The sequence below is a fragment of the Burkholderia arboris genome, from assembly GCF_902499125.1.
In the GTDB taxonomy this organism is placed as follows: Bacteria; Pseudomonadota; Gammaproteobacteria; order Burkholderiales; family Burkholderiaceae; genus Burkholderia; species Burkholderia arboris.
Map to the genome: position 1 here is coordinate 1 of NZ_CABVPX010000031.1, position 96,825 is coordinate 96,825.

The following is a 96,825-nucleotide window of genomic DNA, read 5'->3' on the forward strand; positions in this document are numbered from 1 at the left end:
GTGAACCTGCGCACGTACGCGGGGCCGGAGGGGCGTTTCTGCCCGGCGGCGGTGTACGAGTTCGTGAAGAACGACGATGGCAGCGATCGCCTGGTGATCAACGCGCAGAACTGCGTGCACTGCAAGACCTGCGACATCAAGGACCCGACGCAGAACATCGTGTGGGTCACGCCGGAAGGCGGCGGCGGGCCGAATTACCCGAACATGTAACGCAACGCATCCTTGCGCCCGCGGGCGCGAACGAACCGGAGTGAAACGATGAGCAATGCAGCGAAAGAAGTCGTGGTGGTGAGCGGTGTCCGTACCGCGATCGGTGATTTCGGCGGCAGCCTGAAGGATTTCTCGCCGACCGATCTCGGGGCGAAGGTGGTCGCGGAAGTGCTGTCGCGCGCGAACGTGCCGGGCGATGCGGTCGGCCATGTCGTGTTCGGCCACGTCGTGAACACCGAGCCGAAGGACATGTATCTCGCGCGCGTCGCGGCGATCAATGGCGGTGTCGCGCAGCACGCGCCGGCGCTGACCGTGAACCGCCTGTGCGGCTCGGGCCTGCAGGCGATCGTGTCGGCTGCGCAGACGATCATGCTCGGCGATGCCGACGTCGCGATCGGTGGTGGTTCGGAAAGCATGAGCCGCGCGCCGTACACGGTGCCGGCCGCGCGCTTCGGCCAGCGCATGGGTGACGGCAAGCTCGTCGACATGATGCTCGGCGCGCTGCACGACCCGTTCCAGACGATCCACATGGGCGTGACGGCCGAGAACGTCGCACGCAAGTACGACATCTCGCGCGACGCACAGGATGCGCTGGCGCTCGAATCGCATCGTCGCGCGGCGCGCGCGATCGCGGAAGGGCGCTTCAAGGATCAGATCCTGCCGATCTCGATCCGCACGAAGAAGGGCGAGGTCGCGTTCGACACCGACGAGCACGTGCGTCAAGACGCAAGCGCGGACGATTTCACGAAACTCAAGCCGGTGTTCGCGAAGGAAAACGGCACCGTGACGGCCGGCAACGCATCGGGCATCAACGATGCGGCGGCAGCCGTGCTGATGATGAGCGCGGACGTTGCGCGCGCCCAGGGCGTGAAGCCGCTCGCACGCCTCGTCGCGTATGCGCACGCGGGTGTCGATCCGGCGTACATGGGCATCGGCCCGGTGCCGGCCACGCAGAAGGCACTCGAACGCGCGGGCCTGAAGATCACCGATCTCGACGTGATCGAAGCAAACGAAGCGTTCGCCGCACAGGCCTGCGCCGTCACGCAGGAGCTGGGCCTCGATCCGGCGAAGGTCAACCCGAACGGTTCGGGCATCTCGCTCGGTCACCCGATCGGTGCGACCGGCGCGCTGATCACGGTCAAGGCGCTGTACGAGCTGAAGCGCATCGGCGGGCGTTACGCGCTCGTGACGATGTGTATCGGCGGCGGCCAGGGGATTGCTGCGATCTTCGAGAACATCTGATAATCGACCGTTCAGCACCCGAACACACAGGAAATTTCATGGCCATCGAAATCGTCGGCGTCGTGGGCGCCGGAACCATGGGTAACGGCATTGCGCAAACGGCTGCCGTTGCGGGACTCAACGTCGTGATGATCGACGTCAGCGACGCCGCGCTCGACAAGGGCCTCGCCACGCTGAAGGGCAGCCTGGAGCGGCTCGTGTCGAAGGAGAAGCTCGACGCGGCCGCACGCGATGCGGCGCTCGCGCGCATCACGACGTCGACCGACTACGCGAAGCTCGCATCGGTCGACATCGTGATCGAAGCGGCGACCGAGAACGTCGAGCTGAAGGGCCGCATCCTGAAGCAGATCGAGGCCGTCGCGCGCCCCGACGCGATCATCGCGACCAACACGTCGTCGATCTCGATCACCGCGCTCGCGGCGCTGCTCGCGGAGCCGTCGCGTTTCCTCGGCATGCACTTCTTCAACCCGGTGCCGCTGATGCCGCTCGTCGAGATCATCCGCGGGCTGCAGACGAGCGATGCGACCGCGTCGGCCGTGCGCGCACTGACCGAGCGTTTCGACAAGTCGCCGATCGGCGTGCGCAATTCGCCGGGCTTCGTCGTGAACCGGATCCTGGTGCCGATGATCAACGAAGCGTTCTTCGTGCTGGCCGAAGGCATCGCATCGGCGGAGGAGATCGACGCGGGGATGAAGCTCGGCGCGAACCACCCGATCGGGCCGCTCGCGCTGGCCGACCTCGTCGGCCTCGACGTGTGCCTCGCCGTGATGGACGTGTTCGTGAAGGACTTCGGCGATCCCAAGTATCGCGCGTGCCCGCTGCTGCGCGAGATGGTGTCGGCCGGGCGGCTCGGGCGCAAGACCGGGCGCGGCGTGTACGACTACGGCAAGTAAGCGGCACGTCCTGCCACTTCACGCGGCCGCCTTCGGGCGGCCGCGTGCATTGTGCGGCGCGATTATGCGTCGAGCACCGACAGGTCGCGCGGCAGCGCGCGCTTGAACATCGCGAGGATCTGCCGCGCCGCCTTCGGCGGCAACGTGATCGCGTGGCGCACGGCCGCCGCGATCTGGATCATCATCAGCTCGGCGAATGCGCTGCGTTGCGCACGTGTCGTGTCGGGCGCCACGTCTCCCAGCGCATCCGCGAACAGCCCGGCCAGGAATTCGCCGTCCGCCCGGTCGAGATCCTGCAGCGCGCGGTCGGCCTGCGTCGCGCGCCAGATGTCGCGCATCAGCGGCGCGTCGACGAACATCCGGTAGTAGCTGTCCGTGATGCGGGCGAGCGTGGCGTGCAGGTCGTCGAGCGTCTTCATCGCGGCGAGGTCGCGCCGCACGCAGTCGTGCCCGACCGCGTTGTAGCGCTCCGCGAGCGTGCCGATCACGGCCGCCTTGTCCGGAAAGTACTGATACAGCGAACCGAACGAGATGCCCGTGCGCTCGACGATGTCGCTCATCCGGAATGCGTCGCAGCCCTTCTCGATCATCACTTCCGACGCACACGCAAGGATGCGCTCGAACCGCTCGCGGCTGCGCTGTTGCGTCGGCACCAGCCGTGCGCGCGCCGGCGCGTCCGCCGCCGCCGCGTCGGGCTCGTCGTTCTGCCCCGATTTTTGTCGGCCCATGCCGCCTCCGGAAAAACTTGACGTTGCTAATGCGAGAGTCTATCGTGTTTTTGAAACGCGAGACATTCTCGTATTTTCGTCAAAGGAGACGCACATGTCGGCACTTCCCATCCTCATCGTCGGCGGTTCGGGCAAGACGGGCGCCCGCGTCGATGCGCGGCTGCGTGCACGCGGCCTCGCGACGCGCCCGGTGTCGCGCACGTCGGCCGTCCGCTTCGACTGGACGGCGCCCGCGACCTGGCCCGCCGCGCTCGACGGCGTGTCGGCCGCGTATGTGACCTACCAGCCCGACTTGTCCGTTGACGGCGCCGTGGAAGCGATCGCGGCCTTTGCGCGGCTTGCACGGGAAAGCGGTGTCGAGCGCGTGGTGCTGCTGTCCGGGCGCGGCGAGCCCGGCGCACTGGCGGCCGAGGCCGCGCTGCAGGCGTCGGGCGTGGGCTGGGGTGTCGTGCGCGCCAGCTGGTTCAACCAGAACTTCTCCGAGGGCTATCTGCTCGACAGCGTGCTGGCCGGCGAAGTCGCGCTGCCGGCAGGCGCGGTGCGCGAGCCGTTCGTCGATACGGACGACCTCGCGGACGTGGCCGTGGCCGCGCTCACCGATGCGCGGTTCGCGGACCGCGTGATCGAAGTCACGGGCCCGCGCGCGCTGACGTTCGCTGAAGCAGTCGGCGAAATCGCGCGGGCTGCCGGCCGGCCCGTTGCTTATCGCGAGATTCCACCCGATGCGTTCGTCGCCGGGCTGCGCGAGGCCGGGGTGCCGGAGCCGGTCGTCGAACTGCTCGACGATCTGTTCCGCGTGGTGCTCGACGGGCGCAACAGCGCGGTGGCGTACGGCATCGAACAGACGCTCGGGCGGCCGGCGCGCGATTTCGCCGACTATGCGCGAGCGACGGCCGCCACCGGCGTGTGGAGCGCCTGACCATGATCGCGTTCATGACTGCCGCATTGCTGTGGGGTTCGGCCATCGGTTGCGGGCTGATGGCCGGCGTGTACTTCGCGTTCTCGACGTTCGTGATGACGTCGCTCGGACGGATCGCGCCGCAGGCCGGCACGGCCGCGATGAATGCGATCAACGTCGACATCGTGCGTTCGCCGTTCATGCCGCTGTTCCTCGGCACGACGCTGATGGCGCTCGCGCTCGTCGTGATCGCGCTGTTCAATCGCGACCAGCCGGGCGCGATGGCGGCGGTCGCGGGCGGCGTGCTGTACGTGTTCGGCATGTTCGCGGTGACGATGGCCGTCAACGTGCCGCTCAACGATGCGCTTGCCGCGGCCGATCCGGCGACCGCGCAAGGCGTGGCGCTGTGGACGCGCTACGTGCACGACTGGACGATGTGGAATCACGTGCGCACGGTCGCGTCGGCGGCTGCGTGCGCGTGCTTCATCGCGGGAATCGCGGCGCGGTAGCGTGGCTGCTACGCGTAGAACGCCGACGGCGACATGCCGAAATGCCGCTTGAACATCGCGGAGAACGCACTCTGGCTGCTGTAGCCGTGATCCATCGCAACGGTCAGCACTTTCTCGCCGTGCGCAAGACGCTTGAGCGCGAGCAGCAGCCGCGCCTGCTCGCGCCAGCGGCGGAAGCTGAGCCCCGTCTCGCGCCGGAACGCGCGATGCAGCGTGCGCACCGACAGGCCGAGCTTGTCGGCCCACTCGGCGATCGTGCACAGGTCGTCGGGCGTGGTGACGAGCGTATCGCAGATCGTCCGCAGGCGCGCATCGTGCGGCCACGGCAGGTACAGCGGCAGCAGCGGCGCGACCGTCACCTCGGCCAGCAGCAGGTGCATCAGGTGATCGTGGCGCGAGCCGGGCGCATAGTCGAGCGGCACGTCGACCGCGGCGAGGATCAGCTCGCGCAGCAGCGGATGCACTTCCACCGCGCAACTGCGCGCAGGCAGGTGCTCGACCGCGCCCGGTTCGACGAATACGGTGCGCATCTGCACGTCGCCGCTCATCTGCACCGTATGGTCGAGGCCGGCTTCGAGCCACACGCCGCGCGTCGGCGGCACGACCCACGACGCGCCTTCGGACTGCACGTGCATCACGCCCTCGATCGCATAGAGGAGCTGCGCGCGGCGATGGCTGTGCGTCGGGATCAACGTGCCGTGCACGTACGCGGCCGCCATCGCGGCCACGGGCATCGGCGTCGATTCGTAGCGCAGGTGCGCGAAGGGCTGGGTGGACTCGATTGTCCGATTGGCGATAAGTCCTGACATTTTGGCGTGAGACAGGCAGTTGGGCGGACGGGCACGATGGCGTTCCGATTCACGCCAGATCCCCTGTCAGGATATTAATCCGTCAAACGCGATGAACAAGTCTCCTTTTCTGTTTCCCTTCTGCGCGATCGCGCTGTGGGCCGGCAACGTCGTGGTGTCGAAGCTGTCGGCGTCGACGATCGACCCGTCGGCCATCACGTTCTACCGGCTGCTGCTCGCCGTCGCGCTGATGAGCGTCTTCACGCTGGCCCCCGCGTGGCGCAACCGCGCGAGTCTCGTCGCGCACTTGCCGAAGCTCGCGGTGCTCGGCTTTCTCGCGATGGCGCTGTTCCAGAGCCTGTCCTACGAGGCCGCGAAGACGACCAGCGCGACCAACATGGCGATCATCACCGCGCTCGTGCCGCTGATGACGATGGTGCTCAGCTCGCTGCTGCTCGGCGATCCGCCGGGCGCGGGCATGATCGGCGGCGGGGTGCTGTCGCTCGCGGGTGTCGTCTACCTGATCGCAGAAGGGCACCCGACGGCGATCGCCGCGCGCGGCGTGCATGCGGGCGACCTGCTGATGCTGGCCGCGTCGGCCGCGTACGCGCTTTACGGCGTGTTGCTCAAGCGCTGGCGCATCGGCGCGCTGCCGGCATGGCAGTCGACCTACGTGCAGGCGCTGGCCGCGCTCGTGTTCATGGTGCCGATGCTGCTGCGGTTGCCCGCGCAGGCCGCGTGGCCGACGCGCGCGAGCGTGCCGCTGATCCTGTACGCCGGCGTGCTGGCGTCGGTGGTGCTGCCCTATCTGTGGATGCAGGGCGTGCGGCTGCTCGGCCCGAGCCGCTGCGCGATGTTCATGAACCTGCTGCCCGTGATGACGGCCGGCGGCGCGATCGTGTTGCTCGGCGAATCGCTGCGGCTGTATCACCTGATCGGCGGCGTCGTCGCGCTTGTCGGCGTGGCGATCGCGCAGCGGTTCCCGTTCCATGCAGGTGCGTCGCAAGGCGCCCGCCAATGAGCGCCGGTTTCGACGTGCAGGACCTGATCGCCGCGCTGCCGGACGGCCATGCACCGGTTGCCGATCCGTCGCTTGCGCGCCACCTCGAACGTATCGCGACCGCGCTCGAAGCGATGGCGGGCACCGGGCGGCAGGCGGCCGTCGATTTCGATGCGGCCGTCGCGTTTCGCTGGCGCGGTTTCGGCGCAGGCGATCGATCGGCGCCGCTCGAGCCGATCGCCACGCCCGCGCTCGTCGCGTTTGACGCGCTGCGCAACGTCGGCCGGCAGGCGGCGATCGTCGAACGGAACACGCGGCAGTTCGTGCGCGGGTTCGCGGCCAATCACGTGCTGCTGACCGGCGCGCGCGGCACCGGCAAGTCGTCGATCGTGAAGGCGTGCTTGCACGCGTTCGCGGCGCACGGGCTGAGGCTGATCGAGGTCAGCAAGGAAGGGCTGAACGATCTGCCGGCGATCGTCGAGTTGGTGCGCACACGGCCCGAGCGCTACATCGTGTTCTGCGACGACCTGTCGTTCGAGGCCGGCGAGACCGGCTACAAGGGGCTCAAGACGGTGCTCGACGGCTCGGTTGCGAGCGACCTGTCGAACGTGCTGGTGTACGCGACGTCCAATCGCCGCCACCTGATGCCCGAGCAGGCGAGCGACAACGCGAACGTGACGCGCGCGGAGAACGGCGAGCTGCATCCGGGCGATGCGGTCGAGGAGCGGATCTCGCTGTCCGAGCGCTTCGGGATCTGGGTCACGTTCTACGGCTTCACGCAGGACGAGTATCTGGCCGTCGTCGAGAGCCATCTCGGCGCGGCCGGGTTCGATGACGGGCAGATCCGTGCGGCGCGCGAGCCGGCGCTGCAATGGGCGCTCGAACGCGGTGCGCGCTCGGGGCGGATTGCGGTGCAGTTCGCGCGCGATTACGCGGGGCGGCTGGCGGACGAAGGCGGCGCGGACGAAGGCGCGCCCGGGCGCCGAACCGGCTGAGCGCCGCGTTACAGCAACCGCTCGGACAGCACACGGAACGCGACGTTGGGCACAACGAAGCACATCGGTTCGCCGGTGGCGCCGATGCGTGCGAGGAAATCGCCGCCGCCCGCGGGCCCGGTCGTCGTCAGCGGCCGGACCGCGTCGACGCGGATCGGCAGGTCGATCGACGCGCAGGCAAGACGGTCGCAGTCCTGGACATGCGCGATCGCCGCATGCTGCAGCGCCAGGTACGCGACGGCCGCGCGCCAGTCGTCGAAGAACGGCGCGAAGGCGGCGGGCAGCGTCCGGTCGTCCGACGCTTCGGCCGTGCAGCGGAAGTCGGGCGCACTCCCGCCACCGCCGGCCAGCACCGTGTCGTAGCGTCCGGCGTGGGCCGCATGCGTGAAGCGCCGCGCGAGATGGGACGGCAACGCATCGCTGAAGAGCCGGCTGCCGAGCGCATAGAGCGGGTGGTCGAATACGTTCTTCACGAACAGCACGGTGCGCTCGGCCGGCATCCCGTCCGGCAGCGCGTCGACGTAGAGCCGCCAGTTGCTCTGCAGCGGCGACGGAAACACGCGCCGCAGCGGGCCGGCGAGACGCGGGCCGAAGTGCCGGTGCGCATAGGTGAGCGTCGTGAACAGCGTGCGGCCGTCGCGGCTCGCAAGCGTGACGCCGCGCGGCACGAGGTGCGCGACGGCGGCGACCTCGACGACCCATGTGCAATACACGACGTTCTCGACGTCGCTCGCGAGCTGCAGGAACGGCAGCCGCGACAGCAGCGCGCGGCGTGCGCGCAGCAGCGGGCCGCTCCCGACGATCCGGTTGGCGAGCCGGCCGGCGATGCCGGCGGACGGGTAAACGAAGGTGTTGTCGTAGCGCATGGGCGGCATTGTGCCGGCGTTGCGGCATGAGCGGAAGACGGTGCGCGACGGCGCCCGGGTATTGTGGGATTCGTGAGGGGCAGGCATATTATCCGGGCGATCGGGGCCGGACCGTGCCGGATCGCGCCGGAGATCAAGAACAGAACACGCACGCACCAATCCACGGGGTTTGCATCATGACCGACTCTTTCGATCGCAGGCGCTTCCTCAAGACGGCATTCGGCTCGGCAATCGGCCTCGGCGGCCTCGGTATGCTGCAGGCGTGCGGCGGCGATTCGGTGTCGCCGGATCCGCTCGCGCCGGTGCCCGATGCACAGGTCGCGGCGGCCGTCGCACGGCTCGACCCGCTCGTGAGCGCGCTGCTCGGCAGCTCGGGCGTGCCCGGCATCGCGGTGTCCGTCGTGCACGGCGGGAAGACGCTGTTCGCGAAGGGCTACGGCGTGTGCAGCACGGCCACCGGCCAGCCCGTCGACGCCGATACGATCTTTCAGCTTGCGTCGGTCTCGAAGTCGATCGGTGCGACGGTCGTCGCGTCGCAGGTCGGCAAGGGCGTCGCGCGTTGGGATACGCGGATGCAGCAGCTGATGCCATCGTTCGCGCTGTCCGATCCGGCGGTCACGCAGTCGCTGACGGTCGCCGACCTGTATGCGCACCGTTCGGGGCTGCCGGAGCATGTCGGCGATCAGCTCGAGGAACTCGGGTTCGACCAGGCGACCGTATTCAACCGGTTGCGCGAGATCCCGCTCGTCGGCTACCGAAGCCATTATGCGTATACGAACATCGGCCTGACCGCCGCGGCGATCGGCGTCGCGAATGCGGCGGGCATCGACTGGGCGACGCTGTCGGAGCAGGCCGTTTATGCGCCGCTCGGGATGACGCGCACGAGCTCGCGATACGCGGACTACCAGGCGAGCGCGAACCATGCGGTGGGGCACGTGCCCGTCAACGGCGTGTTCGTGCCGGTCGCGGCGCCGCGCGATGCCGACCTGCAATCGCCGGCGGGCGGCGCGAGCTCGTCGGTCAACGATCTCGCGCGATGGATGGCGATGGTGCTGGCCGGCGGCCGCGCCGGCGCGACGCAACTGATCCCCGCCGCCGCGCTGTCGCCGGCGCTGTCGCCGCAAATCCAGATCCGCCCGGCGAGCGCGGACGGTGCCGCCGCGTACTACGGCTTCGGCTTCAACGTCGGCACGACCGCCGACGGCGGGCGGCCGATGGTCAGCCACTCCGGCGGCTTCCTGCTGGGCGCCGGTACCTTCTTCGTGCTCGTGCCGTCGCTCGACATCGGCATTGCCGTGCTGACCAACACCTGGCCGGTCGGCGTGGCGGAGGCGATCGGTTTCGCCTTCCTCGACCTGGTCCAGTACGGTGCGCAGCAGCGGGACTGGGCGGCCTTCGCGAAGGAGCAGACGGCCCCGCTGACCGCGCCGGCCGGTTCGCTGGCCGGTGCCGCCGCTCCCGTGTCGCCGGCGCCGCCGCAAGCGTTGGCCGCCTATGCGGGCACCTACGGCAACGACTACTACGGGCCGATGACGGTGAGCGTGGTCAACAACGCGCTGGTGCTGACGATCGGTGCCGGCAACGTGCCGTTCGCGTGCGCGCATTGGGACGGCGATACGTTCGCGATCAGCCCGTCGGGTGAAATGGCGCCGCCCGGGTCGAAATACGCGCTCACGTTCGCCGGTACGCCGCCGACGCGCGTGACTGCCGAACTGTTCAGCGACGGCGGGCTGAACGTCTTTACCCGCTGACGCCAGCGGCGGTTCAGTCAGCGGCGCGACATCCGCGAGCGTTGCATCGCCGTGGCCGAACCCGGTCGACGTCTTCACGAACGCCGAGCCGAGATCGCGGCACATCCCGCATGCGCGGATTGTCTCGTCGTCGGTCAGCCGCCCCGTATCGAGGGTCTCTTGAGCGGCACCGCGCCGCATGCGCGGTGTACGCCCGCGATGTCGGCCGTCACGTCGTCGGCGCGGCCGCGCTTCAACTCGCCGACGTCGATCGTCATGTCGAACTCTCCGGCATCCGCGGCGGTGGCTTCCAATATCTCATTGGGGGGACGGTCCCTCGTCGATCCTGGCCGGTGCGGCAAGTCGCGGATCCAGCACGACGGGCAACGCCCCGGCTTCTCCGGCACGCGTTCTTGAAATTGTTGCGAGCGGGTCGGTAACGCGTCATGTCGTCGGGTAAACACTGGACCGGAGTGCTTGACTTCGATTTTGACGCTGTTAAGCTTAATTCATCAGCATACTGATTAATTGAGGCAAGCAGATGAGTTACAGATTCGCGGCGAAGCGGGCCGACCTGGTGGAAGACGAACCGCTTCCGGTGACGATCGGCGACGAGCGGATTGCGTTGTATCTGCTCGACGGGAACGTTCACGCGACGCACAACGTGTGCACGCATCAGTTCGCGCTGTTGAGCGACGGCTACATGGAAGACGGGTGTATCGAATGTCCGCTTCACCAGGGCCGTTTCGACATTCGCACGGGCGCCGCAGTGTGCGCGCCGGCAACGGCGCCGGTACGCGTGTACGACGTCCGGCTCGAAGGCGATTCGATCATGGTGGATCTATGAACGCGTCGACGGTCGATGCACGGCACGCGTCGCAGACGATCCTGATCGTCGGGGCAGGGCAGGCCGGCGGGCGCGCGGCCGAGGCGCTGCGCGCACGGGGGTTCGGGGGCCGCATCGTGCTCGCGGGCGATGAACCTGCGCGCCCTTATGAGCGGCCGCCGCTGTCGAAGGACGTGCTGCTTGCCCGCGACGATGCGGATTGCTTCACCGGCTGGCTGCATCCGGCGTCGTTTTATCAGGATTCGCGCATCGAATGGCGCGACGATTGCGTCGAGCGGCTCGATCTTGCGAATCGGGTTGCCGCGTTCCGCGACGGACCGTCGATCCGCTTCGATCAGTGCCTGTTGACGACGGGCGGACGTGCCCGGCACTGGCCGGGCCTGCGCGAAGGGCGGCACGTGTACTCGTTGCGGACGCTGGCGGATGCGATGCGTTTGCGTGAACGGCTTGCCACCGCGCAATCGGTGGCGGTGATCGGCGGCGGGTTCCTCGGTCTCGAATTCGCGGCCAGCGCGCGCAAGCGGGGTCTCGACGTGACGATCTTCGAATCGGCGTCGCGGCTGCTGGCGCGGGCGGTGCCGGCGGCATTTGCCGCGCGGCTGCGCGACAAGCACGAGACGCATGGCGTGCGGTTCGTCTTCGATGCGTGCGGATTGCGCGTCGACGATTCGGGGCCGGGTGTTCGCCTCGAAACGGAAAGCGGCAGCGCCGGTTTCGATTTCTGTGTCGTTGCGATCGGGCAGACGCCGAACGACGATCTCGCGCGCCGGTCGGGCATTGAAACCGACAACGGCATCGTGGTCGACGCGTACTGCCGTACCTCGGCGCCCGGCATCTATGCGGCGGGCGATTGCGCGAACTTTCCGTTCGGCGCGACGGGTCAGCGACTGCGTCTCGAGTCCTGGCAGAACGCGCAGGAACAGGCGATCGTCGCGGCGGCCAACATGACGGGCGAACAGCTGGCCTATCGACCCACGCCGTGGTTCTGGACCGATCAGTACGACTGGAACATCCAGATGCTCGGCATGCCGGACAGTGCGATCGAGTGCTGGGTCGAGCGGCCGTCGCCGGACGGGAAGGCCTTGTCGATCGGACTGCGCGGCGGCGCGATCGTGTATGCACTGGCGATCAACCAGGGAGGCGAACTGCGTGCATTGCGCCGCTTGCTCGAGCGCGGGACGCCGGTCGACCCGGCCGCACTGGCGGACCCGTCGGTCAAGTTGCGGCAGCTGGACCAGCGGGCAGCGTAGTCATCAATTCGGGCGCAGCGGCTGCGCCCCAGCGGAGAACAACGTGTATTCGTGCGACACCATCATCGGCGGCGGAACGCCGCAGGCAAAAAACCTTCCGGTCGAAGCGCTCGCGTGGCCCGACGAAGGCCTTCAGGCGATTCCCGACTGGGTTTATACCAGCGACGCCGTCTATGCGCGGGAGGTCGAGCGGATCTTCCACGGCCGGACCTGGAACTTCGTCGCGCTCGAAGCCGAGGTGCCGAACGCCGGCGACTACAAGCGTTCGTACGTCGGGCCGACGCCGGTCGTCGTATCGCGCGCCGAAGACGGGTCGATCAACGTGTTCGAGAACCGGTGCGCACATCGCGGCGCGGAATTTTGCCGGCACAGCCGCGGCAACAACGCGGAGTTCGTCTGTCCGTATCACCAATGGTCGTACGACCTGAAAGGCAACCTGCAAGGCATTCCGTTCAAGCGCGGGGTGAACAAGCTCGGCGGCATGCCGAAGGATTTCCGCAACGACGCGCACGGGCTGCGCAAGCTTGCGGTCGCGACGCGGAACGGCGTCGTGTTCGCATCGTTCGTGCACGACATGGAGCCGCTCGAGGATTACCTGACGCCGGAGATCCTCACCGATTTCGATACGGTGTTCAACGGCAAGCGGCTGCGCATTCTCGGCTTCTACAAGAACGAGTTGCCGTGCAACTGGAAGATGTACCACGAGAACCTGAAGGATCCGTATCACGCGACGTTGCTGCATTCGTTCCTCGTGGTGTTCGGCCTGCTGGTGGCGGGCAACCGTTCCGCGATGATCGCCGATGGCAAGTACGGGATTCACGGCACGATGGCGTCGGCCAAGAGCGACGATCTCTACGCGCAGGTCGACGAGGACAAGAAGAAGGAGATGCGGTCGTTCCACGAAGGGATGGTGCTGCGTGACGAGCGCTTCCTCGAATTCGTCAAGGAGTTCGATTCCGAATGGTCGGTGACGATGCAGACGATCTGGCCGAACCTGGTCGTGCAGCGCGAAATGAACACGCTGGGCGTGCGCCACATCGTGCCGAATGGGCCGAACAGCATGATCATGCTGTGGACGATGTTCGGCTACGAGGACGACAGCGACGACATGGTTCGCCACCGCCTGCGCCAGGGCAACCTGATGGGGCCGGCGGGCTTTCTCGGGCTGGAGGACAACGAGGCGATGAAGTTCGTCCAGGAGGGCGTGCGGCGCTCCGTGACCGACCGCAGCGTGATCCGGCTCGACGGCGACAAGATCGGTACCGCGGACAACCTGATCTCGGAGGCGGCGATTCGCGCCATGTACAAACACTATCGGGAAGTGATGGGGTTCTGATGCTGAAAGGATTCGACAAAAAGCCGGTCGCGCACGGGGATGCGATCGCGGCCCGCATGGCGGTCGAGGCATTTCACGCCGAGTATTGCGCTGCGCTCGACGACGGCGAGCTGGAGCGCTGGCCCGAGTTCTTTGCCGAGCAGTGCGTGTATCGCGTGACCGAATACGAGAATGCGGAACGCGGGTTGCCGGTCGGGCTCGTCTATGCGGAAGGCCGCGACATGCTGCGCGATCGCGCGGTCGCGATCTCGCGCACGCAGATGTTCGCGCCGCGCCGCGTGCTGCATCTGGTCACGAACGTGCGGATTCTCGACGCGAACGACGAGGAGATCGTCGCGCAAAGCAATTACGTCCTGCTGCAGACGCTGGTTGAAGGCGCGACAACGGTTCATCAGGCGGGCCGCCTGTACGACCGCTTCGCACGCAACGGCAGCAGCCTGCTGCTGAAGGAGCGGCAGGCCGTGTACGACACGGCGCTGATCGCGAACGATCTCGCGTATCCGGTCTGATGGCGAGCGCGCAAACGAGCGGGCGTCCGTTGCGGGCGGCCCGGGAGGACAGCATATGAACGAAGCACCGAACACGGAGGCGCCGGTCGATACCGGCGGCGTCGGCGCGCGCGTGCGACGCCGGGAGGACGAGCGGCACCTGAACGGGAAGGGGCGGTTCGTCGCGGATTACACGTTTCCCGACCTGCAGGAAGTGGCGTTCCTGCGCAGTCCGCTTGCGCATGCGATCGTTCGTCGCATCGGCAAGCCCGAACGGCATGCGGCCCAGGTGATCGTGCGGGACGACATGGCAGGCGCGACGGATATCGTCGCCGATTCGAGCCTGCCGAGCTACCAGTCGTCCGCGCATCCGCCGCTGGCGTCGGGCAAGGTCCGCTTCGTCGGCGAGCCGGTCGCCATGTGCTTCGCGGCAACGCGTGCGGAAGCGGAAGACATCGCCGAGGAAATCGAGCTGGATCTCGACGAATTGCCGGCGTTCGCGAATGCGTTTTCCGCGCGGGAGCGCACCGACACGCGCGTGCACGATCACTGGCCCGACAACCTGTTTCTCGATCTGAAGGCCGATGTCGACTTCGACGCGCACGCGCAGCGTGCGACCGTCGTCGTGAAGCAGAAGGTGGATCTGGCGCGTCAGTGCATGGTGCCGATGGAAGGCAAGGCCGCGCTCGCATACTGGGACCACACGCAGGCGCAGCTCGTCGTGATCACGTCGACGCAGGTGCCGCACATGATCCGCACGATCCTTGCGCAGTGCCTCGGGCTCGACCAGGCACAGGTGCGCGTCATCTCGCCCGACGTCGGCGGCGCATTCGGCTACAAGTGCGTGCTGCAGCAGGAGGAGCTGTGCGTCGCGTGGCTCGCGCTGACGTACAAGCGGCCGTTCCGGTTCATCGAGGACCGGCGCGAACACCTGATCGCGGGCGCGAATACGCGGCAGCACCATTACGAACTGACGGCCTATGCGGACGATCGCGGCCGCCTGCTGGCGCTCGATGCTCAACTGCTGATCGACGGTGGCGCCTATTCGGCGTGGCCGTTCACGATCGGCCTCGAGGCCGGGCAAGCGCTCGGCAACCTGCCCGGGCCGTACGATTTCCGCGGCTACCGGTGCCGTACGCAATGCGCGGCGACCAACAAGCCCGGCTTCCTGCCGTATCGCGGCGTCGCGCGAACGGGCGTGTGCTTCGCGATCGAACTGACGATGGACGCGATCGCGCGCGCGGTCGGACGCGAGGCGTGGGAGGTGCGTCACGACAACCTGGTGCGCGGTGCCGACATGCCGTACACGAACGTCGTGAAGAAGCACTATGACAGCGGGGATTTCCAGGCAAGCCTGAAGCAGGCCGTCGAGCAGATCGACGTGTCGCGCTGGCGGCAGCGCCAGGCGCTGGGCGAGCCCGACGGCCGGTTGATCGGCGTCGGCTTCGCCACCTTCACCGAGCAATCCGCACACGGCACGTCGGTGTTCGCGTCGTGGGGGCTGCCCGTCGTACCGGGCTACGATCTTGCCACCGCGCGCATCACGGCCGACGGCGGCATCGAACTGCGCGCGGGCATCCATTCGCACGGGCAGGGCATGGAGACGACGCTCGCGCAGATCGCGAGCGAGGTGCTCGGCGTGCCGGTGCAGAAGATCCGGCTGGTGCACGGCGATACGGCGCTCACGCCGTATTCGACCGGCACCTATGCATCGCGCAGCATCGTGATGGCGGGCGGCGCCGTCGCCGCGGCCTGTCGCGAACTGGTCCCGCGGCTGGTCCGGATCGGCGCGCACCTGCTGAACGAAGCGGAAAGCGCGGTGCGATTCGACGCGGGGCGCGTCGTGGGCGCGAGCGGCAGCGTCACGCTCGCGGACGTCGCCGCGGCCTGGTATCTGCGGCCGGACACGTTGCCGAAGGGCGTCGACCTGGCCGGCCTGGAAACGACGCAAGGCTTCAAGCCGGCGGTCGACACGGGTGCATTCAGCTACGCGACCCATGCGGCGGTCGTGGCGGTCGATACGCAAACGGGGCAGGTCGAGATCCTCGATTACGTGATCGTCGAAGACTGCGGCACGATGATCAATCCGATGGTGGTCGAAGGACAGACGATCGGCGGGACGGCACAGGGAATCGGCACCGCGTTCTACGAAGAGACGCTCTACGACGACAATGCGCAGCCGCTGACGTCGACGCTGGCCGACTACATGTTGCCGGGGCCGACTGAGCTGCCGTCGCTGCGGATCCATCACATGGAAACGCCGTCGCCGTACACGGCGTTCGGTGCGAAAGGCGTCGGCGAAGGTGGTGCGATCGCGCCGCCGGCCGCGCTTTTCAATGCGGTCAACGATGCGCTTCGGCCGCTCGGCGCGCGGGTATCGGAAACGCCGCTGACGCCGCGCCGGCTGCTGCAGGCGATCGAGGCGGCGAAAGGCGGCCACGCCGCGGGCACGCATTCCGCGGTCGCGGCAGGGGAGGCAATCCGATGAAGGCCGCCGCATTCGAATACGTGGCGTGTGCGTCGATCGCCGATGCGCTGGACGAACTGCAACGGGGCAACGGAAGCGCCAAGCCGATGGCCGGCAGCCAGTCGATGGGGCCGATGCTGAATCTGCGGCTGGCGCGGCCGGCACGCGTGATCGACGTGTCGCGCATCGATGCCTTGCGCCAGGTCAGCGCAGCGGGCAGCGACATCCGGATCGGCGCGGCCGTCACGCACGCGGAAATCGAGGACGGCAAGCATCCGCTGCTGCGCGGCGGCATGCTGCAGGTTGTCGCGTCGGGTATCGCGTACCGCGCGATCCGCAATCGCGGCACGATCGGCGGCAGCCTCGCGCATGCCGATCCGGCGGCCGACTGGCCGCTGGCGCTGAGCGCGCTCGATGCGCGGCTCGAACTGACCGGGCCGTCGGGTGTCCGGCAGGTTCGCGCGGCCGTGTTCATGCTCGGCGCATTTACGACGCAACTGGCGGACGGCGAGCTGATTTCCGCGGTGCTCGTGCCCAGAACGAGCGACGCCGTGCGCTGGGGCTACTACAAGCTGTGCCGCAAGACCGGTGAATTCGCGCACGCGAGCGCGGCGGCCGTCTTCGACGCGGAAACGGGCCTGGCGCGCGTGGTGGCCGGTGCGCTGGACGGCCCGCCCGCCGCGCTCGATGCGCTGGCAGCGGAGATCGCCCGCCACGGGCCGGCTGCGGCGACGCAGGCGGCGATCGCCGACGCGGTCGCGACCGTGATGCCCAACGCCGATGCGATCGATCGCGGCATGCACGAGGCGGCGGTCGAACGCTGTCTTGCCGCCGTGTTCGGCCGGTAGGCCGTTTTTGACAGGAAGATTTCATGTCTGCCATCGAACTGACGATCAACGACAAACCCGTCCGCAACGAAGTCGCGCCACGCGTGCATCTCGGCGATTTCCTGCGCGATACCCATCACCTGACCGGCACGCACCTCGGCTGCGAGCACGGCGTATGCGGCGCGTGCACGGTGCTGTGCGACGGCGAACCGGTGCGCGCGTGCATCACGTTCGCGGTCGCGTGCGATCGACGTGAGGTCCGGACCATCGAGGGATTCGACGACGACGAACTGATGACGCGGCTGCGCCGCGCGTTCTCGCAGCATCACGCGTTGCAATGCGGCTACTGTACGCCCGGGATGCTCATCACTGCGCGCGATATCGTGCAGCGCTTGCCGGACGCGGACGAGGCACGCATCCGGCTCGAACTGTCGGGCAATCTGTGTCGCTGCACCGGGTACATGGGCATCGTTGCAGCGATTCGCTGGGTGCTCGACGACCTGAGACGCAATCCGCTCGTGCAGCCGGTGCCGTCGGCGTTGCCGGCGGTCACCGGGCCCGCCGGGCGCACCGAGCGCACCGGCGCGACGGCCGGATTCACGACGTTCGATGCGAAGCGTGCCGAACCGGTGCCGGGCGCCGCGACGCCGCCCGTCCGCCCGGTGCAGGTGGCGGAGCCGTCCGCCACCGTGCCGTCTGCCGCCGACCGCAAGGGCTGGACCGCGATCGACGACAGCTTCATCGTGCCGTTCCCGCTCGAGCGCGTATGGGCGTTCATGGGCGATCTGCCGTCGGTGACCGCGTGCCTGCCGGGCGCGGAACTCGTCGAGCACGACGCGGAGAAGGTCAAGGGCCGCATCGCGATCAAGTTCGGACCGATGTCCGCGAACTTCGCGGGCTCGGCCCGGCTGGAGCGCGACGACGCGAACCATCGCGCGGTGATGCGTGGTGCCGGCCAGGACAATATCAGCCGGTCGCGCGCGAACGGCGACGTCACGTATGCGCTGACGCCCGAGCAAGACGGTGCGCAAACGCGTGTCGCGGTGACGCTCGAATACATGCTGCAGGGGCCGCTCGCGCAGTTTTCGCGATCGGGGCTCGTCAAGGATTTCGTGCGGCGGATGATCGCCGATTTCGGGGCACGCATCACCGCGCAGCTCGGCGGCGACGCCGCACCCGCGGCCGGGCCGGCGACGTCGAAGTTCAACGTCGGCGCGATGATCTGGAGCGTCTTCTGGGGGCGCATCAAGCGCCTGTTCGGAGGACGCTGAGCAGGGCAGGCCGTGGACGGCATCGTCCGCGATATCCCGCCAAAATTGTCAGTATGCTGAATATATGGAGCATGAAGTGACCGACCGTATCCGCAAGATCGCGCTGGAAGAACATTTTTCGACGCCCGGGTTCCACGCGTACTCGAAGAGTTTTACGCAACACATCGCGCCGGCGGTGCTGGCCGACCTCGGCGCGCGGCTGGCCGATTTCGACGTGCTTCGGCTCGCCGAGATGGACCGGGCGGGCATCGACTACACGATCCTGTCGCAGACCGGCCCGAGCGTGCAGGGCGAGCGCGACGCCGCAGTCGCGGTGGCGCGTGCGCGGGAGAGCAACGATTTCCTGGCTGCACAGATCGCGCGGCATCCGTCGCGCTTCGGCGGATTCGCGACGCTGGCGATGCAGTCGCCGGATGCCGCGATCGACGAACTGACGCGCACCGTCACGACGCTCGGCTTCAAGGGCGCGCTGGTGAACGGGCACACGTTCGGCGCGTATTACGACGAGCGTGCGTACGACCCGTTCTGGGCGTGCCTGCAGGCGCTCGACGTGCCGCTGTACCTGCATCCGGCCGACGCGTACGTGACGCCGCGCGTGTTCGACGGACATCCGGAACTGGCGGGCGCCGCATGGGGGTGGGGAGTCGAAACGGGCACCCATGCGCTGCGGCTGCTGTTCGGCGGCGTGTTCGACCGTTTCCCGGGCGTCAAGGTGATCCTCGGGCACATGGGCGAGGGCCTGCCGTTCCTGCGCTGGCGCTTCGACAGCCGCTTCGCCGTCTATTCGCACGGCGTGAGGCTTGAACGCCAGCCTTCCGACTATTTCGGCCGAAACATCCTGATCACGACGTCGGGCGTGTGTTCGGCGCCCGCGCTGATCGGTGCGATCGGCGAAATGGGGGCCGACGCGGTGATGTTTTCGGTCGACTACCCGTACGAGTCGACGGCCGTCGCGGCCGACTTCATCGAGCAGGCGCCGCTCGACGACGCAACACGGCAGCGCGTCTGTCACGGCAATGCGGCGCGCATTTTCAGGCTTTGACGCCGGGGTCCGGCGTCACGACACCCTTCCCCGTAGAAACAGGAACCTGCAATGAGCAAGCAATTTCGTATCGGCCAGATCGTGCCGAGCTCCAATACGACGATGGAAACCGAGATCCCGGCGATGCTGCGGCTGCGCGAAACGATCCGCCCCGAACGCTTCACGTTTCATTCGAGCCGGATGCGGATGAAGAAGGTCGTCAAGGAAGAGCTCGCGGCGATGGATGCCGAATCCGACCGCTGCGCGATGGAGCTGAGCGATGCGCGCGTCGACGTGCTCGGCTACGCGTGCCTCGTCGCGATCATGGCGATGGGCCACGGCTACCACCGCGTGTCGCAGGCGCGCCTGACGAAGCACACGGCCGACAACGGCGCGCAGGCGCCCGTGCTGACGAGCGCGGGCGCGCTCGTCGACGCGCTGAAGGTGATCGGCGCGAAGCGCATCGTTGTCGTCGCGCCGTACATGCTGCCGCTCACCGAACTCGTGGTCGACTACATCCGCAACGAAGGCTTCGACGTGCTCGCCTATCGCGCGCTGGAGATCCCCGACAACCTCGACGTCGGCCGCCACGATCCGGCGCGCCTGCCCGGCATCGTGAAGACGCTGCCGTACCAGGATGCCGATGCGATCGTGCTGTCCGCGTGCGTGCAGATGCCGTCGCTGCCGGCCGTCGCGCAGGTCGAGGCGATGACGGGCAAGCCGGTCATCACGGCCGCGATCGCGACCGCCTACGCGATGCTGCGCGAGCTCGATCTCGAGCCCGTCGTGCCGGGCGCCGGCGCACTGTTGTCCGGCGCGTACTGACGAAGCGGAGTGTGTTCATGAGCGATCGTTCCACTTTCATGTACGGCGGCAACGTTCACGCGAACGGCATCCGCCAGCATTACCTGCGCTACGGCGGCCGGCAGGCGCCGCGTGCCGGCCGCGATCCGGTCGTCATCGTGCCGGGCATCACGAGCCCGGCGGCGACCTGGGGCTTCGTCGGCGAGCATCTCGGCACGAGCTGCGACACCTATGTTCTCGACGTGCGCGGGCGCGGGCTGTCGTCGGCGTCCGATACGCTCGACTACAGTCTCGATGCCCAGGCGCGCGACCTCGTGGCGTTTGCCGACGCGCTCGGCCTCGAGCACTACAGCGTCGTCGGGCATTCGATGGGGGCGCGCATCGCGGTGCGTGCCGCGGCGGCGAAGCCTGCCGGCATGGCGCGCATCGTACTGGTCGACCCGCCGGTATCGGGGCCGGGGCGTCGCCCCTATCCGTCTGCGCTTCCGTGGTACATCGATTCGATGCGCATGGCGCGCGACGGTGCCGGCTACGCAGCCATGCGCGAATTCTGTCCGACCTGGACCGACGAGCAATTGCGGCTGCGCGCCGAATGGCTGCACACGTGCGACGAGCGCGCGGTGCGGGCCAGCTTCGACGGCTTCCATACCGACGACATCCATCGCGACCTGCCGTCGATCGACATCCCGGTGATGCTGATGACGGCCGGGCGCGGCGATGTCGTCCGGCAGGCCGACGTGGACGAGATCCAGCGCCTCGTTCCGCATCTCGTCCACGCCCATGTCGCGGATGCCGGCCACATGATCCCGTGGGACGACGAAGCCGGCTTCTATCGGGCCTTCGGCGGATTTCTCGGCGTGCCGCTGCCGTTCGCTATCGCGACCGGGCGCTGAGCCACGACACACGTTCAAAGGAACCCATCATGCCCGTAAGCGATTTCCAGATGGTCGACGCGTGGAAGCAGGTCCTGACGTTGTCGCGCCTCGAACCCGGCCAGACCGTCACGATCCTGACGAGCTCGGCCACCCACCCGCAAACCCTCAGTACCGCATCGATCGCGGCCCAGTCGATGGGCGCGGTGGTGAACCGGCTGGACCTGCCGCCCGTCAACGGCGAGAAGTCGCTGAGCCGCGATTCGCTCGCGTATCTCGGCACGACGCCGCTGACCGGCAACCGGGCGGCGATTGCGGCGCTCAAGGCGAGCGATCTCGTGCTCGACCTGATGACGCTGCTGTTTTCGCCCGAGCAGCTCGACATCCTGAAGGGCGGCACGAAGATCCTGCTCGCGGTCGAGCCTCCCGAAGTGCTGACGCGTCTCGTGCCAACCCAGGAAGACCGCACCCGCGTGCTGGCCGCCCGCGCGCGCATCGCGTGCGCGAAGGAGATGCGCGTGGTGTCGGCGGCCGGCACGGATCTGCGCTGCCCGATCGGCGAGTTCGACGCGATTGCCGAATACGGTTTCGTCGACGAACCGGGGCGCTGGGATCATTGGCCGAGCGGTTTCGCGCTGACGTTCCCCGACGAAGGGCGCGCGTGCGGACGTATCGTGATCGATCGCGGCGACATCCTGCTTCCGCAGAAGTGCTACGTCCGGGAGCCGATCGTCCTCACCGTCGAGGCCGGCTTTGCGACGCGCATCGAAGGGGGAATCGATGCGCAGCTGCTGTCCGAATACATGGCGACGTTCGACGATCGCGAAGCGTATGCGATCTCGCATATCGGCTGGGGGCTGCAACCGCGGGCGCACTGGGCGACGCTCGGCCTGTACGACCGCGAGGCCACCATCGGCATGGATGCCCGCGCGTTCGAAGGCAATTTCCTGTTCTCGCTCGGACCGAACAACGAAGGCGGCGGCCAGCGCACCACGACCTGTCACATCGACATCCCGTTGCGCCACTGCGACGTCTTCCTCGACGGGGAAGCCGTGGTGCGCAATGGCAAAGTCGTTTGAGGAGACCGCACATGACACATGACCTCGATACCTATCGCCGCCAGCGCTTCGGTGCGGCACTCGAACCGGTCGCGCCGGTCGGCCTGCTGATCGTCGACTTCGTGAACGGCTTCGCCGATCCGGACGTGTTCGGCGGCGGCAATATCGCGCAGGCGATCGAACGGTCCGTGCCGCTTCTCGCAGCCGCCCGCGCGCGCGGCTGGCCGATCGCCCATACGCGCATCGTGTTTGCCGACGACGATGCCGACGAGAACCTCTTCACGACCAAGGTGCCCGGGTTGCTCGCGCTGAAGGAGCACGCGCACAACAGCGCGATCGTGCCGGAACTGACGCCGTGGGCGGGCGAACTCGTGGTGCGCAAGACGGGCCCGTCGGCGTTCTTCGGCACGCCGCTCGCGGCCTGGCTCGCGCAGCGCGGCGTGCGCACGCTTGCGGTGGCCGGCGCCGTCACGAGCGGATGCGTGCGGGCGAGCGTGGTCGACGCGATGCAGTACGGCTTCCGCCCGTTCGTGCTCGCCGATTGCGTCGGCGATCGCGCGCTTGCCCCGCACGATGCGAATCTTTTCGACATGGCGCAGAAGTACGCAGCCGTCATGGCGCGCGACGAAGCGCTCGCGTGCCTGGACGAGGCGACGTGACCGCACGCGGTATCCGCTCCGCACGGGACGGGTACCGCGCTCGATCGAACGTGACGCAAAGGCTGTCGCTGAAGCGATCGGCCGGATAAAAGAATCGCCCGGCCCGATCCGGGACAAGGAGACAGCATGTTGACAGCAACGCCTGCCCCGGCGGCGGGGACAGTCACGCGCAGCGAATTCACGCTGATCGTGGCGTCGTCGTTCGGGGCATTGCTCGAGTGGTACGACTTCTACATCTACGCGGCGCTCGCCGCGACGTTCAGTACGCTGTTCTTCCCGAGCGGCAATGCGACCGCGGCGTTCCTGGCCAGCCTCGCGACCTTCGGCGCGGGCTTCCTCGTGCGGCCGCTCGGTGCGCTGTTTTTCGGCCGTCTCGGCGATCGCATCGGCCGCAAGTACACGTTCATGGCCACGATTGTGCTGATGGGCGTCGCGACAGTCGGCGTCGGCCTGTTGCCGCCGTACGCGCACATCGGCGTGGCGGCGCCGGTGTTGCTGGTGGTGCTCCGGCTGCTGCAGGGTTTCGCGCTGGGCGGCGAGACCGGCGGCGCCGCGACCTACCTGGCCGAACATGCGCCGGACAGGCGCCGCGGGCTCTATACGAGCGCGTTGCAGACCACGGCGACGCTCGGCCTGCTGTCGTCGATCGCGGTGGTCGGCGCGACGCGCGCGCTGGCCGGGCACGATGCGTTCCAGGCATGGGGATGGCGCATCCCGTTCCTGGTCTCGCTGGTGCTGCTCGCGATATCCGTCTACCTGCGCACGCGCCTCGCCGAATCGCCGACGTTCCAGCGGATGAAGGAAACCGGCAAGCTGTCGAAGTCGCCGATCGGCGAAAGCTTCGGCACGTGGGCGAACCTGAAGTATGTGCTGGTGATGCTGTTCAGCACGGCGTCGGGTGTCGGCGTGGTGTTCGGCACCGGGCATTTCTACTCGATGTATTTCCTGCAGAACACGCTCAAGGTCGCGCCCGAGACCGTCAACCTGTATCTCGCGATCGCGCTGGTTGGCGCATTTCCGTTCTACCTGTTGTTCGGCTGGCTGTCCGACCGGATCGGGCGCAAGTGGATCATGGTCGCCGCCTGCGCGTTGCTGGCCACGACGACCGTGCCGATCTTCCACGCGCTGACGCACTATGCCAATCCGCAACTGGAGGCGTTCCAGGCGCGTACCGACGTCGTCGTGCATGCGGACGATTGCCACTTCTCGCTGTTCGGTGCGCCGCGCAGCGAGTGCGACCGCATTCGGGCCTTTCTGAGTGCGTCCGGCGTGTCCTACGAGCAGGCGGCGACGGCCGGGCGTCCGTACACGACGATCGGCGCCGTCAGGGTCGACGGTACCGACCCGGCCGCGCTGCGGCGCACGCTGCTCGCGGCTGGCTGGACCGATCGCGCCGACCCGGCGCGGATCAACGGCGTCGCGGTCGTGTTGCTGATGTGGCTGCTGATCTTCTACCTGACGATGGTGTACGGCCCGATGGCCGCGTTCATGGTCGAGCTGTTTCCCGCGCGTATCCGCTACACGTCGCTGTCGCTGCCGTTCCATCTCGGCTCGGGCTGGTTCGGCGGCATGCTGCCGTTCGTCGTGTCGGCGATGGCGGTCGCGCACGGCAATGTCTATTTCGGCCTCTGGTATCCGGTCTCGGTCGCGCTCGTCTCGGCCGTGGTCGGTGCCGCGTTCGTCCCGGAGACATTCCGGCGCGACGTATCGCACTGACGCGGCTGCTCGATGAAAAACAGGCGGCCCGCACAAGGACGGGCCGTCACGGTGGAGATCCTTTCAAGGAAACGACAATGCGTGCGTGGCAAGTGGCGGCGTGTGGAATGTGCACGGCGTGGTGGTCCGTGTCGGCGTGGGCCGATGCGTCGAGTGTTCAGCTCTGGGGTGTCGTCGATGCGGGCGTGACCGTCGTCAGCAACCAGAAGGGGCATCGCAACACGCTGATGGATACCGGTATCGCATCGCCCAATCTATGGGGATTGCGTGGCCAGGAGGATCTGGGCGGCGGCTATCGCGCGGTCTTCGAGCTGACCGACCAGTTCAATCTCGGCACCGGCGCGATCTTTCCGACCAACGGCGGCGGGCTGTTCGGCCGCACTGCCTACGTCGGGCTGGCGAGCGATCGTCTTGGCCGGCTCACGTTCGGCGAGCAGTACGACTTCATGATCGACAGCCTGCTGCGCCATGACAACTCGGTCGCGATTGCCGGCCTGTATGGTTTCCGGCAGGGCCCGTTCGCGGGCCTGGGCATTCCGAACAACGTGTCGGGCAGTTCGAACTTCGACCGGATGTCCGGAACGGCGATGCCCAATGCCGCGAAGTATGTGACGCCGACCTGGAACGGCCTGTCGGCCGGCGTGATGGCCGGGTTCGGCGGCGTTCCCGGTTCGATTGCGCAGCAGAGCGGGCAGAGCGCGGGCCTCAACTATGCAATCGGGGCGCTGTCGCTCGGCGCGGCCTACACGTACCAGCGCTATCCGCAGCTCGGCAGCGGCATGCGCGGCATCCGCAACGTCGGCGCGGGCGCGACGTATGCGCTTGGCGCGCTGACGTTCAACGTGCTGTACACGAATACGACGAACACCGCGAACGACGCGCGCATCGACGTCTATCAGGCTGGCGTGCGCTATCAGGTCGACGCGGCGCTGTCGATCGGTGGCGATTACGAATTGATGCGCGGCAACGGTGTGCTGCACGACGATCGCGCGCACCAGTTTTCGCTCGGTGCCCGCTATGCGCTGTCGAAGCGCACGGTGGCCTATGTGGAAACCGTGTACCAGCAGGTTGCCGGAGACGACCAGCCGAAGGCGTGGATCATGGCCGTGTCGAGCCCGTCGGGCAGCAACCGGCAGATGCTCGCGCGCGTGGGGATGCTGCACCGGTTCTGAACGGGCGACGAACCTGCCGCGATCAGTCGAAATGCTTGAGCGACGTGCGTCCGTACTGGTTGTTGCCTTCGACGAGCGCCATCATCATCCGGACGAACTCCGTGCGCTCCTTCGCGGACAGCGGCTCCATGAACCTGACCTGCGCCTCGCGCATGCTGTCGTACATCTCGTTCATGATGCGCGTGCCTTTCGCCGAAATGGTGGCCAGCTTCTGCCGGCCGTCGAGCGGGCTCGGTTCGCGTTTCACGAGCCCGCGCTCCTCCAGCCGCCGCAGCACGTCGGCCATCGTGGTGCGGTCGACGCCGACTTCGGCGCACAGCGACGTCTGGTCGAGGCCGGGGCGCTCGTTCAGCGTCGTCAGCAGCCCGTACTGGACCGGCGTGATGTCGAAGCCCTTGCAGCATTCGAAGAACAGCGCGATGTGAATCTGGTTCAGGCGGCGGATCAGGAAGCCCGGGCGTTGCCACAGATGGCCCGTTTCGAGGTCGGGTTCGGGCTTGGACGTCTTCTTGTTCGTAGCGGAAGTCATGACGGAACATCCAGAGGGGTCGTTCGATGGGGCCATTGTAGCCCGGCCGCTATCGGGCACGACGCGCCCGCTGGCCGTGACGGCCGTGATGTCAGGGTAACCCTGCTTGCAGCGGGAAAATTCTCGATATACAAAACAATATGTCAGTGTACTGATTAAATGATCGAAAACGATCCCGATCGATGGAGGCGATGCGGGAGGGTGGCAGCGTCGATGTTCCGATAGTAAGACAGACCCTGGCGATGCAGGACAGGAACCTTCCGGATGGTTGACCTGCATCCAATTCGTCAGTGAGCTGATTATAAAGATACCGAACGGAAGTGAACCTTTCAAGTGTTTGGAGATTGCAATGAATTCAACCCCCGTGCAACCCGGCGAGCTGTCGACGGATGTCCGTTCGCTATCGCGCAACGATGTCAAAACGCTCTTTCTGGCGTCGCTGGGCGGCGCGCTCGAATACTACGACTTCATCGTCGCGGTGTTTTTCACGAAGCTGCTCGCGACGGTGTTTTTTCCGCCGCATACGCCTGAATGGCTGGCGCAGCTCGAGGTCTTTTGCGTGTTCGCGGCAGGCTATCTCGTGCGTCCGATCGGCGGCATCTTCTTCGCGCATTTCGGCGACCGGATCGGGCGCAAGAAGATGTTCGCGCTGAGCCTGTTCCTGATGGCGTTTCCGACGCTGCTGATCGGCCTGTTGCCGGGCTACGCGACGCTCGGCATCGTCGCGCCGCTGCTGTTCCTGCTGTGCCGCGTGCTGCAGGGCCTGTCCGTGGGCGGCGAGGTGCCCGGCGCCTGGATCTTCTGTTCGGAGCATGTGCGGCGCGATCGCGTCGGGCTGGCCTGCGGGCTGCTGATGGCGGGCCTGTGCACGGGGATCCTGCTCGGTGCGCTGAGCGCCAGGTACCTGTCGTCGAACCTCGATCACGAGAGCCTGCTGGCATGGGGCTGGCGCATGCCGTTCATCGCCGGGGGGGTGTTCGGGCTCGTGTCCGTCTACCTGCGCCGCTATCTGCACGAGACGCCGGTGTTCGAGGCGCTGCGTGCAAAACGCGCGGCGGACGCCAGGCTGCCGCTGTCGATCGTGCTCGGGAATCATCGTGGCGCGATCGCCGTGTCGATGCTGGCGACCTGGGTGTTTTCCGGCGTCTTCGTGCTTTTTTTCCTGTTCACGCCGACCTATCTGCAGTCGCAGTTTCATCTCGATGCGAAGACGGTGTTCACGATGAATTCGTGGTCGATCCTGATGCTGATTCTCGGGAGCGTCGCTGCCGGCTGGGCGGCCGACGTGATCGGCGGAGGCCGCGCGTATGCGATCGGATGTGCCGGCATGCTCGCCGTGTGCGGCGCGTTCTACTGGACGCTGACGGCAGGCGGCGGCGTGTCGTGGCCGCTTTACGTGGCCGGCGGGTTCCTGATCGGGACCATTACGCTCGGGCCGTACATCATCGTCCGCAGTTTCCCGCCTGAAGTCCGCTTCACCGGGTTCGCACTTGCCTACAACACGGCCTATGCGTTGTTTGGCGGAACGGCGCCCGCCGTCGCGTCGTATTTCGTCGGCAAGCTGGGGATCGTTGCGGCGCCCGGCTACTACACGGTCGCCCTGTGCGTGCTTGGCATCGTCATCGGACTGTTCTGGAAAGCGCCGGTGTCACGCGACACGAGTCGTCCAGAATAGGATGCGCGCGCCGGTCACCGGCCTTGGGAGGCATCGGCGAGCGTCGTGAACGGCGTGCGGCCGTCGCGGCTCGCGAGCGTGACGCCGCGCGACGAGGCGTGCGTTTCCTGGGCGGTGCCGCAGGTTGCCGGCCGCGTGAAGTTTCCCGGCGGCCGGCCCTGCGCGGTTCAGTACCCCGATCCGTTGCCACCCTGGTCGGTGACGATCGCGACCCCCGAGCTCGTACCGAGCCGCGTCGCGCCGGCTTCGAGCATCGCGAGCGCGGCCGCGCGGTCGCGCACGCCGCCCGATGCCTTCACGCCCAGCACGGGGCCGACCGTGCGGCGCATCAGTGCGACATCCGCGAGCGTCGCGCCGCCGTGGCCGAACCCGGTCGATGTCTTCACGAACGCGACGCCGAGATCGCGGCACATCTCGCATACGCGGATTTTCTCGTCGTCGGTCAGCAGCCCCGTTTCGAGGATCACCTTGAGCGGCACCGCGCCGCATGCGCGATGTACGGCCGCGATGTCGGCCTTCACGTCGTCGGCGCGGCCGCTCTTGAGCGCGCCGATGTTGATCACCATGTCGATCTCGCCGGCGCCTGCGTCGATCGCGGCGGTGGCTTCGAATGCCTTCGCGGCAGACAGCCCGGCGCCGAGCGGAAAGCCGACGACCGAGCACACGAGCACACCGGTATCGGCCAGTTCGCGCGCGGCGAGCGGCACGTTCGCCGAATTCACGCAGACCGAGTAAAAGCGATGCTCGGCCGCCTGGCGGCAGAGTTCGCGGATCTGCGCGTCGCTCGCGTCGGGCGCGAGCAGCGTGTGATCGATGGTTTGGGCGAGCTGGGCGTTGGAAAGCGGCATGTGTCAGGACTCCACGGATCGTGTGCGGAAAGGGCACACGGAAAGTTGATGTTTTCACATCGGTTTGTTACAAATACGACATTCCGGCCGGGCCTGTGTGCCCGGCACGACACGCGACGGATGCGACGGGTACGCAGGATACTGGCATGGAAACGAAGAAGGGCGAACGGATCAAGACATTGATGAACGTGCTGCAAGGGCAGAACGCGATTCATCTGAAGGAAGTGGCCGAGCTGTTCGGTGTGTCCGAGATGACGATCCGCCGCGATCTCGCGGACAATCCGCACGGTCTCAGCCTGATCGGTGGCTACGTGACGCGCCATTTCGCCGCGCAGCGCAGCGATATCGGCGAGTACCTGATCAGTGCCGAGAACAACCGGCAGACCGAGGAAAAGCGCCGCATCGGCAAGCTGGCCGCGCAGTTCGTGACGACCGGCGACACGATCTTCGTCGACTGCGGCTCGACCACGCCGTTCATCGTCGACTTCATTCCGGACGATCTCGAATTCACGGCGGTCTGCAATTCGCTGAACGTGTTCGCGAAGCTGCAGCAGAAGCCGCATTGCAACGTGATCCTGTGCGGCGGCGCGTATCACCGCCAGAACATGGTGTTCGAATCGGTCGCCGAAACGGGCATCCTCGACTCGGTACGCGTGTCGAAGGCGTTCATCTCGGCGGCCGGCGTGAGCGATCGCTGCGGCGTCACGTGCTTCAACTTCCACGAAGTCGATGCGAAGAAAAAGGTGATGGCGCGTGCGCAGAACCGCTTCCTGCTCGTCGACCACACGAAGTTCGACGAAGTGCGCGCGGCCTATTTCGCCGAACTGACCGATTTCAACTACGTGATCTCCGACGGGCAACTGAGCCGCCGCTACGAAACGGCGATCCGCGAACACGGGATCGCGCTCGTGACCTGATGGCGCACGGACGTGCGTCGCGCTTTGCATCGCATCACGCATCGCGCGCTTCCGCCGCACTCAGGTAACCGGTGAGCACGTCGAAGCGGCGCGATGCGCCCGACGCGAGTGCGGCGACGTGGCCCTTGCGGCGTTCGGCTTCATAACCCTCGGGCTCGCAGGTCGACGGCAGCGCGAACGCGGCGACCTGCTGGTCCGCGTTGTGCAGGATCCAGCGCGTCGCATGCGGGAATTGCTCCGGGCGATAGGCGGTGTGGAACGCCCCGCCGTCCGGATGCGCGAGCCGGAAATGCGCGACGCCGTCGGCGTCCGTTTCCACGCCGTTCATGAAGAACACGATCTCGGGGTCGTACAGCGCGGGCGTATCGAGCGTCGCGAGCCGCTCGGGTTCGCGCGCGAGCGTGGCCGTGTAGTCGCGCCATGCCGCGGTCGGCTTCACGTGCGCGGGCACGCTGTCGCGCAGCCGCAAGCCGCCGCGCGACGGCGATTGCACGAAGCGGCCGCCCGGCACATACGCGTAGTTCAGGTGGGCCATGTACATCAGGTCCATCGGCGTGCCGCCGAGATTCGTTACGTCCATTGCGATCGTCATCTGCGCGTCGTGCTCTGCCAGCCGCACCGACGGACGCGCAACGTAGTGGCTGCCGAAGCCCTGCACGTACTCGTATTCGCCGGTCACTTCGACGCATGCGCCGCGCGCATCCGTGCCGACGACGAGGCTCGCGCGGTCCATCGGCGCACACGGCATCTCGCCGTGCAGCGCATGCGTGTCGTCCGGCCCCGGGCAGCCGTTGCGCAGCAGCCCACTGTGGAACATGAAGCAGCCGTAGGTATCGATGATCGATGCCGCCCGCTTCGGCTGGCGGAACATGTGCTGCATCGTCAGGTCGCGGCCATCAAATTGCGCGGCCCAGATCATCTGGCCGAGATACGGCAGCACGACGAGATGGCCTCGGCGGTTTTCGAGCTTCAGCGCTTCGACGCCGGACGGATACGCGAACGCGGTGACGGTGAAGCCGTTGGTGCGGTACAGCGTGCGCGGCGTCTCGCGGAAGTCGTCGCGCCGCAGTTCGATCTCGCCTCGCATGGTCATGCTCCCGACGTGTTGCGCGGTGCGGCGTAGCGTGCGGGCGCGCGGCTGTCGGCGGGCGCATCGGGCGTCGCGGCCGGCAGGTGGCGCAGGCAGTAGAAGCCGTAGTAGACGATCACGACGAAGCACGCGAGCGGCACGACGAACGCGAGCTGCATGTTGCCGCCGGTGTGGTCGGAGATCAGCCCCTGGATCAGCGGCACGACCGCGCCGCCGACGATGCTCATCACGAGGATCGAGCCGCCGTATTCGGTGTCCTTGCCGAGACCGTCGATCGTCAGGCCGTAGATCGTCGGCCAGCACGGGCCGAGGAACACGCTCACGCACACGGCGGCATAGACGGCCGTGATGTTGTGCACGCTGATCGTGTACGCGAGCAGCGCGATGCACAGGATGCCGTAGACGATCAGCACCTTGGCCGGGCCGACGCGTTTCATCACGAGCGTCGCGACCAGCTTGCCGACGAAGAACGCGAAGAACGTCGCGAGCAGATAGTGCGACGCGCCGCGCTCGGTGAGGCCGCCGATCTGCATCGCGAGCCGGATCGTGAAGCTCCACACGCCCACCTGCGCACCGACATACAGGAACTGCGCGACCACGCCCGCGACGAAGCGCCGGTTGCCGAACAGCCGTGCGAGCGTGCCGCGCGCGTCGATCCGGTGCGTGACCGCGCCGGGCCCGTTGCCCTTGCAGGCCGGGTAGGGCGTGAGCGCGAACACGATGAACACGGCGACGAGCACGGCGATCAGCCATTTGTACGGCTCGAGCGTGGCCTGGATCATCGCGAGCTGGTGCACGCGCGCTTCGGCGGCCGACATCGCCGCGAGCTGCGCATGCGACGCGTCGCCTTCCTTGAAGATCAGGAGACTGCCCATGTAGACGCCGGCCATCGCGCCGAACGGATAGAACGACTGCGAGATATTCAGCCGCCGCGTGCTGGTGTCGCGCGGGCCCATCAGCGTCGAATACGAGTTCGCCGCCGTTTCGAGGAACGACAGGCCCGCGGCAATCACGAACAGCGCGACGAGGAACATCCCGTATTTCGCCATCGACGCGGCCGGGAAGAACAGCAGGCAGCCGGTCGTGTAGAGCAGCAGGCCGACGAGGATCGTCGTCTTGTAGCTGAACTTCTTCACGACGGTCGCGGCCGGAATCGCGAGGAAGAAGTAGCCGAGATAGAACGCGGACTGCACGAATGCCGATTCGAAATCGGACAGGAAGAACGATTTCTTGAACTGTGCGATCAGCACGTCGTTCAGGTTCGCGGCGGTGCCCCACAGCGCGAACAGGCAGCACAGCAACGTGAATGCGAAGAGCGGCGTGCGGTTCAGGTAATAGCCGTCGGGTGTGTGTTCGATCCTGGCTCGGCTCATGGGTGTCTCCTTCCCAATGTCTCGTCGATGAAGGCGCCGATCAGAGGCCGGCGTCGTGGAGAAAGCGTTCGAACGTCGCGGCGTCCGCATACGACTTCTGCGTGCCGAGGCCCGTGACCGAATGCGCGGCATACGCGGACGCGTAGCGCATCGCGTCGACGGCATCGCGCGACCTGGCGTAGCAGCGCGCGAAGCAGCCGATGTATGCATCGCCGGCGCCCGTCGTATCGCGCGCGTCGACCGGGACGCCCGGCACGTGCCGGGCGCCGTCGTGCGAGACGAGCAGCGAGCCTTGGTCGCCGAGCGTGACGAGCACATGCTTCAGCCCGCGCGCGACCAGCGCTTCGGCGGCACGGGCCGCGCTCTCGCGCGAATCGACCGGCATGCCCGACACGATCGCGAGCTCGGTTTCGTTCGGCACGAAGAATTCGACGGAGCGGATCCGTTCGAAATCGAGGTCGGCCACGGCGGGCGCGGGGTTCAGCAGCACCGGGATGCCGTGCCGCGCGCCGAATTCGATCGCGTGATAGACGGTGTCGAGTTCGATCTCGAGCTGCAGCACGATCAGTGCGCAGTCGGCGAGCGCCGGCGCGGCCGCGTCGATGTCGGCCGGCTGCAGATGGCGGTTCGCGCCCTTGACGATCAGGATGCTGTTGCTCGAATCGGGCTCGACGAAGATCGGCGCGACGCCGCTCGGCACGCCGGCGACCTTGCGTACGTGCGTGGTGTCGATCCCTTCGCGCGCGAAGTTGCGGATCGTGTTGTCGGCGAACACGTCGTCGCCGACCTTCGTGACCATCACGACGCGTGCGCCGAGGCGGGCGGCCGCGACGGCCTGGTTCGCGCCCTTGCCGCCGCAGCCGAGCTCAAAGTTCGGCGCCTCAAGCGTTTCGCCCCGGGCGGGCATGCGGTCGACGTAGGTCACGAGGTCGACCATGTTGCTGCCGATGACGGCGATTGTCTCCATCTGCGTCTCTTCCTTGGTATGGGGTGCGCCGCGCGCGTGGTCGGCGGCGGCTTGCGACAGGTGATAATAAAATCACATTAAATGTGAGAATGCAATCTCCTGATGTTATTGGGGTCACTTTTCACGGGGTATGTGTGGCCGGAATCGTGGTATCGGTGATCTTGTTATCGGATGTCGTACAAGGACGAAATGCAGCTTCCGCCTTTGATGGCGGGGTGCTGCTTCCGGGAAGTCGCGTGATACGAGGGCGCGCGCCGGGTCACCGGGCGTGCACGGCGGGCTTAGCCAGGAAGGCGGCGGCGATGCGGGCGCGTCCGTCAGGCGGGCGTGGCGCTTATGCGTACGCGCGGATCAGCGTATCGAGATTGCGTTGCGCGAGCGGTGCGAGCGGCGCGAATTCCGCCGATCGAAACAGCGGGGTCTGCGCGCGCAGATGTTCGAGCGCCTGCTTGCGGCCCGCGCGGAAAATGGCCGATGGCGCATCGGGATCCTGCGCCCATTCGCGGGCGATCGCGCGATCGTATTCGCGCAGCCGGCCGGGCGCGGCCGCGAGGATCGCGAGATCGGCATCGAGAAAAATCAGCCCCGCGCGCTGCAATGCCGGCGTGGACGCGAGGCTGTCGGGCAGCCGGTGCGATTTCGTTGCAAGCACGAATGCATGCGCGGCGGCGACATGCGATACATGCGCTTCCAACCACGCTGCGTCGCATCGCGCGTTCGTGACCTGGACGAGCCATTGCGCGCTGCGCGCTTCGTTTTCCGCATAGTCCGGCAGTGTCGTCGCGTAGACGACATCGTGTGCCCAGACGGCGAGTTCGATCGCCGGCCACAGCGGTTCCGCGCGATACGGCGCGAGATGACCGAACAGTTCGGCCAGGTGCGAGAGCGTGTGGTAGAAGCGCTGCGACTCGCCATAGGCACGCTCGACGAGCGGCCAGACGGCGGCCGTGCCGAAGCAGGCGTCGCAGGACGCGCGCAGCGTGCGGGCGAGGTCGGGGGCGAGGTCGTTCATGGCGGCGATCGGCTTGGGCGGGCGATGCGTGCAGCTTACCGTGCGTGGCGCAAGTGCGTGCCCGAAACGCGGTATTTTCGGGCGAACGTACAGTCAAGCGGGCGAGATGAGGAAAATGCCCGCTCATCGAGCGGGCATGTGAAGTGGTGGCGCGGGACCGTACCGCAGAATCCCTTCCAAGCCGAAAAGCCCGGCGCCCTGTTTTCTTTCACCTAGCGTCGATCGGCGATGACGTGAGCGTACTCAGGCCCGGCGAGACGCTGCACGAAGTGCAGTGGGGCGGGTGGGAGCGCGATGCGCGAAAGCGCCGCCCTGATCGCCCGCGTCACACGTTGATCACGCCGCGCCCGATTTCGATCACGCGCCCGCCGACGCGGATGTCACCCGTAGCGCCGACCGTCAGCCGCAGTCGGCAAGGCCGGCCGACGGCATCGCCCTGCTCGACCTGAAACGCGGCAGGCAGATCGCGTCCGGCGGCAAGCAACCAGCCACCCAGGTTCGCGCAGGCCGACCCGGTGCCCGGATCCTCCGACACGCCGCCGCCTTGCTTCACGAAGAAATAGCGGGACACAACCGTCCCCGGGCGCTCGGCGTCGAATGCGAACACATACGCGGTCCTGCGGCCGAGACTGCTCTGAGGCCAGATGTCGAGGCGGGCGCTGTCAGGCCGCGCGCGCCGCACGGCGGCGGGGTCCTTGAGCGCGACCAGCAACTGGTCTGCACCCGTGTCGACCCAGATCGGCGGCGCGAGCAGATCGTTCTCGGCGAGGCCCAGCAGCGCCGCCGTCTGCGCATCGGTCAACTGGCACGGTGCCGTTTTCGGCATGCCTGCATGCGGCGCGGTGAACGTCCACACGTCGTCGTGCGCCTGGACGTCGACAACCCCCGCCTTGAATTCGAGCGCGAGCGTGTCGCCTGCTTTCTGCAGGTCGCGCACGACATGCGCGGTACCGAGCGTCGGATGGCCCGCAAAGGCCATTTCATAGCCCGGCGTGAAGATGCGTACGCGCGCATGCGCACGCTCCGACGGCAGCACGAAGGTCGTCTCCGATAGGTTGAACTGCACGGCCAGCGCCTGCATGGTCGCATCGTCCATGCCGCGCGCATCGTCGAATACGCACAGCGGGTTGCCGCCGAACGTCGATTCGGCGAAGACATTCAGCAGGCGGAAGGCATACGGGGTCATGTGAATCTCGCGTGGATGAAGCGATTGCCCGGCTTCGAAACAGGAGTGATCGGCTGTCCACAGCCGCGTGATCGATGCATGGGGTGGTCATGCAGTACGCCATTGTGCCCGCAACATGCGATGAAGGGGGCGGCGTACCTGCGATCCGGTTTTCATGCATCATCGGGTTGCTTCGATGCGTCGAAGGCGATCCGGTCGAGGCATTCAACCATCCGCAACGATGGCGGATATTTTTTGCGCCGAAGCAGACGGCCGCGCTCGAACGCGTGTCATTTGCGATCGCATCCGGATGCGGATTCATCGGTTTTACGATAACGACGCCGTGCCCGTGCAACACGTGTCGGGTTCGGTGTCGCTCAGCGCTTGCAGATTCAAGCATGCAGGAAGGAGGAGACATGAAATCCGACAGCGGCGTCCCGAACGCCGATTCGCGGCAGGGCGCGCTGGACGCAATCGTGCGCGGTGTGGAAGGCTTCCGGATTCCCGCCGCAACGGACTGGTCGACGGCGAAGCACTCCCTCGCGGACAACGACGGCCAGTGGAAATTCTCCGCGGTCCTGGTCGCGATCGTCACGCGGCGCGAGCCGACGATCCTGCTGACCAAGCGATCGTCGGGGCTCAGCGAATACTCGTCGCACGTGAGTTTTCCGGGCGGGCGTCCGGCGGAGTCGGATGCCGGCATCGGCGCAACGGCGCTGCGCGAAGCGTTCGAGGAAATCGGCCTCGATCCCGGCGCGGTGCAGGTCGTCGGGTCCATGCCGATTCACAAGACCCGCAAGCGCCACCACGCGATTTTTCCGGTGATCGGCCTCGTGCCGGAAGCCGCCGCATGGGAAGCCGCACCGGCCGAAGTCGAGGAGATCTTCGAGTTTCCGTTCTCCGCGCTGCTGAACCCGGATCTGCCGCGGCAATACAGCGACGGCGAACGTGCCGGTGGCTGGTATTGGGCCGACCAGCCGCAGGACATCTGGGGCGTGACCGCATTCATCCTGAAGTCGCTGGCCGGTCTCGTGCTCGACACCGCGCACGGCGAGCAGGCCCGTCCCGGCTAGGTGCATGCATCGGGCGTCGGGCTCGCAAAGGCCGCGCATGCAGACGGCGGAAACTTACGTCGCCAGCGTGGTGCGCTTCGACCGGCGGCGCGGCCAGACGCGCTTGCACAACGACGGGCGTCGTGCGGGTTCCGCGAACAGATGGCGCGTGTCGCCCCAGGTCGAGGCCGTGTTGGCGATTCTGCTTGAAACCGGCGCCAACGTGCTTGCACAACGCGCGTCCCTGATCGCGATGCCGACGAGCACGGGACGATGCCGCTGGTTCGCTAGCGCAGCGCCAGATCCAGCGGCATCATCGCCGGCCCGACGGCGGCCAGCAGGCGATCCTTCGATACGCCGTCGCGGGACTGGACGGAAATGCCATGCAACTGCACGGCGTAAAAATCGGCCAATGCGCCGACATCGGTGCCAGGCTTGAGCTGGCCCTGGGCCAGCGCTTCTCGCAGGCGCTCGAGGATCGATTGCGTCCGGGCTCGGCGATGTTCGGTCAGCCACGCCATGACGCCTTCGTTGCTGGCCGAGTAGTTCGTGGCGGATGAGACCACCATGCAACCATGAGGGCGGCCGCGCCTGGTATAGGTGGCTATCGCCTCATGCAGCATCGTCTCGATGGCCACGCGGACATTCGTTTCCCGGAGCGCGCGGTCGGCGAAACCGCCGTCGCTTTGCTCGTAGAGCGCCACGGCTTCCTGGAACAGGGCCTCCTTGCTGCCAAAGGCGGCGTAGATGCGTGCGGAGGCGATGCCCATGACTTCGACCAGGTCGGACATCGACGTGCCTTCGTAGCCGCGTCGCCAAAACACCAGCATCGCCTGTTTCAAGGCCGTGTCGCGATCAAATTCCCTCGGTCTTCCTGCCATTGCCTCTCTCGTCTGCCGATCCGTCGTTGCGCCGATTTTATCGCGTGCCGTGTTGACACGGGATATTCCCATGTCCTATTCTTTGTCGATCAACAAAGAATAGGACATGCACATGCGTACCCTCAAAGGGCCCAGCCTCCATCTTGCGCAGTTCGCTGCCGACGTCGCACCTTTCGACAACTTGCCGAACATCGCGCAATGGGCTGCCGGCCTTGGTTTCAAGGCGTTGCAGATTCCCGCCTGGGAGCGGCGCTTGTTCGATGTGGAGACCGCGGCGCACAGCCAGGACTACTGCGACGAAGTGAAGGGCATGCTGGCCGGGCACGGCCTGGAGATCAGCGAGTTGACGACGCATATCTTCGGGCAACTGGTGGCGGTGCATCCGGCGTACGACGCGATGTGCGACAACTTCGTCCCGGCGCCCTTGCGCGGCAATCCGGCCAGGCGCACGGCATGGGCGCTGGAGCGACTCGAGCTGGCGGCACGCGCGTCACGCCGCCTGGGGCTCACCGAGATGGGCACCTTCTCGGGCTCGTTGGCATGGCCCTACCTGTTTCCGTTTCCGCAACGGCCCGCGGGCCTGATCGAGGCGGCCTTCGATGAACTGGCGCGCCGCTGGCGCCCGATTCTCGATGTCTGCGACGACAACGGCGTCAACCTGTGTTACGAGATCCACCCCAGCGAAGATCTGCATGACGGCGTCTCGTTCGAACGATTCCACGCGTTGGTCGACCAGCACGCGCGTTGCAAGATCCTGTTCGATCCCAGCCATTTCGTGATGCAGCAGCTGGACTATCTGGCCTACATCGACATCTACCGCGAACACATCCGCATGTTCCATGTGAAGGACGCGGAATTCCAGCCTTCGGGGCGGCAAGGCGTCTATGGCGGCTACAGTTCATGGCTCGATCGTGCGGGTCGTTTCCGTTCGCTTGGCGACGGTCAAGTCGATTTCAAGGCGATCTTTTCCAAGCTCGCGCAGTACGACTACCCGGGCTGGGCGGTCCTGGAGTGGGAGTGTTGCCTGAAGAACCAGGAGGATGGCGCACGCGAAGGCGTGGCGTTCATCAACGACCACACGATCCGCGTGACGGAGCGCGCGTTCGACGATTTCGCCGGTGCCGCGGTCGATGCACGGCAAATCCACACCATGCTCGGCCTGGCGTGAGCCGCTCCCACATCACTACGGAAAATCAAATGTCCGCTCAACTTCTGTCTCCGTCGGCCGGCTTCGAAGGCTTTACGCATCAATACATCCGCATCGACGGCCAGCGAATCCATTGCGTCATCGCCGGCACGGGCGCTCCCGTCCTGCTGATTCCCGGGTGGCCGCAGACCTGGTACGCGTGGCGCCACGTCATGCGCGCACTCGAAGAACGGGGCTTCATGGCCATTGCGGTCGACCCGCCGGGCACCGGCTATTCCGACCGGCCTCACGAGGGTTACGACACGGGGCACACGGCCGCGATCATGCATCGTGTGATGGTGGAACTCGGCTTCGACGCGTACCAGGTGGCAGGCCACGATGTCGGGATGTGGGTGGCCTATGCGCTGGCCAGCGACCGGCCCGAGGCCGTGACGGCGCTGGTCCTGACCGAGGCGGTGATCCCCGGGCTGGCGCCCGCGCCTTCGATCTTCGCGCCACCGGAAGAAAACATCTTCCTGTGGCATTTCATGTTCAACCAGCTGGCCGACCTGCCCGAAACGCTGATTGCGGGGCGTGAGCGGGCCTATCTGGAGTTCATGTTCGACCGCTGGTCGTTCCGGCGCGACCGCGTGGCCGTCGAGGTCTACGTCGATGCCTATTCATCGCCGGGTGGCCTGCGGGGTGGTTTCTCCTACTATCGCGCGATACCGGAGACGATTCGCCAGAATCAGGCGCGGGCGACGCGCAAGCTGACGATGCCGGTGCTCGCCATCGGCGCGGAACACGCCACCCGCGACGCGCCGCTGGTTACCATGCGCGACAACGTGACCGACTTGCAGGGCGCGATCGTGCCCGACTGCGGCCACTTCGTGATGGAGGAGGCGCCCGAGGTGTTTATCGGGCACCTGCTCCCGTTCCTGGAACGGAGCCGCTGAGATGCCGGTCGACGCGAACATTGCAGCGTTGCTGGCACAACTGGCCGTGGGCGAACCACCTTCGTCCCTGACCGAGTTGCGGGAGGCCACGGATGGCGCGCTGCGGGCGTGGCATGGGCCATTGGAATCGATCAGCCGCATGGAAACCCTTGAGGTGCCGACGCGCTGCGGGCGACAGATACGCGTGCGTGCCTATTGGCCGCACGACATCGGGGATGGCGGGTTACCGCAACCGGCCATCGTTTATGCGCATGGTGGCGGGTGGTGCCTGGGTACGCTCGAGCTCTACGACAATCCTTGCCGCGCGTTGGCCAACGCGACGCGGTGCGTCGTGCTGTCGGTCGATTACCGGCTTGCGCCCGAGCATCCGTTCCCGGGGCCGCTGGAGGACTTCTGCGATGCGCTTGCCTGGGTGTGCCGACACGCGGGCAACCTCGGGCTCGACCCCGGGCGCATCGCCGTCGGCGGCGACAGTGCCGGGGGCAACCTCGCGGCGGCGGCGTGTCTGGTAGCCCGCGAGCAAGGTGGCCCTGCCATCGCGCATCAGCTGTTGCTGTATCCGCCGCTCGATGCGTCGATGGACACGGTGTCCTATGGCACTTACGGGCAGGGCTACTATCTGACCAAAGAGGTCATGCAGTACTGCTACGCAATGTACCTGGACGATCCGGCCGACGGACGATCGCCTTACGTGTCGCCGCTGCGTGCGCGATCGCACGAGGGGTTGCCGCCCGTCACGTTGCTCGTGTGTGAATTCGATCCGTTGCGCGACGAAGCGGAAGCGTACGCGAAGCGTTTGCGGCATGCCAAGGTGCCGGTCAATCTGCGTGTGCTGCCCGGAATGGTCCATGGCTGCATTCACATGGGCGGCGTGACGCCGGCCGCGCGTCAAGTGTTCGAGCAGGTCGGAGCGGAGATGCGCCGCGTCTTCCGATAGCGATCCGGTTGCGCGTGGTTTCGATGCGCAGCGCCGATGGACGGGATGGACCCGTTCGTGTGCGCGACTGCATCCGGCATGCCCGCGGCATCCACATCGATGTCGATTGTCCGGCCATGCCGGCCGATGTCATCGCCCGGGTTGGTCCGTGCTTTCCGGGTGATGGCGGCATGCCCGCGCAACGCGCGGTCATGGCCGATCGGTGCAAGGAGGGCATGCATGGGGGCGGTGCGGACCGGCCGGCATCGTGCATGTGCCGCTCGCGGTTCCCGCGTCAATGCGACGACACGAACACCGCATCCTCGAACGGCTCCGGAATCGCGAAGCTCTCGCGCATGCGCTGCGTCTCCTTCGCGGGCGTCAGGCCGAACAGGCGCTTGAATTCCCGGCTGAACTGCGACGGGCTCGTATAGCCGACCGCATAGCCGGCCGCCTCCGCCGTCAGGTCCTGACGCACCATCAACAGCCGTGCCTGATGCAGGCGCGTCGACTTCAGGTACTGCATCGGCGACACCTGCGTGATCGCCTTGAAGTGACTGTGAAAGCTCGGCACGCTCATGCCGGCTTCGCCGGCCAGTTGCGATACGTCGAGCGGCTGCGCGTAGTCGGCATGGATCAGGCGCAACGACCGGCCGATCCGGCCGAACTGCCCGCGCATCGCGAGCGCACTGCGCATCGCGCTGCCCTGCGCGCCGGTGAGCACGCGGAAATACAGCTCGCGCAGCAGCGCCGGGCCGAGCACCGCGGCATCGAGCGGCCGGTGCATCGCCTCGACGAACCGCAGTACCGACGCGTGCATCGCTGCGTCCATCGGCGTCGACATCATGCTCCTCGGCGCCTGCACGGGTTCCGCGCTGCCTTCGCGGTCGATCTGCGCGGCGAGTTCGGCGGCCAGCGTGAAATCGAGGTGCAGGTACAGCGCGAGCAGCGGGCGCTCGGGCGTGGCGTCGGTTTCCATGCTGAACGGGACGGGCACGGCGACGGCCAGGTAATGGTGCTCGTCATACCGATAGCGCTCGCCGCCGAAGTAGCCGCGCTTGGATCCCTGGCACACGATCACGATACCCGGGTCGTACAGCACCGGCGTGCGCGACAGCGCGCGGTTCGAGCGCAGGATGCGCACGCTCGGCAGCGCCGTCAGGTTGTAGCCTTCGTCGGGCGCCAGCGCGCGCAGCAGCGTGACCAGGCGCTTCCGGTCGCGCGGCGGCAGCGACGGAGGTCGGGCGGAGGTGGGGGCCGTGCTCATAGTTTTGTGCAAGAAAATCAGCGGAATCGGGCTTAATCGACATCGATCGTCAGACTAGTATGCATGCTTCAATCGACATTCGGGAGAAGCACACATGGCATCAGGCAACATCATGCTCATCACGGGCGTCAGCAGCGGCTTCGGTCGCGCGCTGGCACAGGAGGCGCTGGCGGCCGGTCACACGGTGGTCGGCACGGTGCGAAGCGCGCAGGCGGCGCGGGAATTCGAGGCGCTGTCCGCGCAGGCGGCGGTTGCACGCGTGCTCGACGTGACCGACTTCGAGCGCATCGACGGCGTCGTCGCGGACATCGAGGCGAACGTCGGGCCGGTCGACGTGCTGGTGAACAACGCGGGCTACGGGCACGAGGGGATCATGGAGGAAGCGCCGCTCGCGGAGATGCGCCGGCAGTTCGACGTGAACGTATTCGGCGCGGTCGCGATGATGAAGGCGGTCGTGCCGTTCATGCGCGAGCGTCGGCGCGGCCGCATCCTGAACATCACGTCGATGGGCGGTCACGTCACGATGCCGGGCATCGCCTACTACTGCGGCAGCAAATTCGCACTGGAGGGCATTTCCGAAACGCTCGGCAAGGAGCTCGCGCCGTTCGGCGTGGCCGTGACGGCCGTTGCGCCGGGTTCGTTCCGCACCGACTGGGCCGGCCGCTCGATGGCGCGCACGCCACGCTCGATCGCCGACTACGACGCACTGTTCGACCCGATCCGCCAGGCGCGCGAGGACAAGAGCGGCAAGCAGTTGGGCGACCCCGCGAAGGCCGCGCGGGCGATGCTCGCCGTCATGGCAGCCGAACACCCGCCCGCGCACCTGTTGCTCGGCAGCGATGCGCTGCGGCTGGTGCGGAACAAACTGTCGGCACTGGACGACGAAATCCGCGCGTGGGAGGCCGTGACGGTTTCGACGGACGGCTGACGCGCGCGGTGCGCAACGCAACGGCGCCGTTCATTTCCTGTCGGCGGATGATCGGCCCGCGTGGCCTGTCATGGCATCGGGATTTCACATTAATGTCCGATAATGGCTGCCGGCGAGTGCGCCATGTTCATTCACCTCACAGGAGTCATCGCGATGCCATACGTCACCACGAAGGATCACGTCGAGATCTTTTACAAGGACTGGGGCCCGAAGGACGCGCAGCCCATCATGTTCCACCATGGCTGGCCGCTGTCCGGCGACGACTGGGATGCGCAGATGCTCTTCTTCGTCCAGAAGGGTTATCGCGTGATCGCGCACGATCGGCGCGGCCACGGTCGCTCGGCGCAAGTCTCGGACGGCCACGACATGGATCATTACGCTGCGGACGCGTTCGCCGTCGTCGAAGCGCTCGACCTGCGCAATGCGGTGCACATCGGTCACTCGACGGGCGGCGGTGAGGTGGCCCGCTACGTCGCGAAGCATGGCGAGCCGGCCGGTCGCGTCGCGAAGGCCGTGCTGGTCAGCGCGGTGCCGCCGCTGATGTTGAAAACCGCGTCGAATCCCGACGGCTTGCCGCTCGAAGTGTTCGACGGCTTCCGGAAGGCGCTCGCCGACAATCGTGCGCAGTTCTTCCTCGACGTGCCGAGCGGCCCGTTCTACGGTTTCAACCGGGAAGGGGCAACCGTGCATCAGGGCGTGATCCGCAACTGGTGGCGCCAGGGCATGGAAGGCAGCGCGAAGGCGCATTACGAAGGCATCAAGGCGTTCTCGGAAACGGACCAGACCGACGACCTGAAGTCGATCTCCGTCCCGACGCTCGTGCTGCACGGCGAGGACGACCAGATCGTGCCGATCGCGGATTCCGCGCTGAAGTCGGTCAAGCTGCTGAAGAACGGCACGCTCAAGACCTACCCGGGTTATTCGCACGGCATGCTGACGGTCAACGCGGACGTGCTGAACGCCGACCTGCTGGCGTTCGTGCAGGCGTAACGATGTTGGGCGCATGCCTGCGTCGGCGGGCTGCGCCGTGACCGGCGGCAGGCGATCCGCCGGCCCCGTTGAAAGGGGCGGCGCGATCGCCAGGTTTCAGCCCATCCCGTTGAAGCGAACACCCGGATGCGCGAGGCGCGGCATCCGGCCTGCCAGAAACGTATGCAGTTCGCGCACCTGCGCAGCCTTGCCGGAATCCTCGGGCCAGACGAGGTAATACGCGTCACCGGTGCTGACGGCCGTCTTGAACGGCAGCGCGAGCTGCTTCTCGTCGATCGCCTTCGCGCACAGCGCGAGGTCGCCGATCGAAATCCCGTGGCCGGCGATCGCCGCCGCGATCCCCTGTTCGAGCATGTCGAACACCTGCCCGCGCGTGATGTCCACATCCAGATCGTGACCGCTGCCCTTGAGCCAGCGGCGCCAGTCGCGCCGGTCGGGCGACGGGTGGATCAGCTCGCACGCGGAAGGGTTCGCGCGCACGACCGTCGCGGTCGCGCGCGAGCACACCGGAATCAGCCATTCGTCGAACAGCTTCACGCAGTGCGTGCTTTCGCCGAACCTGCCGGTGCCGAGCAGGATCGCGCAATCGTAGGACTCGCTGAAAAAATCGACGGTATCGACATCCATCCACACGCTCGCGATCTGCACTTCGAACGCCGGCTGCGTGGCGCGAAAGGCGGCGAGCGCGTCGAGCAGCCAGCGCATCGTGAGCGTCGACGGCGCCTTGACCCGCAGCACGTCGCGCTGCGTCTGGAACAGCATGCAGGCTTCCTCGACCTGCCGGAACCCGCGCCTCAGGCCCGATGCGAAGATGTGCGCTTCCGCCGTCACGGTCATCCTGGGCCCGCGCCGGACGAACAGCTTCCGGCCGAAATAGGCCTCGAGCGTCTTCACGTGCTTGCTGACCGCGCTTTGCGTCAGGCTCAGCTCCTCGGCGGCGAGCGTGAACGAGCCGGTGCGTGCGGCGCTCTCGAACGCGCGCAGCGCATAGACGGGGGGAAGCGATTTGGCCTTCATGGGTTTTGAATATGAATAAAACTCATGTCATCAGACAGGATTTTCCGTTTTTCACCGGCAGCCCGGACGCGCGATACTGGCTGAAACCGTGCCGTCCGAGACGTCGAGCCTCCATGATGCCACCGTGATGGGCACGCCTCCCGAATCGTCGATCAACTTTTATTCATGTCACTCCATTACCCGCTGCTGTTCGCCTATCTCGCCGCGATCGTGCTGCTCATCGCGACCCCCGGCCCGGTCGTCATGCTCGTGACGGGTACCGTCGCGCGGCGCGGCTTCCGCCAGGGCGTGCTGACCGCGGTGGGCGCGAATGCCGCGAGCCTCGTGATGATCGCGGGCGCGATGCTGATGGTGTTCGGCGTCGTGATGGTCAGCGATCGCCTGCTCGCCGGGCTGCATGTCGCGGGATGCGTATTCATCGCGGTGCTGGCGATCCGGACGCTGCTCGGCGAATGGCGCGCCGGTCACGACGCGGCGGCAGGCGCACCGGTGCCGCAGCCACGGGGGTTGCCCGGTATCGTGCGCGGCTTCCTCGTCGGCATCGCGAACCCGAAGGACCTGCTGTTCTTCGTCGCGTTCTTTCCGCAGTTCGTCGGCATCACGCCGGACTCGCGCGTGAGCCTGGCGATCCTGGCCGCGTTGTGGATCGCAGTCGATTTCACGATCCTGACCGGCTACATGGCCGCGATCAACCATCCGTCGATTCACCGGAAGCAGCGATGGATCTCGGCGTCGTCGGCGCTCGCGCTGCTCGCAATTGCGCTCGCCGGGCTCGGCAGCACGATCGTGGGCGCCGTGTAGCGCTTCGGCGATCTGCGTTACGCTTCACGTGCCCCGGATTTTTTCCTCGAGTTCAATCATGTCCAGTTCCGCTACCGCTTTTTCCGAACACCTCTTTTCGTACGGCACGCTGCAACTCGAACAGGTGCAGCTCGCCACCTTCGGCCGCAAGCTCGACGGTCGCGAGGACGCGATGCCCGGCTACGCGATGACGATGCTGAAGATCGACGATCCGGAAGTGGTCGCGACGAGCGGGAAGACCCATCACCCGGTGGTGGCCTATACCGGCCAGTCCGGCGATCGCGTGACCGGCACCGTGTTTGCGATCACGCGCGAGGAACTGCGGCACGCGGACGACTACGAAGTCGACGCGTATCGGCGCGACCGCGTCGTGCTCGAGTCGGGAGTTGCGGCGTGGGTGTACGTGGACGCGAGCTCGCCGCGCCCGGGCTGACCCGGGCGCGCGGGCGGGATCGCCCTCGCCGTGTGGCCGCCCGCTACCGGTTGCGCAGGAACACGACGTAGCCGCGGAACCACGGATTCGATGCGAGGTAGGGCGGCGCGTCCCACTCGCCGCCCTGGATCACGCCGATGCGAAACGGCAGCTGCAGCCGCGCGACACGCGGCAGGTAGGCCGCGTAGTTGGGGATCGTGCTGCGGCCCTGGTAGGTCTGCACGACCACCTCGTCGACGATCCCCTTGAGCTGGTTGACCTGGCCGGTATCGATGCGGCTGCTCCAGTCGAGCAGCCCCGTGATGCTCAGCCGGCAATCGGCGGGCAAGGTCTCGCGCAGCGTCCGCAGGAATTCGAGGTAATCCTGCAGGTGGCGCGTACGCGCATCGAAGTCGATCTGGATGCCGGCGATCGTGCGGCCGGACGCACGCCAGCGCTCGAGCTGCGCGAGCATGATCTGCGTGACGCGCGGCGTCCAGCGCAGCGTATGCGCACGATAGACGAGCCACACGCGCGCATCGGGCGCGGGCGGCAGCGCGACGCCCTGCGCGATCACGCGTACCTGCGACTCGTCAAGCGGCGACGCCTCGATCTGCCCTTGCAGCACGTAGACGGTGCGCGCGCCGTGCACGATCGCCTGCGGCTTCACGCCCGCCCACAGCCAGAATGCGTCGTACTGCGCAGCGTCGACGGTGCCGGCCAGCGCGGCGCGCGCGGCCAGCAGCAGCGCGATGCACGCGATGCGCTTCATGCGGCGCTTACCAGTAGTAGCGGAGCTTCTGCGCCCACGGGCTGCCCGGATAGGCAGTCTTGAGCGTATCGAACCAGCGCTTGCGCGTGTTTTTCGGCACGTCCTTGCCGCCGCATTCGTTGGAGCCGGCCGGCGCATAGCACTTGATCGCGCGGTAGAACGCGTACGCGCGGTCGTTCGGGTTCGCCTGCGCATCGGCCATCACCGTCACGTAGCTCGACATCCGCTCGTACGGCTTGCCCGCGAACTGCGACGGCGATGCACCGAGCGTCGGCGGCACGCGGGTAGCGGACGTGTTCGACGCGCTGCGCATCCACGGCGGCACCGGATCGCTTTCGAGGCCGGACGCGGGCGGATGCAGGCGCACGAAATCGGCGAGGCAGTTCAGCCCTTTCGGATCGGCGGGATTCTGCTGCAGCGCCGTGGCGATGTCGCGCGCGGACAGGCACGCGTAGCCGTCTTCGTTCTTCGCGCCGGATGCGATGAACGGCTTCAGCGGATCGGCGGGCGTGCCGGACACCAGCGCGGTATCGGCGATGAATTCCGCGTAATGCGAGCGCGTGAGTTCCTTGTACAGCAGCGTGTACAGCGCGGTGTCGCGCAGCGCGCCGCCGGTCGCCTGGTTCTGCGCCTGCGCGCGCAGCAGGTCCGCATTGGCCGTGCGCTGCAGCAGGACTGCACGGATCGCGGCGTTCTGCACGACGGAATCGTCGGCAAACACGTCGTTGACGAGGCCGGCCTGCTCCAGGTTGATCGCAAGCGCGAGTTCCAGCATTTCGCGCTGGAAGCGGAATTTCGCGAGCGGGACCAGGTCGCGCCACAGCTGGCGGGCCTTGTCGTTCTGGCCGCTGTCCTCCAGCGCGAATGCGCGCAGCGCCTGCTGGCTGAGCCCGAAGTAGTCGAGCGGCGCGGCGGGCGTCTGCGGCAGCAGTTCGAGCGCGGCATCCGGCTTGTGCCCGATCTGGACATACCAGGTTGCGAGCAGGTAGTCGTACAGCGCGGGCGCGTTCGCGAAGCGCGGCTTCTGCGCTTGCAATTCGTCCAGCGTCATCGGCTTGCGGGTCGAATCGCTGCTGTCCGACACGCGCATGCGCTGCAGGTCGACGGTGGCGAGCACGGTGGGCGACTGGATCTGGCGCGCGTCGAAGTCCGGTCCGAACAGCAGCTTGCTGTCGAGTTCGTTTGCCAGTTGCATCAGCGGCACGTTCGATGTCGCCGGCGACCAGCGCGCGAGTGCGTGGCCATACAGGTCGGCCTGCTGCGTGACGTTGCCGCCGAGCCACGCGACACGCCGCAGCAGCCCCGTCGCGGAGGCCGCATAGCGTCCCTGCGGATACACCTTCAGGTAGGTGCGGAACACCGTGTTCGCGGCGTCGAGCGACACCTTCGACACGCGTGCGCGCGACGGCGTCGGGTTGTCGTTGTCGAATGCGTTGGCTTGCGCGGCGTTCAATTGCGCGCGCCCGGCCATATAGAGGCCGGTTTCCTTCAGCCACGGGTCCGCGCTGTGCGATGCGTTCGCGAAGGCCCGGGTCGCGGTGAGGAAGTCGGCGCGGTAGAACGCGTTCGTGCCGTCGAGATACGCGGCGAACTGCTGGCCGAGCGGCGACTTGACCGGCGGCTTCGTCCACACGGCGCTCGCGCCGCCCGCGGCACAGGTTTTTTGTGCGATGTCGGCGCGCGCCGCGCGCAGGCGCGTGGCCTCGTCGGCGGGGAGGCCGCCGGCGCCGCCGAGGGCGTCGTTGAATGCGTCCGAGCCCGAGCCCATGCTGCGGCAGATGCTGCCTTCGCCGTCGGCATACCGGTTCGACGACGCATCCGCATCCGGCGCGTTGCCGGTCTTGTCGGGCTCCTTCTGGCCGATGTAGATCCATCCGGAGAAATCCATCGGGAACGGCACGACGATCTGGTTGATCCGCTCTTTCGCGGGGATGGTCTTCGGGTCCGGAAACACCTGCGCGACCTTGCTGCTATCGACCATCATCAGCATCGCGTTGATGCGCGTGTCGTTGGCGGGCGTCAGGATCGGCAGGTTGCCGCACGAATAGGAAGATTGCCGGAGCGTGTTCGGCACGTAGCAGCCGTCGTCCCCGCTGGCATGGGCGGCCGGCGTCCAGAGCAGGCTGGCCGCCAGCGCGGCGAACAGGTTTCGGTGCAGCGATGGGTTTCTTGGCATTTTTCTTGTGCTGGGTAGGAGGCCGCGACGGCCGGATCTCTCAGGGGGCGCGGTTTGCCCCGGCGCGTATCGTACCTCACGGGCGGCAACGCCTGCCGGCGTGCAGCCGGGCCGGCCCGGCCGAGCACAGGCCCGGCGAAATGGAAGTCCACTCAGTGTGGACGCAACGCCACCTTGAATCCGGATCGCTTGAATTAAGATGCAGCCGGCAGTGACGGACATCCGACGAAAGACGACCCGGCGTGATCGTTGCTGCCCGACGGGGGAGGTTTGCCGCAAGCGGCGTTCGCGTCGATCCGCACGGCGGAATCGATCATCAAGGGGGGGCGAACCGATGCCGGTTTCCATGCCTGTTAAATAGTATTGCTTATCAATGGGCCGGACGATGGGATGCGTCGTTGCGGCGGACGGCAGACGAGAGTGCGCCGGCAAATGAAAACAAGAGGATTCCGATGAAACCCATTACATGGATGGTCATGGCAGCCGCGCTCGCGCTGACCGCATGCGGCGGCGACGACGTCGCGACGAACGACGGCGCGTCGTTGTCGACGCCGAACAATCCCGGCTCGCCTTCCGGCCCGACCTCGCCCGGTGGCGGCTCGAGCGGCGGCCCGACGGGCGGCGGGTCCACGCAGCCGCAGGCCGGCTGGTCGACGGCCGCTGCGGTGGACGGCAAGGGGCCGGAGGGCGATCCCAGCGTGACGATCGACGCAAGCGGCAACGCGCTCGCCACCTGGATGACCAATGGCCCGGCCGGCGCGAACGGCAACGAGATGTGGGGCGCGCACTATGTCGCGGGTTCGGGCTGGGGCAGCGCGACGCGGCTCGACACCGGCGACGGCTCGCATTCGATGAACACGACGAGCTCGAGTCCGCCGCAACTGGTCGGCAACGCGAGCGGGCAGGCCGTCGCGTTCTGGACCGAATGGATGCCGGGCCCCAACACGTACGCATTGTGGGCGCGGCCGTACAGCCCGGCCGGCGGCTGGGGCGCGGCATTCGAACTGGTGCCGGACGTGACGGGTTCGACCTATTCGGCCGGGATCGACAGCCAGGGCAACGCGCTCGTCGCGTGGACGCAGTCGATCAGCCTGCTCGATACGCGCATCGCGTGGTCGCGCTACACGCAGGCCGGACAGTGGTCGTCGCCGGCGGTGATCCAGATGCCGGTGCAGAGCGGGCCGGGGGCGGTGACCGGCGACACCGACAACGTGAGGCCGATGATCTCGGTCCTGTCGTCGGGCCGTGCCGTGCTCGCATGGCGGCAGACCAACCATACGCACTCGGCGCTGTGGACCGCCACGTACGACGCGGCCAACGGCTGGACCAACGTCAATCAGGCCGTGTCGAACACGAGCCTGTTCACGACGATCATCTCGCCGGTGGCAGGCATGGACGCGAAGGGCAACATCACGCTGCTTTGGGGGGAAATCGACGTGACGGGCGGGAAGATCTACACCGCCACGATGTCGCAACGATATGTGTCCGGAACCGGGTGGCAGCCCGCGCAGCCCGTTTCGCCGGCGATCGTCGAGCCGACGGGTTTCATCGCGACGCCGATGCTGGCCGTCAACGACAACGGCGTGGCCGCCGCGATGTGGGCGGAAGGCGGCGCGGCCCTGCAGGTGAGCGTCGCCGATACCAGCGGGAACTGGGGGCCGCTGCAGCGGCTGACGGAGCACCTGAACGGTGCGGCTGGCCAGTATCCGCCGCTCGTGGTCGATGCGGGAGGCAACGTGACGGCGGCATGGCAGGACACGGGCCTGCCGGGCGCGTCGGCGGTCATCGCGGCCAGCTACCGGAAGGGTGCGTGGAGCGCGTCGACGGTGGCGGCCCAGAGCGCGTCGTGGCCGGCGCTGGCCGTGAACGCGACGGGGGCGATGGCGCTTGCCTGGCTGTCGTATGTCCCGAGCGTCGGCAGCCAGGTGCAGGCCAGTTTCTATACGCCGGGATCGTAACCGGTTCGCGCCGGGAAATTGAGGGAGAAAGCATGAAAGGAAGCTTGCATTGCACCGTCCGGACCGCGCTGGGCGCCCTGGTCGCGGCCCTCGTGTTGTCCGCGTGCGGCACGACGCAGATGAACATGATCGACGTGCAGACGTCGACCGCGAAGACGCTCGGGCTCGCGTCGTCCGACGAGATCACGATCGCCAACGTGCAGTACGGGAAAAAGGACGGACTGGGCGGCCAGAAGGTGAGTTACGACGCGACGACCGGCAAGGGGCGGCGTTTCGGCTGTACGGTGTTCATGATTCCGGGGCTCACGCCGATCGATCGGCCGACGTACAACAACTGGGAATGCCATCCGCAACGCTGATGGCTGCGATGACGACGACGCCCGCCGCCGGGCGCCGGTCGACCGTTTGGGTGGACGATGTACTGCGCCGGCCTTGCGCCGGCGCAATTTGGTCCGATAATCGACGAACCGATGCACCCTTTCCCGCCGGTTCGATAAAAAAACTGTCATGGATCAAGCAGCATTCGTCCCTGTTTTCAAGTTTCGCACGATCGACTACCCCGAGCCGGACCGGTTCCATGTCTGGGTCAAGGACATGCTGTGCGACTACCGGCTCGATGACGACGGCGGGCTCGGCCCGTTCGACGCGGAAGCGAGCGGCGCGGCACTCGGCCCGCTGATCCTGTCAGGCAGGCACTGGCGCTCGCGCGCGCCGACCTATACGGTGCACCGCACCCCGCGGCGAATCCGTCTCGACGGGCAGGATTCGATCCGTTTCACGCTGCTGCTCGGCGGGCGGCTCGCGTGCCATACCGGCGGGCCCGAGCTGATCAAGGGCGCCGGCGACCTGTTCGTCTACGACGTCGCGCAGATCAACGACTGCCAGGTCGAGGCCGGCGACGTGATCAGCCTGGTCGTGCCCAGATATCTGCTGCCGAGCCACGCGGCGCACGCGCACGGCCAGACGCTGACGAGCGGGGTGGGGCGCCTCGTCGCCGACCAGATGCTGTCGCTGTTCCGGAACCTGTCGAACCTGCGCATGCACGAGGTGCCGAGCATCGTCCAGTCGATGCTGCTGTTGCTGGCCGCGGCCGTTTCACCTGCCGCGCAGGCGTTGAACGATGCGCGCGGCCCGATCGATCATGCGCTGGTCGACCGGGTGCGCCGCTACATCGACGTGCACCTGCTGGAGCCGGACCTCTCGCCCGAGCGGATCTGCCGCGACATCGGCGTGTCGCGGGCGCGGCTCTATCAGTTGTTCAAGGAGGAGGGCGGCGTGATGCGGCAGATCACGCGCCGGCGGCTGCGCCACGCGTACCACGTGCTCGGCGATCCGCAGCGCCGGCATCAGCGCATCGCGGAGATTGCGTGGGCGCATGGCTTCCCCGACGAGAAGTATTTCCACCGGCTGTTCAAGGCGGAATTCGGCCATACGCCGAAGGAGACGCTCGAGTGTGCGGCCGCGCCGGTCTTGCTGCCGGTCGATGCGGCCGACGCGCGATGGGGCGACGGCGGCAGGCTGACCGGGTGGACGCTGCCGTTCGGCGTGCTCACCAACTGAGCGGGCCGGGCGTGTGCGTCGCGCGGCGGGCGTGCGCGAGCATCACGCGCACACGCTGCTTGCGATGCCGCCTTCGTCCGTGTCGTCGATCGCGGCCCGCAGGTCGTCGATCGCCACCATCAGTTCGCGGACCTGCCGCAGCGACGGGTATTGATGCAGCACGGCATGCCATTGCGGCAGGGTCAGCAGTGCGTGCCACACGACGCCGAGGCCGTCCGGATCGGCATCCCGCTGCTGCGCGAGCGCGCTCGCGTATTCGAGGCTCGCCTGCGCCGACAGCAGCTGCATCCGGCTTGCGGCGCCCAGCAGGCGCGGCGTCGCGTCCGCGGAGGCATCGCAGCAATAGAGCACGTCCCGTTGCAGCGACGCTTCGTCGGTCGCCAGTGCGCGCAGCGATGCGCCCTGCACGCGCACCGTGCCCTGGTGCGTCTCGAACGCATAGACTGTGCCGGGGTCGGCCTGCGCGAGCAGGTTCAGGCCGCGCAGCAGCCGCGGCAAATCGGTCGTCGCGGCATCCGCGGACGCCTTCGCTTCGACGAGGAAGCGGACGTTCCATGCGGACGCGGGATCGGTGCCGCGCGCGCGTTCGAGCAGGATCGCGTCCCATTCGGTTTTTGCGCGGTCGTGCCGGCCCGGTATTGACGAAGGCACGCGCATCGACGTGACCACGCGGTAGGTCCGCTGCTCGTCCACCGCGTCGAGCCTGCGTGCGAGCGCATCGAGCGCCTGTGCCGCCAGCGCTTCGACGGCAGCACCGCGCTGCTGGGAAGCGGCGCCCTGCGCAACGGCGACCGTGCTGCCTTCGAGCGGCCCCTGGCGGACCCACAGCGCGCGGTATCGGCGCACATCTTCGTCCGATGCCAGTGCATCGAGACGCAGCATGCGTTCGAGCGCGGGGCTGTCCTTCAGCTTGACGATGTCCTGCTCGAAAGCGGCGTCGGTTGCCATGTCGGGCAGCGCGAGCAGTTGCGCCAGCGCGGCATGCAGACCGGCCCACGACGCTGCAGTCGCGGCCGCATGCAGCCTTGCGAGGCCGTCGCGTTGCCAGGCCAGTGCGCTGCGCTCGAGCTTGGCCGGGTGCGCGATCGCATTGACGGCCGAGTGGAGCGCGCGCCGGTCCTGCTCGGCGTGCGCGGACAGCGACGCGTATTCGCGTACGCTCGGCGCATCGTGACGCAGCACCGAGGCCTGAAACGACGGATCGCCGGATGCCGGATCCATTGCGTCGCGGATCATCTGCGCGAGTGCATCGATGAAGCGTTGCCGCAATGCTGCGCCGGGAGCGTGGCCGTCTGCCCGCATCCTGCGCGCCGCCTCGATCACGATCGCCAGGGCGGTGGCCGGGTTCGTCGCATCGGTCAGCGACGACGCGCCGTCGAGCGGCGGCAGCCGGTAACGGCGCACGACGGCGTGCAGGGTTTCGTCGAGCAGGGCGGGAAGCGGTGTCAGCGACATGGCGGGTCTGGGCGTGAAGGCGATGCGCGTGTGCGGCGTCAGGGCCGGAACGCGCGACGATGTGCAACGTTATCACGGCGGATCGAAGGTGCACGGTGTCGTGTCGCATCCGCGTCATGGGGTGACGGGCGGACGAAGCGTGCGTCGTCGATGCCGGCAACCCACATTTCGCGCGAGGCTGAAGCATCCGCTGGCCGCCGCCGCCATAATCCGCACGTGCGGCCTGACGCGAACGGGGCGATGCCGACCCGGCCAGCCCCGTCCCGTCCCGCGAATCCGAGTTACCCGACATGCAGCCAGCCCTGACCCGCAGCCCGCCCGCCGTCGCGGACCTGCTGCTGCTCCTGACGCTTTCGACGTTATGGGGCGCGTCCTACACATTCATCCGGATCGGCGTCGAGACGATCCCGCCGCTGACGCTGATCGCCGCGCGCACCTTGATCGCAGGCGCGGTGCTGCTGATGTGGATGCGTGTCCGGCGGATTCCGATGCCGCGCGATCCGACGGTCTGGCGGCGTTTCTTCGTGCAGGCGCTGCTGAACAGCGTCGTGCCGTTTACGCTGATCGCGTGGGCCGAGCGTTCGGTCGAAGCCGGTCTCGCGACGATCCTCAATTCCGCTTCCCCGGTGCTCGCGTTCCTCGGCACCTGGCTGATCACGCGCCACGAACCCCTGACGCCGCGCAAACTGTTCGGCGTCGTTGCGGGGCTGGTGGGCATTGCGATGGTGGTCGGCGTCAGCGTGCTCGACGGACTGGGGCGGCAACTCGTGCCGCAACTGGCGATCGTCGCGGCGACCGTCTGCTACGCGGGCGCCGCGATCTACGGACGCTCGTTCAAGGGGCTGTCGCCGGCCGCACCGGCCGCGGGCTCGCTCGTCGTCGGCGCGCTCGTGCTGGTGCCCGCGAGCCTCGTCGTCGACCGGCCGTGGACGCTTCATCCGTCGCCGCAAGCGCTGCTGGCGCTGGCCGCGCTCGCGATCTTCTCGACGGCGCTGGCGTTCGTCATCTACTTCCGGCTCGTGCAGACGCTCGGTTCGGTCGGCACGACCGCGCAGGCCTATCTGCGCGTGCCGATCGGCGTCGGCATCAGCATGGCGCTGCTCGGCGAGTCGCTGTCGATGTCGGCCTGGCTGGGACTCGGATGCGTGGTCGCGGGCGTGGCGGCGATGACGCTGCCGTCACGAAACGCCGGGCAGCCACGCACCTGACCGATCACGCCGTCAACGTCACCGACAGGCTGCCGAGCTCGCCGAAGCGGACCGTCAGCGCATCGCCGAGCGGCACGTCGATCGCGCCCGCGTACGAACCCGTCGTCACGATCTGCCCGGCGCGCACCGCATCGCCGCGCGACGCGAGGAAATTGACGAGCCACACGAGCGGCTTCAGCGGATCGCCGTCCGGATGGCGGCCGTCGATCGTGCGGTTCAGCGCGCCTTCGAACGACAGCGCCAAGGTGGCGAGCGGCACGTTCAGCCCGTCGGGCACGACGGGGCCGACGCACAGCCCCTGGTTGAATTGCCCGTCGGCCAGCAGCTCGAACTTCGACGCGCGCGCCGGTTCCGCATAGCGGCAGCCGAGCACCTCGAGCACGACGCGCACTTCGCGGATCGCGGCGCGCACGTCGCTTTCCTCATACGGCCGCTCGCGGGCGGGCAGGTCGCGATCGAGCACGAACGCGATTTCCGGTTCGATCCGTACGATCGGCCCGCCGACGACGCGGTACGGCGCATCCGCTTCGCGGATCGTCGACGCGAAGATCGGCGCGAGGATCACGCGGTCGGGCGGCGGCAGCGCGCATTTCCATCCGCCGACGGGTTCGCCGAGCAGGTCGGCCACGCGTTGCTGGATCGCGAGCGCGGTGTCGACGTCCTCGGGGCGCAGCGCATCAGGCAACAGCGGGCCGGGCGAGCCGGCATGGCGGGCGGCGACGAGATGCTGGGCGGCGCCGTCCACGCGTTCGGTAGTCGTTGTCATGTCGGTTGAGCGAGTTGAAAGTGGGGCCGGCAAAAAGGGGCCGGACGAAAGTCGCATCGTCGATGATAGCGCCTTCGGCACGATGGCCGCTCGATCCGGGCGCATAGGGACGGCTCGCGGCCGTCGCGCAGGCCCTCGGGATATCCCCTAGCCGATCGTTTCATGCCGGTGCTTGCACGCCGGGCAGGTTGTGCGACACAATAGGGAAAGCGCTTTCCCAAATGAATCGGACGACGGGAAACGCGGGCGCCCTGCGCGACGGATCGCGGCTGCATGCCGCACAGCCGGCCGCCGCACGCCACTGGCCGTACGCAACGATTCAACAACAACGTGGAGACAGCAGATGTTCAACAGGCTTCGAGCGGTAACTTTCGCAGTCCTTTCAGTGCTGGCGGCGCAGGTGTGCGCCGCGCCGGTCACGCTCGACGTGACGGGCTGGAAGGGCGGCGGCGCCGAGCCCGCCAACATGGCGGCGCTGATCGCAAAGTTCGAGAAGGAAAACCCCGACATCAAGGTCAAGTTCGAATACATGTCGCGCAACGACACGACGACGGTCGTGGCGTCGCGGCTGCAGGGCGGCAACGGGCCCGACGTGCTGATGGTCGACCGCGAGCTGATGCGGCAGTGGCAGGGCGCGCACCAGTTGCTGGATCTGAGCGGCGAGAAGTGGGTGCCGACGATCTGGCGCGGCGTGCGCACCCATACGCAGATCGGCGGGAAGACCTACATGCTGCCGATGGAACTGGTCGGCATCGGCTTGTTCGCGAACCTCGACCTGCTCAAGCGCGCGGGCATCGCGACGGTGCCGACCGACGTCGACCAGTTGAAAGCCGCGTGCGGGAAGCTCGCGGCGGCCGGCATCACGCCGATGCTGCTGCCCGCGAAGGAAGGCTGGGCGCCCGCGGCGCTCGTGATCGCGTCCGGGCTCGCGGCCGGCGGCGGCGACGCGGATGCGCGCGCCGAGTCGTTCGTCGGTGCGGGCAGCGCGCGCTTCGCGGCCGATCCGGCGTTCAAGCAATCGATGGCTGCGCTGAAGGTGCTCGCGGACGCGAAGTGCTTCGTGCCGCGCCTGAACAATGGCGTGAGCGCGTGGAGCACGGGGCTGACCGAATTCCAGGCCGGCCGCGTCGCGATGATGCCGCAGGGCGCGTGGAATATCGCGAAGTTCAGTGCGACGAAGGGGCTGTCGTTCCAGTTCGCGCCGCTGCCGGCGCTCGTGTCCGGCAACGGGCCGGTCGCGCTCGACATGCTCGGCACCGCGTGGGCGATCAATGCGGCGTCGCACCAGGCCGATGCCGCGAAGAAGTGGCTCGCGTTCTGGGCGCGCCCCGACAACGACCGCCAGTTCCTCGACGCGGAAGCCGGGTTCAGCCCATTCGAGGGCGGCACCGACGCGATGCCGCCGCAGGCGCAGCCGTACGCGGCCGCGCAGAAGAACGGGCACGTCGTGCTGTATCCGAAGGGCGTGTGGACCGGCGCGCTGTTCACGGCGATCTGGAATTCGATGTCCGCGTATTTCCTCGACATCGGGCAGGACCCGGCGAAACTGCTCGCCCGTTGGGATGCGGCCGCGCGATGAGCTGCCTGACTGCTGACATTTCCCGTGCCGCGCGAGGGTGCGCGGCGCGGTTCGACGAAGGAGGCGCACGATGAAGCGCAACCGGACCTTGCTGTGGTGCGCCGTGCCGGCGCTCGCGCTGTACGCGCTGCTGAGCCTGTATCCGTTGTTCAAGGCCGCGCGGATGAGCCTGACGGATTTTTCCGGCGTAGGCGATGCGCACTGGATCGGGCTCGCGAACTACGCGGCCGCGTTTCGCGATCCGGCGAGCCTGCATACGCTCGTCGTCACGTTCGCGTATGCGGCGATCGTCGTGATCGTGCAGAACGGGCTCGGGTTGCTGTTCGCGGCGCTGCTGTTCTCGCTGCCGCGGCTGCGAGGCGCGCTGCGGGTCGGGCTGCTCGTGCCGAGCATGTTCTCGGCGGTGATCGCCGGGTTCGTGTGGGAGTACCTGTACTCGCCCCTCGGCGGCGGCATCAACGAGCTGCTGCATCTCGTGCATCTGGACGCGTTGCAGCAGGTATGGCTCGGCGATCCGTCGGTCACGCTGCCGGCCGTCACGGCCGTGCACGTGTGGATGTACGTCGGCTATTCGACGGCGATCTTCCTGGCCGGCTACCTGAACATTCCGTCGGAACTGCACGACGCGGCGAAGCTCGACGGCGCGAACGCGTGGGTGCGCTTCACGCGCATCGACTTGCCGCTGCTCGCGCCGGCCTTCACCGTGAACATCACGCTGAGCACGATCGGCACGCTGAAGACCTTCGAACTGCCGCTCGTGCTGACCAACGGCGGGCCCGACGGCGCGACGACCACGCTCGGGCTGCAAATTTTCCACAGCCTGTTCAACGACTACAAGTTCGGCTTCGCGAGCGCGTTGTCGATGATCATGCTCTCGATCGTCGTGGTGGTCGCGACCACCCAGAACACGATCCTGCGCCGCCGGGAGGACAACCTGTGAACGTCATCCGCCAACGCTTTCATGCGGACCATCCGTCCGCCGGCACGTCGGGCGGCGGGCTGCGCGCGGGCACGCTGCTGCGCCGCGTGCCGGGCTTCGCGCGGCTGGTGGCCGCCATCGCGATCGTCGCGATCGTGCTGCTGCCGACGATCTACATGGTGCTGATGTCGCTGCGCACCGGCGACGACATCATCGCGCGCCCGCTCGGGCTGCCCGATCACGTGTTCTTCGGCAACTACGTGGCCGTGTTCACCGAGATGAACTACTGGCGCAGCGTCGCGAACACGATCGGCATCACGCTCGCGGTCACGTTCCTCGTCGCGCTGCTGTCGTCGCTCGCGGCCTATCCGCTGGCCCGCGTGAAGGGCCGGTTGTCGACCGCGGTCTACATCGTGCTGACGCTCGGCCTGACGATCCCGATGTTCGTCAGCCTGACGCCGCTGTACGTGCTGTTCCGCGACCTGCACCTGCTCAATACGTATCTCGGCGTCGTGCTCGCGTACACCGTGCAGAGCCTGCCGCTCGGCGTGTTCTTCTACACGAGCTTCCTGAAGCGCATTCCGCTCGAACTGGAAGAAGCGGCGGTGATGGACGGCTGCAGCCCGCTGCAGGTGTACTGGTACATCGTGCTGCCGCTGCTGCGGCCGATCACCGGCACGCTCGCGATGTTCGTCACGTTGTCGGTGTGGAACGACCTCGTCTATCCGCTGCTGTTCCTGACCGACTCGTCGAAGTTCACGATCACGGTCGCGGTGTTCCGCTTCATCGGCACCAACGACATCGACCCGACCAAGCTGTTCCCGGCGGCGGTGATGGGCACGCTGCCGCTGCTCGTGCTGTTCTTCATTCTTCAGCGCAGGATCGTCGCGGGCATCACGGCCGGCGCGGTCAAGGGGTGAAATCATGAATCCATTCGAATCGCTCGACGGCCGCGTGATCGTCGTCACCGGCGGCGGCGACGGCATCGGTCTCGGCATCGTCGAAGTGCTCGCGCAATGCGGCGCGCAGGTCGTCGTCGCGGAGAAGAACGTCGCGCGCGCCGATGCGGTGCGCGAACGGCTCGGCGGCCGCGACGCGCTGTTCGTCGAAACCGACGTCGCGGATCCGGCGAGCGTCGTCGCGCTGTTCGGGCGCGTCGACGCGCATCATGGCCGGCTCGACGGGCTCGTGAACAACGCGGGCGTTACGCTGCACGGCCCGTTCGATGCGTTCTCGCTCGACGACTGCGACCGCCTGTACCGCACCAACCTGCGCTCGATGTTCCAGTGCGCGCAGCTCGCGGCGCCGCGCATCGCTCGCGCCGGCGGCGGCGCGATCGTCAACATCGCGTCGAACCATGCGGGCGCGAGCGTGCCGGGCTTCGAGATGTACGCGGCGACCAAGGGCGGCATCGTCGCGATGTCGCGCGCGATGGCGACGAGCCTCGCGCCGCAGCGCATCCGCGTCAACACGCTGAGCCCCGGCTTCACGCTGAACGCGCCGATCGGCGCGGCGCTCGAGCGCGATCCCGCGCTGCTCGACGCGTATCGCGCGCTGCATCCCGCGCAGCGCATCAACGAGCCGGCCGATATCGGCCGGATCGCCGCGTTCCTGCTGTCGGACGCGGCGACCGGCATCGCCGGCGCCGATCTCGTCGCCGACAACGGCATGTCGGCACTGCTGTTCAACCGGACCCGTTCCTCCACATGAAGATCACCGAAATCGAAACATTCGCGGTCGCGCCGCGCTGGCAGTTCGTCAAGGTCAGCACCGACGAAGGGCTGGCCGGCTGGGGCGAGCCGATCGTCGAAGGGCGCGCGGCCACGACCGCGGCGGCCGTGCACGAACTCGCCGACTACCTGATCGGCCGCGATCCGCGCCACATCGAGGACCTGTTCCAGGTCATGTACCGCGGCGGCTTCTATCGCGGCGGCCCGATCCTGACGAGCGCGATCTCGGGCATCGAGCAGGCGCTGTGGGACATCAAGGCGCGCGCGCTCGGCGTGCCCGTCTACGACCTGCTCGGCGGCCCCGTGCGCGACAAGGCGCGGGTCTATGCGCACGTGAAGGGCGACACCCCCGAAGAGATGGCCGCGAACGCGCGGCAGCTCGTCGAGGCCGGCTATACCGCGCTGAAGATGGGGGTCGTCAACGCGACCGACTGGATCGAATCGCCGGCGGCGATCGACCGCGCGGTCGCACGCTTCGGCACGGTACGCGACGCGATCGGCAAGGAAGTGGGGCTCGGCATCGACTTCCACGGCCGCGTGCGCCGCCCGGTTGCGAAGGCGCTCGCGAAAGCGCTCGCGCCGTTCGATCCGATGTTCTACGAGGAATTGCTGCTGCCCGAGCACAACGACGCGCTGCGCGAAGTCGCGCGCGACTGCGCGGTGCCGCTCGCGACGGGCGAGCGGCTGTTCACGCGCTGGCAGTTCAAGGCGCTGCTGCAGGAAGGTGTCGTCGATATCGTGCAGCCCGACGTGAGTCATACGGGCGGTATCTGGGAGCTGCGCAAGATCGCGGCGATGGCCGAAGCGTACGACGTCGCGGTCGCACCGCATTGCCCGCTCGGCCCGCTGACGCTCGCGGCGTCGCTGCAGATCGATTTCTGCACGCCGAACGCGTTCATCCAGGAGCAGTCGACCAATGTGGCCTATCACGACGACAACGCGATGTATGCGTACACGCGCGGCATCCCGTTCGCGTTCGACGCGGGCTACGTGGCGCGTCCGGATGCGCCGGGGCTCGGCGTCGAGATCGACGAGGAGAAGGTGAGGGCAGCCGCCGCGACCGGGCACCGCTGGCGCAACCCGGTGTGGCGCCGCGAGGATGGCTCGGTCGCCGAATGGTAAGCGGCACGAACGGACGAGGAGAAACGCAATCATGGCAAGTGTGTCGCTCAAGCAGATCCGCAAGCGTTACGACGACGGCGCGGATGTGATCAAGGACGTCAGCCTCGACATCGAGGACGGCGAATTCATGGTGTTCGTCGGCCCGTCGGGCTGCGGCAAGTCGACGATGTTGCGGATGCTCGCGGGGCTCGAGGAGATCACGTCGGGCGACCTGCTGATCGACGGCCGCCGCGTCAACGACGTGCCGGCCGCGAAGCGCGGGCTCGCGATGGTGTTCCAGAACTACGCGCTGTATCCGCACATGACGGTGTTCGAGAACATGGCGTTCGGGCTGAAGCTCGCGGGGGTCGACGCGGCCGAGACGCGCACGCGCGTCGGGCAGGCGGCCGAAGCGCTTCGGCTGTCCGCGCTGCTCGACCGCAAGCCGAAGGCGCTGTCGGGCGGCCAGCGGCAGCGCGTCGCGATCGGCCGCGCGATCGTGCGCAAGCCGGGCGTGTTCCTGTTCGACGAACCGCTGTCGAACCTCGACGCGGCGCTGCGCGGCGGGATGCGGCTCGAACTCGCGCGGCTGCATCGCGAGCTCGGCAGCACGATGATCTACGTGACGCACGACCAGGTCGAGGCGATGACGCTCGGCGACCGGATCGCGGTGTTCAACGGCGGGCGCATCGAGCAGGTCGGCTCGCCGCTGTCGCTGTACGAGCAGCCGGCGAACCATTTCGTCGCATCGTTCCTCGGCTCGCCGTCGATGAACTTTCTGCCGTGCCGCGCGCGGGGCGGTGCCGATGCGCCGCGCTTCGACGTGCCGGGTGGCTCGCTCGCCGCGACGCAGGACGCGTCGCGCACGTGGCCGTCGGGTTCGCTGCAGCTCGGGATCCGGCCGGAGAACCTCACGGTCGGCGCGCCCGGCACGGGGCTCGACGGCCGCGTCACGCACGCCGAGCATCTGGGCGACGCGACGATCGTCTATGTCGAACTCGCGGGCCACGACCGGCCGCTGTCGGTGCGGCAGAACCGCGACGCGTATGCGGTCGCGTCGGGGCAGCCGGTCGGTGTGCGCGTCGACATGCGGCACGCGCACTTCTTCGACGACGCGGGCCGCGCGCTGTAAGGCCGGCTCCCGGCAGGTTCCGCCCGCCGCACCGGCGGGCGGCCGAACGCATGCACAAAAACAGAATTTCGATGACGACAGTAAAACTGGTACAGGGCGCGAACGCGATCCTGGGTGAGGGCCCGCTCTGGTGCGAACGCTCGGCGTCGCTCTACTGGATCGACATCAAGCGCACCGCGCTCTACCGCTACACGCCCGGCCACGGGCAGACGGGCTTCTGGCTGCTGCCGGAGCTGGCCGGCTGCGTCGCAAGCGTCGACGACGGGCGGCTGCTCGTCGCGCTGAAGAGCGGCCTGCACCTGTTCGATCCCGCGCACGGCACGCTCGAACGGCTGGCCGACGCCGCGCACGCGCGGCCGTCGCTGCGCTACAACGACGGCGCGGTCGATGCGCGCGGCCGCTTCTGGGTCGGCACGATGGCCGACGACGGCGACGGACCCGGCGATCTGCATTGCTTCGAGCATGCGCGTGCGTCGCGTGTCGCGGTCGCGGGTTTCGCCTGTGCGAACGGAATGGGCTGGAGCCCGGACGGCGCAACGATGTACGTGACGGATTCCGGCCGCCGCACGATCTTCGCGTACGACTTCGACGTCGCTGCGGGGCAGTTGTCGAATGCGCGGCCGTTCGCGACGTTCGACGACGCGCGCGGCGTGCCGGACGGGCTCGCGGTCGATGCGCAAGGCGGCGTGTGGTCGGCGGTCTGGGACGGCTGGCGGCTGCATCGCTATGCGCCCGACGGCGCGCTCGACAGGGTTGTCGAGATGCCGGTGCAGCGGCCGACCAGCGTTGCGTTCGGCGGCGCCGATCGTGCGACGCTGTTCGTCACGTCGGCGTCGGTCAACGTGAGCGCGGACGGGCTGTTGCGCGGGCCGCTCGCGGGCAGCCTGTTCGAGACACGCCCGGGTGTCGCCGGGCTCGAACAGCATCGTGTTGCGCACGCATGGCTCGGTGACGCGGTCGCGGCCACGCCGCGTTGAACGGGCAAACGGCCGGGCGGTCAGCGGCGCCGCGCGTCGCGCGGCCGCACCGTCGATTCGCGCACGACCAGCCGCGCATCGAGCATCGTATGCGGATCGGGCGACTTGCCGGCCAGTGCGTCGAGCAGCGTCGTCATCGCGACCTCGCCCGCGCGCTCGGTTTCGGTGTCGATCGACGTCAGCGTGGGCGACGTGAGCTTGCCGAGTTCGAGGTTGTCGAAGCCGCACACGGCGACGTCGTGCGGGATCGAGATGCCGAGCCGTTCGGCTTCCTTGATGAAGCCGGCCGCGATCATGTCGTTGTAGCAGATCACCGCGTCGGGCGGCTCGGCCGACAGCATCACCGACGCGCACACGCGCTCGCCGTCGGCCACCGTCGCGCGCGGCACGCTGAAGGTGCGCAGCGGCAGGCCGGCACGCGCGAGCACCTGCTCGGCGCCGGCGCGGCGCTCGTCGTCGCCGCGCGCGTTCGGCAGGCTGATATACGCAAAGCGCTGGTATTTCTCCATCAACAGGTGTTGCCCGAGCATCTCGCCCGCGCGGACCGGATCGGAGTACAGCGTGAGCAGGCCGTCGCGCGGCGCGGAGCCGACCGCGACGACCGGCTTGCCGAGGCTCGCGGTCCAGCGCAGGTCGTCGTCGGGCATGCTGGTGTTCAGGATCAGCCCGTCGACGCGCCGGCTCAGCTTCGTCAGCGCCGGCCGTTCGCCCTTGCGGTTCTCGTCGGCATCGACGATCAGGACGACGAAATCGTTGCGCTGCGCGATCCGGTTCACGCCCTTGACCATCGCGGTGAAGTACGGGTTGAGAATGTCCTGGATCACGACGCCGACCGCACCCGTCTGGCCGGTGGCCATCGAGCGCGCGAGCGGGTTCGACTCGTAGCCGAGCTGCTCGATCGCCTCGGCGATGCGGCGCTCGACGTCCGGCGAGAAGCGCTTCGTCTTGTTGATGAACTTCGAGACGGTTCCGATGGAGACGCCGGCAGCGGCGGCGACTTCGTTGATCTTGGCCACGGTGAAAGTGAGTGTCAGTGCATTTTGCCGGCGAGCATAGCATGCGCGCCGGCGGCGGCGGCCGTGCGGCGGCATCGCATGCGTGCCGCGCGACCGGACTCGGTAGTATCCCTTGGGGGGCCAGAATTTTCTTGAAAAAGCGCAATCGCGCGCCGACAATGAAAACGCTTTCCCATTTCGCGAGCATAGCACGCGTGCCTTCCGTTCGAAACGTAGCGGAAAACGACACACGACAACCGCCGCGAAATTTTTTTGCTGTTGAGGGAAAGCGTTTTCCCAAATCAGACGAAACGTCAACGAAAAGCAGGAGGAGATCTTGATGCGACAGTACGGGTGGATCGCGGCGCTGGCCCTGGCGGTGCCGGCGGTGGCGCAGGCTCAGTCGAGCGTCACGGTGTGGGGGCGCGTCGGCGGCGACGTGCAGTACCTGAGCGGCGTGCAGAACGGCCCGCATTCGACCGGTTCGCGCTTCTCGGAAGGCAACGACTGGGGGACGAGCATCCTCGGCATCACCGGCAAGGAGGATCTCGGCGGCGGCAACCAGGCGGTATTCTGGCTCGAGTCGTCGATCAATGCGGCGAACGGCAACTACGGCGGCGGCGTGCTGTTCCAGCGCGGCGCGTGGATCGGGTTGAAGAACGAGCGTTACGGTTTCCTGAGGCTCGGGCAGGGCTCGTTCATCAACAGCTATATCTGGTCGTACGATCCGCTGCTCGAGGAGAACTACTCGGTCGAATCGCTGACGTCGTACCGCAATGGCCCGAAGCTGTCGAACGGGATCCGCTACGAATCGCCGAAGTTCGGCGGCTTCTCGTTCGCGCTGCAGGCGAACCTCGGCAACAGCTCGAACGGCTGGCTGCGCGGCTCGCCGAACAATGTCGGCGCGACGGGCCTGTCCGACGGCGCGACGGTGGCCTATACGCACGGCGACTTCGAAGTGCGCGCCATCTGGAACGAGATCCGCAACCAGTACGGCCGCGAGGACAACCTGTTCACCGCGTCGCAGGAAGCGTTCATCGGCGTGCGCGAGCGCTTCGGCCCGGCGCTGGTGCAACTCGGCTATACGCGCTACAGCGCGCCCGATACGCCGGCCGGCCTGTCGCGTACCGCGAACTACTACTGGGGCGGCCTGACGTACGACGCGACGCCGTTCCTGCATCTGCAGGGCGCCGTCTACTCGATGAAGATCGACGCGGGCCAGTGGACCGCCGACCACAGCGGCGAGGGGCGCTCGGCGATCATCGGGCTCGGCACGATGTACGACCTGTCCAAGCGCACGTTCCTGTATGCGACGGCCGCGCACGTGTTCAACAGCGCGAACGCGAACCTGGGCGTGAACCCGCAGTCGCCGGGGCTCGGCAACGGTAACGGGCTGGGTGCGTCGCCGATGCCGGGGCACGGACAGACGGGCATCTATGCGGGGATCGAGACGCTCTTCTGATCCAGGCCGAATCATGCAGCGAGCCGCAACCGTCAAACAGAGGAATCCTATGCAAGATGCAACACCACGTGCCAGCGGGCAATCGCCGTTGCCACGCCTGATCGCACTCGACTGGGGCACCACGTCGCTGCGCGCGTACCTGATGGCGGACGCGCGCACCGTGCTCGACGAACGCGCCGCGCCGAAAGGCGTGATGCAGATCGGCGGCGCGGGCGTTGCGATCGCCGACGCTTGCGATGACGCGTTCGAGAGCGTCTGCGGCGCGTGGCTCGATGCGTGGCCGGACTTGCCGGTCGTCGCGGCCGGCATGGTCGGCAGTGCGCAGGGCTGGCGCGAGGCGCCGTACGCGGACGTGCCGATCGATGCGGTGCGGCTCGGCGCGTCGCTGCAGCCGGTACACGCGCGGCGCGGCGCGATCGTGCACATCGTGCCGGGGCTGATCCAGCGCGGCGAACTCGCGAACGTGATGCGCGGCGAGGAGACGCAGATCGTCGGCGCGCTGCATGCGGGCGGCGCGGCGCACGACTCGGCGCCTGCCCGGTGGATCGGGTTGCCGGGCACGCATTCGAAATGGGTTGCCGTGCGCGGCTCGCGCATCGAGCGCTTCCGCACGTTCATGACCGGCGAGCTGTACGCGCTGCTGTGCACGCACAGCCTGCTCGGCCGCACGATGCGGCCGCCGGCCGCGTTCGCGCGCGATGCATTCGAGCGCGGCGTGCACGCGGCGCAGGCCGGCCATGCGACGGGGCTGCTCGCGACGATCTTCGGCAGCCGCGCGCGGCTGCTGGCCGGCGAACTGGCGGCCGACGAGCAGCGCGACTACCTGTCCGGCGTGCTGATCGGGCATGAGCTTGCGGGGCTTGCCGCGGAAGGCGACGGGCCGGGCGCCGAAGCAGGCGCCGGCGCGCCGCGACCGATGCTGATTGGCGATGCCGCGTTGTGCTCGCGTTACCGGCACGCGGCGTCGTTGTTCGGCTGGCCGCCGGTGGACACGATCGACGGCGCGGCGGCGGCCGGTTTGTGGGTGCTGGCCGAGCGGGCAGGGCTGTTGCCCGCGGCAAGCGAGGGGGCGCCGGTTCGTCTGGACGAACCGGCTGCCGGAATGGGCGGACGGCATGCGGAGCGACCGGCGGTCGACCCGGTGCCGGATCACGAATGCAATATTTCGGGAGACTGACTTTGAAACACTGGAAGATTGTCGCAGCGCCGCTGATCGGCGCGCTGGCCGCATGCGGCGGTGGAGAATCGGCGGACGGCGTGGCGGGGCAGCAGCTTGCCGCCGCGTCCGTGGCCGGGCAGGCCGGCGGCGCGACGCCCGGCACGCTGCACGTCGACTGTTCGCTCGGCGCGAATGGAACGGGATCGCCCGCGACGCTCGGCACCCCGGCCAATCCGATCCGCGATCTCGCGACGCTGAACCGGATCGTACTCGCACCCGGCACGCACGTGCGCTTCAAGCGCGGCACCACCTGCAACGGCAGCTTTACGCCCGCGCCGGGCAGTACCGGCGCGGCCGGCGCACCGATCGTCGTCGATGCATACGGCGACCCGAAGGCATCGCGCCCCGTCATCGCGGCCGGCTGTGCGGATACGACGGCCGACCCCGACCAGTCGATCACCGAGCAGCACAAGACGCCCAACGGATTCAGCGGCTATTACTCGCTGTGCAAGACGGACAACCCGACCGTGAACCGCGCGGCGATCTATCTGTACAACACGCAGTACTGGGAGATCCGTTCGCTGGAACTGACCAACGATGCGACGACCGTCGGCGGCCGCCTCGGGCTGTACGTGCGGCTCGAGGATTACGGCACGGGCAGCCACTACCATGTCGACGACGTGTACGTGCATCACGTTCGCGGCTATCTGAAGGATGTCGCCGGCAATACGGTCGGCTCGTACAAGACGACCGGCGGGATGCTGTTCGAGGTGACGCGCGACAACGAAGTCGTCGGCACGAAGGAGAAGCCGACCAACTTCGACGACATCGCGGTCGAGAACAGCGAAATCTACGCCGTCGATGCGGTCGCACTGTCGACGCGCTCCGCGTGGATGTGCCGCGAAGGCGGTGCGCCGTGCGGCGACTATCCGCCGTACAAGGGCAATCCGGCCTACCTGACGAATCCGGCCACGCAGGCGGCGTCGGACTACTTCCCGATGACGCGCGTCGTGCTGCGCAACAACCTGATCCACAACGTCGGCGGCGACGGCATCATCGTGCGCACGGCAACCGCGCCGAAGGTCGAGGCGAACCACCTGTACGACATCTGGATGCGCGCACCGGGCAACAGCGCCGGCGCGTGGGCGATCAACACCGACGATGCGCTGTTCCAGTACAACGAAGTCAACGGCGTGCGGTTGCAGAACAACATCGAAGCCGGCGACGGGATGGCGTTCGACGCGGATCTCGGCACGCGCAACACGCGCGTGGCTGCGAACTTCAGCCACGACAACGACGGCGGGCTGATGCTGTTCTGCGGATGCGGTTCCGACGGCCTGGGCCACACGGCGCAGGAGACGGGGGCAATCGTCGAAAACAACCTGAGCCTGAACGACAAGCGGCGGATCATCTCGGCGGCGGGATCGGCCGATTCCGTCGTGCGCGACAACGTCGTGATCACGCGTACGCCGGGGCTGGTGACGCCGATCGTCGAGAACCTCAGCTATGCGAACGCGTTCCAGGTGACGGGCAACCGCTTCTACAACGCTTCGGATAGCGGCGCGATCTACCGGACGAAGAATGCGCAAGGCAGCTACGCGAACATCGTGTGGAGCGGCAACGCGTACTTCGGTTATGCGGCGGATTCCGAGTTCACCGGGCCGAACTATCGCCACGGTGCGCAGCCCGACACGGTGCTGCCGTTCGCCGGACAGGACGTGGACGCGGTCGCCGGTGCCTGGTTGCGCGACAGCGGGTTCGACCGGCACAAGTACCGCGCGCCGCACGCGCGATGACGGGCCGGGCGCGGGCGTCGATGCGTGGCGCCCGGTGCCCGGCGCGTGCGTCGTCCGGTCGCGGGCCGGACGCCCGCCGGCTTGATCGTCGTCAACATCCGGGCCCGCCGTCGGCCGATGATGGTGACATGGCCGCGCGCGACAGGGCGCGCGGCAGTTCACCCCAGCGAGGTTCGCATGTACAAGAAGATCATGGTGGCCGTCGACGGCAGTGCTTCGTCGAAACAGGCGCTTGCCGAGGCCGTGAAAGTGGCGCTGGCGAGCGACACGCACGTCAGCGTCGTGTATGTGGTCGACAAGTCGGTGCTGTTCACGTACGCGGGACGTTTCGATCCGCACGCGCTCGTCGAGGAAATCCGCGACGACGGGCGCAAGGTGCTGCGTGAAGCCGAACAGATCGTCGCGCTGGCCGGCGCGAAAGGCGAAGCCGAACTCGTCGAGACCGAGAGCATCGGCGAGGACATCGCGGAGCGCCTGCAGCGCTACGTGAAGGAGCACGGGATCGATCTCGCGGTGGTCGGCACGCACGGGCGGCGCGGGATCCGGCGCGTGCTGCTCGGCAGCGTCGCCGAGCGCTTCGTGCGCGGCTCCAAGTGCCCGGTGCTGCTGATTCGCGGCGACGATGCCGACGAAGCGGCGGCCGCGGCTGCGGCGTAACGCGGTGTTCGAGCGATGATCCGCCGCCAGTACCGCATCGTCGTCGCGGCGATCGCCGTGTTCGTGTCGCTCGTGGGGATGATGGCCGTCGTAACGGGGCTGCTGTTCGACGAAGCGATGGCGCTGCGTGGCGGCGCGATCGCATTGATCGTCGGTGTGGCCGGCTTCGTCGTGATGCTCAATCCGGGCGCGAAAGGCGAGGAATGACGCGGGGAGGCTGCGTCTTTCCTTGAGGGAACGCGTGCAGGCACTATCGTGCTCGAAGAACGACAACAACAACGAGAGCGCGACAACAATGAAAACGAGGGATCTTGCGGCCGCCGCCGTCATCGTGGGCGGGGCCGTTCTGCCTGCATGGTCCTGGGCCGAAACTGCGGCGCCGCCCGCCGGCTTCGGTTCGCATGCGTTGACCGACCGGCCGGCGGCGAGTATGTCCGGCATGACGGCGCAACATTCGGCAGCCGACCGCGGGGGCGATCCCTCGACGGACTTCACCGATACGATCGGCGGCATCGACTCGCAGGGTGACGGCATCCGCGACGATGTCCGGAAGTACATCGACGATCAGTACCCGGAGCCGCAGCAGCGCGCGGCGATGCGGCGCTATGCGGCTGCCCAGCGTGATTTCATGATGCACGGCGACGTGCGTGACAGCGCGATCGAAGGGCTGACGCGCGTATTCCGCACGCTCGAATGCGTCAGAAAGCTGATGGGGCAGCCGGGCATCGATCAGTCGAAAGTCGTCGTTGCGATGATGTCGAACACGAAGCAGCGCTTTGTGGCCAACGGTCATGCGATGGCGAACGCGTCGGGGCACGTCTATATGCTGTCCCGTGACGATCCCTGTCAGCAGTGACCATCGTTGCCCTGACGATCACCGCTTCCGTCGAGATTACGTGCCGCTCGCACCGGGCGCCGCCGCGCTGTCCGGGCTCGCCGGCACGTCCAGCCGCTTCAGCGTTTCCGCCAGCTCCGCGTTCTTCGGCTGAATCTTCTGCGCCTGCGCGAACGCATCGCGCGCTTCATCCCGGCGCCCCAGTTTCCACAGCACTTCACCCTTGTGCGTCAGCCCGGTCGCATGGGCTTCGCGCGCGTCGCCGTCGTCGTCCTTCGCGAAGATCGCGATCGAGCGGTCGAACCACGTGAGCGCCTCGTCGTTGCGGCCGAGGCGATATAGCGCCCAGCCCTTGCTGTCGAGCGCATACGCATCGTCGGGCGACTTCGCGAGATGCGTGTCGATCATTGCGAGCCCGCGATCGACCTCCACGCCCGCATCGACGAGCCGGTAGCCGATGTCGTTCAGGCGATCGTCCGGAATCGTGTCGAGATCGAGCACGGCAGCCACGCGGCTTGCGTCGCGTTCGGCGATCGCGAGCGACAGCAGCTTCGCGACGATCTGCTGCCGCAACTCGCCGCTGATCCGGTCGCTGTTGGTGACCAGCGTGCCGAGGTACTGCGTGTACAGGTCCGGCGTGCCGGGTTCGTTCGCGCTGTTCGCGATGGTCAGGCCCGGACCCGCGCACCAGTCGGTGTCGGCCGCTTTTTCCAGCATGCCGACGTAAAGATTGACGTTCCGCGGCGTGCGCGATTGTGCGTAGTAGGTGTAGCCGTTCGCGTCCGAATAGCCGCATGCCAGATATTCGTTCTCCACGTCCAGCACGTACGGGAAACGGCCGAGCGACGCCTTGCCGCCCGGATCGACCAGCCGGAACGATTCGCCCAGGTCGCCGTCGCCGACGACCGGGTTGAACACCCACTGCTTCTGCGGATGCGATTTCGGCAGCCGGATCCGGATCGTGCGGCCCGCCGCGTCGGTCGTGCCGAAGATCACGCTGTCGTGCTCGCCCGGCTTGACGGGCAGCCCCGCGATGACCTGGCCCGGCAGGAACAGCCGGTAGCGCGCGTTCGGCAGCGGCTGTTGCGTGACGGGGTCGCGCAGCACGAACTGGTGAACGTAGGCGCCTTTGCCGAGCGACGCCGTCGGCGCGACGTAGGTGCGCGCGTGGGCGACGGGCAGGCCGGTGCAGCTCAAGGCCGCGGCAACGAGCGCGGCGAGAAGTCGGGATGTCATGAAATTTCGGTTCTTGTATGTAAAGGTGCGATGGTCCGACGGCCGGAAATGCACTGAACAAACCGCGCGGTCTTTGATGAACGGCCGGCTGCGGTTGGCGAATCCCGATGCGGTGGATCGGATCGTCCAGTGCAATTCAATGCGGAGCCCGCCCGCCGTCACGGGATGCATGACGGCAACGGACGGGCAACGCGGGAATGCAGTGCGCAGCATAACAGGCCGTGCCGCGCGCTCGATCCCCATTCGATTTCACTGTTGCGGATAGATGAACGATTCCGTGATTTGTATCAAGTCGTGATATGTCGATCCGCCTGACAATGGGTTCGATCACGGTGAGAAGGACGAAATGATCGACATTCGATCGTCCTTTACAACCGGTATTTCGCCTCCTTAAATAATCAGGGTCTGCCAAAAGACCGGAAAAACGAGATCCCCATGAGCCATTTCCTGGACAGATTGCGTTATTTCTCCACCACCAGGCCACGCTTTTCCGACGGGCACGGCGCCGTCACCGACGAAGACCGCAAATGGGAAGACGGTTACCGGATGCGCTGGCAGCACGACAAGATCGTCCGCTCCACCCACGGCGTGAACTGCACGGGTTCGTGCTCGTGGAAGGTCTATGTGAAAGGCGGGATCGTCACCTGGGAAACCCAGCAGACCGACTATCCGCGCACACGTCCCGACATGCCGAACCACGAGCCGCGCGGCTGCTCGCGCGGCGCGTCTTACTCGTGGTACCTGTACAGCGCGAACCGCCTCAAGCATCCGATGGTGCGCAGCGCGCTCGTGAAGCTGTGGCGCGAACGCCGCCGCACGCTCGGCCCCGTCGAAGCATGGCGCTCGATCGTCGACGACGATGAAGCGCGCCGTTCGTACCAGAGCCGACGCGGGCTCGGCGGCTTCGTGCGCGCGAGCTGGGACGAGGTCAACGAGATCGTCGCGGCCGCCAACGTGCACACGGTCGAGCGGCACGGCCCCGATCGCGTGGTCGGCTTCTCGCCGATTCCCGCGATGTCGATGGTGTCGTACGCGGCAGGTTCGCGCTACCTGTCGCTGATCGGCGGCGTGTGCCTGAGTTTTTACGACTGGTATTGCGACCTGCCGCCGGCGTCGCCGCAGACCTGGGGCGAACAGACCGACGTGCCGGAATCGGCCGACTGGTACAACTCGACGTTCATCATGATGTGGGGCTCCAATGTCCCGCAGACGCGCACGCCGGACGCGCACTTCCTCGTCGAGGCGCGTTATCGCGGCACCAAGGTCGTGTCGGTGTTCCCCGATTACTCGGAAGGCGCGAAGTTCGGCGATCTGTGGCTGCACCCGAAGCAGGGCACCGACGCGGCGCTCGCGCTCGCGATGGGCCACGTGATCCTCAAGGAATTTCATCTCGCCGGGAAGAGCGACTACTTCTCCGACTACTGCAAGCGCTACACCGACATGCCATGCCTGGTGCGCCTCGTACCGCACGGCGACGGCTACGTGCCCGAGCGCCTCGTGCGCGCGTCGGACTTCGACGACGCGCTCGACGAGGCCGCGCATCCGGACTGGAAGACCGTGATGATCGACGACGCGAACGGCGAGTTCGTCGTGCCGGTCGGCTCGGTCGGCTTCCGCTGGGGGCAGCAGGACGACGCCGACAAGGGCAAGTGGAACCTGCGCGGCGAGACGTCGAAGGGCGCGGCGCTGTCACCGCGGCTGTCGTGCACGGCCGAGCACGACGACGTGGTCGACGTGCTGTTCCCGTACTTCGGCAACCAGCCGCACGCGCACTTCAACTCGACGCAGCATGCGTCCGAGCTGTCGCGCCGGATCGGCGTGCGGCGCATCGCGACGCGCAACGGCGACATGCTGGTCGCGACCGTCTACGACCTGTTCGTGGCGAACTACGGGCTCGACCAGGGTCTCGGCGGCCGCGACGTCGCCGCGAGCTACGACGACGACCTGCCGTACACGCCCGCATGGCAGGAAACGATCACCGGCGTGAAGCGCGCGGACGTGATCTCGGTTGCGCGGCAGTTCGCGGAGAACGCGCACAAGACGCAGGGCAAGTCGATGGTGATCATCGGCGCCGGGATCAACCACTGGTTCCACATGGACATGTCGTACCGCGCGATCATGAACATGCTGATCATGTGCGGCTGCATCGGCAAGCCGGGCGGCGGCTGGTCGCACTACGTGGGCCAGGAGAAGCTGCGGCCGCAGACGGGCTGGACGGCATTGTCCGGTGCGCTCGACTGGAGCCGCCCGCCGCGCCAGATGAATTCGACGTCGTTCTTCTACGCGCACACCGATCAGTGGCGCTACGACCCGATGGACCCGGCCACGCTGCTGTCGCCGCTCGCGGACAAGTCGCAGTTCCATGGCGCGCCGATCGACTACAACGTGCGCGCGGAACGGATGGGCTGGCTGCCGTCCGCGCCGCAACTGTCGGTGAATCCGCTGAAGGTCGGCGCGGCGCTCGCCGATCCCGCGCACGCGGGCGCCGATGTCGCGCGGCAGTTGAAGGCCGGCACGCTGAAGCTGGCAAGCGAGGATCCCGATGCGCCCGGCAACTTCCCGCGCAACCTGTTCGTGTGGCGCTCGAACCTGCTCGGTTCGTCGGGCAAGGGTCACGAGTATTTCCTGAAGCACCTGCTCGGCACGACCAACGGCGTGCAGGGCGAGGATCTCGGTGCAACCGGCGGCTCGCGTCCCGAGGAAGTGACGTGGCACGACGAAGCGCCGCGCGGCAAGCTCGACCTGCTCGTGACGCTCGATTTCCGGATGTCGACGACCTGCATGTACTCGGACGTCGTGTTGCCGACTGCGACCTGGTACGAGAAGGACGACATGAACACGTCCGACATGCACCCGTTCATCCATCCGCTGTCGGCGGCCGTCGATCCCGCATGGGAATCGAAGAGCGACTGGGAGATCTTCAAGGGGATCGCGAAGCGCTTCTCCGAATTGTGCGACGGACATCTCGGCGTCGAGCGCGACGTCGTGCTCGCGCCGATCGCGCACGACACGCCGGGCGAGCTGGCACAGCCGTTCGACGTGCAGGACTGGAAGCGCGGCGAATGCGAACCGGTGCCGGGCCGGACGATGCCGACCGTGACCGTCGTCGAGCGCGACTATCCGAATACGTATGCGCGTTTCACGTCGCTCGGGCCGCTGATGGACACGCTCGGCAACGGCGGCAAGGGCATCGGCTGGGACACGAAGGACGAAGTGACGCTGCTCGGCGAGCTCAACTACAGGGTCGCCGACGGCGCCGCGCAAGGGCGCCCGCGCATCGACACGGCGCTCGACGCGGCCGAGGTGATCCTCGCGCTCGCGCCCGAGACCAACGGCGAAGTGGCGGTGAAGGCGTGGCGCGCGCTGTCCGGCATCACGGGCATCGACCACACGCACCTCGCTGCCGCGCGCGCCGACGAGAAGATCCGTTTTCGCGACATCCAGGCGCAGCCGCGCAAGATCATCTCGTCGCCGACCTGGAGCGGGATCGAATCCGAGCACGTGTCGTACAACGCCGGCTACGTGAACGTGCACGAACTGGTGCCGTGGCGCACGATGACCGGCCGCCAGCAGCTGTACCAGGATCACGCGTGGATGCGCGCGTTCGGCGAATCGCTGTGCGCGTACAAGCCGCCGGTCGATACGGGCAGCTACGCGCACATGCTCGGCACGCGCTCGAACGGCAACCCCGAACGTGTGCTGAACTTCCTGACGCCGCACCAGAAGTGGGGGATCCACAGCACGTACACGGACAACCTGCTGATGCTGACGCTGTCGCGCGGCGGCCCGATCGTATGGATGTCGGAGGACGACGCGAAGGCGATCGGCGCGGTCGATAACGACTGGATCGAGTGCTACAACTCGAACGGCGCGTTGTGTGCGCGGGCCGTCGTCAGCCAGCGGATCCCGTCCGGGATGGTGATGATGTACCACGCGCAGGAGAAGATCGTGAACACGCCGGGCTCCGAGATCACCGGCACGCGCGGCGGCATCCACAACTCGGTCACGCGCATCGCGTTGAAGCCGACCCACATGATCGGCGGCTACGCGCAGCTCGCGTACGGCTTCAACTACTACGGCACGGTGGGCTCGAATCGCGACGAGTTCCTGATCGTGCGCAGGATGAACAAGATCGACTGGCTCGACGGCGAAGAGACTGCGGTCGATCCCGCAATGCACGCGGTAGGGGCCTTGCATGGGACGGGAGTAGGCGCCAAAGCGCCAACTCCCATCGACACGGGAGAAACGTCATGAAGGTACGCGCACAGATCGCGATGGTGCTGAACCTCGACAAGTGCATCGGATGCCATACCTGCTCGGTGACCTGCAAGAACGTGTGGACGAGCCGCGAAGGGATGGAATACGCGTGGTTCAACAACGTCGAGACGAAACCGGGCATCGGCTATCCGAAGGACTGGGAGAACCAGGACCGCTGGCGCGGCGGCTGGCGGCGGCGCGCGGACGGCAAGATCGAGCCGCGCCTCGGCAGCAAGTGGCGACTGCTCGCGCAGATCTTCGCGAATCCGCATCTGCCCGAGATCGACGACTACTACGAGCCGTTCACGTTCGACTACGCGCACCTGCAGGAAGCCGGCAACACGCGCGCGATGCCGGTCGCGCGGCCGCGCTCGGTAATCAGCGGCCAGCGGCTCGAGAAGATCGAGTGGGGGCCGAACTGGGAGGAAATCCTCGGCGGCGAGTTCGAGAAGCGCGCGAAGGACACCAACTTCGAGAACGTGCAGAAGGACATCTACGGGCAGTTCGAGAACACCTTCATGATGTACCTGCCGCGCCTGTGCGAGCACTGCCTGAACCCGGCGTGCGTCGCGTCGTGCCCGTCGGGCTCGATCTACAAGCGCGAGGAGGACGGCATCGTGCTGATCGACCAGGACAAGTGCCGCGGCTGGCGCATGTGCGTATCGGGCTGCCCGTACAAGAAGATCTACTACAACTGGCAGAGCGGCAAGGCAGAGAAGTGCATCTTCTGCTATCCGCGCATCGAGGCCGGCCAGCCGACCGTGTGCTCGGAAACCTGCGTCGGCCGCATCCGCTATCTCGGCGTGCTGCTGTACGACGCCGATCGCATCGGCGAAGCGGCCAGCGTGGAGAACGAGAAGGACCTGTACGAAGCCCAGCTGTCGCTGTTCCTCGATCCGGACGATCCAGCCGTGATCGCGCAGGCCGAGCGCGACGGCGTGCCGGCCGCGTGGATCGACGCCGCGCGGCGTTCGCCGACCTACAAGATGGCGATCGACTGGAAGATTGCATTCCCGCTGCACCCGGAATACCGGACGCTGCCGATGGTGTGGTACGTGCCGCCGCTGTCGCCGATCAACTCGGCCGCGAACAGCGGCGCGCTCGGGATGAACGGCTACCTGCCGGACGTCGAATCGCTGCGCATCCCGCTGCGCTATCTGGCGAACCTGCTGACGGCCGGCGACGAGGCGCCCGTGAAGCTCGCGCTCGAACGGCTGCTCGCGATGCGTGCGTTCATGCGTGCGCGCCACGTGGACGGCATCGACGCGCGCGGCGTGCTCGACCAGGTCGGGCTGTCGCTCGCGCAAGTCGAGGAGATGTATCGCTATCTCGCGATCGCGAACTACGAGGATCGCTTCGTGATCCCGACCGCGCACCGCGAGTATGCGGAGAACGCATACGACCTGCGCGCGTCGTGTGGCTTCTCGTTCGGCAACGGCTGCTCGGACGGCCGTTCCGAAGCGAGCCTGTTCAGCCCGAAGAAGGGCAGCAAGACCATCCCGATCCACGAGGCTTCCCGATGACGAGCACCGCATCCGATCCGACCTACGCGGCGCTCGCGGCGCTGCTCGACTATCCCGACGCATCGCTCGTCGACGCGCTCGACTCGATCGAAGCGCACCTGCGCGACCGCGCCCGCGTGCCGAAGTCGGTGCGCGCAGGCCTCGACCGGTTCTTTGCCTATGTGCGCGAGCGCGACTTGCTGACGCTGCAGGAGAACTACGTCGGGCTGTTCGACCGTGGCCGCGCGACGTCGCTGTACCTGTTCGAACACGTGCACGGCGAATCGCGCGACCGCGGGCAGGCGATGGTCGACCTGCTGCAGATGTACGAGCGGCACGGGCTGTTCCTGAACCCGGGCGAATTGCCCGACTACCTGCCCGTGTTCCTCGAATACCTGTCGCGGCTGCCGGTGCCCGACGCACGCAAGCTGCTCGCCGAAACCGGCGAGATCCTGCGCGCGCTGGCCGGCCAGCTCGCGCAGCGCGGCAGCCATTACAGCTTCGTCGTCGGCGCGCTGTTGCCGCTGGCCGGCCTCGCGCCGGCCGACGCGCCGGATGCAGCCGACGACGACGTGGCCGCCGAGCGGCCGAGCGCCGACGACTACCGCGCGCTCGACGCATCGTATGCGGACGAGGCCGTGCGCTTCGTCGGGGCAGCGACGCCGGCGGAGCAGACCGTGCGGTTCCACGACAGGCGGCCGGCCCGCGGCGCGTAAGCGCGGGCCCAACTGGGGAAAGACATGAACGCTTACTTGCATCAGTTCCTGTTCGGGATCTACCCGTACATCTGCCTCGCCGTCTTGCTGGTCGGCAGCCTGATCCGCTTCGACCGCGAGCAGTACACGTGGAAAAGCGATTCGTCGCAGCTGTTGCGCCACGGCATGCTGCGGCTCGGCAGCAACCTGTTTCACTGGGGTGTGCTGGTCGTCGTGCTCGGTCACTTCGGCGGCTTTCTGGCGCCGCACTGGCTCGTGTCGCCATTCCTGTCGGCGTCCGGGCACCAGCTCGTCGCGATGGTGGCGGGCGGCGCGGCCGGCGTCGCGGCGATCGTCGGGCTCACGATCCTGATCTGGCGTCGCCTGGGCGATCCGCGCATCCGTCGCAACAGCCGCCAGTCCGACATCCTGATCGTGCTGATGCTGTGGGTGCAGCTTGCGCTCGGGCTCGGCACCGTCGTGCTGTCGACGCGGCATATGGACGGCGCGATGTTCGAACAGTTGACCGATTACGTGAAGGGCGTCGTCACGTTCCGGCCGGATATCGCGAGCCTGCTCGTCGGCGTGCCGCTGACGTACCGGCTGCACATCCTGCTCGGTTTCACGATCTTCCTCGTGTCACCGTTCACGCGGATGGTGCATATCTGGAGCGGGATCGCGTCGGTCGCGTACCTGATCCGCCCGTACCAGCTCGTGCGCAAGCGCTAAGGAGGCCGCATGAACGACGTTCTCTCCGATGCACCGGTCGTCTTGCGCATCAACGGCATCACGATCGACGACGCTGCGATCGCGGCCGAGGCCGCGCATCACGGCGATACGCCCGATCCGCTCGACGCGGCACGGCGCGCGCTCGCGGTGCGCGAGCTGCTGCGGCAGCGCGCGATATCGCTCTCGCTGCTCGACGAGGGGGCACCGCTCGACGACGCGGCCGTCGACGCGTTGCTCGAACGCGAACTGACGCACGTGCCCGAACCCGATCGCGCGGATTGCGAGCGCTATTACGCGCAGCACCCGGCGCGCTTTCGCCGCAACGACATCGTCTATGCGAGCCACGTGCTGTTCGCGATGACGGATCGCGTGCCGCTCGCGCCGCTGCGGCAGCGCGCGGAACGGGCGCTCGCCGATGTCGTGGCCGCGCCCGGGACGTTCGAAGCGGTCGCGCGCGCGTCGTCGAACTGCCCGTCGGCGGAAGTCGGCGGCAGCCTCGGGCAACTGCTGCGCGGCGATACGGTGCCGGAATTCGAGGCCGCGCTGTTCGATACCGACGGCATCGGCGTGCTGCCGAAACTCGTCAACACGCGCTTCGGCTTCCACATCGTGCGCATCGAGCGTCGCGTGGAGGGCGACGCGGTGCCGTTCGACGAAGCCGCCGGCCAGATCGCCGCGTACCTGTCGGAACGCGTGCGGCAGCGGGCGATGCGGCAGTACGTGGCGATTCTCGCGGGTGATGCGCGCGTCGAAGGCGTCGAATTCGACGGCGCGAACGGGCCGCTGGTCCAGTAACGGAGTCTTGCGTATGGCAATTCAACAAGGTAATGCCGGGCCGGTCGTGAACGCGCCGGCCGTCCCGCTGCGCGCGTGGTCGGTGCTGGCCGCGAGCACGCTCGCGTTCATGGTGTGTTTCGTCGTGTGGATGATGTTCGGCGTGCTCGGCGTGCAGCTGCGCACCGACCTCGGGCTGAACAGCACGGAGTTCGGGCTGCTCACGTCGACGCCGGTGCTGACCGGCGCGCTGATGCGCTTGCCGCTCGGCACGTGGACCGACCGCTTCGGCGGCCGCATCGTGATGACGGTGCTGCTCGTCGTGTGCGCGGTGCCCGTCTATGTCGTCAGCTACGCGACGCAGCTGTGGCAGTTCCTGCTGATCGGGCTGTTCCTCGGCTGCGTCGGCGCGTCGTTCGCGGTCGGCACGCCGTATGTCGCACGCTTCTTCCCGCCGCAGCGGCGCGGGCTCGCGATGGGCGTGTTCGGCGCGGGCACGGCCGGCGCGGCCGTCAACTTGTTCGTCACGCCGCTGCTGCTCGATGCGTACGGCTGGCGCGTCGTGCCGCGCATCTACGCGGTCGCGCTGCTCGTCACGGCGCTGATCTTCTGGTTCGCGTCGGCGCCCGATCCGGGCGCGGGCAAGCGGGGCGGGTCGATGCTCGACGCGTTCAAGGTGCTGCGCGACCCGCGCGTGTGGCGGCTCTGCCAGTACTACTCGATCACGTTCGGCGGCTTCACGGCGCTGTCGCTGTGGATTCCGCAGTACCTGAAGAGCGAGTACGGGATGTCGCTCGTGATGGCTTCCGCGTTCGCGGCCGGCTTCTCGCTGCCGGGCTCCGTGCTGCGCGCGCTCGGCGGCGCGCTGTCCGACCGCTTCGGCGCGCATGCGGTCACGTGGTGGGGGCTGTGGGTCGCGTGGATCGCGTTGTTCCTGTTGTCGTACCCGGCGACCGACTTCGTGATCCACACGATCGACGGCACCGCGACGCTGAACGTGTCGATGCCGGTGGCCGGTTTCGTCGCGCTGACCTTCGTGCTCGGCGCGGTGTTCGCGCTCGGGATGGCGTCGACCTTCAAGTACGTCGCCGACGACTTCGCGGACAACATGGGCGTCGTCACCGGCATCGTCGGGCTCGCGGGCGGGCTCGGCGGCTTCCTGCTGCCGATTCTGTTCGGCGTGCTGCTCGACCTGCTGCGCGTGCGCACGACCTGCTTCATGTTCCTGTACGGGATCGTGTGGGTGTCGTTGATCCTCATCTACCTGTCGGAAGTGCGGCGCACGCCGGTCACGGGCTGACGGGGCGCGATCGATGCGCGGGCGCGATGCCGGAAGGCTCGGGATCGCGTCAGTGCGTCGCTTCCCTCTGCAGGCGCGCACGACGTATCCGGCCGCGCGCGCTTCTGTCAAACTGGCGCCCATGAAACCGCGCCTCATTTCACCGCTTTCCCCCGATTCCGCGCCTGCGCCCGCAGGCTTTCCCGACGCCGACGAACTGGCCGCGCTGCGCGCGTGGTATGCGGGCATGACCGTGCGCCAGGCCGTCGAGCGCTACTTGCCCGATCGCCTGGGCGACGGGCGATCGGCGCGCGGCGTGATCGGCGCGATTCGCCGCCGCCTCGTGCGCGTCGCGCGGCAGGCCGGTCGGCCCGAACTCGCGGAACGGCTCGGGCATGCCGACGGTGAGCGTTTGCGGGAGGCGAAGGCCGCAACCGAAGCGATCGGCCTGCTGCGTCATGCGCGTGCACCGGTCCCGCAGATCAGCGACGACGTCGGCCTGTGGCTGCCCGCCCGCGCAGTTGTTGCGCTGCGTGCGCATGGCATCGCGACGCTGGCCGACCTGACGGTGCGCATTCCGCGCCGGCGCCAGTGGTGGCGCGCGATTGCGGGCCTCGGCGTGGCCAGCGCGCGGCGCATCGAGGCCTTCTTCGCCGCGCACCCGGACCTGACCGAACGGGCGCGCGCGCTGATCGCCGCGACGCCGCGCGGCAGCATCGTGCCGTGGGAACAGCTGAAGCTGCCGCACGAGGTCGACGGCTCGGCCGGCACGTTCCGCGCGCCGCGCGCGACCAGCACGCTCGACGCGGACAACGACTACGCGGCCGTGCACGCATGGCTGTCGCTGCACGAATCGGCCGCGACGCGGCGCGCATACCGCAAGGAAGCGGAGCGGCTGATACTGTGGGCGATCGTCGAGCGCGGCCGCGCGCTGTCGTCGCTGACGACCGAGGATGCGGTCGCGTATCGCGCGTTCATCCGGCGCCCGACGCCGCACGAGCGCTGGGTCGGGCCGGTGCGGCCGCGCGGCGCGCCCGACTGGCGGCCGTTCTCGGGCGCGCTGTCCGCGCGCTCGGCGGCGTACACGCTGTCGGTGCTCGGCGCACTGTTCCGCTGGCTGATCGAGCAGCGCTACCTGCTCGCGAATCCGTTCGCGGGCGTGAAGGTGCGCGACACGCGCGGCGCGAACGCACTCGACACGTCGCATGCATTTACCGAAGGCGAGTGGCTGCTGGTCCGCACGATCGCCGACGGTCTCGAATTCCGGAAGCGCACACCGGCCGGCGCGCCGCAGTCGGGCTGGACGCCGGGCGCCGCGCAACGGCTGCGCTTCATTCTCGATTTCGGCTATGCGACCGGGCTGCGCGCGAGCGAGCTGGTCGGCGCGACGCTCGGCGGCATCGAGACGGATGCGCACGGCGACGCGTGGCTGAAGGTGATCGGCAAGGGCAGCAAGGCCGCGCGTGTCGCGATGCCGCCGCTTGCGCGTACGGCGCTCGATCGCTATCTGGTCGCGCGACGGTTGCCGGTGACGCCCGCGCGCTGGCGGCCCGATACGCCGCTGATTCCGAGCCTCGCGGAAGACGATGCGGCCGCGATCACGAGCGTGCGGCTGTGGAAGGTGATGCAGCGGTTTTTTGCGCAGACGGCCGATGCCGTCGATGCCGACAACCCGGCACTGGCGCAGAAGCTGCGCCAGGCGAGCCCGCACTGGATGCGGCATACGCATGCGACGCACGCGCTTGCACGCGGGGCCGAGTTGACGACCGTGCGCGACAACCTGCGGCATGCGTCGATTTCGACGACATCGATTTACCTGCATGGCGACGATGTGAAGCGCGCGCGGCAGATGTCGAGTGCGTTTGCTGCGGACAAGTAACGGCGTCGCGCGCGGCAGGCGGCCGCCGCTTTAGCGGCATGCCGCGCATCCGCATCCGTCCCGTTGCGCGAGTTGCTGCGCCGCACGCGCGACGACCGCATGACGATCGGGCCGTACGCGCTCGAACAGCGCGCAGACCGAAGCGAGCACATCCTGGGCGGCAAGTTCGGGGCGCCCGCAGTCGAACGGCGGCTCCGGCGCATATTCGATGCCGAGCTGCACCGCCTGTGCGTATTCCGCCCCTGCGACGTCGGCCATCACCGCGAGCGCCATGTCGATGCCGGCGGTCACGCCGCCGCCCGTGACGATCCTGCCGTCGCGCACCACGCGCCCTTCGTCGACGATCGCACCGAACGGCGGCAGCAGGTCGCGCCACGCCCAGTGGCAGGCCGCCCGTCGTCCTTGCAGCAACCCGGCCGCGCCGAGCACCAGCGACCCGCTGCACACCGACGTCACATAGCGCGCATCCTGCGCGAGCCGGCGCACCTCGCGGACGAACGCATCGTCGGCGATCGCGTCGATCACGCCGAGCCCACCCGGCACGCAGACGAGATCGGCATGCGCGATGTCGGCGAGCCGCCCGACCTCCGCAACGGCGAGGCCGCTGTCCGCGCGAATCGATCCGCCGCGAACGGAAGCGCGGTGAATTTGTGCGCCCGGAAGGCGCCAGAACACTTCGTCCGGCCCGGTGAAATCGAGCTGCGTGACGTGATCGAACAATGCGAATACGACGATGAACGGCGTGGCGGCCATCACGATCCCTCGAAGGCATGAGCGGCCTGTAGCATCGCGCCGCGCGCGGCCTGTCGCAAGGTCATTTCTCCCGCACTTTCTGCCATGCGCGCGCACCGTTTCGCGCGGATCCGCCGGAGGTCGGCATGCAAAAAGAGCTGGTCGTCGAGCATCTGGCGAATGTCGCACGGGAAGCGTCATTTTCGCCCGTTCACATCTTCACGCGCGCTACCTGGCGTGTTTCGATCGCCGGGGTTGCGCCGGTGACCGGATGCAAACGTTCGTCGAAGTCATCGAGACTCGGGAATGGAAGCGGTGATTCCGTCGCGAGCGACGACAAGCGGCTTCGCCAGGCGGCCAGATAGTCGAGTCGCACGTCGTGCGTGACATAAGGAACATGCCAGGCCACGAACGGCTCGAGCACATCGAGCCCGGTATAGCCGAGCGTGCCTTGCAGCAGCGGCCGCAGCATGTCCATGAGTGGCCCGTGGACGCCGTCGTCAGCGAACATGTGAGCCTGTCCGCCCAGCGTGAGACTCACCACGGCGCGCTTCCCGCGCAGGCCGCCGCGATTGTAGAAGCGCATGCCGCCATAAACGGGTCCGGAGACGAGAACGCGATCGATCCAGCCCTTGAGTATCGCCGGGGTCGAGAACCAGAACAGCGGAAAGTTCAGGATGAGCAAGTCGCATCGCATGAGCTTCTCGAGTTCGTCCTTGATGTCCGGGGCGATGGTGCCGCCGGCAACGCCGTGGCGCTGCTCGAGTGCATAGACGCAGTAGTCGGGGTTGGCGCGTGTTCCGAAGTCATCGGCGGATGCGACGGGATTGAAACCCATGGCATAGAGATCCGACACCTCCACTTCGTGCCCGGCGTCGCCGAGCACATCGACTGCCGTGGTTTTGAGTGCCGTGCAGAATGACTGCGGTTCGGGATGCGCGTGGACGATCAGGACTTTCATGAAAGCTGGCCTCGTGACGAAAGGGCAATGGATACCGGCTGGAACGCGGGTATCAGGCGTGAAACGTGACTTCGCATCGAAAGTTTCGTCGCGCCGCGCGCTGCTGTACATTGGCGGAAGTGACAAACACTTTGCGAAATCCGACATGCACCGCGCGGCCATCCTTGCTTACGAAAATTGCTATGCCTTCAGCCTGGGGGGATTCGCCGACATACTTCAGGTTGCGAATTCCCACCTGAGGCGGCAGAACGGCGAAGCGGGGGCGCGCTACGAGTGGCATTTCGTGTCGCAGCATGGCGGTCCGGTCAGGACCAGCAACGGTCTGGAGATCAGTACGCAACCGATTCGTCCGCGGCAGCGATTCGACCTGGTGTTCGTCCCTAGTGCGCACTACGCCGGGCACAAGGCGTTCGACAAGCTGCTGGCGAGTCAATCGATGGCGTGCGACTGGCTGATCGCGCAATGGAACGCCGGCGCTTGTGTCGCGGCAAACTGCACCGGCACCTTCATTCTGGCGAAGACCGGCCTGCTCGACGGACGATCGGCGACGACGACGTGGTGGCTCGCCGACCAGTTTCGCGCCAGGTTTCCCCGTGTGAATCTTCAGGTCGAACCCGTTCTGACTGAAGTCGATCGCCTGATTTGCGCCGGCGCATCGGCCTCCTATCTGCTGCAGACGATTCACATCATCGAGCGTCTGTCGGGGCCGACGATTGCGTCGCTCTGCGCGAAGACCATGCTCATCGACGTCAGCCAGACCCGGCAAACGCCTTATCTCCCGTTGCTGGCCGACAAGGTTCATGGCGATTCGCTGGTTCATCGCGCCCAGCACCGGTTGCAGAGGAGCATGGCAAAAGAGGTGCGGATATCGGTGCTCGCGAGCGAACTCGGCGTGAGCGAGCGGACCCTCATCCGCCGCTTTCAGGCCGCGCTGGATCAGACGCCGCTGCGTTATTTGCAAAGCCTGAGAATCGAGGCGGCCCGTGGGCTGTTCGAGGCGGGCGACCTGAGTATCGAGGCGGTTGCAGTCAAGGTCGGCTATAGCGACGTGAGTTCGTTCTGCAGGTTGTTCAAGGAGCGGGTCGGGCTGAGCCCGGGCGCGTACCGTGGGCGTTTTCGAACATCCTGACCCGCGTGGTCCTCGCGCTTTTTCAGTGGCGCGCCGGCGGCCGATGGCGAGCGATTCAGCCGTTCCGCCGCCTGGGCAACGCTGCCGGTTCGACACCGGTTGCGAAACGACGGCGCACGGCCAGATCCGGCAATATCGGGCGGATGTCGATCGTTCAAAAAAACAGGATCGTTGATGCAGATATTTCAAATATTCAGCATGCGCGTGGCTGGCTAGACTGAAAGCCGTCAATCCCCACCACAGGTGCCCTGATGGCCAAACCCGCCACCGATCTGGAAAAAATTACGCGATTCGCTCCAAAGCTCGCTCAGCTGAGCGAAGACGTGCTCTTTGGCGATGTCTGGCAGCGCCCCGAGCTTTCGCCACGGGAGCGCAGCATTGCCACCGTTGCTGCGCTCACGGCGCTCTATCGTCCCGAGCAACTGCCCGGACACCTGCAGAGAGCCATCGCCAACGGCGTCACGAAAGGCGAGCTGGGAGAACTGATCACCCACCTCGCGTTCTACGCCGGCTGGCCCGCCGCGGCATCCGCGATCAATGCGCTCGCCGCGCTGCCCGAATAACGGAGAGGTGTTCGATGCCTTACGCGAGAATTGCGTTGCTGGACGGTAAGCCCGCCGACTGGTTGGCGGCGATTTCGAGGAGCTTGCAGGAGGCGCTCGAGCAAACGTTCGAGGTGCCGGCCGGGGATTGCTTCCAGATCTTTCAGCAGTGCCGGCCGGGCGAACTGGTCTATGACCGGGACTACGGTGGCGGGCCGCGCACCGACGATTTCGTCCTGATCCACATCACGGCTGGCCGCGTGCGCAGTCCTGCGTGTAAAGCGGCGTTCTACGCGAAACTCGTCGAACGGCTCGCGGACAGCCCCGGCATCCGGCCCGCGGACGTGATGGTGATCATCGGCACGACCGGTGCCGACGACTGGTCGTTCGGGCATGGCCGGGCCGCATCGCTGACGGCGCCGCCGGCTCATCGGGCCGTACCGTGAGAATCGCGTTGACGTGAGGTCCGAACCAGGTCATGCGACGACGGAGAAAACGCCTTCGAGAGCCGATGCACCGAAAGGGCCGAAGCGCATCGAAGGCGAAAGCGCGGGATGTCCACCATCCGGGCCGAGTGCTTCGACAAGCGCACGTGCGCGGAGCAGTCGATCGACGACTGCCGGCTTCGGTAAGGCGCCCCGGCCCGCATTCTCCGGCCGGTCAATCGCCGGACCGGTCGTCGCGCTCCGCGGCCACGCCCGCGAGCCATTCCGCATAACTGGACGCGACGCGTTCGCGCAGCTCGTCGTCATGCCACACGCGGATCACCTGGCCTGCCACGCCGCCTGCCGCGGGATCGAGGTCGATGCACAGATGGTTGCCGCTGCCGTCGTGCGTGAACGGAAGCCACTTGAGGTTGTACCAGTCGTCGCGAATGCCGGCGTCGGGCTCCGATGACATGCCGTCGAAGTCGCCGGACGCAACCAGTTTCTGCCAGATCGACCATTGCGCGACGATCTCCTGCGCGCTCAACAACGCATCGCTTTCGGCGAACACGGCGTCGGGATCGGCTTGCCCGTCGTGCAACCGGAGGCTGGCGATCAGGTCGTCCGGCAGCGTCGAACCCAGCGCGGCTTGGAGTTCGGCAATCGCATGAGCGTCGGCCGGCCCGTTCAGGCCGCCCGGCAAGCTCGCGGGATGGGCGGCGATCGCGTGTTCGATGCGCTTCCATGCATCGTGAACATCAGGCGCAACGGCGCCGGCAACCGGTGCAGCGGCGGAGGCCGCGGCCTGCGGCGACTGCGCCGGAACGGTCGCGGTGTCGTCCGTCGTGACATCGGTGCGCGACGCGCGCGTACCCGTGCCATCCAGTCGCAGAAACAGCACGGGCGTCCCGGCCGGCAGTGCATCGACGCCCGCCGGGATCGCGACGAGCACGTCGGCTTCGGCCATGCCGCGGATGGGGCCGTCACCCTGGAACGGCAGAAGGCTGACCCGCGATTCGCCGCGGTCGGTGGCGGACAGATTGCCCCATCGCATCCCGTTGACTTCGGCATCGGGTTCGATGTCGTGCGCGGTCAGTGCGGTTTCCCAATACGGCCCCGGCGTCGCCATGTGCTCCAGCAGGTCGAGCACGTGCGGGACGATCGTATGCAGCAGTACGGCGACGCCGCTCGTGTGACCCGGCAGGTTGACCAGCACGGCCTGGTCGTAGCGGGTGAACGACTCCGTCCGGTAGACGAAGCCGTCCGGCCTCGCGGATTTCACTGTCCACTTCGTCGGCGGCGAGCGGTCTTCGCTTCGCCCGACGTTGAAGCGTTCGCCGGGCACCTGCCGGACCTGGACCGTCTCCCGGCTGTTCGAATACATCATCTGCGCATTCAGGCCGCGAATCCCGAATGGCGCACCCGCCGGCAATCCGGCGCCGACGATCAGGTCGTAGCGGCTGGACAGCTCGACCAGCTGCTGCTTGAAGGCCCGTTCGTTGCGCTCCACCTCGGGCGACAACGAATCTGTCGAAGGCAACGGCAGATATTCGACGACCGGGACGTCGTAACCCCATTGCCGCAGCACCGCGCGCAGATACGGGCCCATCGAGTCGAATCGCTGCCAGGGTTCGCGCGCGTGGCCCGGCGGCGCCACATCGTAACTGGCGATCACGACGCCGACACGCGGCCGCCTCGTGACGGCAACGTCGCGCACACCTGCCGCTATCAGCGCCGCCTGTCGCGCGGGCGTGATCCGCATCCCTTTCGCGAGCAGCACGTGTCCTTTCCGGAATTCACTGCCGATGGCGATCACGTGCTGCCCTTCCGCCAGCGGCGCATGAAACCGCAGGCGTGCGCCCGTGTGCGAGTCGATCCACCGATGCTCGGCGTTCGGCGCAACCGTGTCGGCGTGATCCGGCATCGCGACGTAGGCGGGAATGCTGGCCACTTGCCGTTCGCCGAGCGCGCGGGCAGCCGGGCTGGCCGTTCGCGACGCCAGCTGGCCCAGCCCGACTTTGCAGTCGAGCTCGACGGGTTCCCGGCAAGAGGCGGTTGCTGTATCGGCCGCACGCAGCGCATAGCCGTCGCAGGCGGCCAGCGGAACGGACGGAACGTCGTCCGGGGCGAGGATGTCCTCCGCCGTGACGCGCAATGCCGCTTCGTCGATCGGGATCGACTCGCTCAGCATCGCGCCGGGAACGAGGCGCCGGCATGGTTCATAGGCTTGCCTGAGCCATGCGGGATAGCGGGCGGGTACGCTCATCGGGTTCCTCGTCGTGATGCTTCGTGGCACACCATTGTGCGGCCAGGCGGCCCGCGTCTCTCTCCAGACGCGTGACCGAAGGCGGATTTTTGTGAAGCGCTATTGGACGATTCATCGCGTTGCGATGTAACTGTCAGGTGTGTCAGGAGATTGTCGGCAGGGACGGCCCGGCCGGTGCTGGAACAGGCTGGCGGTCGACGAATGAATGACGCGCCGCAACGCATCGGCCGATGGCACGGAACGGTCGGTGCACGCGGCGGTCATAATTTTTTTCGCAAGGAGCAATGAATGGCATCCAGCCAGAGCACGGTCGATTTCATCGTCGAGCAGATCGCGGCGGCCGGTACGGTCTCGTCCCGCAAGATGTTCGGCGAGTATGGCATCTATTGCGATGGCAAGATGGTCGCGCTCGTCTGCGACGACCGGCTGTTCGTCAAGCCGACCCCGGAAGGGCGCGCGTATCTCGGCGCCTGCGAAGAAGCCCCGCCGTATCCGGCCGCGAAGCCGCACCTCGTCATCGCCGGCGATCGCTGGGACGACCGCGAATGGCTGTCGGCATTGATCCGGATCACCGCCGCGCAGTTGCCGATGCCGGTGAAGCGGAGCCGATAGCGACAGTGCGCGACACGCAGGCGTATTCTGTGACACATGCGTGCGGCCATCGCGCGCCAGGGAGTACAAGAATGGAGACATCCGGACATCCGCGCGGCACGTGGCGTGCCCGCCGCGCGTGGCACGCGCTCGTCGCGGTTGCGTGTCTTGGCTGGAGCGCGTTGTCGTTCGGCGCGGACGGTGCGGGCGGCGCGGCCGCGTTGCTCGATCGCTATCGCAGCCTCGGCGCGCAACTGAAGGACAACGCGTTTCACCGGCCGGTGGTCCTCGAATCGGCGGAATCGTCGTCATCGCTGAAGGGCGACATCTACGCGGTGGTCGATTATCCGTTCGCGGTCGTGAGCGATCAGCTCGACGATCCTGCGCAGGGCCCGGCGAACTGGTGCGCGGTGCTGATCCTGCACCTGAACACGAAGTACTGTCACGCGTCGAGCGGCAGCAACGGCCCGGTGCTCGACGTGAACCTCGGCCGCAAGATCCAGCAGAAGCTGTCGGACACCTATCGCGTGCAATTCCGCTATCGCGTGGCGGCCGCGACGCCCGACTATTTCCAGGTCGACCTGACCGCCGATAGCGGCCCGATGGGCACGAAGGACTACCGGATCGCGCTGGAGGCCGTGCCGGCCGGCGGGTCGCGCACGTTCCTGCACCTCACGTATTCGTATGGCTTCGGCACGGTCGGCCGGATGGCGATGAAGACCTACCTGGCAACGGTCGGCAGCGACAAGGTCGGGTTCACGAACGTCGGCGCATCGGCCGCGCAGCCGCAGTACATCGGCGGCGTGCGCGGGCTGCTGGAGCGCAACACGATGCGCTACTACCTCGCGATCGACACGTATCTCGCGACGCTCGACAAGCCGCTCGACCAGCGCCTCGCGCGCTGGTTCGACGCGACCGAACAGTATCCGCAGCAACTGCACGAAGTGGAAAGGAACGCGTATCTGCAGATGAAAGCGCAGGAGGTGCAGCGGCAGCAGGCGGCGCGCTGACGGTGTGGCCCGCCGGCGCGCGGCCCGGCATCAGTTCGACGCGCCGCCGACCGTGCGGATGCTGTGCCACTGCCCCTGTTCGACGCGGAACAGCGTGTACGGCGGCTTGATCAGGTCGCCGCGCTCGTCGAACGAGATCTTGCCGGTCACGCCGGTCACCGATACGCCCGGCAGGCTCGCGACGATCTTGCCGCGATCGAGCGAATCAGCCTTGCGGACCGCCGCGATCATCGCGAGCGCCGCGTCGTACGCGAACGGCGCATACAGCTCGACGTCCTGGTTGAAGCGCGCCTTGTAGCGCTGCGCGAACGCGACGGCCGACGGCAGCTTGTCGAGCGCGGGGCCGGGCTCGAGATCCTGCGTGCCTTCGCCCGCGTTGCCGGCGATCTTCAGGAATGCGTTGCTTTTCAACGCGCCGGCGCCGAACAGCTGCGCGCGGATGCCGAGCGAGCGCATCTGCTTGACGAGCATCGCGCCTTGCTCGTCGAGCCCGCCGAAGAACAGCAGGTCGACGTTGTTGCTCTTCATCGTCGTCAGGATGCCGCGGAAATCGACGGCCTTGTCGTTCGTGTATTCGCGGCCGACGATGCTGCCGTGCGCGTCCTTCACGCCTTTCTCGAACGCGTCGGCGAGACCCTGGCCGAACGCGGTGCGATCGTCGATGATGCCGATCCGCTTCGCCTTCAGCTGTTCGACCGCGAAGCGGCCGGCCACCACGCCGCCGACGCCGTCGTGCCCCATCGTGCGGAACACGTTCTTGAAGCCCTGCATCGTCAGTTGCGGATTGGTCGAACCGGGCGTGATCATCGCGACGTTCGCCTGCTTGTAGACGGCCGACGCCGGAATGCTGCAGCCGGAGTTGTAGTGGCCGATCACGCCGACCACGCCGTCGTCGACCAGCTTCTGCGCGACCTGGATCGCGATGCGCGGATCGGCCTGGTCGTCCTGCACGTCGAGCACGAAGCGCACCGGCTTGCCGCCGACGGTCGGATGCTTCGCGTTCTCCTCGTCGAGTGCGAGCTGCGCGCCGTATTGCAGATCCTTGCCGACGCGCGCGACCGGCCCCGTCAGCGGGCCGGCGAAGCCGATCTTGACGGTTTCCGGGTCCGCGGCCTGCGCGGCCCCCGCGACCGTGCCGATCGAGCAGACGGCCAGCCATACCAGCCAGTGACGACGATTCATGATGCCTCTCCTTGTGTGGGTGGAAGTCGTGGCGCGCGTCAGAATCGCGCGGCCCGGTACGGCGTGAGGTCCAGCGGCGGTGTGCGCCGGGCGACGAGGTCGGCGACGATCTGCCCGGTGATGCCGGCGAGCGTGACGCCGAGATGCTGATGACCGAATGCGTGGATCACGCGCGCGCTGTGCCGCGCGTGACCGATGACGGGTACGCCGTCGGGTAGCGTCGGCCGGAAGCCGAGCCAGCTGCGCGTCGGCGCGCCGAGCGACGGCACGGCTTCGCGTGCGGAGCGCGTGAGCAGCGCGACGAGCGACGGGTTCATCGGCGCGTCGAAGCCGCCGAGTTCGACGGTGCCGGCCGCGCGCAACCCTTCGTCGAGCGGCGTCATGTAGAAGCCGCGTTCGGCCCAGCCGACCGGCCGCGTGACGATCGGCTCGTGCGTGGCGAACTGCACGTGATAGCCGCGCTCGGTATCGAGCGGCACCGCGTCGCCGCACGCGGCCGCGAATTCGCGCGAGCGTACGCCTGCGGCAATGACGACATGATCGAACGCGCGCACCGTGCCGCCCGCCTGCACGTTCACGCTGTCGCCGGCGGGCGCGATCCACTCGACGCGCACCCGTTCGAGCGTTGCGCCGGAGGCGGCGAGTTGCGCGAACAGCTCGCCGAGAAAGCCGTGCGGGTCGGAGAAATGCCAGCTGCCGACGAACAGCACGCCGCGCGTGAAGATCGGCGCGAGTGCGGGCTCGAGCTGGCGGATCGCGCTCGCGTCGAGCGTCTCGAACGGCACGCCGAGCCGGCGCCGCAGCGCGAGCGACGGTTGCGCGGCATCGAACGATGCCTGCCGCGCATACAGGTACAGGCATTCGCGCGGCCGCACGAACGCGGCGAGCCGCGGCGGCGCGAGCAGCGGCGCATAGCCGTCGGCGGCGCGCGACAGCAGCGCGGCCAGCGCGCTCGCGCTGCGCGCATGGCGCGCGGGCGTCGACGCGAGCAGGAACCGCGCAAGCCACGGTGCGCCGCGCAGCAGGTAAGGCCAGCGGATGCGCAGCGGGCTGTCGGCAGCGAACAGGAAGTGCGGGATGTTGCGGAACACGGACGGGCCGTTCACCGGCACGCAGCCGTACGGCGCGAACGTCGCGGCATTGCCGAACGACGTGCCCTGGCCGATGCCGGCCGGATCGAACAGCGTCACGCGATGCCCGTCGCGCTGCAGCCATGCCGCTGCGCCGAGCCCGATGAAGCCTGCACCCACGATGGCGACATTCGCCATGACGCTTCCCCTCCGGTCCACGTGATTCACACAAAGTTGCGATCAAGAATCACACAGTAATTTTTTGTGTGCAATCAAAAATCGATTGTGTGGTGCCAGTGTTTACCCGATTCCAATACATTGATTCAGCAGACTTTTCCCTGGGCGTTTGACGGGGCGGGGATGTCATATACAATCGCTGGGCAAGCCAAAACGGCAGACAAACGCTTTTTGTGTGGTCACAGGCGACAAATGGCATCAGACAAACTTTCCGGCGAGCGCGACAGCGGCCTGCTGGTGCAGGCGAAGCGGCCGACTTATGTCGAGGTATCGAGCTCGATCGAGGCGGAAATCCGCAACGGCACGTATCCGCCGGGCAGCCGGCTGCCGCCGCAGCGTCAGCTCGCGACCGAGCTTGGCATCAACGTGTCGACCGTGTCGCGTGCGTACAAGGAACTGCAGCTGCGCGGCCTCGTGATCGGCAGCAAGCGGCGCGGTTCGCTCGTCACCGGCGGCGCAATGCCGAGCATCGAGCCGGCCCGCGCGTCGCTTGCGGCGGGCAACGGCGTGATCGACTTGACCGTGAACCGCCCGGCGACCGGCGAGTTTCTCGCGAGCCTCGCGCAGACGTTCGGCACGCTGCCGAACGACCCGCGGTTCGCCGCGCTGCAGGAATACCAGCCGCCGCAGGGGCCCGACTGGGCGCGCGCGGCCGGCGCGCAGTGGCTCGCCGCGCCCGGCTTCACGCCGCCGCGCGACCAGGTGGTCGTCACGAGCGGCGCGCAGCACGGGCTGTATGCGGTGCTGAACAGCCTGATCGGTACCGACGGCGTGATCATTGCCGATCGCCTCACGTACTACGGCCTCAAGGCGCTCGCGCCGGTATTCCAGTTCGAGATCGTCAGCGCGCCGGCCGACGACGACGGCCTGCTGCCCGACGAGATCGAGCGGATCTGCCAGCGCATGCCGGTCAAGGCGATCTTCGTCGTGCCGAACCTGCAGAACCCGACCGTGACGACGATGAGCCTCGCGCGCCGGATGGCGCTCGTCGACGTCGCGCGGCGCCATCACGTGACGATCATCGAAGACGACGTATACGGCCCGCTCGTGCGCGACCGGCTGCCGGCGATCGCGGGGCTGTGTCCCGAGCTGACGTTCCATATCGGCGCGACGTCGAAGATCCTCGCGCCGGGGCTGCGCCTCGGCTACCTGAGCTGCCCGCGCGACAGCGTCGCGCTGTGCGCGGAAGCCGTGCGTACGACCGCATGGATGCCCGCGCCGACATCGATGCTGATCGCGACGGTATGGATCGAGGACGGCACCGCCGAGCGGATCATGGCCGCGCAACTCGCGGAAATCCGCGCGCGTGTCGATCTCGCGCGGGAGTTGCTGCCGGCCGGGCAGCTGAAGTCCGATCCGGCGTGCATGTTCGTGTGGCTGCGGCTGCCGCCGCCGTGGCGTGCCGACGACTTCGCCGCGAATGCGAAGGCGCGCGGCGTGATCGTGATGCCGTCGTCGACGTTCGCGGTCGATCGCGCGGAAATCGAGCATGGCGTGCGCATCAACCTCGCGTGCCCGGCCACGCGCGACGAGCTCGTCAACGGGCTGCGGATCCTGTCCGGTACGCTGAAGGACCGGCCGCGCGCGCTGTTCGGTTCGATCTGACGGCGCCCGCTCAGTCGAGCAGATCCGCGACGACGTCGACGATCCGCTGCAGCAGCGCTTCGTCGTAAGGCAGCCACGGCACCGCGCGCAGCGGCGACGGCGGCGGCTCGATCGTGGCATCGACAGGCGCGCCATCGCGCGTCACGCGGCCGGTCGCGCAATGCACCGACCACGCGCCGACCCGCACGTGGCGTTCGTCGATCGTGATCTTCCCTTGTGCGACCGGTTCGGCGAACACGAGCGACAGCACGTGTTTGCGATGCCGCGCCATTACGCCGAGCGGCAGATCCGACAAGCGGTTCAGGCGCTGCCAGCGTTCCGTTTCGAGATCGCGCTGGCGGACCGGGTCCGTCGTGCGCGTGGCGGTGGCCGCACGCGTTGCATCGTCGTCGAGCGCGAACGCGGCCACGCTGACGAGCAGGTCGACCGCGCGCGCGACTTCCGAGAACACGACAGGGTCGATCTCGCCGATCGGCAGCGGCGCCCAGCGACGCTCATGCCGGCGTTCGACGTGCAGCCGGCGCGACGTGCCGTGGCTTTCCGAACCGGGATAGAGCCGCGCATCGACGAGAAAGGTCGCGCGCACGTCGCCGAATTCGCGGACGAGTCCGTCGTCGTACGCGCGGATCGACCAGCCTTCGCGGCGCGCGACGCCGAGCAGCGGCCGGCTCGACAGCACATGACCTTCGAACATCGCGGAATCGCTGGCCGACGCGTCGTCGTCCGCCGGGACGTAGTACTCGCGAAATGCCTGCCTGACCGGTTGCCGCAGCGAACGGCCGACGATCGCGCGCTGCCACGCGAGCCGTTCGTCCGCGTCGGCCAGCAGCGGGTGCCAGAGCCGGATGTCGCTGTCCTCGGCGATCTCGCACGCGTGCCCGGCCGCGTCGCGCAGCACCACCTTGCCTTTCGCGATGTCGGGCATGAACGATTGCGTCGCGCCATCGCTGCCGCGCGCCTGCCAGATCATCCGCGCGGAGAACGCGGCGCCGGCCGGCGCATCGACGAGCCGTTCGCGCCATTCGGCGTGGCCGAGCGTCATCGGCTGCCAGAAGCCGGCTTCCATGCACGTGGCGAGCATCGCAAGCTGCTTCTTGTCGGGCTTTGCATCGAGCGTCATCCGCAGCGCGGTGTGCGGCCGCTCGCCGAGCATGCGTTCGGCCGGTTTCAGGTTGCGTGCAAGCTTCTTCTGCACGCCTGCATGACGCACCGTGGCCAGCGCGTCGCGCAGCGCGCGCACGCTCTCGGGCGTCGGGATCGTTTCGACTGCATGGCCAAGCGCGATCGCGAGCGACTGCGACGGCACCGTCTTCGCGGCCGTCGGCGCGACGCACACGCCCGTCAGCAACGGCCCGATCAGCGGGCGCAGCCATGCTTCGTCGCGATAGGCGGCCACGCGCACGGCGCGCGCAACGACCTGTGCATCATCGATCGTGAACGCGCGGTCGGCTTCGTACGGCACGGTGCCGGCATGAAGGGCCGCGATCTGTCTTGCTGCGTCGGTCAGCGCGTCGTGCGCGAATGCGACATACGCGGCGTCTTCCGCGAGTGTGACGGCCGGATCGCTGGCATCGAGCCACAGCCGCTTCGGCGCAAAGTAGCCGTTGCTCGACGCGGCCAGCGCGAGTAGCGCGGCCGGCCCCAGCTCGGGCAGCACGTCGAGTTCGCGCACGCGAAACGGCGAGTCGGCCAGCGCCTGTGCGTAGGCCTCGCGCCGCGCCGAGAAGTCCCGGCGGCCGGCAAACCAGTCGAGCGCATACGCGCCATATGCGGACTTCGCGCGGATCTCGCCGTCTTCCGATTCGCCCGCGATGCGCGCGAGTTCGGCCTGCAGCGCGGGCGACGGCAGCGCGTCGAGGCAGGGCAGGTCTTCCAGCGCGCGTTTCCATCCGCCGGGCGGCATGTCGCGGAACAGTTCGAGTGCGGTATCGGCGTCGACGAGCGGCTCCAGGCCGAGCGCGTCGATCTGCCCGCGCAGCCAGCGCGCGAATTCGGCGCGCGGGTCGTCGTACGCGTGGTCGCGCAGCATGATCTCGTACTCGGCGCGACGCAGTGCCGGCCAGGCCGCACCGAGCGTGTGCGCGTCGAGCGTCGACAGGTCGATCGGCGCGCCGGTGAAGCGCGGATGGTCGGCCGTGCCGGTCAGGCGCGCGACGAGCAGCGCGGCGAGGTTGCGATCGGTCATGTGCGGTTTCCTTCCCGGCGGCGTGCGGTGCACGGTCGGCCGTTTCGTTTTGACACCATTTCATCTGTACTTGTCGGGCGTTTCGGATCGCGCCACCGAGGCCGGCTGCTCGTTCGATCGCGTGCGGCATGGGACTGACTCCGGCACTGAACGCCGTGCGGCCGCACAGTATTGCACCCCGATTGAGGCAATCGGGCGAATGCCCGTCCGGCGGGCGTTCCGGGCCGATCCGGCCGCGCCGCGCCGGTTTCCCGGCCAGCCGGCCATTTCATAAGACGTACAGTTATCCCGCCATGCGCGATTCGCGTCGAACTGTACTCTTGTTCGCGTGGTCGATGTGTGTACTCGTCGCCAACTGTTCTGCTCTTAAGATTCCATCATCAAGTGCACAGTGCCGCAGATCCAGTCTTACCGGAACCCTGTTGGCGCATCTTCAAGAGAGCCAGTGCGATGGAAAAGGCAAAACCGGAGGGAAAGATCAGGAATCACGACGGCCCGGTCGGCGGGCGAAACACGTGCGTGTCGGGCGCACACGGCAGGGCGGCGCTTCTGCGCCTGCCGGCGGGAGGCGCACGATGAAACTCTATGAAAAACTCGCGGACGACATCGAGCGTCTGATCCGCCAGGGCGTGTACCGGCACGGCGACCGGATTCCGTCGGTGCGGCAGGCGAGCCAGCAGCACCGGATCAGCATCACGACCGTGCTGCATGCGTATCTGCTGCTGGAAAGCCG

The 96,825-nt window shown here is 67.4% G+C and carries 89 protein-coding genes and 1 pseudogene; 63 read left to right on the forward strand and 27 right to left on the reverse strand.

Annotation, left to right across the window (positions count from 1 at the left end):
• The 3 genes from BLA15945_RS29225 to BLA15945_RS29235 form a co-directional block, all read left to right on the forward strand.
• The coding region (locus BLA15945_RS29225) for a 4Fe-4S dicluster domain-containing protein (RefSeq protein ID WP_174994024.1) at positions 1 to 210 on the forward strand (210 nt) is incomplete at its 5' end.
• A gap of 48 nt (positions 211 to 258) precedes the next feature.
• Positions 259 to 1,452: a beta-ketothiolase BktB gene (gene bktB, locus BLA15945_RS29230; protein ID WP_174994025.1), complete on the forward strand. Its 1,194-nt coding sequence runs from the start codon at positions 259 to 261 to the stop codon at positions 1,450 to 1,452.
• 38 nt (positions 1,453 to 1,490) lie between these two features.
• Positions 1,491 to 2,345, forward strand: coding sequence for a 3-hydroxybutyryl-CoA dehydrogenase (locus tag BLA15945_RS29235; protein ID WP_059242224.1), 855 nt, complete (start codon positions 1,491 to 1,493; stop codon positions 2,343 to 2,345).
• A gap of 62 nt (positions 2,346 to 2,407) precedes the next feature.
• Here BLA15945_RS29235 and BLA15945_RS29240 read toward each other — a convergent pair whose 3' ends face one another.
• The gene (locus BLA15945_RS29240; RefSeq protein WP_059242222.1) at positions 2,408 to 3,073 is read right to left on the reverse strand and encodes a TetR/AcrR family transcriptional regulator; all 666 of its coding nucleotides are present in this window, start codon (positions 3,071 to 3,073) and stop codon (positions 2,408 to 2,410) included.
• A gap of 94 nt (positions 3,074 to 3,167) precedes the next feature.
• Here BLA15945_RS29240 and BLA15945_RS29245 point away from each other — a divergent pair, with 94 nt between their 5' ends.
• Both BLA15945_RS29245 and BLA15945_RS29250 read left to right on the forward strand, forming a co-directional pair.
• Positions 3,168 to 3,992 carry an NmrA family NAD(P)-binding protein gene (locus tag BLA15945_RS29245; RefSeq protein ID WP_174994026.1) on the forward strand — a complete coding sequence of 275 codons (825 nt, stop codon included), beginning with the start codon at positions 3,168 to 3,170 and terminating at the stop codon, positions 3,990 to 3,992.
• Positions 3,993 to 3,994: 2 nt separating this feature from the next.
• A complete protein-coding gene (locus BLA15945_RS29250) occupies positions 3,995 to 4,480 on the forward strand; it encodes an anthrone oxygenase family protein (RefSeq protein WP_174994027.1) in 486 nt (161 codons plus the stop codon).
• An 8-nt stretch (positions 4,481 to 4,488) separates the two neighbouring features.
• On the opposite strand, the gene BLA15945_RS29255 is transcribed toward BLA15945_RS29250, so the two are convergent.
• A complete protein-coding gene (locus BLA15945_RS29255) occupies positions 4,489 to 5,289 on the reverse strand; it encodes an AraC family transcriptional regulator (protein WP_059242217.1) in 801 nt (266 codons plus the stop codon).
• A 91-nt stretch (positions 5,290 to 5,380) separates the two neighbouring features.
• On the opposite strand from BLA15945_RS29255, the gene BLA15945_RS29260 reads away from it, so the two are divergent.
• Together BLA15945_RS29260 and BLA15945_RS29265 are read left to right on the forward strand one after the other, a co-directional pair.
• Positions 5,381 to 6,289 (forward strand): DMT family transporter, encoded by a 909-nt coding sequence (locus BLA15945_RS29260; protein ID WP_174994028.1) that lies wholly within the window; start codon positions 5,381 to 5,383, stop codon positions 6,287 to 6,289.
• A complete protein-coding gene (locus BLA15945_RS29265; RefSeq protein WP_174994029.1) occupies positions 6,286 to 7,263 on the forward strand; it encodes an ATP-binding protein in 978 nt (325 codons plus the stop codon). Before BLA15945_RS29260 ends, BLA15945_RS29265 begins: the two co-directional genes overlap by 4 nt.
• 8 nt (positions 7,264 to 7,271) lie before the next feature.
• On the opposite strand, the gene BLA15945_RS29270 is transcribed toward BLA15945_RS29265, so the two are convergent.
• Positions 7,272 to 8,138, reverse strand: coding sequence for a DUF2071 domain-containing protein (locus tag BLA15945_RS29270; RefSeq protein ID WP_059242211.1), 867 nt, complete (start codon positions 8,136 to 8,138; stop codon positions 7,272 to 7,274).
• A gap of 167 nt (positions 8,139 to 8,305) precedes the next feature.
• On the opposite strand from BLA15945_RS29270, the gene BLA15945_RS29275 reads away from it, so the two are divergent.
• Positions 8,306 to 9,880, forward strand: coding sequence for a serine hydrolase (locus BLA15945_RS29275; RefSeq protein ID WP_059242209.1), 1,575 nt, complete (start codon positions 8,306 to 8,308; stop codon positions 9,878 to 9,880).
• A gap of 24 nt (positions 9,881 to 9,904) precedes the next feature.
• Here BLA15945_RS29275 and BLA15945_RS37970 read toward each other — a convergent pair.
• Positions 9,905 to 10,179: pseudogene (locus BLA15945_RS37970) on the reverse strand (deoxyribose-phosphate aldolase); the annotation flags it as partial.
• 221 nt (positions 10,180 to 10,400) lie between these two features.
• On the opposite strand from BLA15945_RS37970, the gene BLA15945_RS29285 reads away from it, so the two are divergent.
• The 14 genes from BLA15945_RS29285 to BLA15945_RS29350 all read left to right on the forward strand — a co-directional run bounded on the left by BLA15945_RS29285 (position 10,401) and on the right by BLA15945_RS29350 (position 25,647).
• Positions 10,401 to 10,706, forward strand: a complete 306-nt coding sequence (locus BLA15945_RS29285; protein ID WP_059242207.1) for a non-heme iron oxygenase ferredoxin subunit — start codon at positions 10,401 to 10,403, stop codon at positions 10,704 to 10,706.
• A complete protein-coding gene (locus BLA15945_RS29290; protein WP_174994030.1) occupies positions 10,703 to 11,956 on the forward strand; it encodes an NAD(P)/FAD-dependent oxidoreductase in 1,254 nt (417 codons plus the stop codon). The genes BLA15945_RS29285 and BLA15945_RS29290 overlap by 4 nt, the downstream gene beginning before the upstream one ends.
• Before the next feature lie 43 nt (positions 11,957 to 11,999).
• Positions 12,000 to 13,292 carry an aromatic ring-hydroxylating dioxygenase subunit alpha gene (locus BLA15945_RS29295; protein ID WP_174994031.1) on the forward strand — a complete coding sequence of 431 codons (1,293 nt, stop codon included), beginning with the start codon at positions 12,000 to 12,002 and terminating at the stop codon, positions 13,290 to 13,292.
• Positions 13,292 to 13,801 (forward strand): aromatic-ring-hydroxylating dioxygenase subunit beta, encoded by a 510-nt coding sequence (locus BLA15945_RS29300; RefSeq protein ID WP_059242201.1) that lies wholly within the window; start codon positions 13,292 to 13,294, stop codon positions 13,799 to 13,801. The genes BLA15945_RS29295 and BLA15945_RS29300 overlap by 1 nt, the downstream gene beginning before the upstream one ends.
• Before the next feature lie 55 nt (positions 13,802 to 13,856).
• Positions 13,857 to 16,268 carry a xanthine dehydrogenase family protein molybdopterin-binding subunit gene (locus BLA15945_RS29305; RefSeq protein ID WP_174994032.1) on the forward strand — a complete coding sequence of 804 codons (2,412 nt, stop codon included), beginning with the start codon at positions 13,857 to 13,859 and terminating at the stop codon, positions 16,266 to 16,268.
• Positions 16,265 to 17,095 carry an FAD binding domain-containing protein gene (locus BLA15945_RS29310; RefSeq protein WP_174994033.1) on the forward strand — a complete coding sequence of 277 codons (831 nt, stop codon included), beginning with the start codon at positions 16,265 to 16,267 and terminating at the stop codon, positions 17,093 to 17,095. The genes BLA15945_RS29305 and BLA15945_RS29310 overlap by 4 nt, the downstream gene beginning before the upstream one ends.
• A 23-nt stretch (positions 17,096 to 17,118) precedes the next feature.
• On the forward strand, positions 17,119 to 18,345 hold the full coding sequence (locus BLA15945_RS29315; protein WP_174994034.1) for a xanthine dehydrogenase family Fe-S subunit: 1,227 nt from the start codon (positions 17,119 to 17,121) through the stop codon (positions 18,343 to 18,345).
• Positions 18,346 to 18,409: 64 nt separating this feature from the next.
• The gene (locus BLA15945_RS29320; protein WP_174994035.1) at positions 18,410 to 19,387 is read left to right on the forward strand and encodes an amidohydrolase family protein; all 978 of its coding nucleotides are present in this window, start codon (positions 18,410 to 18,412) and stop codon (positions 19,385 to 19,387) included.
• A 51-nt stretch (positions 19,388 to 19,438) separates the two neighbouring features.
• A complete protein-coding gene (locus tag BLA15945_RS29325; RefSeq protein WP_174994036.1) occupies positions 19,439 to 20,191 on the forward strand; it encodes a maleate cis-trans isomerase family protein in 753 nt (250 codons plus the stop codon).
• Positions 20,192 to 20,208: 17 nt separating this feature from the next.
• Positions 20,209 to 21,063, forward strand: a complete 855-nt coding sequence (locus BLA15945_RS29330; protein ID WP_174994037.1) for an alpha/beta fold hydrolase — start codon at positions 20,209 to 20,211, stop codon at positions 21,061 to 21,063.
• Between the two features lie 29 nt (positions 21,064 to 21,092).
• Positions 21,093 to 22,121: a M29 family metallopeptidase gene (locus BLA15945_RS29335; protein ID WP_059242186.1), complete on the forward strand. Its 1,029-nt coding sequence runs from the start codon at positions 21,093 to 21,095 to the stop codon at positions 22,119 to 22,121.
• A gap of 11 nt (positions 22,122 to 22,132) precedes the next feature.
• A complete protein-coding gene (locus BLA15945_RS29340) occupies positions 22,133 to 22,759 on the forward strand; it encodes an isochorismatase family protein (RefSeq protein ID WP_059242185.1) in 627 nt (208 codons plus the stop codon).
• Positions 22,760 to 22,885: 126 nt separating this feature from the next.
• Entirely contained in the window at positions 22,886 to 24,475 is a 1,590-nt protein-coding gene (locus tag BLA15945_RS29345; protein WP_174994038.1) for an MFS transporter, read from the forward strand.
• A gap of 107 nt (positions 24,476 to 24,582) precedes the next feature.
• Complete coding sequence (locus BLA15945_RS29350) at positions 24,583 to 25,647, forward strand: porin (protein WP_233464334.1); 1,065 nt, start codon at positions 24,583 to 24,585, stop codon at positions 25,645 to 25,647.
• Positions 25,648 to 25,669: 22 nt separating this feature from the next.
• On the opposite strand, the gene BLA15945_RS29355 is transcribed toward BLA15945_RS29350, so the two are convergent.
• Positions 25,670 to 26,176 (reverse strand): MarR family winged helix-turn-helix transcriptional regulator, encoded by a 507-nt coding sequence (locus tag BLA15945_RS29355; RefSeq protein ID WP_174994040.1) that lies wholly within the window; start codon positions 26,174 to 26,176, stop codon positions 25,670 to 25,672.
• 349 nt (positions 26,177 to 26,525) lie between these two features.
• Between BLA15945_RS29355 and BLA15945_RS29360 the strand changes: the two genes are divergently transcribed.
• Positions 26,526 to 27,851 (forward strand): MFS transporter, encoded by a 1,326-nt coding sequence (locus BLA15945_RS29360; RefSeq protein WP_174994084.1) that lies wholly within the window; start codon positions 26,526 to 26,528, stop codon positions 27,849 to 27,851.
• 167 nt (positions 27,852 to 28,018) lie between these two features.
• Here the strand turns inward: BLA15945_RS29360 and deoC are convergent, their stop codons facing one another.
• Positions 28,019 to 28,699, reverse strand: coding sequence for a deoxyribose-phosphate aldolase (gene deoC / locus BLA15945_RS29365; RefSeq protein ID WP_059242177.1), 681 nt, complete (start codon positions 28,697 to 28,699; stop codon positions 28,019 to 28,021).
• 146 nt (positions 28,700 to 28,845) lie between these two features.
• On the opposite strand from deoC, the gene deoR reads away from it, so the two are divergent.
• On the forward strand, positions 28,846 to 29,616 hold the full coding sequence (gene deoR / locus BLA15945_RS29370; RefSeq protein WP_059242175.1) for a DNA-binding transcriptional repressor DeoR: 771 nt from the start codon (positions 28,846 to 28,848) through the stop codon (positions 29,614 to 29,616).
• A 34-nt stretch (positions 29,617 to 29,650) separates the two neighbouring features.
• On the opposite strand, the gene BLA15945_RS29375 is transcribed toward deoR, so the two are convergent.
• From BLA15945_RS29375 to BLA15945_RS29395, 5 genes are all read right to left on the reverse strand, one after another.
• Positions 29,651 to 30,703: an aldose 1-epimerase family protein gene (locus BLA15945_RS29375; RefSeq protein ID WP_174994041.1), complete on the reverse strand. Its 1,053-nt coding sequence runs from the start codon at positions 30,701 to 30,703 to the stop codon at positions 29,651 to 29,653.
• 2 nt (positions 30,704 to 30,705) lie between these two features.
• The gene (fucP, locus tag BLA15945_RS29380) at positions 30,706 to 32,079 is read right to left on the reverse strand and encodes an L-fucose:H+ symporter permease (RefSeq protein WP_174994042.1); all 1,374 of its coding nucleotides are present in this window, start codon (positions 32,077 to 32,079) and stop codon (positions 30,706 to 30,708) included.
• 40 nt (positions 32,080 to 32,119) lie between these two features.
• The gene (gene rbsK, locus BLA15945_RS29385; protein WP_174994043.1) at positions 32,120 to 33,046 is read right to left on the reverse strand and encodes a ribokinase; all 927 of its coding nucleotides are present in this window, start codon (positions 33,044 to 33,046) and stop codon (positions 32,120 to 32,122) included.
• Positions 33,047 to 33,380: 334 nt separating this feature from the next.
• A complete protein-coding gene (locus tag BLA15945_RS29390) occupies positions 33,381 to 34,058 on the reverse strand; it encodes a hypothetical protein (protein ID WP_174994044.1) in 678 nt (225 codons plus the stop codon).
• A 325-nt stretch (positions 34,059 to 34,383) separates the two neighbouring features.
• Complete coding sequence (locus BLA15945_RS29395) at positions 34,384 to 35,244, reverse strand: PhzF family phenazine biosynthesis protein (RefSeq protein WP_174994045.1); 861 nt, start codon at positions 35,242 to 35,244, stop codon at positions 34,384 to 34,386.
• A gap of 395 nt (positions 35,245 to 35,639) precedes the next feature.
• On the opposite strand from BLA15945_RS29395, the gene BLA15945_RS29400 reads away from it, so the two are divergent.
• On the forward strand, positions 35,640 to 36,296 hold the full coding sequence (locus tag BLA15945_RS29400) for an NUDIX hydrolase (RefSeq protein ID WP_233464335.1): 657 nt from the start codon (positions 35,640 to 35,642) through the stop codon (positions 36,294 to 36,296).
• Between the two features lie 266 nt (positions 36,297 to 36,562).
• On the opposite strand, the gene BLA15945_RS29405 is transcribed toward BLA15945_RS29400, so the two are convergent.
• Complete coding sequence (locus tag BLA15945_RS29405) at positions 36,563 to 37,156, reverse strand: TetR/AcrR family transcriptional regulator (protein ID WP_174994047.1); 594 nt, start codon at positions 37,154 to 37,156, stop codon at positions 36,563 to 36,565.
• 112 nt (positions 37,157 to 37,268) lie between these two features.
• Here BLA15945_RS29405 and BLA15945_RS29410 point away from each other — a divergent pair, with 112 nt between their 5' ends.
• From BLA15945_RS29410 to BLA15945_RS29420, 3 genes are read left to right on the forward strand one after another with little or no spacing between them, the layout of a single operon-like run.
• Positions 37,269 to 38,324 (forward strand): sugar phosphate isomerase/epimerase family protein, encoded by a 1,056-nt coding sequence (locus BLA15945_RS29410; protein ID WP_174994048.1) that lies wholly within the window; start codon positions 37,269 to 37,271, stop codon positions 38,322 to 38,324.
• Positions 38,325 to 38,353: 29 nt separating this feature from the next.
• On the forward strand, positions 38,354 to 39,238 hold the full coding sequence (locus BLA15945_RS29415; RefSeq protein WP_174994049.1) for an alpha/beta fold hydrolase: 885 nt from the start codon (positions 38,354 to 38,356) through the stop codon (positions 39,236 to 39,238).
• A gap of 1 nt (position 39,239) precedes the next feature.
• The gene (locus BLA15945_RS29420) at positions 39,240 to 40,175 is read left to right on the forward strand and encodes an alpha/beta hydrolase (protein WP_174994050.1); all 936 of its coding nucleotides are present in this window, start codon (positions 39,240 to 39,242) and stop codon (positions 40,173 to 40,175) included.
• A gap of 274 nt (positions 40,176 to 40,449) precedes the next feature.
• Here BLA15945_RS29420 and BLA15945_RS29425 read toward each other — a convergent pair whose 3' ends face one another.
• Positions 40,450 to 41,421: an AraC family transcriptional regulator gene (locus BLA15945_RS29425; protein WP_174994051.1), complete on the reverse strand. Its 972-nt coding sequence runs from the start codon at positions 41,419 to 41,421 to the stop codon at positions 40,450 to 40,452.
• Between the two features lie 94 nt (positions 41,422 to 41,515).
• Here BLA15945_RS29425 and BLA15945_RS29430 point away from each other — a divergent pair, with 94 nt between their 5' ends.
• Both BLA15945_RS29430 and BLA15945_RS29435 read left to right on the forward strand, forming a co-directional pair.
• Complete coding sequence (locus BLA15945_RS29430) at positions 41,516 to 42,349, forward strand: oxidoreductase (RefSeq protein ID WP_174994052.1); 834 nt, start codon at positions 41,516 to 41,518, stop codon at positions 42,347 to 42,349.
• A 153-nt stretch (positions 42,350 to 42,502) separates the two neighbouring features.
• Positions 42,503 to 43,339, forward strand: a complete 837-nt coding sequence (locus BLA15945_RS29435) for an alpha/beta fold hydrolase (protein WP_174994053.1) — start codon at positions 42,503 to 42,505, stop codon at positions 43,337 to 43,339.
• Between the two features lie 96 nt (positions 43,340 to 43,435).
• Here the strand turns inward: BLA15945_RS29435 and BLA15945_RS29440 are convergent, their stop codons facing one another.
• Positions 43,436 to 44,356 (reverse strand): LysR substrate-binding domain-containing protein, encoded by a 921-nt coding sequence (locus BLA15945_RS29440; RefSeq protein ID WP_174994054.1) that lies wholly within the window; start codon positions 44,354 to 44,356, stop codon positions 43,436 to 43,438.
• 165 nt (positions 44,357 to 44,521) lie between these two features.
• On the opposite strand from BLA15945_RS29440, the gene BLA15945_RS29445 reads away from it, so the two are divergent.
• Together BLA15945_RS29445 and BLA15945_RS29450 are read left to right on the forward strand one after the other, a co-directional pair.
• Positions 44,522 to 45,157, forward strand: a complete 636-nt coding sequence (locus tag BLA15945_RS29445; protein WP_174994055.1) for a LysE family translocator — start codon at positions 44,522 to 44,524, stop codon at positions 45,155 to 45,157.
• Between the two features lie 58 nt (positions 45,158 to 45,215).
• On the forward strand, positions 45,216 to 45,590 hold the full coding sequence (locus tag BLA15945_RS29450; RefSeq protein ID WP_059242147.1) for a gamma-glutamylcyclotransferase family protein: 375 nt from the start codon (positions 45,216 to 45,218) through the stop codon (positions 45,588 to 45,590).
• A 43-nt stretch (positions 45,591 to 45,633) separates the two neighbouring features.
• On the opposite strand, the gene BLA15945_RS29455 is transcribed toward BLA15945_RS29450, so the two are convergent.
• Together BLA15945_RS29455 and BLA15945_RS29460 are read right to left on the reverse strand one after the other, a co-directional pair.
• On the reverse strand, positions 45,634 to 46,341 hold the full coding sequence (locus BLA15945_RS29455; RefSeq protein ID WP_174994056.1) for a DUF3142 domain-containing protein: 708 nt from the start codon (positions 46,339 to 46,341) through the stop codon (positions 45,634 to 45,636).
• 7 nt (positions 46,342 to 46,348) lie between these two features.
• Positions 46,349 to 48,517, reverse strand: coding sequence for a hypothetical protein (locus BLA15945_RS29460; RefSeq protein WP_174994057.1), 2,169 nt, complete (start codon positions 48,515 to 48,517; stop codon positions 46,349 to 46,351).
• 452 nt (positions 48,518 to 48,969) lie between these two features.
• Between BLA15945_RS29460 and BLA15945_RS29465 the strand changes: the two genes are divergently transcribed.
• The 3 genes from BLA15945_RS29465 (at position 48,970) to BLA15945_RS29475 (ending at position 52,035) form a co-directional block, all read left to right on the forward strand.
• Positions 48,970 to 50,475: a hypothetical protein gene (locus BLA15945_RS29465; protein ID WP_174994058.1), complete on the forward strand. Its 1,506-nt coding sequence runs from the start codon at positions 48,970 to 48,972 to the stop codon at positions 50,473 to 50,475.
• A 32-nt stretch (positions 50,476 to 50,507) separates the two neighbouring features.
• Entirely contained in the window at positions 50,508 to 50,834 is a 327-nt protein-coding gene (locus tag BLA15945_RS29470; RefSeq protein ID WP_059242140.1) for a hypothetical protein, read from the forward strand.
• A gap of 148 nt (positions 50,835 to 50,982) precedes the next feature.
• Complete coding sequence (locus tag BLA15945_RS29475; RefSeq protein ID WP_059242137.1) at positions 50,983 to 52,035, forward strand: AraC family transcriptional regulator; 1,053 nt, start codon at positions 50,983 to 50,985, stop codon at positions 52,033 to 52,035.
• Positions 52,036 to 52,077: 42 nt separating this feature from the next.
• On the opposite strand, the gene BLA15945_RS29480 is transcribed toward BLA15945_RS29475, so the two are convergent.
• Positions 52,078 to 53,490, reverse strand: coding sequence for a hypothetical protein (locus BLA15945_RS29480; protein WP_059242136.1), 1,413 nt, complete (start codon positions 53,488 to 53,490; stop codon positions 52,078 to 52,080).
• 290 nt (positions 53,491 to 53,780) lie between these two features.
• Between BLA15945_RS29480 and BLA15945_RS29485 the strand changes: the two genes are divergently transcribed.
• Positions 53,781 to 54,698, forward strand: a complete 918-nt coding sequence (locus BLA15945_RS29485) for a DMT family transporter (RefSeq protein WP_174994059.1) — start codon at positions 53,781 to 53,783, stop codon at positions 54,696 to 54,698.
• Between the two features lie 4 nt (positions 54,699 to 54,702).
• On the opposite strand, the gene BLA15945_RS29490 is transcribed toward BLA15945_RS29485, so the two are convergent.
• Positions 54,703 to 55,464, reverse strand: coding sequence for a 2-keto-4-pentenoate hydratase (locus BLA15945_RS29490; protein ID WP_059242132.1), 762 nt, complete (start codon positions 55,462 to 55,464; stop codon positions 54,703 to 54,705).
• A gap of 343 nt (positions 55,465 to 55,807) precedes the next feature.
• Here BLA15945_RS29490 and BLA15945_RS29495 point away from each other — a divergent pair, with 343 nt between their 5' ends.
• The 7 genes from BLA15945_RS29495 (at position 55,808) to BLA15945_RS29525 (ending at position 62,902) form a co-directional block, all read left to right on the forward strand.
• Positions 55,808 to 57,043: an ABC transporter substrate-binding protein gene (locus tag BLA15945_RS29495; RefSeq protein WP_174994060.1), complete on the forward strand. Its 1,236-nt coding sequence runs from the start codon at positions 55,808 to 55,810 to the stop codon at positions 57,041 to 57,043.
• Positions 57,044 to 57,113: 70 nt separating this feature from the next.
• Positions 57,114 to 57,983 (forward strand): carbohydrate ABC transporter permease, encoded by an 870-nt coding sequence (locus BLA15945_RS29500; RefSeq protein WP_174994061.1) that lies wholly within the window; start codon positions 57,114 to 57,116, stop codon positions 57,981 to 57,983.
• The gene (locus tag BLA15945_RS29505) at positions 57,980 to 58,882 is read left to right on the forward strand and encodes a carbohydrate ABC transporter permease (protein ID WP_174994062.1); all 903 of its coding nucleotides are present in this window, start codon (positions 57,980 to 57,982) and stop codon (positions 58,880 to 58,882) included. The genes BLA15945_RS29500 and BLA15945_RS29505 overlap by 4 nt, the downstream gene beginning before the upstream one ends.
• Positions 58,883 to 58,886: 4 nt before the next feature.
• A complete protein-coding gene (locus tag BLA15945_RS29510) occupies positions 58,887 to 59,672 on the forward strand; it encodes an SDR family NAD(P)-dependent oxidoreductase (protein ID WP_174994063.1) in 786 nt (261 codons plus the stop codon).
• Positions 59,669 to 60,814: a galactonate dehydratase gene (gene dgoD / locus BLA15945_RS29515; RefSeq protein ID WP_059242122.1), complete on the forward strand. Its 1,146-nt coding sequence runs from the start codon at positions 59,669 to 59,671 to the stop codon at positions 60,812 to 60,814. The genes BLA15945_RS29510 and dgoD overlap by 4 nt, the downstream gene beginning before the upstream one ends.
• A 31-nt stretch (positions 60,815 to 60,845) precedes the next feature.
• Entirely contained in the window at positions 60,846 to 61,925 is a 1,080-nt protein-coding gene (locus BLA15945_RS29520; RefSeq protein WP_174994064.1) for an ABC transporter ATP-binding protein, read from the forward strand.
• Between the two features lie 71 nt (positions 61,926 to 61,996).
• On the forward strand, positions 61,997 to 62,902 hold the full coding sequence (locus BLA15945_RS29525) for an SMP-30/gluconolactonase/LRE family protein (RefSeq protein WP_174994065.1): 906 nt from the start codon (positions 61,997 to 61,999) through the stop codon (positions 62,900 to 62,902).
• 20 nt (positions 62,903 to 62,922) lie between these two features.
• On the opposite strand, the gene BLA15945_RS29530 is transcribed toward BLA15945_RS29525, so the two are convergent.
• A complete protein-coding gene (locus BLA15945_RS29530) occupies positions 62,923 to 63,918 on the reverse strand; it encodes a LacI family DNA-binding transcriptional regulator (protein WP_063805298.1) in 996 nt (331 codons plus the stop codon).
• A gap of 319 nt (positions 63,919 to 64,237) precedes the next feature.
• On the opposite strand from BLA15945_RS29530, the gene BLA15945_RS29535 reads away from it, so the two are divergent.
• The 6 genes from BLA15945_RS29535 (at position 64,238) to BLA15945_RS29560 (ending at position 69,827) form a co-directional block, all read left to right on the forward strand.
• Positions 64,238 to 65,359 carry a porin gene (locus tag BLA15945_RS29535; RefSeq protein WP_174994066.1) on the forward strand — a complete coding sequence of 374 codons (1,122 nt, stop codon included), beginning with the start codon at positions 64,238 to 64,240 and terminating at the stop codon, positions 65,357 to 65,359.
• Positions 65,360 to 65,408: 49 nt separating this feature from the next.
• Positions 65,409 to 66,536, forward strand: coding sequence for a 2-dehydro-3-deoxygalactonokinase (locus BLA15945_RS29540; protein WP_174994067.1), 1,128 nt, complete (start codon positions 65,409 to 65,411; stop codon positions 66,534 to 66,536).
• Positions 66,537 to 66,538: 2 nt separating this feature from the next.
• Positions 66,539 to 68,314: a right-handed parallel beta-helix repeat-containing protein gene (locus BLA15945_RS29545; RefSeq protein WP_174994068.1), complete on the forward strand. Its 1,776-nt coding sequence runs from the start codon at positions 66,539 to 66,541 to the stop codon at positions 68,312 to 68,314.
• Between the two features lie 177 nt (positions 68,315 to 68,491).
• On the forward strand, positions 68,492 to 68,971 hold the full coding sequence (locus BLA15945_RS29550) for a universal stress protein (protein ID WP_059242111.1): 480 nt from the start codon (positions 68,492 to 68,494) through the stop codon (positions 68,969 to 68,971).
• A 15-nt stretch (positions 68,972 to 68,986) separates the two neighbouring features.
• Entirely contained in the window at positions 68,987 to 69,178 is a 192-nt protein-coding gene (locus BLA15945_RS29555) for a DUF2964 family protein (protein ID WP_059242109.1), read from the forward strand.
• Positions 69,179 to 69,212: 34 nt separating this feature from the next.
• Positions 69,213 to 69,827: a hypothetical protein gene (locus tag BLA15945_RS29560; protein WP_174994069.1), complete on the forward strand. Its 615-nt coding sequence runs from the start codon at positions 69,213 to 69,215 to the stop codon at positions 69,825 to 69,827.
• Between the two features lie 36 nt (positions 69,828 to 69,863).
• On the opposite strand, the gene BLA15945_RS29565 is transcribed toward BLA15945_RS29560, so the two are convergent.
• Positions 69,864 to 71,042, reverse strand: coding sequence for a tetratricopeptide repeat protein (locus tag BLA15945_RS29565; RefSeq protein WP_174994070.1), 1,179 nt, complete (start codon positions 71,040 to 71,042; stop codon positions 69,864 to 69,866).
• A gap of 435 nt (positions 71,043 to 71,477) precedes the next feature.
• Here BLA15945_RS29565 and BLA15945_RS29570 point away from each other — a divergent pair, with 435 nt between their 5' ends.
• The 7 genes from BLA15945_RS29570 (at position 71,478) to BLA15945_RS29600 (ending at position 82,157) form a co-directional block, all read left to right on the forward strand.
• Positions 71,478 to 75,296, forward strand: a complete 3,819-nt coding sequence (locus BLA15945_RS29570; protein WP_174994071.1) for a nitrate reductase subunit alpha — start codon at positions 71,478 to 71,480, stop codon at positions 75,294 to 75,296.
• A complete protein-coding gene (gene narH, locus BLA15945_RS29575) occupies positions 75,293 to 76,822 on the forward strand; it encodes a nitrate reductase subunit beta (RefSeq protein WP_174994072.1) in 1,530 nt (509 codons plus the stop codon). The genes BLA15945_RS29570 and narH overlap by 4 nt, the downstream gene beginning before the upstream one ends.
• Complete coding sequence (narJ, locus tag BLA15945_RS29580) at positions 76,819 to 77,517, forward strand: nitrate reductase molybdenum cofactor assembly chaperone (protein WP_174994073.1); 699 nt, start codon at positions 76,819 to 76,821, stop codon at positions 77,515 to 77,517. The genes narH and narJ overlap by 4 nt, the downstream gene beginning before the upstream one ends.
• A gap of 24 nt (positions 77,518 to 77,541) precedes the next feature.
• A complete protein-coding gene (gene narI, locus BLA15945_RS29585; protein ID WP_174994074.1) occupies positions 77,542 to 78,225 on the forward strand; it encodes a respiratory nitrate reductase subunit gamma in 684 nt (227 codons plus the stop codon).
• 9 nt (positions 78,226 to 78,234) lie between these two features.
• The gene (locus BLA15945_RS29590) at positions 78,235 to 79,020 is read left to right on the forward strand and encodes a peptidylprolyl isomerase (protein WP_174994075.1); all 786 of its coding nucleotides are present in this window, start codon (positions 78,235 to 78,237) and stop codon (positions 79,018 to 79,020) included.
• Positions 79,021 to 79,033: 13 nt separating this feature from the next.
• Entirely contained in the window at positions 79,034 to 80,299 is a 1,266-nt protein-coding gene (locus BLA15945_RS29595) for an MFS transporter (protein ID WP_059242098.1), read from the forward strand.
• Between the two features lie 121 nt (positions 80,300 to 80,420).
• Positions 80,421 to 82,157, forward strand: coding sequence for a site-specific integrase (locus BLA15945_RS29600; protein ID WP_174994076.1), 1,737 nt, complete (start codon positions 80,421 to 80,423; stop codon positions 82,155 to 82,157).
• A gap of 30 nt (positions 82,158 to 82,187) precedes the next feature.
• Here BLA15945_RS29600 and BLA15945_RS29605 read toward each other — a convergent pair whose 3' ends face one another.
• Genes BLA15945_RS29605 through BLA15945_RS29615 form a run of 3 tightly spaced genes read right to left on the reverse strand, consistent with a single transcriptional unit; the run spans position 82,188 to position 83,850 of the window.
• Positions 82,188 to 82,910 (reverse strand): DJ-1/PfpI family protein, encoded by a 723-nt coding sequence (locus BLA15945_RS29605; RefSeq protein WP_174994077.1) that lies wholly within the window; start codon positions 82,908 to 82,910, stop codon positions 82,188 to 82,190.
• Positions 82,910 to 83,062, reverse strand: a complete 153-nt coding sequence (locus BLA15945_RS29610; RefSeq protein ID WP_174994078.1) for a hypothetical protein — start codon at positions 83,060 to 83,062, stop codon at positions 82,910 to 82,912. The genes BLA15945_RS29605 and BLA15945_RS29610 overlap by 1 nt, the downstream gene beginning before the upstream one ends.
• A 38-nt stretch (positions 83,063 to 83,100) precedes the next feature.
• On the reverse strand, positions 83,101 to 83,850 hold the full coding sequence (locus tag BLA15945_RS29615; RefSeq protein ID WP_059242091.1) for an NAD(P)H-dependent oxidoreductase: 750 nt from the start codon (positions 83,848 to 83,850) through the stop codon (positions 83,101 to 83,103).
• Here BLA15945_RS29615 and BLA15945_RS29620 point away from each other — a divergent pair.
• The 3 genes from BLA15945_RS29620 (at position 83,849) to BLA15945_RS29635 (ending at position 85,967) form a co-directional block, all read left to right on the forward strand.
• Positions 83,849 to 84,979, forward strand: a complete 1,131-nt coding sequence (locus BLA15945_RS29620; RefSeq protein WP_230950503.1) for a GlxA family transcriptional regulator — start codon at positions 83,849 to 83,851, stop codon at positions 84,977 to 84,979. The genes BLA15945_RS29615 and BLA15945_RS29620 overlap by 2 nt on opposite strands.
• A 251-nt stretch (positions 84,980 to 85,230) precedes the next feature.
• Entirely contained in the window at positions 85,231 to 85,542 is a 312-nt protein-coding gene (locus BLA15945_RS29630) for a carboxymuconolactone decarboxylase family protein (RefSeq protein WP_059242087.1), read from the forward strand.
• Positions 85,543 to 85,556: 14 nt separating this feature from the next.
• On the forward strand, positions 85,557 to 85,967 hold the full coding sequence (locus tag BLA15945_RS29635; protein ID WP_059242085.1) for a tautomerase family protein: 411 nt from the start codon (positions 85,557 to 85,559) through the stop codon (positions 85,965 to 85,967).
• Positions 85,968 to 86,181: 214 nt separating this feature from the next.
• Here BLA15945_RS29635 and BLA15945_RS29640 read toward each other — a convergent pair whose 3' ends face one another.
• The gene (locus BLA15945_RS29640) at positions 86,182 to 88,212 is read right to left on the reverse strand and encodes an SMI1/KNR4 family protein (protein ID WP_174994080.1); all 2,031 of its coding nucleotides are present in this window, start codon (positions 88,210 to 88,212) and stop codon (positions 86,182 to 86,184) included.
• Between the two features lie 288 nt (positions 88,213 to 88,500).
• Here BLA15945_RS29640 and BLA15945_RS29645 point away from each other — a divergent pair, with 288 nt between their 5' ends.
• Both BLA15945_RS29645 and BLA15945_RS29650 read left to right on the forward strand, forming a co-directional pair.
• Complete coding sequence (locus BLA15945_RS29645; protein WP_059242081.1) at positions 88,501 to 88,824, forward strand: TfoX/Sxy family protein; 324 nt, start codon at positions 88,501 to 88,503, stop codon at positions 88,822 to 88,824.
• A 71-nt stretch (positions 88,825 to 88,895) separates the two neighbouring features.
• On the forward strand, positions 88,896 to 89,813 hold the full coding sequence (locus tag BLA15945_RS29650) for a hypothetical protein (protein WP_059242079.1): 918 nt from the start codon (positions 88,896 to 88,898) through the stop codon (positions 89,811 to 89,813).
• Between the two features lie 30 nt (positions 89,814 to 89,843).
• Here the strand turns inward: BLA15945_RS29650 and BLA15945_RS29655 are convergent, their stop codons facing one another.
• Both BLA15945_RS29655 and BLA15945_RS29660 read right to left on the reverse strand, forming a co-directional pair.
• Complete coding sequence (locus BLA15945_RS29655; protein WP_059242078.1) at positions 89,844 to 90,995, reverse strand: branched-chain amino acid ABC transporter substrate-binding protein; 1,152 nt, start codon at positions 90,993 to 90,995, stop codon at positions 89,844 to 89,846.
• 38 nt (positions 90,996 to 91,033) lie between these two features.
• Positions 91,034 to 92,263, reverse strand: coding sequence for an NAD(P)/FAD-dependent oxidoreductase (locus BLA15945_RS29660; protein ID WP_174994081.1), 1,230 nt, complete (start codon positions 92,261 to 92,263; stop codon positions 91,034 to 91,036).
• A 231-nt stretch (positions 92,264 to 92,494) separates the two neighbouring features.
• Here BLA15945_RS29660 and BLA15945_RS29665 point away from each other — a divergent pair, with 231 nt between their 5' ends.
• Positions 92,495 to 93,907, forward strand: a complete 1,413-nt coding sequence (locus tag BLA15945_RS29665; RefSeq protein WP_174994082.1) for an aminotransferase-like domain-containing protein — start codon at positions 92,495 to 92,497, stop codon at positions 93,905 to 93,907.
• Between the two features lie 10 nt (positions 93,908 to 93,917).
• On the opposite strand, the gene BLA15945_RS29670 is transcribed toward BLA15945_RS29665, so the two are convergent.
• Positions 93,918 to 96,092, reverse strand: coding sequence for a DUF4132 domain-containing protein (locus BLA15945_RS29670; protein ID WP_174994083.1), 2,175 nt, complete (start codon positions 96,090 to 96,092; stop codon positions 93,918 to 93,920).
• 575 nt (positions 96,093 to 96,667) lie between these two features.
• Between BLA15945_RS29670 and BLA15945_RS29675 the strand changes: the two genes are divergently transcribed.
• A partial coding sequence (locus BLA15945_RS29675; RefSeq protein WP_113976490.1) for a GntR family transcriptional regulator occupies positions 96,668 to 96,825 on the forward strand: 158 nt, incomplete at its 3' end.

Excerpts from the sequence above, each read along its gene's own strand:
- BLA15945_RS29525 (WP_174994065.1), top strand. The coding sequence starts at position 61,997 with ATGACGACAGTAAAACTGGTACAGGGCGCGAACGCGATCCTGGGTGAG.
- BLA15945_RS29315 (WP_174994034.1), top strand. The coding sequence starts at position 17,119 with ATGTCTGCCATCGAACTGACGATCAACGACAAACCCGTCCGCAACGAA.
- BLA15945_RS29495 (WP_174994060.1), top strand. The coding sequence starts at position 55,808 with ATGTTCAACAGGCTTCGAGCGGTAACTTTCGCAGTCCTTTCAGTGCTG.
- BLA15945_RS29350 (WP_233464334.1), top strand. The coding sequence starts at position 24,583 with ATGTGCACGGCGTGGTGGTCCGTGTCGGCGTGGGCCGATGCGTCGAGT.
- BLA15945_RS29555 (WP_059242109.1), top strand. The coding sequence starts at position 68,987 with ATGATCCGCCGCCAGTACCGCATCGTCGTCGCGGCGATCGCCGTGTTC.
- BLA15945_RS29275 (WP_059242209.1), top strand. The coding sequence starts at position 8,306 with ATGACCGACTCTTTCGATCGCAGGCGCTTCCTCAAGACGGCATTCGGC.
- BLA15945_RS29595 (WP_059242098.1), top strand. The coding sequence starts at position 79,034 with ATGGCAATTCAACAAGGTAATGCCGGGCCGGTCGTGAACGCGCCGGCC.
- BLA15945_RS29605 (WP_174994077.1), bottom strand. The coding sequence starts at position 82,910 with ATGGCCGCCACGCCGTTCATCGTCGTATTCGCATTGTTCGATCACGTC.
- BLA15945_RS29425 (WP_174994051.1), bottom strand. The coding sequence starts at position 41,421 with ATGAGCACGGCCCCCACCTCCGCCCGACCTCCGTCGCTGCCGCCGCGC.
- BLA15945_RS29465 (WP_174994058.1), top strand. The coding sequence starts at position 48,970 with ATGAAACCCATTACATGGATGGTCATGGCAGCCGCGCTCGCGCTGACC.
- BLA15945_RS29445 (WP_174994055.1), top strand. The coding sequence starts at position 44,522 with ATGTCACTCCATTACCCGCTGCTGTTCGCCTATCTCGCCGCGATCGTG.
- BLA15945_RS29235 (WP_059242224.1), top strand. The coding sequence starts at position 1,491 with ATGGCCATCGAAATCGTCGGCGTCGTGGGCGCCGGAACCATGGGTAAC.
- BLA15945_RS29375 (WP_174994041.1), bottom strand. The coding sequence starts at position 30,703 with ATGCGAGGCGAGATCGAACTGCGGCGCGACGACTTCCGCGAGACGCCG.
- BLA15945_RS29660 (WP_174994081.1), bottom strand. The coding sequence starts at position 92,263 with ATGGCGAATGTCGCCATCGTGGGTGCAGGCTTCATCGGGCTCGGCGCA.
- BLA15945_RS29360 (WP_174994084.1), top strand. The coding sequence starts at position 26,526 with ATGAATTCAACCCCCGTGCAACCCGGCGAGCTGTCGACGGATGTCCGT.
- BLA15945_RS29600 (WP_174994076.1), top strand. The coding sequence starts at position 80,421 with ATGAAACCGCGCCTCATTTCACCGCTTTCCCCCGATTCCGCGCCTGCG.
- BLA15945_RS29395 (WP_174994045.1), bottom strand. The coding sequence starts at position 35,244 with ATGACCCCGTATGCCTTCCGCCTGCTGAATGTCTTCGCCGAATCGACG.
- BLA15945_RS29340 (WP_059242185.1), top strand. The coding sequence starts at position 22,133 with ATGACACATGACCTCGATACCTATCGCCGCCAGCGCTTCGGTGCGGCA.
- BLA15945_RS29520 (WP_174994064.1), top strand. The coding sequence starts at position 60,846 with ATGGCAAGTGTGTCGCTCAAGCAGATCCGCAAGCGTTACGACGACGGC.
- BLA15945_RS29535 (WP_174994066.1), top strand. The coding sequence starts at position 64,238 with ATGCGACAGTACGGGTGGATCGCGGCGCTGGCCCTGGCGGTGCCGGCG.
- BLA15945_RS29455 (WP_174994056.1), bottom strand. The coding sequence starts at position 46,341 with ATGAAGCGCATCGCGTGCATCGCGCTGCTGCTGGCCGCGCGCGCCGCG.
- BLA15945_RS29405 (WP_174994047.1), bottom strand. The coding sequence starts at position 37,156 with ATGGCAGGAAGACCGAGGGAATTTGATCGCGACACGGCCTTGAAACAG.
- BLA15945_RS29630 (WP_059242087.1), top strand. The coding sequence starts at position 85,231 with ATGGCCAAACCCGCCACCGATCTGGAAAAAATTACGCGATTCGCTCCA.
- BLA15945_RS29450 (WP_059242147.1), top strand. The coding sequence starts at position 45,216 with ATGTCCAGTTCCGCTACCGCTTTTTCCGAACACCTCTTTTCGTACGGC.
- BLA15945_RS29240 (WP_059242222.1), bottom strand. The coding sequence starts at position 3,073 with ATGGGCCGACAAAAATCGGGGCAGAACGACGAGCCCGACGCGGCGGCG.
- BLA15945_RS29460 (WP_174994057.1), bottom strand. The coding sequence starts at position 48,517 with ATGCCAAGAAACCCATCGCTGCACCGAAACCTGTTCGCCGCGCTGGCG.
- BLA15945_RS29470 (WP_059242140.1), top strand. The coding sequence starts at position 50,508 with ATGAAAGGAAGCTTGCATTGCACCGTCCGGACCGCGCTGGGCGCCCTG.
- bktB (WP_174994025.1), top strand. The coding sequence starts at position 259 with ATGAGCAATGCAGCGAAAGAAGTCGTGGTGGTGAGCGGTGTCCGTACC.
- deoC (WP_059242177.1), bottom strand. The coding sequence starts at position 28,699 with ATGCCGCTTTCCAACGCCCAGCTCGCCCAAACCATCGATCACACGCTG.
- BLA15945_RS29480 (WP_059242136.1), bottom strand. The coding sequence starts at position 53,490 with ATGTCGCTGACACCGCTTCCCGCCCTGCTCGACGAAACCCTGCACGCC.
- BLA15945_RS29310 (WP_174994033.1), top strand. The coding sequence starts at position 16,265 with ATGAAGGCCGCCGCATTCGAATACGTGGCGTGTGCGTCGATCGCCGAT.
- BLA15945_RS29345 (WP_174994038.1), top strand. The coding sequence starts at position 22,886 with ATGTTGACAGCAACGCCTGCCCCGGCGGCGGGGACAGTCACGCGCAGC.
- BLA15945_RS29420 (WP_174994050.1), top strand. The coding sequence starts at position 39,240 with ATGCCGGTCGACGCGAACATTGCAGCGTTGCTGGCACAACTGGCCGTG.
- BLA15945_RS29305 (WP_174994032.1), top strand. The coding sequence starts at position 13,857 with ATGAACGAAGCACCGAACACGGAGGCGCCGGTCGATACCGGCGGCGTC.
- BLA15945_RS29250 (WP_174994027.1), top strand. The coding sequence starts at position 3,995 with ATGATCGCGTTCATGACTGCCGCATTGCTGTGGGGTTCGGCCATCGGT.
- BLA15945_RS29540 (WP_174994067.1), top strand. The coding sequence starts at position 65,409 with ATGCAAGATGCAACACCACGTGCCAGCGGGCAATCGCCGTTGCCACGC.
- deoR (WP_059242175.1), top strand. The coding sequence starts at position 28,846 with ATGGAAACGAAGAAGGGCGAACGGATCAAGACATTGATGAACGTGCTG.
- BLA15945_RS29485 (WP_174994059.1), top strand. The coding sequence starts at position 53,781 with ATGCAGCCAGCCCTGACCCGCAGCCCGCCCGCCGTCGCGGACCTGCTG.
- narJ (WP_174994073.1), top strand. The coding sequence starts at position 76,819 with ATGACGAGCACCGCATCCGATCCGACCTACGCGGCGCTCGCGGCGCTG.
- BLA15945_RS29550 (WP_059242111.1), top strand. The coding sequence starts at position 68,492 with ATGTACAAGAAGATCATGGTGGCCGTCGACGGCAGTGCTTCGTCGAAA.
- BLA15945_RS29390 (WP_174994044.1), bottom strand. The coding sequence starts at position 34,058 with ATGAACGACCTCGCCCCCGACCTCGCCCGCACGCTGCGCGCGTCCTGC.
- BLA15945_RS29270 (WP_059242211.1), bottom strand. The coding sequence starts at position 8,138 with ATGCCGCCCATGCGCTACGACAACACCTTCGTTTACCCGTCCGCCGGC.
- dgoD (WP_059242122.1), top strand. The coding sequence starts at position 59,669 with ATGAAGATCACCGAAATCGAAACATTCGCGGTCGCGCCGCGCTGGCAG.
- BLA15945_RS29325 (WP_174994036.1), top strand. The coding sequence starts at position 19,439 with ATGAGCAAGCAATTTCGTATCGGCCAGATCGTGCCGAGCTCCAATACG.
- BLA15945_RS29255 (WP_059242217.1), bottom strand. The coding sequence starts at position 5,289 with ATGTCAGGACTTATCGCCAATCGGACAATCGAGTCCACCCAGCCCTTC.
- BLA15945_RS29260 (WP_174994028.1), top strand. The coding sequence starts at position 5,381 with ATGAACAAGTCTCCTTTTCTGTTTCCCTTCTGCGCGATCGCGCTGTGG.
- BLA15945_RS29665 (WP_174994082.1), top strand. The coding sequence starts at position 92,495 with ATGGCATCAGACAAACTTTCCGGCGAGCGCGACAGCGGCCTGCTGGTG.
- BLA15945_RS29500 (WP_174994061.1), top strand. The coding sequence starts at position 57,114 with ATGAAGCGCAACCGGACCTTGCTGTGGTGCGCCGTGCCGGCGCTCGCG.
- BLA15945_RS29435 (WP_174994053.1), top strand. The coding sequence starts at position 42,503 with ATGCCATACGTCACCACGAAGGATCACGTCGAGATCTTTTACAAGGAC.
- BLA15945_RS29245 (WP_174994026.1), top strand. The coding sequence starts at position 3,168 with ATGTCGGCACTTCCCATCCTCATCGTCGGCGGTTCGGGCAAGACGGGC.
- BLA15945_RS29430 (WP_174994052.1), top strand. The coding sequence starts at position 41,516 with ATGGCATCAGGCAACATCATGCTCATCACGGGCGTCAGCAGCGGCTTC.
- BLA15945_RS29320 (WP_174994035.1), top strand. The coding sequence starts at position 18,410 with ATGGAGCATGAAGTGACCGACCGTATCCGCAAGATCGCGCTGGAAGAA.
- BLA15945_RS29610 (WP_174994078.1), bottom strand. The coding sequence starts at position 83,062 with ATGCTCGACGACCAGCTCTTTTTGCATGCCGACCTCCGGCGGATCCGC.
- fucP (WP_174994042.1), bottom strand. The coding sequence starts at position 32,079 with ATGAGCCGAGCCAGGATCGAACACACACCCGACGGCTATTACCTGAAC.
- BLA15945_RS29355 (WP_174994040.1), bottom strand. The coding sequence starts at position 26,176 with ATGACTTCCGCTACGAACAAGAAGACGTCCAAGCCCGAACCCGACCTC.
- rbsK (WP_174994043.1), bottom strand. The coding sequence starts at position 33,046 with ATGGAGACAATCGCCGTCATCGGCAGCAACATGGTCGACCTCGTGACC.
- BLA15945_RS29285 (WP_059242207.1), top strand. The coding sequence starts at position 10,401 with ATGAGTTACAGATTCGCGGCGAAGCGGGCCGACCTGGTGGAAGACGAA.
- BLA15945_RS29400 (WP_233464335.1), top strand. The coding sequence starts at position 35,640 with ATGAAATCCGACAGCGGCGTCCCGAACGCCGATTCGCGGCAGGGCGCG.
- BLA15945_RS29570 (WP_174994071.1), top strand. The coding sequence starts at position 71,478 with ATGAGCCATTTCCTGGACAGATTGCGTTATTTCTCCACCACCAGGCCA.
- BLA15945_RS29620 (WP_230950503.1), top strand. The coding sequence starts at position 83,849 with ATGAAAGCTGGCCTCGTGACGAAAGGGCAATGGATACCGGCTGGAACG.
- BLA15945_RS29640 (WP_174994080.1), bottom strand. The coding sequence starts at position 88,212 with ATGAGCGTACCCGCCCGCTATCCCGCATGGCTCAGGCAAGCCTATGAA.
- BLA15945_RS29510 (WP_174994063.1), top strand. The coding sequence starts at position 58,887 with ATGAATCCATTCGAATCGCTCGACGGCCGCGTGATCGTCGTCACCGGC.
- BLA15945_RS29635 (WP_059242085.1), top strand. The coding sequence starts at position 85,557 with ATGCCTTACGCGAGAATTGCGTTGCTGGACGGTAAGCCCGCCGACTGG.
- BLA15945_RS29290 (WP_174994030.1), top strand. The coding sequence starts at position 10,703 with ATGAACGCGTCGACGGTCGATGCACGGCACGCGTCGCAGACGATCCTG.
- BLA15945_RS29615 (WP_059242091.1), bottom strand. The coding sequence starts at position 83,850 with ATGAAAGTCCTGATCGTCCACGCGCATCCCGAACCGCAGTCATTCTGC.
- BLA15945_RS29330 (WP_174994037.1), top strand. The coding sequence starts at position 20,209 with ATGAGCGATCGTTCCACTTTCATGTACGGCGGCAACGTTCACGCGAAC.
- BLA15945_RS29475 (WP_059242137.1), top strand. The coding sequence starts at position 50,983 with ATGGATCAAGCAGCATTCGTCCCTGTTTTCAAGTTTCGCACGATCGAC.
- BLA15945_RS29565 (WP_174994070.1), bottom strand. The coding sequence starts at position 71,042 with ATGACATCCCGACTTCTCGCCGCGCTCGTTGCCGCGGCCTTGAGCTGC.
- narH (WP_174994072.1), top strand. The coding sequence starts at position 75,293 with ATGAAGGTACGCGCACAGATCGCGATGGTGCTGAACCTCGACAAGTGC.
- BLA15945_RS29415 (WP_174994049.1), top strand. The coding sequence starts at position 38,354 with ATGTCCGCTCAACTTCTGTCTCCGTCGGCCGGCTTCGAAGGCTTTACG.
- BLA15945_RS29650 (WP_059242079.1), top strand. The coding sequence starts at position 88,896 with ATGGAGACATCCGGACATCCGCGCGGCACGTGGCGTGCCCGCCGCGCG.
- BLA15945_RS29300 (WP_059242201.1), top strand. The coding sequence starts at position 13,292 with ATGCTGAAAGGATTCGACAAAAAGCCGGTCGCGCACGGGGATGCGATC.
- narI (WP_174994074.1), top strand. The coding sequence starts at position 77,542 with ATGAACGCTTACTTGCATCAGTTCCTGTTCGGGATCTACCCGTACATC.
- BLA15945_RS29490 (WP_059242132.1), bottom strand. The coding sequence starts at position 55,464 with ATGACAACGACTACCGAACGCGTGGACGGCGCCGCCCAGCATCTCGTC.
- BLA15945_RS29410 (WP_174994048.1), top strand. The coding sequence starts at position 37,269 with ATGCGTACCCTCAAAGGGCCCAGCCTCCATCTTGCGCAGTTCGCTGCC.
- BLA15945_RS29440 (WP_174994054.1), bottom strand. The coding sequence starts at position 44,356 with ATGAAGGCCAAATCGCTTCCCCCCGTCTATGCGCTGCGCGCGTTCGAG.
- BLA15945_RS29590 (WP_174994075.1), top strand. The coding sequence starts at position 78,235 with ATGAACGACGTTCTCTCCGATGCACCGGTCGTCTTGCGCATCAACGGC.
- BLA15945_RS29265 (WP_174994029.1), top strand. The coding sequence starts at position 6,286 with ATGAGCGCCGGTTTCGACGTGCAGGACCTGATCGCCGCGCTGCCGGAC.
- BLA15945_RS29335 (WP_059242186.1), top strand. The coding sequence starts at position 21,093 with ATGCCCGTAAGCGATTTCCAGATGGTCGACGCGTGGAAGCAGGTCCTG.
- BLA15945_RS29670 (WP_174994083.1), bottom strand. The coding sequence starts at position 96,092 with ATGACCGATCGCAACCTCGCCGCGCTGCTCGTCGCGCGCCTGACCGGC.
- BLA15945_RS29645 (WP_059242081.1), top strand. The coding sequence starts at position 88,501 with ATGGCATCCAGCCAGAGCACGGTCGATTTCATCGTCGAGCAGATCGCG.
- BLA15945_RS29655 (WP_059242078.1), bottom strand. The coding sequence starts at position 90,995 with ATGAATCGTCGTCACTGGCTGGTATGGCTGGCCGTCTGCTCGATCGGC.